The organism is Vicinamibacteria bacterium, assembly GCA_035570235.1.
Taxonomy (GTDB): domain Bacteria; phylum Acidobacteriota; class Vicinamibacteria; order Fen-336; family Fen-336; genus DATMML01.
This window is the reverse complement of record DATMML010000091.1, coordinates 56,928-172,270: the sequence shown is the minus strand read 5'-3', so window position 1 is coordinate 172,270 and position 115,343 is coordinate 56,928. Positions and strand designations below refer to the sequence as shown.

Annotated in this window: 98 protein-coding genes and 2 pseudogenes (2 of these 100 cut by a window edge); 53 read left to right on the top strand and 47 right to left on the bottom strand. The window is 69.2% G+C overall.

The window, feature by feature from the left end:
• A protein-coding gene (locus VN461_17140) for a LysR family transcriptional regulator (protein HXB56502.1) crosses the window boundary here: on the bottom strand, nt 1-847 show its 5' portion. Its footprint begins 107 nt before the window's first position; only the first 847 of its 954 coding nucleotides appear in the window; its start codon is at nt 845-847; the stop codon falls past the left edge of the window.
• 80 nt (nt 848-927) lie between these two features.
• Here VN461_17140 and VN461_17135 point away from each other — a divergent pair, with 80 nt between their 5' ends.
• The 3 genes from VN461_17135 (at nt 928) to VN461_17125 (ending at nt 5,194) form a co-directional block, all read left to right on the top strand.
• Nucleotides 928-1,521 carry a cysteine hydrolase family protein gene (locus VN461_17135; GenBank protein ID HXB56501.1) on the top strand — a complete coding sequence of 198 codons (594 nt, stop codon included), beginning with the start codon at nt 928-930 and terminating at the stop codon, nt 1,519-1,521.
• Nucleotides 1,518-3,581 (top strand): M13 family metallopeptidase, encoded by a 2,064-nt coding sequence (locus tag VN461_17130; protein HXB56500.1) that lies wholly within the window; start codon nt 1,518-1,520, stop codon nt 3,579-3,581. Before VN461_17135 ends, VN461_17130 begins: the two co-directional genes overlap by 4 nt.
• A 311-nt stretch (nt 3,582-3,892) precedes the next feature.
• The gene (locus tag VN461_17125) at nt 3,893-5,194 is read left to right on the top strand and encodes an acetylxylan esterase (protein HXB56499.1); all 1,302 of its coding nucleotides are present in this window, start codon (nt 3,893-3,895) and stop codon (nt 5,192-5,194) included.
• Nucleotides 5,195-5,543: 349 nt separating this feature from the next.
• Here VN461_17125 and VN461_17120 read toward each other — a convergent pair whose 3' ends face one another.
• Entirely contained in the window at nt 5,544-6,803 is a 1,260-nt protein-coding gene (locus VN461_17120) for a hypothetical protein (GenBank protein HXB56498.1), read from the bottom strand.
• A 327-nt stretch (nt 6,804-7,130) separates the two neighbouring features.
• The gene (gene arfB, locus VN461_17115) at nt 7,131-7,565 is read right to left on the bottom strand and encodes an alternative ribosome rescue aminoacyl-tRNA hydrolase ArfB (GenBank protein ID HXB56497.1); all 435 of its coding nucleotides are present in this window, start codon (nt 7,563-7,565) and stop codon (nt 7,131-7,133) included.
• Between the two features lie 135 nt (nt 7,566-7,700).
• On the opposite strand from arfB, the gene VN461_17110 reads away from it, so the two are divergent.
• The 3 genes from VN461_17110 (at nt 7,701) to VN461_17100 (ending at nt 13,153) form a co-directional block, all read left to right on the top strand.
• Nucleotides 7,701-8,891: a GGDEF domain-containing protein gene (locus tag VN461_17110; GenBank protein ID HXB56496.1), complete on the top strand. Its 1,191-nt coding sequence runs from the start codon at nt 7,701-7,703 to the stop codon at nt 8,889-8,891.
• Nucleotides 8,892-8,909: 18 nt separating this feature from the next.
• Nucleotides 8,910-9,893 (top strand): zinc-dependent alcohol dehydrogenase family protein, encoded by a 984-nt coding sequence (locus VN461_17105; protein ID HXB56495.1) that lies wholly within the window; start codon nt 8,910-8,912, stop codon nt 9,891-9,893.
• A 98-nt stretch (nt 9,894-9,991) separates the two neighbouring features.
• Nucleotides 9,992-13,153, top strand: a complete 3,162-nt coding sequence (locus VN461_17100) for a glycosyl hydrolase (protein ID HXB56494.1) — start codon at nt 9,992-9,994, stop codon at nt 13,151-13,153.
• A gap of 76 nt (nt 13,154-13,229) precedes the next feature.
• On the opposite strand, the gene VN461_17095 is transcribed toward VN461_17100, so the two are convergent.
• The 7 genes from VN461_17095 to VN461_17065 all read right to left on the bottom strand — a co-directional run bounded on the left by VN461_17095 (nt 13,230) and on the right by VN461_17065 (nt 19,541).
• Nucleotides 13,230-13,811, bottom strand: coding sequence for a DNA-3-methyladenine glycosylase I (locus tag VN461_17095; protein HXB56493.1), 582 nt, complete (start codon nt 13,809-13,811; stop codon nt 13,230-13,232).
• Nucleotides 13,808-15,058 carry a pyridoxal phosphate-dependent aminotransferase gene (locus tag VN461_17090; protein ID HXB56492.1) on the bottom strand — a complete coding sequence of 417 codons (1,251 nt, stop codon included), beginning with the start codon at nt 15,056-15,058 and terminating at the stop codon, nt 13,808-13,810. The genes VN461_17095 and VN461_17090 overlap by 4 nt, the downstream gene beginning before the upstream one ends.
• Before the next feature lie 210 nt (nt 15,059-15,268).
• The gene (locus tag VN461_17085; GenBank protein HXB56491.1) at nt 15,269-16,168 is read right to left on the bottom strand and encodes an MBL fold metallo-hydrolase; all 900 of its coding nucleotides are present in this window, start codon (nt 16,166-16,168) and stop codon (nt 15,269-15,271) included.
• Nucleotides 16,165-17,043 carry an efflux RND transporter periplasmic adaptor subunit gene (locus VN461_17080; GenBank protein ID HXB56490.1) on the bottom strand — a complete coding sequence of 293 codons (879 nt, stop codon included), beginning with the start codon at nt 17,041-17,043 and terminating at the stop codon, nt 16,165-16,167. The genes VN461_17085 and VN461_17080 overlap by 4 nt, the downstream gene beginning before the upstream one ends.
• Nucleotides 17,044-17,095: 52 nt before the next feature.
• Nucleotides 17,096-17,773, bottom strand: coding sequence for an ABC transporter ATP-binding protein (locus VN461_17075; GenBank protein HXB56489.1), 678 nt, complete (start codon nt 17,771-17,773; stop codon nt 17,096-17,098).
• A 17-nt stretch (nt 17,774-17,790) separates the two neighbouring features.
• A complete protein-coding gene (locus tag VN461_17070; GenBank protein HXB56488.1) occupies nt 17,791-18,915 on the bottom strand; it encodes an ABC transporter permease in 1,125 nt (374 codons plus the stop codon).
• Nucleotides 18,916-18,920: 5 nt separating this feature from the next.
• Complete coding sequence (locus VN461_17065; GenBank protein HXB56487.1) at nt 18,921-19,541, bottom strand: TetR/AcrR family transcriptional regulator; 621 nt, start codon at nt 19,539-19,541, stop codon at nt 18,921-18,923.
• Between the two features lie 179 nt (nt 19,542-19,720).
• Here VN461_17065 and VN461_17060 point away from each other — a divergent pair, with 179 nt between their 5' ends.
• The 4 genes from VN461_17060 to VN461_17045 all read left to right on the top strand — a co-directional run bounded on the left by VN461_17060 (nt 19,721) and on the right by VN461_17045 (nt 28,857).
• A complete protein-coding gene (locus tag VN461_17060; protein HXB56486.1) occupies nt 19,721-22,204 on the top strand; it encodes a hypothetical protein in 2,484 nt (827 codons plus the stop codon).
• Nucleotides 22,205-22,222: 18 nt separating this feature from the next.
• The gene (locus VN461_17055) at nt 22,223-25,873 is read left to right on the top strand and encodes a multifunctional oxoglutarate decarboxylase/oxoglutarate dehydrogenase thiamine pyrophosphate-binding subunit/dihydrolipoyllysine-residue succinyltransferase subunit (GenBank protein HXB56485.1); all 3,651 of its coding nucleotides are present in this window, start codon (nt 22,223-22,225) and stop codon (nt 25,871-25,873) included.
• A 120-nt stretch (nt 25,874-25,993) separates the two neighbouring features.
• Nucleotides 25,994-27,841, top strand: a complete 1,848-nt coding sequence (locus VN461_17050; GenBank protein HXB56484.1) for a 2-oxoacid:acceptor oxidoreductase subunit alpha — start codon at nt 25,994-25,996, stop codon at nt 27,839-27,841.
• Nucleotides 27,838-28,857 carry a 2-oxoacid:ferredoxin oxidoreductase subunit beta gene (locus VN461_17045; GenBank protein ID HXB56483.1) on the top strand — a complete coding sequence of 340 codons (1,020 nt, stop codon included), beginning with the start codon at nt 27,838-27,840 and terminating at the stop codon, nt 28,855-28,857. Before VN461_17050 ends, VN461_17045 begins: the two co-directional genes overlap by 4 nt.
• 277 nt (nt 28,858-29,134) lie before the next feature.
• On the opposite strand, the gene VN461_17040 is transcribed toward VN461_17045, so the two are convergent.
• From VN461_17040 to VN461_17020, 5 genes are all read right to left on the bottom strand, one after another.
• Nucleotides 29,135-30,877, bottom strand: coding sequence for a hypothetical protein (locus VN461_17040; GenBank protein HXB56482.1), 1,743 nt, complete (start codon nt 30,875-30,877; stop codon nt 29,135-29,137).
• Nucleotides 30,878-31,453: 576 nt separating this feature from the next.
• Nucleotides 31,454-33,124 (bottom strand): hypothetical protein, encoded by a 1,671-nt coding sequence (locus tag VN461_17035; protein ID HXB56481.1) that lies wholly within the window; start codon nt 33,122-33,124, stop codon nt 31,454-31,456.
• A 99-nt stretch (nt 33,125-33,223) separates the two neighbouring features.
• Nucleotides 33,224-33,670, bottom strand: coding sequence for a hypothetical protein (locus VN461_17030; GenBank protein ID HXB56480.1), 447 nt, complete (start codon nt 33,668-33,670; stop codon nt 33,224-33,226).
• 127 nt (nt 33,671-33,797) lie between these two features.
• A complete protein-coding gene (locus tag VN461_17025) occupies nt 33,798-35,837 on the bottom strand; it encodes a prolyl oligopeptidase family serine peptidase (protein ID HXB56479.1) in 2,040 nt (679 codons plus the stop codon).
• Nucleotides 35,833-36,255 (bottom strand): RNA-binding protein, encoded by a 423-nt coding sequence (locus VN461_17020; GenBank protein HXB56478.1) that lies wholly within the window; start codon nt 36,253-36,255, stop codon nt 35,833-35,835. The genes VN461_17025 and VN461_17020 overlap by 5 nt, the downstream gene beginning before the upstream one ends.
• Before the next feature lie 170 nt (nt 36,256-36,425).
• On the opposite strand from VN461_17020, the gene VN461_17015 reads away from it, so the two are divergent.
• The 6 genes from VN461_17015 (at nt 36,426) to VN461_16990 (ending at nt 44,532) form a co-directional block, all read left to right on the top strand.
• Entirely contained in the window at nt 36,426-37,076 is a 651-nt protein-coding gene (locus tag VN461_17015) for an MBL fold metallo-hydrolase (GenBank protein HXB56477.1), read from the top strand.
• A gap of 23 nt (nt 37,077-37,099) precedes the next feature.
• Nucleotides 37,100-38,725 (top strand): M28 family peptidase, encoded by a 1,626-nt coding sequence (locus tag VN461_17010; GenBank protein ID HXB56476.1) that lies wholly within the window; start codon nt 37,100-37,102, stop codon nt 38,723-38,725.
• 6 nt (nt 38,726-38,731) lie between these two features.
• The gene (locus VN461_17005) at nt 38,732-39,604 is read left to right on the top strand and encodes a hotdog domain-containing protein (protein HXB56475.1); all 873 of its coding nucleotides are present in this window, start codon (nt 38,732-38,734) and stop codon (nt 39,602-39,604) included.
• Nucleotides 39,605-39,606: 2 nt separating this feature from the next.
• A complete protein-coding gene (locus tag VN461_17000) occupies nt 39,607-41,682 on the top strand; it encodes a molybdopterin oxidoreductase family protein (protein HXB56474.1) in 2,076 nt (691 codons plus the stop codon).
• Entirely contained in the window at nt 41,679-42,815 is a 1,137-nt protein-coding gene (locus VN461_16995; GenBank protein ID HXB56473.1) for a Xaa-Pro peptidase family protein, read from the top strand. The genes VN461_17000 and VN461_16995 overlap by 4 nt, the downstream gene beginning before the upstream one ends.
• A gap of 73 nt (nt 42,816-42,888) precedes the next feature.
• Nucleotides 42,889-44,532 carry a hypothetical protein gene (locus tag VN461_16990; GenBank protein HXB56472.1) on the top strand — a complete coding sequence of 548 codons (1,644 nt, stop codon included), beginning with the start codon at nt 42,889-42,891 and terminating at the stop codon, nt 44,530-44,532.
• A gap of 10 nt (nt 44,533-44,542) precedes the next feature.
• On the opposite strand, the gene VN461_16985 is transcribed toward VN461_16990, so the two are convergent.
• A complete protein-coding gene (locus VN461_16985; GenBank protein HXB56471.1) occupies nt 44,543-45,418 on the bottom strand; it encodes an alpha/beta fold hydrolase in 876 nt (291 codons plus the stop codon).
• A 102-nt stretch (nt 45,419-45,520) separates the two neighbouring features.
• Between VN461_16985 and VN461_16980 the strand changes: the two genes are divergently transcribed.
• The 4 genes from VN461_16980 to VN461_16965 all read left to right on the top strand — a co-directional run bounded on the left by VN461_16980 (nt 45,521) and on the right by VN461_16965 (nt 52,345).
• A complete protein-coding gene (locus tag VN461_16980; protein ID HXB56470.1) occupies nt 45,521-48,442 on the top strand; it encodes a response regulator in 2,922 nt (973 codons plus the stop codon).
• Nucleotides 48,442-49,737 carry an MFS transporter gene (locus VN461_16975; protein HXB56469.1) on the top strand — a complete coding sequence of 432 codons (1,296 nt, stop codon included), beginning with the start codon at nt 48,442-48,444 and terminating at the stop codon, nt 49,735-49,737. Before VN461_16980 ends, VN461_16975 begins: the two co-directional genes overlap by 1 nt.
• Nucleotides 49,709-51,004 carry a lysophospholipid acyltransferase family protein gene (locus tag VN461_16970; GenBank protein HXB56468.1) on the top strand — a complete coding sequence of 432 codons (1,296 nt, stop codon included), beginning with the start codon at nt 49,709-49,711 and terminating at the stop codon, nt 51,002-51,004. The genes VN461_16975 and VN461_16970 overlap by 29 nt, the downstream gene beginning before the upstream one ends.
• A gap of 126 nt (nt 51,005-51,130) precedes the next feature.
• Nucleotides 51,131-52,345: a cyclic nucleotide-binding domain-containing protein gene (locus VN461_16965; protein HXB56467.1), complete on the top strand. Its 1,215-nt coding sequence runs from the start codon at nt 51,131-51,133 to the stop codon at nt 52,343-52,345.
• A 14-nt stretch (nt 52,346-52,359) separates the two neighbouring features.
• Here VN461_16965 and VN461_16960 read toward each other — a convergent pair whose 3' ends face one another.
• From VN461_16960 to VN461_16945, 4 genes are all read right to left on the bottom strand, one after another.
• The gene (locus tag VN461_16960) at nt 52,360-52,911 is read right to left on the bottom strand and encodes a hydrolase (protein HXB56466.1); all 552 of its coding nucleotides are present in this window, start codon (nt 52,909-52,911) and stop codon (nt 52,360-52,362) included.
• On the bottom strand, nt 52,908-53,579 hold the full coding sequence (locus VN461_16955; GenBank protein HXB56465.1) for an alpha/beta fold hydrolase: 672 nt from the start codon (nt 53,577-53,579) through the stop codon (nt 52,908-52,910). The genes VN461_16960 and VN461_16955 overlap by 4 nt, the downstream gene beginning before the upstream one ends.
• 34 nt (nt 53,580-53,613) lie before the next feature.
• A complete protein-coding gene (locus tag VN461_16950; GenBank protein ID HXB56464.1) occupies nt 53,614-54,690 on the bottom strand; it encodes an SGNH/GDSL hydrolase family protein in 1,077 nt (358 codons plus the stop codon).
• A 61-nt stretch (nt 54,691-54,751) separates the two neighbouring features.
• On the bottom strand, nt 54,752-55,180 hold the full coding sequence (locus VN461_16945) for a GNAT family N-acetyltransferase (GenBank protein HXB56463.1): 429 nt from the start codon (nt 55,178-55,180) through the stop codon (nt 54,752-54,754).
• 310 nt (nt 55,181-55,490) lie between these two features.
• On the opposite strand from VN461_16945, the gene VN461_16940 reads away from it, so the two are divergent.
• The 3 genes from VN461_16940 to VN461_16930 are packed head-to-tail and all read left to right on the top strand — an operon-like array spanning nt 55,491 to nt 58,223.
• Nucleotides 55,491-56,396, top strand: coding sequence for an NAD-dependent epimerase/dehydratase family protein (locus tag VN461_16940; GenBank protein ID HXB56462.1), 906 nt, complete (start codon nt 55,491-55,493; stop codon nt 56,394-56,396).
• A gap of 7 nt (nt 56,397-56,403) precedes the next feature.
• Complete coding sequence (locus VN461_16935; protein ID HXB56461.1) at nt 56,404-57,153, top strand: sigma-70 family RNA polymerase sigma factor; 750 nt, start codon at nt 56,404-56,406, stop codon at nt 57,151-57,153.
• Nucleotides 57,150-58,223, top strand: a complete 1,074-nt coding sequence (locus VN461_16930; GenBank protein HXB56460.1) for a serine/threonine-protein kinase — start codon at nt 57,150-57,152, stop codon at nt 58,221-58,223. Before VN461_16935 ends, VN461_16930 begins: the two co-directional genes overlap by 4 nt.
• 31 nt (nt 58,224-58,254) lie before the next feature.
• Here the strand turns inward: VN461_16930 and VN461_16925 are convergent, their stop codons facing one another.
• The 4 genes from VN461_16925 to VN461_16910 form a co-directional block, all read right to left on the bottom strand.
• Nucleotides 58,255-59,637 (bottom strand): sulfatase, encoded by a 1,383-nt coding sequence (locus tag VN461_16925; protein ID HXB56459.1) that lies wholly within the window; start codon nt 59,635-59,637, stop codon nt 58,255-58,257.
• Nucleotides 59,638-59,649: 12 nt separating this feature from the next.
• A complete protein-coding gene (locus tag VN461_16920; protein ID HXB56458.1) occupies nt 59,650-60,489 on the bottom strand; it encodes a hypothetical protein in 840 nt (279 codons plus the stop codon).
• Between the two features lie 240 nt (nt 60,490-60,729).
• Nucleotides 60,730-61,110, bottom strand: coding sequence for a VOC family protein (locus VN461_16915; GenBank protein HXB56457.1), 381 nt, complete (start codon nt 61,108-61,110; stop codon nt 60,730-60,732).
• Between the two features lie 7 nt (nt 61,111-61,117).
• Nucleotides 61,118-62,485: an NAD-dependent succinate-semialdehyde dehydrogenase gene (locus VN461_16910; protein ID HXB56456.1), complete on the bottom strand. Its 1,368-nt coding sequence runs from the start codon at nt 62,483-62,485 to the stop codon at nt 61,118-61,120.
• 266 nt (nt 62,486-62,751) lie between these two features.
• Between VN461_16910 and VN461_16905 the strand changes: the two genes are divergently transcribed.
• The 4 genes from VN461_16905 (at nt 62,752) to dusB (ending at nt 67,364) form a co-directional block, all read left to right on the top strand.
• Nucleotides 62,752-64,077, top strand: a complete 1,326-nt coding sequence (locus VN461_16905; GenBank protein ID HXB56455.1) for a serine/threonine-protein kinase — start codon at nt 62,752-62,754, stop codon at nt 64,075-64,077.
• Nucleotides 64,078-64,250: 173 nt separating this feature from the next.
• Nucleotides 64,251-65,117 carry a hypothetical protein gene (locus VN461_16900; protein HXB56454.1) on the top strand — a complete coding sequence of 289 codons (867 nt, stop codon included), beginning with the start codon at nt 64,251-64,253 and terminating at the stop codon, nt 65,115-65,117.
• Between the two features lie 13 nt (nt 65,118-65,130).
• On the top strand, nt 65,131-66,168 hold the full coding sequence (locus tag VN461_16895) for an SGNH/GDSL hydrolase family protein (protein ID HXB56453.1): 1,038 nt from the start codon (nt 65,131-65,133) through the stop codon (nt 66,166-66,168).
• Nucleotides 66,169-66,182: 14 nt separating this feature from the next.
• Complete coding sequence (gene dusB, locus VN461_16890) at nt 66,183-67,364, top strand: tRNA dihydrouridine synthase DusB (protein HXB56452.1); 1,182 nt, start codon at nt 66,183-66,185, stop codon at nt 67,362-67,364.
• Here the strand turns inward: dusB and VN461_16885 are convergent, their stop codons facing one another.
• Nucleotides 67,365-68,405, bottom strand: coding sequence for a hypothetical protein (locus VN461_16885; protein HXB56451.1), 1,041 nt, complete (start codon nt 68,403-68,405; stop codon nt 67,365-67,367).
• Nucleotides 68,406-68,424: 19 nt separating this feature from the next.
• A complete protein-coding gene (locus VN461_16880) occupies nt 68,425-68,934 on the bottom strand; it encodes a DUF6265 family protein (GenBank protein HXB56450.1) in 510 nt (169 codons plus the stop codon).
• 108 nt (nt 68,935-69,042) lie between these two features.
• Between VN461_16880 and VN461_16875 the strand changes: the two genes are divergently transcribed.
• The 4 genes from VN461_16875 (at nt 69,043) to VN461_16860 (ending at nt 71,894) form a co-directional block, all read left to right on the top strand.
• Nucleotides 69,043-69,942, top strand: a complete 900-nt coding sequence (locus VN461_16875) for a DMT family transporter (GenBank protein ID HXB56449.1) — start codon at nt 69,043-69,045, stop codon at nt 69,940-69,942.
• Between the two features lie 113 nt (nt 69,943-70,055).
• A complete protein-coding gene (locus VN461_16870; GenBank protein ID HXB56448.1) occupies nt 70,056-70,886 on the top strand; it encodes an MqnA/MqnD/SBP family protein in 831 nt (276 codons plus the stop codon).
• A 38-nt stretch (nt 70,887-70,924) separates the two neighbouring features.
• Nucleotides 70,925-71,365, top strand: a complete 441-nt coding sequence (locus tag VN461_16865; GenBank protein HXB56447.1) for a hypothetical protein — start codon at nt 70,925-70,927, stop codon at nt 71,363-71,365.
• Between the two features lie 28 nt (nt 71,366-71,393).
• Nucleotides 71,394-71,894, top strand: coding sequence for a hypothetical protein (locus VN461_16860; protein ID HXB56446.1), 501 nt, complete (start codon nt 71,394-71,396; stop codon nt 71,892-71,894).
• Nucleotides 71,895-72,113: 219 nt separating this feature from the next.
• On the opposite strand, the gene VN461_16855 is transcribed toward VN461_16860, so the two are convergent.
• The 5 genes from VN461_16855 to VN461_16835 all read right to left on the bottom strand — a co-directional run bounded on the left by VN461_16855 (nt 72,114) and on the right by VN461_16835 (nt 79,760).
• Complete coding sequence (locus VN461_16855) at nt 72,114-75,167, bottom strand: TonB-dependent receptor (GenBank protein ID HXB56445.1); 3,054 nt, start codon at nt 75,165-75,167, stop codon at nt 72,114-72,116.
• A gap of 520 nt (nt 75,168-75,687) precedes the next feature.
• Nucleotides 75,688-76,365, bottom strand: a complete 678-nt coding sequence (locus VN461_16850; GenBank protein ID HXB56444.1) for a VTT domain-containing protein — start codon at nt 76,363-76,365, stop codon at nt 75,688-75,690.
• A 90-nt stretch (nt 76,366-76,455) separates the two neighbouring features.
• Nucleotides 76,456-78,072 (bottom strand): hypothetical protein, encoded by a 1,617-nt coding sequence (locus VN461_16845; GenBank protein ID HXB56443.1) that lies wholly within the window; start codon nt 78,070-78,072, stop codon nt 76,456-76,458.
• A 12-nt stretch (nt 78,073-78,084) separates the two neighbouring features.
• Nucleotides 78,085-79,122 carry a tRNA epoxyqueuosine(34) reductase QueG gene (queG, locus tag VN461_16840; protein HXB56442.1) on the bottom strand — a complete coding sequence of 346 codons (1,038 nt, stop codon included), beginning with the start codon at nt 79,120-79,122 and terminating at the stop codon, nt 78,085-78,087.
• 188 nt (nt 79,123-79,310) lie between these two features.
• Complete coding sequence (locus VN461_16835; protein HXB56441.1) at nt 79,311-79,760, bottom strand: hypothetical protein; 450 nt, start codon at nt 79,758-79,760, stop codon at nt 79,311-79,313.
• A 158-nt stretch (nt 79,761-79,918) separates the two neighbouring features.
• Between VN461_16835 and nadA the strand changes: the two genes are divergently transcribed.
• Complete coding sequence (gene nadA, locus VN461_16830) at nt 79,919-81,007, top strand: quinolinate synthase NadA (GenBank protein ID HXB56440.1); 1,089 nt, start codon at nt 79,919-79,921, stop codon at nt 81,005-81,007.
• 30 nt (nt 81,008-81,037) lie between these two features.
• Here the strand turns inward: nadA and VN461_16825 are convergent, their stop codons facing one another.
• Complete coding sequence (locus VN461_16825; GenBank protein ID HXB56439.1) at nt 81,038-81,559, bottom strand: YkgJ family cysteine cluster protein; 522 nt, start codon at nt 81,557-81,559, stop codon at nt 81,038-81,040.
• Between the two features lie 82 nt (nt 81,560-81,641).
• Here VN461_16825 and VN461_16820 point away from each other — a divergent pair, with 82 nt between their 5' ends.
• From VN461_16820 to VN461_16800, 5 genes are all read left to right on the top strand, one after another.
• On the top strand, nt 81,642-81,869 hold the full coding sequence (locus tag VN461_16820; GenBank protein ID HXB56438.1) for a hypothetical protein: 228 nt from the start codon (nt 81,642-81,644) through the stop codon (nt 81,867-81,869).
• A gap of 57 nt (nt 81,870-81,926) precedes the next feature.
• A complete protein-coding gene (locus tag VN461_16815; protein ID HXB56437.1) occupies nt 81,927-83,270 on the top strand; it encodes an amino acid permease in 1,344 nt (447 codons plus the stop codon).
• Nucleotides 83,267-84,361 carry a pyridoxal phosphate-dependent aminotransferase gene (locus VN461_16810; GenBank protein HXB56436.1) on the top strand — a complete coding sequence of 365 codons (1,095 nt, stop codon included), beginning with the start codon at nt 83,267-83,269 and terminating at the stop codon, nt 84,359-84,361. Before VN461_16815 ends, VN461_16810 begins: the two co-directional genes overlap by 4 nt.
• Nucleotides 84,362-84,456: 95 nt before the next feature.
• Complete coding sequence (locus tag VN461_16805; protein ID HXB56435.1) at nt 84,457-84,774, top strand: Rieske (2Fe-2S) protein; 318 nt, start codon at nt 84,457-84,459, stop codon at nt 84,772-84,774.
• Nucleotides 84,771-86,939 carry a VWA domain-containing protein gene (locus tag VN461_16800; protein ID HXB56434.1) on the top strand — a complete coding sequence of 723 codons (2,169 nt, stop codon included), beginning with the start codon at nt 84,771-84,773 and terminating at the stop codon, nt 86,937-86,939. The genes VN461_16805 and VN461_16800 overlap by 4 nt, the downstream gene beginning before the upstream one ends.
• Nucleotides 86,940-86,942: 3 nt before the next feature.
• Here VN461_16800 and VN461_16795 read toward each other — a convergent pair whose 3' ends face one another.
• From VN461_16795 to VN461_16770, 6 genes are all read right to left on the bottom strand, one after another.
• Nucleotides 86,943-87,860, bottom strand: a complete 918-nt coding sequence (locus tag VN461_16795; GenBank protein HXB56433.1) for a hypothetical protein — start codon at nt 87,858-87,860, stop codon at nt 86,943-86,945.
• Nucleotides 87,861-87,894: 34 nt separating this feature from the next.
• The gene (locus VN461_16790; protein ID HXB56432.1) at nt 87,895-88,869 is read right to left on the bottom strand and encodes a hypothetical protein; all 975 of its coding nucleotides are present in this window, start codon (nt 88,867-88,869) and stop codon (nt 87,895-87,897) included.
• Nucleotides 88,870-88,896: 27 nt separating this feature from the next.
• Nucleotides 88,897-89,811 carry a hypothetical protein gene (locus tag VN461_16785; GenBank protein HXB56431.1) on the bottom strand — a complete coding sequence of 305 codons (915 nt, stop codon included), beginning with the start codon at nt 89,809-89,811 and terminating at the stop codon, nt 88,897-88,899.
• Nucleotides 89,812-89,835: 24 nt separating this feature from the next.
• On the bottom strand, nt 89,836-90,702 hold the full coding sequence (locus VN461_16780; protein HXB56430.1) for a hypothetical protein: 867 nt from the start codon (nt 90,700-90,702) through the stop codon (nt 89,836-89,838).
• Between the two features lie 380 nt (nt 90,703-91,082).
• Nucleotides 91,083-91,445, bottom strand: a complete 363-nt coding sequence (gene secG, locus VN461_16775; GenBank protein ID HXB56429.1) for a preprotein translocase subunit SecG — start codon at nt 91,443-91,445, stop codon at nt 91,083-91,085.
• 76 nt (nt 91,446-91,521) lie between these two features.
• Complete coding sequence (locus tag VN461_16770; protein ID HXB56428.1) at nt 91,522-92,430, bottom strand: alpha/beta fold hydrolase; 909 nt, start codon at nt 92,428-92,430, stop codon at nt 91,522-91,524.
• 64 nt (nt 92,431-92,494) lie between these two features.
• On the opposite strand from VN461_16770, the gene VN461_16765 reads away from it, so the two are divergent.
• Nucleotides 92,495-93,265 carry a hypothetical protein gene (locus tag VN461_16765; protein HXB56427.1) on the top strand — a complete coding sequence of 257 codons (771 nt, stop codon included), beginning with the start codon at nt 92,495-92,497 and terminating at the stop codon, nt 93,263-93,265.
• Here VN461_16765 and tpiA read toward each other — a convergent pair.
• The 4 genes and pseudogenes from tpiA to VN461_16745 all read right to left on the bottom strand — a co-directional run bounded on the left by tpiA (nt 93,250) and on the right by VN461_16745 (nt 96,633).
• Nucleotides 93,250-94,011 carry a triose-phosphate isomerase gene (gene tpiA, locus VN461_16760; protein ID HXB56426.1) on the bottom strand — a complete coding sequence of 254 codons (762 nt, stop codon included), beginning with the start codon at nt 94,009-94,011 and terminating at the stop codon, nt 93,250-93,252. The genes VN461_16765 and tpiA overlap by 16 nt on opposite strands.
• A 1-nt stretch (nt 94,012) precedes the next feature.
• Nucleotides 94,013-95,197 carry a phosphoglycerate kinase gene (locus tag VN461_16755; protein HXB56425.1) on the bottom strand — a complete coding sequence of 395 codons (1,185 nt, stop codon included), beginning with the start codon at nt 95,195-95,197 and terminating at the stop codon, nt 94,013-94,015.
• Between the two features lie 28 nt (nt 95,198-95,225).
• Nucleotides 95,226-96,236 carry a type I glyceraldehyde-3-phosphate dehydrogenase gene (gene gap, locus VN461_16750; protein HXB56424.1) on the bottom strand — a complete coding sequence of 337 codons (1,011 nt, stop codon included), beginning with the start codon at nt 96,234-96,236 and terminating at the stop codon, nt 95,226-95,228.
• 271 nt (nt 96,237-96,507) lie between these two features.
• Nucleotides 96,508-96,633, bottom strand: a pseudogene (locus VN461_16745) (AraC family transcriptional regulator).
• Nucleotides 96,634-96,797: 164 nt separating this feature from the next.
• On the opposite strand from VN461_16745, the gene VN461_16740 reads away from it, so the two are divergent.
• Entirely contained in the window at nt 96,798-97,487 is a 690-nt protein-coding gene (locus tag VN461_16740) for a DUF2461 domain-containing protein (GenBank protein ID HXB56423.1), read from the top strand.
• 237 nt (nt 97,488-97,724) lie between these two features.
• On the top strand, nt 97,725-99,605 hold the full coding sequence (locus VN461_16735; GenBank protein HXB56422.1) for an oligopeptide transporter, OPT family: 1,881 nt from the start codon (nt 97,725-97,727) through the stop codon (nt 99,603-99,605).
• A 122-nt stretch (nt 99,606-99,727) separates the two neighbouring features.
• Here the strand turns inward: VN461_16735 and VN461_16730 are convergent, their stop codons facing one another.
• Complete coding sequence (locus VN461_16730; GenBank protein HXB56421.1) at nt 99,728-100,609, bottom strand: isoaspartyl peptidase/L-asparaginase family protein; 882 nt, start codon at nt 100,607-100,609, stop codon at nt 99,728-99,730.
• A gap of 186 nt (nt 100,610-100,795) precedes the next feature.
• Between VN461_16730 and VN461_16725 the strand changes: the two genes are divergently transcribed.
• The 13 genes and pseudogenes from VN461_16725 to VN461_16665 all read left to right on the top strand — a co-directional run bounded on the left by VN461_16725 (nt 100,796) and on the right by VN461_16665 (nt 112,924).
• Nucleotides 100,796-102,073, top strand: a complete 1,278-nt coding sequence (locus VN461_16725) for a 3-deoxy-D-manno-octulosonic acid transferase (GenBank protein ID HXB56420.1) — start codon at nt 100,796-100,798, stop codon at nt 102,071-102,073.
• The gene (lpxK, locus tag VN461_16720; protein HXB56419.1) at nt 102,070-103,068 is read left to right on the top strand and encodes a tetraacyldisaccharide 4'-kinase; all 999 of its coding nucleotides are present in this window, start codon (nt 102,070-102,072) and stop codon (nt 103,066-103,068) included. Before VN461_16725 ends, lpxK begins: the two co-directional genes overlap by 4 nt.
• A gap of 14 nt (nt 103,069-103,082) precedes the next feature.
• Nucleotides 103,083-103,970 carry a lysophospholipid acyltransferase family protein gene (locus VN461_16715; GenBank protein HXB56418.1) on the top strand — a complete coding sequence of 296 codons (888 nt, stop codon included), beginning with the start codon at nt 103,083-103,085 and terminating at the stop codon, nt 103,968-103,970.
• Nucleotides 103,960-104,946 (top strand): lipopolysaccharide heptosyltransferase II, encoded by a 987-nt coding sequence (gene waaF, locus VN461_16710; GenBank protein HXB56417.1) that lies wholly within the window; start codon nt 103,960-103,962, stop codon nt 104,944-104,946. Before VN461_16715 ends, waaF begins: the two co-directional genes overlap by 11 nt.
• Complete coding sequence (locus tag VN461_16705; protein ID HXB56416.1) at nt 104,946-105,527, top strand: HAD family hydrolase; 582 nt, start codon at nt 104,946-104,948, stop codon at nt 105,525-105,527. Before waaF ends, VN461_16705 begins: the two co-directional genes overlap by 1 nt.
• Nucleotides 105,524-106,585 carry a bifunctional ADP-heptose synthase gene (locus tag VN461_16700; GenBank protein ID HXB56415.1) on the top strand — a complete coding sequence of 354 codons (1,062 nt, stop codon included), beginning with the start codon at nt 105,524-105,526 and terminating at the stop codon, nt 106,583-106,585. Before VN461_16705 ends, VN461_16700 begins: the two co-directional genes overlap by 4 nt.
• Before the next feature lie 5 nt (nt 106,586-106,590).
• Nucleotides 106,591-107,070 carry an adenylyltransferase/cytidyltransferase family protein gene (locus VN461_16695; protein HXB56414.1) on the top strand — a complete coding sequence of 160 codons (480 nt, stop codon included), beginning with the start codon at nt 106,591-106,593 and terminating at the stop codon, nt 107,068-107,070.
• Nucleotides 107,067-108,092 (top strand): glycosyltransferase family 9 protein, encoded by a 1,026-nt coding sequence (locus VN461_16690; protein HXB56413.1) that lies wholly within the window; start codon nt 107,067-107,069, stop codon nt 108,090-108,092. The genes VN461_16695 and VN461_16690 overlap by 4 nt, the downstream gene beginning before the upstream one ends.
• Complete coding sequence (locus VN461_16685) at nt 108,082-108,621, top strand: methyltransferase (protein HXB56412.1); 540 nt, start codon at nt 108,082-108,084, stop codon at nt 108,619-108,621. The genes VN461_16690 and VN461_16685 overlap by 11 nt, the downstream gene beginning before the upstream one ends.
• Before the next feature lie 61 nt (nt 108,622-108,682).
• Nucleotides 108,683-109,507, top strand: coding sequence for a creatininase family protein (locus VN461_16680; protein ID HXB56411.1), 825 nt, complete (start codon nt 108,683-108,685; stop codon nt 109,505-109,507).
• A 97-nt stretch (nt 109,508-109,604) separates the two neighbouring features.
• A pseudogene (locus tag VN461_16675) lies at nt 109,605-110,722 on the top strand (N(4)-(beta-N-acetylglucosaminyl)-L-asparaginase).
• Between the two features lies 1 nt (nt 110,723).
• Nucleotides 110,724-111,701 carry a threonine/serine dehydratase gene (locus VN461_16670; GenBank protein ID HXB56410.1) on the top strand — a complete coding sequence of 326 codons (978 nt, stop codon included), beginning with the start codon at nt 110,724-110,726 and terminating at the stop codon, nt 111,699-111,701.
• Between the two features lie 53 nt (nt 111,702-111,754).
• On the top strand, nt 111,755-112,924 hold the full coding sequence (locus VN461_16665) for an MFS transporter (protein HXB56409.1): 1,170 nt from the start codon (nt 111,755-111,757) through the stop codon (nt 112,922-112,924).
• A 4-nt stretch (nt 112,925-112,928) separates the two neighbouring features.
• Here VN461_16665 and VN461_16660 read toward each other — a convergent pair whose 3' ends face one another.
• The 4 genes in view from VN461_16660 to VN461_16645 are tightly spaced (each overlapping or abutting the next) and all read right to left on the bottom strand, a layout consistent with a single transcriptional unit that may run on beyond the window.
• Entirely contained in the window at nt 112,929-113,834 is a 906-nt protein-coding gene (locus VN461_16660; protein ID HXB56408.1) for an ROK family protein, read from the bottom strand.
• On the bottom strand, nt 113,835-114,143 hold the full coding sequence (locus tag VN461_16655) for a hypothetical protein (protein HXB56407.1): 309 nt from the start codon (nt 114,141-114,143) through the stop codon (nt 113,835-113,837).
• Nucleotides 114,140-114,793 carry a hypothetical protein gene (locus VN461_16650; GenBank protein HXB56406.1) on the bottom strand — a complete coding sequence of 218 codons (654 nt, stop codon included), beginning with the start codon at nt 114,791-114,793 and terminating at the stop codon, nt 114,140-114,142. The genes VN461_16655 and VN461_16650 overlap by 4 nt, the downstream gene beginning before the upstream one ends.
• On the bottom strand, nt 114,790-115,343 hold the 3' portion of the coding sequence (locus VN461_16645) for a hypothetical protein (protein HXB56405.1). The gene runs 49 nt beyond the window's last position; the window shows 554 of its 603 coding nt (coding positions 50-603); its start codon lies off the right edge, out of view; it ends in the stop codon at nt 114,790-114,792. Before VN461_16645 ends, VN461_16650 begins: the two co-directional genes overlap by 4 nt.

Genomic DNA, 115,343 nt, shown 5'->3' with positions numbered 1-115,343 from the left:
AGCGCAGCCCGCCAGTCGCGAGCACGGCTCGCAGCACCACGCATGGCAACGCCGGACTGACGCGCACCTCGGCGAGCACGCCGTCGCGCAGCTCCGGCTCGACGGCGTGCTGCGGCAAGAGGCCGAGCGCGGTCCCGCCGGCCAGGATCCCTCGCTTCACACCCTCGATGGTGCCCATCGCCTGGATGCGCGGAGCCGGAACCCCGGCCGCCTCGAAGTGCTGCCGCAGCGTCTGATGGTAGTTCCCCCCCGCGTCGCACATGTAGAAGTCGCAGCGGCGAAGCTCGTCCGCCGCGGCGACGCCACGCGTCAGCGGGTGGGTTGGGGCGCCGAGGATCAGCAGGCGCGCCTTCGCCAGGATTGCGCCGGCCTCGGGCCCGGTCTCAGGCTCGAGCACCAAGCCGAGGTCGCTCTCGCCCGCGCCGACGCGCTCGCGGATCTCGCCGCAACTGCCGGTGAGCACCTCCACGCGCACCGACGGCCACCGAGCGCGAAGGGCGGCCAGTCGCGACGGGAGCACATAGGCGCCGATCGACTCGACGGCTGAGACCACCAGCGTGGCGTTGACGCGGGTCGATGCGTCGGCGAGCGCCCCGACGAGCTCGCTGCTCAGTGCGAACATGCGGCGCGCGTACCCGAGGAGGACCACGCCCGACGGGGTCAGCGCCGGCATGCCTTTGGCCGCCTTGCGAAACAGCTCGACGCCCAACGTGCGCTCCAGCGCGCTTAGCGTTTCGGAAACCGTCGACTGCGAGATGCCGAGCGCCCGGGCCGCGCGCGTGTGGGTCCCGGCGTCGACCACCGCCGCGAAGACCCGCAGGTGCCGCAGTTCCAAGTCGGTCTTCACCGCACGACATTATCATCGACCTCGCCGATAGGCAGCATCGGCGTTTTGGTGCGGGGGCCGCGCGCCGGTACGGTGGCGCCATGCTCTCACTCGAGCCGCACGCGGTCACCCTGCTGGTCGTCGACCTCCAGGTCGGATTCGACGAGCCGTGCTGGGGTCGGCGCAACAACCCCTGCCTGGAGCAGCGAACCTCCGAGTTGCTGCGCGCGTGGCGCCCGACCGGGCGCCCTGTCGTACACGTGCGGCACATGTCGACCAAACCGTTGTCGCCGCTGCGCCCCGGTCAGCCCGGGAACGAGTTCAAGCCCGAGGGGGCTCCCCTTGCGGGCGAAGCGGTGATCGAAAAGCGCGTCAACAGCGCCTTCATCGGGACGTCCCTCGAGACCGATCTGCGGCGCGCCGGGTGTAGCGGGTTGGTGATCGTGGGGCTCACGACGAATCACTGCGTCTCGACCACCGCACGCATGGCCGGAAACCTGGGATTCGCGACCTGGGTCGTGTCCGACGCGACGGCCACCTTCGATCGCGTTGGCCCCGACGGTGTCGAGCATCTCGCTGAGCACATCCACGCAATCGCGCTGTCGGACCTCCACGGCGAGTTCGCCACTGTGGTCGACACAGGTGCGGTGATCGCCGCCTTGCAGGTTCCCAATTCCTCGAGGAGTGCGTCATGAGCCCGACGCGCATCGTGGTCGTCGCGGCGATGCTGGGCCTTTTCGCACGTATCGCCCCGATCTCCGTGGGTGGCCAAGTGTCCGTGCCTGGGGCGCAGGGCTCGGCGCTGAAGGGCATAGAGCTGAGCGATTTGGATCATGCCGCGGACCCGTGCACCGACTTCTACGCGTTCGCCAACGGCGCCTGGCGCGCCGCGAACCCCATCCCGGCCGGGACACAGCGCTGGAGCCGGCGAGCGGCCGCGCGCGAGGCGAACCGACAGCAGTTGAAGACCCTCCTGGAGGAGCTGGCCGCCAGGGCCGATCGACCCCGTGGAAGCGTCGAGCAGCAGCTTGGGGATCATTTCGCATCGTGCACGAACGAGGCGGCGATCGACGCTGCGGGTACGACCCCGCTGGCTCCTTTGCTGGCGGACATCGCCGGTGTCCAGGATGCCGCCGGCGTCCAACGGATGATCCGCCGGCTTCACGAGCTGGCCGTCCCGGCTCCGTTGGTGGTCACCGGCGCCTCGGACTACCACGATCCGGCCAGCGTGGTCGCGAACATCGCTGCCGGCGGTCTGGGGTTGCCGGATCGCGACTACTATCTGAAGCCCGAGCCGCGCTTCGCGGAGGCGCGCGAGAAGTATCGAGCGCACGTGGCCAGCGTCTTGACGCTCGCCGGAATGGTCGCCGGGCCGGCGCGGAAGGCCGCAGACGAGATCCTCGCGCTCGAAACACGCCTGGCCGAGGCAAGCTTGCCGGCCTCGCAGGCCGCCGATCCGGCGACGACAGCGCACAAACTGACCTTCGCGCAACTCTCGCAGCTCGCTGCGCGCTTCGACTGGGGACGCTACTTCGCAGAGGCCGGGCTCCCGCGGATCGATGTCAACGTCGCCGAGCCCGCGTTTCTCGAGCGCCTGAACCGAGAGCTCGAGACGACGCCAGTGACGGTATGGAGGGCTTATCTGACGTGGCACCTGCTCGAGTCGGCGGCGCCGTGGCTTTCGAAGCCTTTCGCCGACGAGTCCTTCGCCTTCAGGGACAAGTACCTCGGCGGGGCGACCGCGGTGAAGCCCCGGGCGATGCGCTGTCTCGAATCGACGGAGGCATTGCTCGGAGAGCCCCTCGGCCGCATGTACGCCGAGCGGTACTTTCCTCCCGCCGCCAAGGCCAAGGTCCAGGAGATGGTCCGTACCCTGCTCGCAGTCTTGAAGGACGACCTCCGCGAGCTGAAGTGGATGTCCGACACGACCAAGCGGCAGGCCCTCGCGAAGGTGGAAGCCTACGACGTGAAGGTGGGCTACCCCGACGCGTGGACCGACCACTCGGCGCTCGTCATTCGCCGTGACGCGTTCTGGGCCAACGTGGCCGCGTGTCGGCGCTTCGGCGTCGAGGCCGACCGCAAGCGCGTTGGGCAACGCACGAGCCGCGCGATCTGGCAGCTGCCGCCGTCGTCACCTGATGCGTACATCGACGTCCAGCTCAACCTGATGGCCTTGCCGGCTGGCTTCCTGCAAGCGCCGGCGTTCGACCTTGCCGCATCGGACGCCGTGAACTACGGTGCGATTGGGATCGGGGTTGCACATGACCTCACGCACGCGATCGACGCCCTGGGTGCCGAATTCGACTCGACGGGGCAGCCGCGGAACTGGTGGATGGAGGCCGATCGCGACGCGTTCGAGAAGCTCGGCCAGTGCGTCGTCGATCAGTACGACGGCTATGCGATCGAGCCCGGCGTGCACCACCAGGGAAGGCAAGTCCTCGGTGAGGCGCTCGGCGATCTCGCCGGCGTGCGCTTGGCGTACGTGGCCCTCCAGCGATCGATGGAGAGTGACCCGGTGCCCGTGATCGACGGCCTCAGCCCCGCACAGCAGTTCTTCATCGCCTGGGGTCAGTTCCGCGGCGCGGTCGAGAGCACGGAGCTGCAGCGTCAAATGGTGAAGGCGGATCCGCACCCGACCTCCAAGTACCGAGTGATCGGGCCGCTGTCGAATGCGCCGGAGTTCCAGCAGGCCTTCGCATGCAGGGCCGGATCGGCCATGGTGAGGCCGCCCGAGCAGCGCTGCCTGGTCTGGTAGTCCCCGCAGAGGTGCCGTGGTGACCGTGACTACGTACTCTTGCGGATGAAAACCGTCGGCTGACGCTGGACGGTCTTGCGGGTCGGACCCTTGACATGGCCTTCCGCGGAGCACTGCGTGAGGCGCAGGACTCCTCGCGATCCACGACCACGGCGGCGATCATGATCGGAAGCACGCCCTTTTCAGCGCAGACCCTGGTGGCTAGAACCGAGACGGTGAGCCCTCGGACAACGTCGCCCGCGACGATCACAGGGCGCCGCTTCAGGCGCCGAGAAGCGCGACGAAATACAATCGGCAAGGAGGCAACCTTTATGACCCCACGAGCCCCTTACGTACTTCTTTGCGCCGCCGCCTTGATGGGTTCCCACGCGGCTGCGCAGAAGCCCGATGTGATCTATGACGAAGCGAAGGTGCCCAAGTACTCCCTGCCGGATCCGCTGGTCATGAACAATGGCGAGCGGGTTCGCGACGCGAGCACCTGGACCAGCCGGCGGCGGCCCGAGATTCTCGAAATCTACCGCACCGAAGTGTACGGGCGCAGCCCGGAACGACCGGCCTCGATGGCCTTCGATGTGGACTCGGTCGAGAGGCACGCTCTGGGCGGCCGGGCCGTACGCAAGCAGGTCACCATCTCCGTCGCAGCCGGGACCGGTACCCTAAAGATGAAGGCCCTCATCTATTTGCCGACGGGTGCGACAAAACCGGTCCCGCTGTTTCTGGCCCTGTCTTTTGTGGGCAATGAGGCGGTGTCCGCCGATCCGGGGGTTGCCCTCGGCGATCGGTGGGTACGCGACGCCGTCAGCAACGAAATGGTCAAGCAGCGCGCGCCCGAGGCGTCGCGCGGATCCAGCGCCCAGCAGTGGCAGCTAGATCAGATATTGGGGCACGGCTACGGGCTGGCCACGGTTTTCTACGGCGACATCGAACCGGATTTCGTCGGGGGCATGAAGTACGGTGTGCGGTCCCTCTTCCTCAAACCGGGCCAGACCGAGCCCGCGGCGGACGACTGGGGCGCCATCGCCGCGTGGTCGTGGGGCCTGAGCCGCACGATGGATTATGTCGAGACCGACCGCGATATCGACGCCGCGCGCGTGGCCGTCATGGGCCACTCGCGGCTGGGCAAGGCTGCGCTGTGGGCGGGCGCTCAGGACACGCGCTTTTCAATGGTGATTTCAAATGAGTCGGGCGAAGGCGGCGCCGCCATCAGCCGCCGCCTCTACGGCGAGCGGACCAAGGACCTGAACACCCGGTTTCCGCACTGGTTCGACGGCAATTTCAAAAGGTACAGCGACCACGAAGACCGGATGCCGTTCGATTCGCACATGCTGCTGGCGTTGATTGCTCCTCGCGCTCTTTACGTGTCGAGCGCCGAGGAAGACCGTTGGTCCGATCCGCGCGGCGAGTTCCTGGGCGCCGTGAATGCGGGGCCTGTCTATGAGCTTCTGGGCGAAAAGGCGCTCACCGCGGAGGCCATGCCGGGCTTGCACCAGCCGGTCGGGCACACGGTGAGGTATCACATTCGCGCGGGCAAGCATGATGTGACCGCATACGACTGGGAGCAGTATCTGAAATTCGCCGACGTGCAGTGGAGCCACAAAGCTCAGTCACCGTAAGGGTGCTGCCTTCGCGGTGCCAGCGAGCGTGGGATGGTCGTGAGGCTTCCCGGCCATGCCGCGTGCCTAAGTGACGAAGAACGCCCGCGACGCCTCGCTAGTGGCGGACGACCGGGGCCGCCTCCGGCGACGGGCTTTACGGGGTGACAAAGTCCTCGCTCGGAGGTAGGGGCAAGCTCTTGTCGTCGCCCGTTCGCAAACCGCTGGCAGGACGAGCCTGGGAATCAGCTCCTGGAAGTGTGGCCCGTGCCCTTTACGCCCATCGCGAGCGTCAGCCCGAGGCCACCAGGTACGCGGGGAAGGCCCCGGCTACGCCGGGGCCTTCCCGGGAACGACGACGGTTGGCTTGCTATGGCGAGCAAGGCACGAACGGCACGGTGATCAGGGTCGTGTTGGGGAAGTCGTACCAGCCGTTCTGAGCGCTGGAAGGCTTCTCGCCCGTGAACCAGGGCAGCATGACCAGATCTTGCAGATGGTAGGTGTACCCGTGAAGTTCGATGGGCACAGTCGGGAAGTCATCGAACGTCGCCCCATTGCCCTCCGGGTCGCCGACCTCGAGGAAGGGGTTGAAAGCACAGGTCGATCGCGGGTCACTGTCGGGTGGGTACTTCCATGCCGGCACGACATTGTTGACATACGGGTCGTTGAGCAGCTCGGCGAGCTCGTGATTGAAGGTGCTGACGTCGGCGAGGAGGTCGCCGAAAGCGGCCGGCTCGAGCCAGCTCGTGTAAATCAACGTCTGCAGGACATCGGTGCCGTCGTCCTTCCCGACCGAGAAGGCGTCGTGATAGCCGAGGGCCACGTCTGCGGAGACGTTGTAAGTGACGAAGATCGGTACCTCGTCGGGTTCGATATCGATGGATTGCAGGATGGTGTGGATCGTCGAGTCCAAGGCGCCGAACTTCAGGGAGCCGATGAGCATGCTGTTCGGATCGCTGGGGGGGGCGGTCAAGAAAAGATCGCCAATGTCCGGCTCCACCAAGACGTCGAAAGTGCGGGCGACCCGCGGCTGGTCCAGCCTGACATGCCAGCTGTGGTCGGCGTCCATCTTGTTCCAGAACGTGGCGCGCTGTATTTGATCGCCAAACTGCCCGACTCCGTTCGGGAAGGATGCCTCCTTATACATGGGCGAGTTCATGATGTTGTTGACGGCCTTGCCCGGTTCGAAGATCACCGGGTTTTGCTCGAAGAAGACGAAGTTCATCCGGAGGGGCACGATCACCGTGCGAAGGGTTGTGCTACGACCGGACGCGGGCGGGTGGCCGACCATGGTGTACGGATAGTCGACACCCTGGAAGGTGAAGGACGAAGTGAAATGCGGGAACGAGCGCATGCGCTCGTCGCTGCTATCGGTCTCCGCCCGGTCGATGCCGCCCTTGGCCTTGTAGCCGTGGGCGTGAAGCTCCTTAGCGAAGGCAGCAGGATCAGCGATTACATGGGCGGGCTTGCGGGCAACGGTTGCGGGCGCCGAAGGTTGGGGGGCGGCGAAGACAAGCCCCGGCACCACCAGCAAGCCGACCAGAATTGCCCAACGCAATCTCAGGATCGGGCTTCTTGCCGGACGTCCAACAAACTGTTCCATATCTCGCACGACCTCTTTTCTGTCCATGGACAAATTCATTTGGGCTGACGACCCAGCGTCACCGTTATGGGAAAGGGCGAAGCTCCGTCGGACTGAACTCCGACAGCACTCTCATCGAGCGAAGCGGGGAACAATTCGTCGGCCTCCCAGACACCCATCGCATGTCCCTCGACGTCTTGAGTACAGAGGCGGAATGCTACGCTTCCGGCCGAACGAGCGTCAAGGGGCGCGCGGGTAGAGAAAAGGAATCGTCGCGTGCACGGCTATCTACGGGCGCCTCACGGACTCCGTGGGTTGCGCCTCCCTATCGAGGTTTCGAGGGCGCGGAAAGACGGCCGGGCCCGGCCCCCCGGCTCAATCGATCTCTCCTCCCACCGTCCGCCGCTCCCGTTTGCGGGCTCCCGACCGCTTTTTCTCCGCTAGGCGCCGCTCGCGGGAGGCGTGCGTCTTGCGGGTCGGCCGCCGGGGTTTGGGAGCGCGGAGGCTGCCTTCTATCAGGACCGCCACCTTGTTCCGGGCATCTTCCAGGTTCCGGCCCTGGTCGCGGGTTTTCTGGCTGGTGACGAGGAGCCGCCCGTCGGCATCGCGCCGCCGGGCCGCCGCCTCCGTCAGCCGGCCCCGGGCCCCCTCGTTGAGGCCCTGCACCTGCTCCAGGTCAACCCGCAGCTCGACCTTGGAGGCCACCTTGTTCACGTTCTGGCCCCCGGGGCCGGAGGAGCGCACCATGCGGAGGGTGATGGCGCGGGCGGGGACGACGACGGTGGGGGTCACGTGGATGGGCGCGGGCATGGAGCAGTCTCGAGCCCCGCAACCTAGCCTTCCCTGGGACCCTCGTCAAGCCTTGGCTCCCGCCCTCTCCCGGGCCGGTGCTAGACTCCCTGTTCTTCTCGGGCCCTCCCCGTGTCGAGGGCCCACGGAGGCCGATTGGAGGCGAACCTCACCCCGAGCCTGCTGGCCCTTCTCATTCAGGCCGTGGGCATAACCCTCATCGCCGTCCTTTCTTTCTTCCTGGGCCGGTCGATTGACCGGGTCTACCTGAGCTACTGGTGGAAGGCGTGGACCTGCCTGGCCGCCGCCCTCACCGCGCTCTTTCTGAGCTTCTGGCTGGAGTCCGCTCGGCTCCTGCTTGAGCCTCTCTACTTCTTGGGTGAGTACGCCTTTGGTTACCTGCTCATCGCGGGCTGCCGGAACTACGCGAGGGGAGCTCAGCTCAGGCCCCCGCACCTGCTGGCCCTGATCCCGGGGCTCCTTCTCGCCGTCCTCCTTCCCTCGATCCATCCGGACTTTTCGGGCCGCTTCATCGCCCACTCGGCCATCCTGGCCGGGTTGTTCGGGGTCGCCTTCTGGCAGTTGCAGCAGGGGCGCCCCCACCGCGAAGGCACGGGACTGAGCATCACCTCCGTGGCTCTGCTGGTCCTGAGCCTGAACTTCCTGTCCTACGTGCCCGTGCTCTGGTACTCCCTGGCCAACCAAGTGCGGCTCTTCTCGATCTACAGCTCGTACACCTCCCTCTTCGACTTGATCTTGGAGACTCTGTTGGGCTTCGGGACCGTCATCCTCGTCATGGAGGACGTGCATCGGGAGGCACAGGAAGCCAACCGCGAGCTGCGGTTGGCCCGGGACCGAATGGAGAGCCAGGCCCGCTTGGACCCCCTCACCGAGTCCCTGAACCGTCACGCTTTCTACTCCCTGGTGGAGGACAACCGCCTGTCACCCGAGGCCGCCCCCGGGGGGTGCGTTGCGGTGGTGGACATCGACTCTCTAAAGCCTATCAACGACGCGCTGGGCCACGCCGCGGGCGACGCCGTCATCCGGGCGGTGAGCGGTGCCATCCGCCGGATGGTTCGCGCCGATGACTTGGTCTTCCGCTGGGGCGGGGACGAGTTCTTGATCGTTCTCTTCGGGGTCTCCGAGGAGGAGACCCGTCGGCGCCTGGAGGGACTCGATCCCGCTCTCGCCGGGCTGGCCGTGCCCGGCCTGGCGGAGCCCATCAGCGTCACCGTTTCTTGGGGGATCGCCTCCTTCTCGAGCCCCGCCTCCCTGGAGCGGGCCATCGAGCGGGCCGACGACGCCATGTACTGGCGCAAGAAGGCGCGACGCGAGATCAAGGTGTGACGGAGGTTGAGCCGCGGCATGCGGGCCATGATCTTGGAGGAGCCGGGCCGGCCGCTGAGGGAAGCGGACGTTCCCTCTCCGGCCCCGGGGCCGGGCCAGGTCCTCTTGCGCGTACGGGCCTGCGGCGTCTGCCGCACGGACCTCCACGTCGTGGACGGGGAGCTCCCGGAGCGGAAGCGACCCCTCATCCCCGGGCACCAGATCGTGGGCGTGGTGGAGCGGACGGGGGAAGGGGTCACGGGCCTCGCCCCGGGCGACCGCGTGGGCGTGCCCTGGCTGGGCTGGACCTGCGGTCGGTGCCGCCACTGCCGGGCCGGCCGGGAGAATTTGTGCGACGCCGCTCGCTTCACGGGGTATGACATCGACGGCGGCTACGCGGAGCAGGTAGCCGCGGATGCCCGCTATTGCTTCGCGATCGGGACCGACGAACCCGACTTCAAGGTCGCACCCCTCCTCTGCGCTGGCCTCATCGGCTACCGCTCCCTCCTTCTCGCCGGGGGGGGCGAGAGGCTGGGCCTCTACGGTTTCGGGGCCGCCGCTCACATCGTCATCCAGGTGGCCCGCCATCAGGGCCGCCAGGTCTATGCCTTCACCCGGGCGGGGGACCGGCCGGGCCAGGACTTCGCGCGGGGCCTGGGTGCGATCTGGGCCGGCGACGCCGGCGCTAACCTGCCCCAGCCCCTCGACGCGGCCATAATCTTCGCCCCCGCGGGGGAGCTGGTGCCCGCGGCCCTGCGCGCGGTGGACAAGGGGGGAACCGTGGTCTGCGCCGGCATCCACATGAGCGACATCCCCTCCTTCCCGTACCGCATTCTGTGGGAGGAGCGCATCCTGCGCTCGGTGGCGAACCTGACCCGCCGCGACGGCGAGGAGTTTCTCGACCTCGCCCGCCGCATCCCGGTGCGGATCGAGGCCGAAGCCTTCCCCCTGGCCGCCGCCAACGAGGCCCTGCAGGCGCTACGGGCCGGCCGTATCCGCGGCGCTGCCGTTCTCATTGTTTGAAGGTCCCCCGCTAAGACGCTATCCTGCCCCCCGTCTTTTTATAGAGAGGTGAAACGGGGATGGCGACTCTGAGCAGGTGTAGGAGCGCGGCCGCGATCGTGTTCTCCCTGGCTGGTCTGGCCCTGGCGGCGGGCGGGTGGGCCGACGAGCCGGAGCCTCCGAAGGGCCCCCCCAAAGAGTTCGCGGGCCTCAAGTTTCGGCTGGTTGGTCCCCCCGCCGGGGGCCGGGTCGCGCGCGTGGCCGGCGTCCCCGGTGATCCTTTCACCTACTACGCGGCCACCGCTGGGGGCGGGGTGTGGAAGTCCGGGGACGGCGGGATTCGCTGGAAGCCGGTCTTCGATGAGCAGCCGGTCTCCTCCATCGGCTCCATCGCGGTCGCTCCTTCGGACCCCAACATCATCTATGTCGGCTCGGGAGAGGCCAACATCCGCGGCAACGTGGCCATGGGCAATGGGATCTACAAATCCGTCGACGCGGGCAAGACCTGGAACCACGTATGGAAACAGGAGGGTCAGATCGGCGCCCTCGTCGTTCATCCCACCAACCCGGATCTTGCCCTGGCCGCCGTGCTCGGCCGTCCCTTCGGGCCCAACCCGGAGCGGGGCGTGTACCGGACGAGGGACGGCGGGAAGAGCTGGCAGAGGGTGCTTTCCAGGGATGCGGACACGGGCGCTTCCGACGTGGCTTTCGACCCCTCGAACCCGAACATCGTGTTCGCGGGCCTCTGGCAGGCGCGGCGTCGCCCCTGGGAGTTGACGAGCGGGGGCCCCGGCAGCGGCCTCTACGTGTCGCGGGATCTGGGTGAGACGTGGAGGCAGCTCAAGGAGAAGGGGCTGCCGGAAGGGCCCTGGGGCAAGGTGGGCGTGGCGGTAGCCCCCTCCGATGGCCGCCGTGTCTACGCGCTCATCGAGGCCGAGAAAGGCGGGCTCTTCCGGTCCGACGACGGGGGCGAGAGCTGGAAGCTGGCGAGCGAACACCACTCGCTCCGGCAGCGGGCTTGGTACTACACCACCCTCTCCGTGGATCCCGGCAACCCCGACGTCGTCTGGTTCCCCCAGGTGCCGATGTTGAGGACGATCGACGGCGGCAAGACCATCAAGAAAGTGAAAGAGCTCCATCACGGAGATCACCACGACGTGTGGATCGATCCCCGCAACCCCCGCCGCGTCATCGCCGCCAACGACGGCGGAGTCGACATCAGCTCCAACGGGGGGGAGACCTGGTACGCGCCCCCCCTGCCCATCGCGCAGTTCTACCACGTGGCCGTGGACAACCAGGTGCCTTACCGCGTGTCTGGAGCCATGCAGGACCTGGGCACCGCTTCCGGCCCCAGCAACAGCCTCTCCTCGGGGGGCATCACGCTCGGCGACTGGTACGCCGTGGGCGGGGGGGAGGCCGGCCACACCGCCCACGATGCCTCCGATCCCAACGTGGTCTACGCGGGCGAATACCTCGGCTTCATCTCGCGCTACGACCATCGCACGCAGCAGGTGCGCGCCGTGAGCGCCTACCCCAACAACCTGTCCGGGCACGGGGCGGAGGACGGCCGCTACCGCTTCCAGTGGACGGCCCCCATCCACGTCTCGCCCCACGATCCCAAGGTGGTCTACCACGGCGGCAACGTGCTCTTCCGCACCAGCGACGGAGGCCAGAGCTGGACGGCGGTCAGCCCTGACCTCACCCGCAACGACAAGAGCAAACAGAGATGGTCGGGGGGCCCCATCACGGGGGACAACACGGGGGTCGAGTACTACTGCACCATCTTCGCGATCGCGGAGTCCCCGAGGCAGAAAGGGCTGATCTGGGTGGGCACCGACGACGGCCTGGTCCAGGTCACGCGCGACGGCGGGGCTACCTGGACGAACGTGACCGCGGGTATCCCCCGTCTGCCGGAGTGGGCCACCATCGACCTCATCGAGCCCTCACCCTTCGACGCCGCCACCGCCTACGTGATCGCAGACGCCCACCGCCTGGACGACACGAGGCCCTATCTCTACCAGACAACGGACTTTGGCAAGACGTGGCGAAGCCTGGCCGCCGCGCTCCCCCCTGACGTGTACCTCCATGCCGTCCGGGAGGACCCCAAGCGCAGGGGCCTCCTCTACCTCGGTACCGAGCGCGGGGTCTCGTTCTCGCCCGACGACGGCGCCACCTGGACCCCTTTGAGGCTGAACCTGCCCACGGTGGCCGTGCACGACCTCGTGGTGAAGGGCGACGACCTCGTGGTGGGCACCCACGGCCGCTCGATCTGGATCTTCGATGACCTCACCCCCATCCGGGAGTGGTCGGCGCCGATCGCCGCCAAGGCCGCGCACCTCTTCGCCGTCCCCCCCGCCATCCGCTGGCGTGCCCACAGCCCGGTCTCCTCCCACCTCAAGGGCCCGGGTGAGAACCCGCCCGCGGGCGTGGCCATCTCCTACTACCTGAAGGCGAAGCCGGCGGGGGAGTTGTCCCTCCAGGTCCTGGATGCCGACGGCGCCGTGGTCCGGACGCTCTCCAGCAAGAAGGAGCCGCCCGAGGAAGAGGAAGACGACCCCGACGCCGCCCGCCCCCGCAAGCCGGTGGTGCTCGCGACCGACCCCGGGGTGCAGCGCGTGACTTGGGACCTGCGCTACGCGGGGTCGGTCAAGATCCGGGGGGCCAAGGTCGACGCCGGGAATCCGGCCATCGGCCCCTGGGCCCTGCCCGGTGGCTACACCGCGAAGCTGATCGTGGACGGCCAGAGCCTCACCACCCCCTTTGAGGTGCGCCCCGACCCCCGGGTGGCCGTACCCGCGGCCGAGCTCAAGGAGCAGCTCCAGTTCGCCCTCGCCCTCCGCGGGGACATCACGCGGCTCACCGGAATCGTGCACCAGATCCGGTCGGTCCGGGAGCAGATCCTGGCCAAGAACGAGCTGCTGAAGGCGGACAAAGGGGGGGCCGCTCTGGTGCAGGCCGGGGGAGACCTCCTCCGCAAGTGCGACGCCCTCGAGGAGAAGCTCCACAATCCGAAGGCCCAGGTCACCTATGACATCCTGGCCCAGCGGGGAGGGGCCAAGCTCTACTCCAAGCTGAGCCCGCTCCTGGAGTGGGTGGACGACGCGGACGGCGCTCCGACCCAGGGGATGCGCGATATGTATGCGGAGCTGGCCCGGGAGATGAAGCAGTACGAGGACGAGTGGAAGGGGATCGCGTCCGCCGATCTCACCGCACTCGACCAGAAGGCGCGGGACCTGGGCACCTCCTACGTGGTCCTGCCGGAGGCCGCCGGAAAGCCCTGAGGTCATGGCGTCGCTTTGGCCGCGCCCGCGGGGGGCGCGAGGCCGTTCGGCCGGGCGGCCGCGTCTGGACTCGGGCTTAAGGCCTTCGGCGGGGGAGCGGGCGGTATCGGAAGCAGCCCGTGAGGTGGTCGTTGACCAGTCCCACCGCCTGCATGAAGGCGTAGCAGATGGTGGGGCCCACGAAAGCGAAGCCGCGCTTCTTGAGGTCTCGGCTCAGGGCGCGTGACTCGTCCGTCTCCGCGGGCACCTGGCCCATCCGGACCCAGCGGTTCCTGATGGGCTCCCCCCCCACGAACCGCCACAGGTACCGGTCGAAGCCTCCCTCCTCAGCCGCGATCGCCAGGAAGGCCTTTGCGTTCTGCACCGTCGCCTCTACCTTCCGGCGGTTACGGACGATGCCGGGATCGCGGAGCAGGGCCGCGATCCGACGCCGGTCGAAGCGCGCCACAAGGCGGGGGTCGAAGCCGGCGAAAACCCTCCGGTAGTGCGGGCGCTTTCGGAGGATGGTGATCCAGCTCAGGCCGGCCTGGGCGCCCTCCAGGATCAGCATCTCGAAGAGCCGTTTGTCGTCGTGCTCGGGAACGCCCCACTCCCGATCGTGGTAGGCGAGGTAGAGGGGATCGGTCCCCGCCCAGGGGCACCGGAGACGGGCTTTCACCGGCCGCTAGGAGAGGTCACGGCGGCGGGGGCTGGCGACGGGGCCAGACCGCGGGCCTTGGCGTAGGCCCGGAGGCCGGAGGCCAGGATCCGCACGCACGCCTCGAGGTCGTTCTTCTTGAGAACGTAGGCGATCCGAACTTCGTCCCGACCCAGGCCGGGGGTGGCATAGAAGCCGGGGGCGGGGGCGACCATCACCGTGGCTCCGTCCTCCTGGAAATCCGTGAGCATCCAGGCCGCGAAGTCCTCGCTGTCGCGGATGGGGAGACGGGCCACGAAATAGAAAGCCCCTTCCGGCTTGCGCAGGAAGACCCCGGGAATCGCGGAGAGGGCGCGGAAGAGGAGATCCCGGCGGCCTTGGTATTCCCCCACCACTTCCTGCGCATACTCGGGGCCTAGCTCTTGGGCCCCCAATGCAACGAGCTGGGCCAGGCCAGGGGCGGAGAGCCGCCCCTGCGCCATCCGCACGCAGGCCTGGTGGACGTCGCGGTTGCGGGTGGCTAGGGCCCCCAGGCGGATGCCGCAGGCGCTGTACCGCTTGGAGAGGCTGTCCACTACGATCACCTGCTCCGCGAAACCGGGCAGCATGAGGGCACTGAAGGGCCGGCGGCCGTCGTAAACGAACTCGCGGTACACCTCGTCCACGACCAGGAAGAGGCCGTGATCACGGCAGAACTCGGCCAGCACCTCCATCTCCTCGGTGGTGTACACCGTGCCCGTGGGGTTGTTGGGGTTGCAGAGGATGACGAGGCGGGTGGCCGGGGTCAGGGCCTGCTCCCAGGCCTCTCGCGCGGGCAGGTGGAAACCGTCCTCGCTGCTGCTGGTGAGGGGCCGGAGGCGAACCCCGGCCATGGTCGCGAAGGCGGCATAGTTGGTATAGAACGGCTCCACGAGCAGTGCCTCGTCGTTCTGGTTCGCGCAAGCCACGAGGGCGAAGAGGATGGCTTCGCTGCCCCCGGTGGTGGCGACCAGCTCCCCTTCGCTGAGCGCAACGCCCAGACGGCGGTAGTACGCCTGGAGCGAGGCCAGATACTCCGGCGTGCCCGCGGACGGCGTGTAGGCCAACACCCGGGGGACGCGTTCCAGGCGCTCGCGCATGGGCGCGGGCGTTTCCAGATCGGGCTGACCGATGTTCAAGTGGTAGACGCGGACGCCGCGGCGCTTGGCTTCCTCGGCCAGCGGCATCAGCTTGCGGATGGGGGAGGCCGGCATCTGCCGACCACGGTCCGAGATGCGCAGAGTCGTCATGCGGTGCCTCCCCGCGGTCGCATCGAACTCCGGCGACCGCCGGATTCCAAGCCTAGGCCACGCGCTTCCCGAAAAAGGATGATACCACGCGCCCTCCCGTACCCCCGGTCCGGGGCTGGCCTCGCCTTCTCGCGGAGAGGGGAGCGTCCCCAGGCCGGGGGCGGGGGTATCCGTCGTTCGGGCGGCCGCCGACCCACCGGGGAGGGCGGATCAGAAGCCCCGTGTCTCGCCCACCTTGAGCACGAAGGCGCGCTCGCCCAACTCGCGGCGCGCGGCCTCGGCCAGGAAGCGACGGGGCGGCTCATCCAGAGGCTCGTCAGCCAGGTCGAAGGTGCCGAAGTGCATGCCCAGGACGCGCTCCGCCCCGGCGTCGAGCGCCGCTTGCAGGCCCTCCTCGGGCGTGGTGTGGACCGGGCTCATGATCTCGCGGGGGGAGTAGGCGCCGATGGGGACGGCGGCCAAGTGGAGCGGGCCCAGCCGACGGCCGATCTCCGCGAAACCCGGAAAGTAGGCGGTGTCCCCGGCGAAATAAAAGCGGCGGGTGGGACCCGCCACGACCCAGCCTGCCCAGAGTCGGCGGTTGCGGTCGGTCAGGGTGCGGCCCGAGAAGTGCTGAGCGGGCACGCAGGTCACGCGCAGGGCGCCAATCATGACTGAGTCCCACCAGCCCAGCTCCACCGCCTCTCCCCCCACCCGAGCGACGAGCTCGGCCACCCCCCGGGGGACGATGAAGCGGAGACCGCGCGCGGCGAGGACCTTGATAGAGGGCAGGTCGGCGTGGTCGTAATGGTCGTGGGAGAGCAGAGCGAACGCCAGCGGGGGCAGCTCTCCCAGGGGCACGCCCGGCGGCACCAGCCGCCGCGGCCCCGCGAAGGAGAGGGGGCTCGCGCGCTCCGAGAAGACGGGGTCGGTGAGAAAGCCCGCGCCGTCCATGCGGACGAGGAGGGTGGCGTGGCCGATCCACGTCACGCCCGGGTTCTTGAGGAGGGCCTCACGGTCGTAGGGGACGGTGGGGGCCCCGCCCGGCCGGGGGGCGAGGGTGGCCCGGAAGCGGCGCCAGAGGAAAGGCAAGCCGATGGCCACCGGAGCCGCTGGCCCTGGCGCCTTCATGGAATGGGGGCCGGATCGATCTTGAGCTCCACCGTGGTCCCGAGCTTCAGGGGGGTGGGCTCCGAGAACGCCACCTTAACGGCCAGGATCCGGGTGTCGGTGGGGCGGCTCGGGTCTTGGGGCTTGAGCCGACGGAGGGTGACCGAGTCCGGGACTTCCTCGACGCGCCCCCGCCAGGCCCTACCCGGAAAGCCCTCGGCGCTGATGATGACCGGAGCCCCGACGGCAATGGCCCCCGCGTCGGCCTCGTGGGCCTCGCCCTCGACGCGCAGCCGGCTCAAGTCCGCGATCGTGAAGGCGGCGTCGCCGGCCTCCACGGTTTGGCCCTCGTCCACCCTGCGCAGGGTCACGGTGCCGGAGATGGGGGCCAGGATCCGGGACTTGCGGAGCTGGGCCTCGTAACGGGCCACGGTGGCGCCGGCCGTGTCCCGCCGGGCCTGGGCGATCTCCAGGTCTCGCGTGGCCTGATCCAGGTCGTGCACGGCCACGATCTTCTCCTGGAAGAGCTGGCGGCGCCGTTCGCGGGCAAGGTCGGCCAGACGGGCCTCCGCCTCCGTCTCCGCAACGTGGGCCCGCGCCTCGGCCAGCGAGGCCCTCAGTTCCTCGGACTCGATCTCCGCCAGGAGGTCACCGCGGTGGACGGTCTGGCCCTCTTGAACGACGACCCGCACCAGGCGGCCGGGCCGCTCGGCCCCCACCTTGACCTCGGCCCCGGGGTAGGCGACCACCCGACCCTCGGCCGCCACCACGCGGGCGGCGGCGGGGGCGCCCACGGCGGCCGGCGCGGCGGGGGCGGCGCCCCGCGCCTGCCATCCCGCGGTCACGATCAGCACCGCGCCCACGATTCCACTCAAGGCCAGCGTTCTCATTCTCATGACTCCGATCTCCCCGCCCCCGCACGTCGAGCCCCGCTCGCCACCGCGGCCTTCACGCCGCTAACCGACCGTCCCGAATCCCCACCACCCGGTCCGCCACCGCGCGTACCTTGGGGTCGTGGGTGACGACCAAAAGCCCCCTCGACTCCGTCTTGGCGAGGTCCCGGAACAGCTCCAGGACCTGCACGCCCACCGCGCTGTCCAGGTTGGCGGTGGGCTCGTCGGCGAGGATGACCCGGGGCGACCCGGCCAGGGCCCGCGCGATCGCCACCCGCTGCTTCTGCCCGCCCGAAAGGTCGCGGGGAAGGAAGTGCAGCCGGTCGCCCAGGCCCACCCGCTCCAGCACGCGCCGCGCCTCGGCCTGCGCCGCCCCGCCCCGGACGCCCTTGACGTTGAGCGAGTACTCCACGTTCTCGAGGGCGGTGAGGGCCGGGAAGAGGTTGTACTGCTGGAAGACGAAGCCAATGGAGCGACGCCGCACCTCGCGCAGAAGGTCGGGCCGTTGCGGGTCCACGGCCCGGCCCGCCACCGTCACCCGGCCCGAGGTCGCGGTGAGGATGCAGCCCATGATCGAGAGCAGAGTGGTCTTGCCGGAGCCGGACGGTCCTTCCAGGGCCACCACCTCGCCCGCGCTCACCTCCAGGGAGACGCCCCGCAGCACCTCCACTTTCTGGGCCCCCTCTTCGAAGACCTTGACCACGTCCTGCGCGGCCAGCACCGTGTCGTTCATGGGACCTCCCGACGCCTTCAAGCGCGAAAAACGAGGGCGGGATCGATGGTCGCGACCCGCCGGAAGGAGAGCATGGCCGCTCCCAGGCACATGAGCACGGTGCCCGCGAAAACCGCAAGCGCAAAGCGGGGCGACACCATGACGTTGAGGTAGAGTCTGGCCAGCAGGGGGCGCATGGCTAGCGACATCGTCCCTCCTAGGACGAAGCCCACCACGGCTGCGATCACGGCCTGCTCCCCCAAGATTCGGTAGATGTCCCAGTTCGAGCCGCCGATCGCTTTCACGGTCCCGAACTCCTTCACGTGCTCCACGGCCGAGGTGTAGAGGGTCTGGGCCACGATCACGATACCGACCAGCACCCCCAAGAAGACGGTGATGCCCATGTTCATGCCCAACCCGGTAGAGACCACCCAGTAAGCCCGAGAGCGCGCCGCCCAGGCGGCCTTCGTGTAGACGTCGTTGAAGGGCAACCGGCTTCGGATTTCCGCCGCCACCGCCCCCGCGTCGGCCCCCGGCTCCAGCCCGACTAGGACGTAGTGGGTCTTGCCCTGCACGGTCTGGAGCAGCTCCTGGGCATTCTTGAAGTCCATGAAGACGATGGGTGCGGTCGTGAAGGACGCGGCCCCGGAGGTCGTGCCGATGATCTTGAAGCGCTTGCCCAGGATCTCCCGGTAGTCGCCCACCGCGAACGGTCCGAAACGGCGGCTGGCCGAACGGTCCATCAATATATAAGCTCCCCGCTTCAGGTCCCGCACGTCGCCCTCGTTGACTTCCCAAGGGAGGTTCCACCCCTCGAAGTCGTTCATGGCGTATACGAGGGCACCTTCCTCCGCGCCGTTAGGGAGCTGGATGTTCATGAACTGGATGAGCAGGTTCTCCGCCCTCGCCACCCCGGGAACACCGCGCGCGCGCAGCACGGCTGTCTCCGGGAAAGTGTGGGCGAAGTCCACGTTGGGGGTGTTGTGAGAGGTGATCCAGACTTCGGCGTTCGCGTGCTCGATGGTCACCGTGGCCTTGTCGAGCAGGCCCATGAACAAGCCCACCTGCACCAGCACCAGGGTCACCGCGAAGGCCACGCCCGCCACCGTGATCACGAAGCGGAGCCGATCGTGGAAGAGGTTCTTGCGGGCGAGGGAGACCATGGCCTTCAGTCCCGGGCCGGACGGGCGACCAAGCCCCGGATCCCGTTCTCGATCACGCGCTCGACTAGATCGGGAACGGCCGCGCCCTCTGGCCAGTGCTGTGGCTGGAGGGTGATCAGCAGGGCCACCGCTCCATGGAGGCTCGCCCACAGCACTTGGGCCAGGGCCTGGGGGTCACCCGGCCGGAACTGCCCGGCGGTGATCGCCTTCTCCACCGCCGAGCGGAACAGGCTAAAGGACTGCACACCCGAAGCGCTGGCCTGCGGGACACGCTCGAACTTGGCGGGAGTCATGAACATGAACCGGTAGTGGTTGGGATTCTGCAGGCCAAACGTCGCGTAGGCGCGGCCGAGCTGACGGATCCACTCCACGGGGTCCGCGGGGGGGGGCTGCCCCTCGAAGAGGGCGAGGAGCTTGCTGAAATCCTCCTCGCAGAGGGCGTTCACGAGGTCGTCCTTGTCCTCGAAGTGGTTGTAGATCGTGGTGGGGGAGTACTCTATGGCCTCTGCGACGCGACGCATCGTGACCCGGTCGTAGCCTTCGCTTGCGAAGAGTTCGTGAGCGGCGTCGAGGATTTTCCGCCGCACCTCCTCCCGCTCCCGCTCCCGCCTCTCAACGATGCCCATCCTCACTCCTGCTAGGTTATCAACGGTCCTGAACTGAACAACGTTAAGTATCAGAGGAATGTTCCATTAAAGCAAGACAACGTTCACAAATAGCTTGTTTTCAACGGATTAGTGTTACAGAATCGGCGGCGATTTTGCCATGTCGGCTGTGCGTCAACCGCAGGGGGCAAATTGTGGGGATGAGAGTAGTCCTTGAAATCTGGGGAGTTGGGGTCCTAGCGGCCCTCACCGCTGCGGGACCCCTGGGCTCACCGACCGCCGCGGATCAGTCCCAGCGGCCTGGCCACGAAGGCGGCGGCACAGTTCTCCTGCCCAACGGCTGGAAGATCGCTCCCGCCGGGCAGCACATCCCCCTCGGCGACCTTCCGATGGAGATGGTGGAGTCGAGCGATGGCCGATACCTCGTCGTCACCAACGACGGGTATGCGAAGCCGATCCTGAGTGTCGTGGACCTGAAACAACTCCAGGTGACCCAGCGCGTGCCCATCCCGAACGCTTGGCTCGGCCTGGCTTGGCACCCGGACGGCCAGCGGCTCTACGCGTCCGGGGGCGGGGACGGCACGATCCTGGAGCTCCTCTTTTCGAAAGGGAAACTCCGGCTGGGCCGGACCGTTACCCTTCAAAAGCGCGACAAAGAGAGCTTCGTGGGCGGTCTGGCCGCGAGCTCGGACGGCTCGCGGATCTTCGCGCTCCAGGTCTTGGGGGATTCGCTGAGCGCAGTGGACCTGGCGCGGGGCGTGGTGACCCGAACGGTGAGCCTTCCCGCCGAACCGTACACCTCGCTCCTCTCCCGCGACGGCCGGACACTCTTTGTCTCCCTCTGGGGCGGAGCAAGGATCCTGCTTCTCGATTCCACGACCCTCGCCACTCGCGGGGAGATCCCGGTGGGCGAGCATCCGAGCGCGATGGCCCTCTCTCGGGACGGCACGCGCCTTTTCGTGGCCTGTGCCAACACGAACGCGGTCTGGGTGGTGGACCTCGTGGCCAACAAGGCCCTGGAACAGATATCCGTCGCCCTCTACCCCCAAGCCCCCCCGGGGAGCACGCCCAACGGCCTGGGGTTGTCGCCGGATGGAAAGACCCTGCTCGTGGCCAACGCGGACAACAACGCGCTCGCGGTGGTGGACGTCTCGCGGCCGGGAGACAGCGAGGTACGGGGCTTCATCCCCACCGGCTGGTATCCCACCGCCGCCCGCTTCAGCGGAGACGGGAGCCGGGTCTTCATCCTGAGCGGCAAGGGCCTTACCTCGATGGCCAACCCGCACGGCCCCCACGACCCTTTCTATATCGGGCAGATTTTGCAGGGCACGCTTTCCATCCTGCCTATGCCCGACCCCGCCGCCCTAGCCGCCTTCACCAAGAAGGTCTACTCCCTCACCCCCTACACGGACACCACGCGCCTCGCCCCGGCCCAGGCGCCGGAGCACTCTCCGATCCCCCGCCGGGTGGGGGAGGCCTCGCCCATCAAGCACGTCTTCTACCTCATCCGGGAGAACCGGAGCTACGACCAGATCCTCGGCGATCTGGGGTTGGGTAACGGGGACCCCAACATCTGCCTTTTCGGGGAGGAGGTCACGCCCAACGCCCACGCCCTGGCCCGCGAGTTCGTGCTCCTCGACAACTTCTACGTGGACGCCGAGGTGAGCGCGGATGGCCACGCCTTTTCGATGGGGGCCTATGCCACCGATTTCATCGAGAAGACCTGGCCCATGAACTACGCCCACCGGGGCGGTTCCTACCTGACGGAGGGAGGGAGGGGGGTGCGCAACGCGTACGGCAACGTCGCAGCCCCCCCCCTGGGTTACCTCTGGGACGCGGCCCGGCGGGCGGGGGTGAGCGTCCGCAGCTACGGCGAGTTCGCGCACCGCGGAGACGAAATGGAGACCGACTCCGGGAAGGGCCCGGTCGAAGCCAACGTGCCCGGCTTGGCCGGCCTCGTCAGCCCGGACTATCCCCCCTGGGATCTGAAGATCCCGGACAACCGACGGGTGGACGTGTGGCTCCAGGAACTCCACCGCTTCGAGAGGGAGGGTGGCCTGCCCCAACTGTCCATCATCCGTCTTGGCAACGACCACACCGGGGGCACCAAGCCGGGATTCCCGACCCCCCGGGCCATGATTGCGGAGAACGACTTGGCCCTGGGCCGGTTGGTGGAAGCCATCTCGGAGAGCCGCTTCTGGAAGGAGTCCGCTATCTTCGTGATCGAGGACGACGCCCAGAACGGGCCGGATCACGTCGATGCCCACCGCTCGGTGGCCCTTTTGGCCAGCCCCTACGCCCGGCGGGGCGCCCTGGACAGCACGCTTTACACCACCTCGGGGATGCTGCGCACGATCGAGCTAATCTTGGGCCTGCAGCCCCTGAGCCAGTACGATGCCTCCGCTACTCCCTGGTATGCCGCCTTCACGGAGTCTCCTGACCTCAAGCCCTTCGCCCACCTGCCCCCCCGCATCTCCTTAGAGGAGCGGAACGAGGCCTCCGCCTACGGCGCGGCCGCGTCTTCGGCCATGGACTTCGAGGACGCGGACCGGATCCCCATGCGCGAGATGAACGAAATCCTGTGGAAGTCGGTGCGGGGCGCGGGTTCCCCCATGCCTCCCCCTGTGCGAGCGGCATTCGTGCGCCCGTCGCGTGAGTTGCTCCATCCCGCGACGCCGGACTAGACTCACGCGGGGAGGACGATGAGCACCGCGCCCGCCGATCCGCTCCTGGATTCGTTGATCAGCGATTTCGGCGGCAACTACGTCTTCGCCCTCGACGTGCTGGAGCAATACCGGCACGACCGCCACTCCGTAGACCCGAGCTGGCGGGAGTACTTCGATAAGGCTCTGGGCGTGAAGCCGGAAGGGGAGCCCGCGCCCGTGACCGTGATCGTCCCCCCGGCCGCCCCCGAGCGCTCCTCCCTCGTCCGCCGCCCGGGAGCGGCCCTGGCGGGGGGGCCGCGATCGAAGGCGGTAGCCATTCCCGCCATCCTGCCCGGCGACATCGCCCAGCCCATCCGGGGGGGCGCAGTCCGCATCGTGGAGAACATGGAGGCCAGCCTCCAGGTCCCCACCGCCACCTCCATCCGGACCCTCCCCGTCCGGACCCTGGAGGAGAATCGGCGCATCCTCAACAAGCACCGCGAGGCCGCGGGGGCGGGCAAGGTCAGCTTCACCCACCTGGTGGCTTGGGCCATTCTGCGGGGCCTCGATGCCTTCCCCCGCCTGAACGACGCCTACGCGGAGCTCGAGGGTCAGCCCCACCGCATCCAGCGCGACGCCGTGCGCCTGGGCATCGCGGTGGACGTGCTGCGCAAGGACAGCACGCGCACGCTCCTCGTTCCCAACCTCAAGGACGCGGGGCGAATGGACTTTGCCGCCTTCCTCAAGGCCTTTGATGACCTTGTGGCCCGAGCCCGCCAGGGGACGATATCCCCCGACGACTTCATCGGCACCACCCTCTCCCTCACCAACCCCGGCACGGTGGGGACGACCTCGTCTGCGCCCCGCCTCATGCCCGGCCAGGGCCTGATCATCGCCACCGGCGCTCTCGACTACCCTGCCGAGTACCGCTCCATGGCTCCCCGCACGCTCTCTCTGCTCGGGATCAGCAAAGTCATGACCGTGACCTCGACCTACGATCACCGGATCATACAGGGGGCGGAGTCTGGGCTCTTCCTCTCGCGCATGGAGGAGCTCCTCAAGGGCGGCGACGGCTTCTACGAGCGCATCTTCGAGGACTTGGGCGTGCCCCACCGGCCGATGCATTGGGAGATCGACACCGCTCCCGGGCTCGGCGGGCCGGCGGGCAGCCGGGAGGAGGTGGAGAAGCAGGCCAAGGTCCTGCAGCTCATCCACAACTACCGTGTGCGCGGGCACCTCGTCGCCGATCTCGACCCCCTCGACTCAAAGCGTGCCCCCCACAAGGACCTCGATCCCGCCACCTACGGCCTCACCCTCTGGGACCTGGACCGCGAGTTCATCACCAACGGGCTGAGCGGCAAGGACAAAGCCAGCCTGCGCGAAATCCTGGAGGTCTTGCGGGACACCTACTGCGGGACGATCGGCGTGGAGTACATGTACATCGCCGACCCCGAGCGCAAGGAGTGGCTCCAGCAGCGGATGGAGTCCACCCGCAACTACCCCGCCTTGGACGCGGGGAGCAAACGGCGCGTGCTCGAGAAGCTGGTGGAGGCGGAGAGCTTCGAGCGCTTCCTGCACGCGAAGTTCATTGGGCACAAGCGCTTCTCGCTGGAGGGGGGGGAGGCCCTGATTCCCCTTCTGGACCGCATCTTGAACGACGCCGCCCAGCAGGGCGTGCGCGAGGTCGTGATCGGCATGTCCCACCGCGGGCGCCTGAACGTCCTCGCCAACACGGTCGGCAAGCCCTTGGCCCAAATCTTCGCGGAGTTCGAGGGCAACGTGGACCCGGACTCCACCCAGGGCTCGGGGGACGTCAAGTACCACTTGGGCGCCACCGGGCAACATCACGCGGACACCGGGGAGACCCTGACCCTGACCGTGGCCCCCAACCCCAGCCATCTGGAGTGGGTGAACCCCGTCGTGGAGGGGATGGTGCGCGCCAAGCAGGATGCGCTGGGGGACGGCCAGCGATCGCAGGTCATTCCCATCTTGCTGCACGGCGACGCCGCCTTCGCCGGACAAGGGATCGTGGCCGAGACCCTCAACCTGGCCGGCCTGCATGGCTACCGCACGGGGGGCACCATCCACGTGGTGGTGAACAACCAGATCGGCTTCACCACCCTCCCCGAGGACGCTCGCTCCTCCACGTACTGCACGGACGTGGCCAAGATGGTCCATGCCCCTGCCTTCCACGTCAACGGCGACGACCCGGAGGCGGTGGTGTACGTGGCGGGTCTGGCCCTGGAGTACCGACAGCGCTTCAAGAAGGACGTGGTCGTCGATGTCGTGGGATACCGTCGCTGGGGTCACAACGAAGGCGACGAGCCCAGCTACACCCAACCCTTGATGTACGCCCGGATCAAGAGCCACCCCTCGGTGGCGCAGCTCTATGCCGAGCAGATGGTCCGTTCGGGGCTGGTCACGCGTGAGGAACTGGACGCCCTCTGGGAAGACAAAAAAGCCCAGATGCAACGGGAGGGGGAGAGCGGGCCCTTGGCCCGGATCGCCAAGAGGCCCGGCGTGGAACCGTCCCCGGTGGACGCGGGCGCCATGTGGGCGCGGCTGCGGGCCGCCCTCAAGGTCCTAGGCTCGTTACCCGAAGGCTTCGAGGTCCACCCCAAGCTCATCCCCCACATCCGGAAGCGGGCGGAGCTGGCGGAGGGTCGGGGACAGGTGGACTGGGCGACGGCGGAGGCCCTCGCCTTCGGCACCCTGCTCCTAGAAGGGATCTCGGTGCGGCTGTCCGGCCAGGACTCGGGCCGAGGCACGTTCAGTCAGCGCCACGCCATCCTCTACGACGTGCGCGACGGCAAGGAGTACGTCGCCCTGAACGCGCTCGCCCCCGCGGGCGCGCGTTTCGAGGTGTACGACAGCCTCCTCTCCGAGGCCGCGGTCATGGGCTTCGAGTTCGGCTATTCGGTGGCCGAGCATCACGCCCTCGTCATGTGGGAGGCCCAGTTCGGCGACTTCATGAACGGGGCCCAGGTCATCATCGACCAGTTCCTAGCCGGTTCCGAGACCAAGTGGGGGCAGCCCACCGGCCTCACGTTGCTTCTGCCCCACGGCTACGAGGGCCAGGGGCCCGAGCACTCGAGCGCCCGCATAGAGCGCTTCCTGACCCTCTGCGCCGAGGACAACATGAGGGTCTGCTATCCGTCCACGCCCGCCTCCTACTTCCACCTCCTGCGCCGGCAGGGGCGCGACGCCGTGGAGAAGCCGCTCGTGGTCATGACCCCCAAGAGCCTGCTGCGCCACCCCCGCTGCCTCTCCGAGCTCACCGATCTGGCGGGAGGCGCTTTCGCGCCCATCCTCGAGGACGAAGCCGCCGACCCCGCCCGCATCCGGCGCGTGATCTTGACCAGCGGCAAGCTCTATTACGATTTGCTCAAGGCGCGCGAGGAGCGAAAGGCAGACCAGGTGGCCCTCCTGCGGCAGGAGCAGTTCTACCCCTTCCCGGCCCGGGAGCTCTTGCGGGCCCTCAGTCGCTACTCGCTCTCCGCGGACCTGGTTTGGGCGCAAGAGGAGCCGCGCAACATGGGGGCCTGGCGGTTCGTGCGCGAGTCGTTCCTGGACGGCGAGATCGCCGATCCGGGCCGGCGTGTGCCCCGCTACGTGGGCCGGGTGGCCAGCGCCAGCCCCGCGCCGGGCTCGCACAGGGTCCACTTGCAGGAGCAGGAAGCGATCGTGAGGGAGGCCCTCTGGGACTGATGGGGGCGCGGCGTCGTGCGCCGGGAGCCCCCGCCCTGCACTGCGCTATAATATCCATTTGTCGGCTCTTCCCCGGGGGTCGCGAGGCGGCCTCCCAAACGACGAGGTAAGGGTTAGCCAATGGCGACAACCGAAGCCCCTCCCCGAAGGCGCGAGGTCCGGGAGCGGGCCGTCATTCGCTTCGTGGGCGACTCCGGCGACGGCATGCAGATCACGGGGAGCCAGTTCACAAACACCGCTGCCCTCTTCGGCAACGACTTGGCGACGTTCCCCGACTTCCCGGCGGAAATCCGCGCCCCCGCGGGTACCCTGCCCGGGGTCTCCGGCTTCCAGGTCAACTTTGCCGCCACCGACGTCTTCACCCCCGGGGATGCGGTGGACGTGCTGGTGGCTATGAACCCGGCCGCCCTCAAGACCAACCTGGCCGACCTGCGCACGGGGGGGATCCTCATCCTCAACGTCGACAACTTCAAGGAGACCGACCTCAAGAAGGCGCAGATGACGTCCAACCCGCTCGAGGACCATTCCCTCGAGGGCTACCGCCTCTTCCCGGTGGAGCTCACCAAGCTCACCCGCCTGGCCCTCCGCGACCTGGGCTTGGACGCCAAGAGCATGGACCGTTGCAAGAACTTCTTCGCGCTCGGCATGTGCTACTGGCTCTACAACCGGTCTATGGAGGCCACCTACAAGTGGCTAGACGAGAAGTTCGCGAAGAAGCCGGTCCTGGCCGAGGCCAACAAGCTGGCCATGAAGGCGGGCTACGCCTACTGCGACGCCACCGAGGCCTTCCAGGTCAGTTACGAGATTCCCCCCGCCCGACTGGCCCCGGGCGTTTACCGCAACATCAGCGGCAACACGGCCCTCGCCCTCGGTTTCGTGGCCGCTTCGCAGAAGGCGGGCATCCCCCTCTTCCAGGGCTCCTATCCCATCACCCCCGCCTCTGACATCCTCCACGAACTCTCGATGTTCAAGGAGTTCGGGGTGATCACCTTCCAGGCTGAGGACGAAATCGCAGCCATCACCTCTGTCATCGGCGCCGCCTACGGGGGGGCCCTCGGCCTCACGACCACCTCGGGGCCGGGCATGGCCTTGAAGACGGAGGCCATGGGCCTGGCCATCGCGGTCGAGCTTCCGCTGGTGATCTGCGACATCCAGCGCGGGGGTCCCTCCACCGGGCTCCCCACCAAGACCGAGCAGGCCGACCTCCTCCAGGCCCTTTTCGGTCGCAACTCCGAAGCCCCCATCCCCGTGCTGGCCGCGGCCACCCCCGGCGACTGCTTCTGGGTCGCGCTCGAGGCCAGCCGCATCGCCATCAAGTACATGGTGCCTGTCATCGTGCTTTCCGACGGCTATCTCGCCAACGGGGCCGAGCCCTGGAAGATCCCCGACCTCCGGGAACTGCCGGATATTCCCGTCAAGTTCCGCACCGACCCCGATGGCTTCATGCCCTACTTGCGGAACCCCGAGACGCTGGCCCGGCCCTGGGCGGTGCCGGGCACCCCCGGCCTCGAGCACCGCATTGGGGGCCTCGAGAAGCAGGACGGAACCGGCAACGTCAACTACGAGCCCCTGAACCACGAGCGAATGGTGCGCTTGCGGGCGGCCAAGGTGGAGGCCATCGCCCAGGAGGTGCCGGATGTTGTTCCCGCCGGCGACCCCGACGGCGACCTCCTGCTCGTGGGCTGGGGATCCACCTACGGACCCATCACCGCCGCCCTCCGCGCCCAGCGGGAGAAGAAGCGGAGGCTCGGACACGTGCACCTGCGCCATTTGAATCCGTTGCCCCGAAACCTCGGTTCCGTGCTGAAGCGCTACAAGAGGGTCGTGGTTCCGGAGATGAACATGGGGCAGCTCGTGTGGTTGCTCCGAGCCAAGTACCTAGTGGACGCCGAGGGTTTCAACAAGATCCAAGGGAAGCCCTTCAAGCAGGCGGAGATCGAAGCCAAGATCGAGGAGGTTCTGCAGTGACCGCGACCCTGCCCGCCTACAGCAAAAAGGATTTCCAGACGGATCAGGAGGTTCGGTGGTGCCCCGGCTGCGGGGACTACGCGATTCTCTCCGCCGTGCAGTCGATCTTCCCCGAGCTCGGGATCCCCCGCGAGAAGTTCGTGGTGGTGTCCGGGATCGGTTGTTCCAGCCGCTTTCCCTACTACATGAACACCTATGGATTCCACACCATCCATGGCCGGGCCCCCGCGGTGGCCACCGGTCTCAAGATCTCGCGGCCCGAACTCGAGGTGTGGATCGCCACCGGGGATGGGGACGCCCTCAGCATCGGCGGCAACCACTTTATCCACATGCTGCGAAGGAACGTGGGCTTGAAGGTCCTCCTCTTCAACAACCGGATCTATGGGCTCACCAAGGGTCAGTACTCCCCGACCTCGGAGATGGGGAAGAAGGCGAAGTCCACGCCCTACGGCTCCCTCGACCGCCCCTTCAACCCCCTCTCCCTGGCCCTGGGGGCGGAGGCCACGTTCGTCGCGCGCTCGGTGGACATCTTCCAGGGGCACCTCAAGGCCACGCTCAAGAGGGCGGCCGCCCACAAAGGAACGGCTTTCGTGGAGATTCTGCAGAACTGCAACATCTTCAACGACGGGGCCTGGGAAAACCTCACCGAGAAGGACCTCCGGGACGACCACACGATCCAGCTCGAGCACGGTCAACCCCTGATCTTCGGCAAGAACCATGACCAGGGAATCCGGATGAACGGCCTCAACCTCGAGGTCGTGGCCCTCGGGAATGGTGTCACCGAGAAGGACCTCCTCGTTCACGACGAGCACCACCCCAAGCCTGCCTTCGGCTTCCTCCTCTCACGGATGGACGGGACTCCCGGTTTCCCCACCCCCCTGGGCGTCCTGCGGGCGGTGGACGCTCCCGCCTACGAGACCTCCATGAACGATCAAGTGCGGCAGGTGATCGCGAAGAAGGGCAAGGGCGACCTCGCCTCGTTGCTCCGCGCGGGCGACACTTGGGAAGTCAAGTAGCGCCGCCGTCCCGGCGAGCACATCCCTAGGCGCTTTCGCACCAGAGAGAGGACGGGACCTTCGATCTTGCCCCGGCGCCTCCAGCAGGAGTCGTCTCTCGGAGGGGCGCAGCGTGCCCTAGAGGCGCGGGAAACGGGCCCGGTCAACCCCCGGGGCGTCCCCGGGGACACCTCCGACCTCTCCCCGGGCCGAGCTGAGAACCGCCGCCTCCCGACGCGGCGGCGGCGGCAGCGGCCGCTCTTAGGTGGACGATTCCCCTGCCTATCCTCCGACGGAATCAGTTGTCGTCGCCGTCGTCGCTGTCTTCCGTGCCGAAGCGTTTCGAGATCTTAACGTCCGGATTACCGCGGGAGTTGTCACCGTAAGCCCCGAGGAATCCCCTCGACCCCCCGGTCGTGTCTGCGGCCAGGCCGTCGTAGTCGCCCATGTAGACGGAGTTGATGAGCAGGTCGCCCGCGATGCTGGGGGCGAAGCTTCTCTTCGTGACCCGGTGACTCGTCCATGTCTGCCCTCCGTCGTTGGAACGGGCGCATTCGCGATCGATGAAAAAGTTCGTGGGGTCGCGATGCCGGTCATAAAAGCACACGCCGACCGTACCGTTGGGGTCCACGGCGACCCCCGGCAGGAAATGGTCGGCGGGAGAGGTATCGCTGTTGACCTTCACCGGGCTCGACCAGGATTTGCCCCCGTCGTCGGAGCGGCTGACGAGAGCGTCGCCAAAGTTATAGGTGACGCCGCTGAAAAACGGTGGAAAGCCGTCGGGTGTGACCCCGAACCGCCCATCGTTCCAGGAGATGTAGAGCGGGCTCGTGCCCCCGTGCGACAGGTCTATGGCGAGGCTCGGGAACTCGTTGTTGCGGAAACCCCCCTGGAGCAGGCCGAAGAAGTTGCTCCCGACAATGGTCACGGTGGCGACCGTGCTCTTGGGCGCGAAGGTCGCCCCCCCGTCGGTCGACTTGGCAATGTCGATCTCGTTGGTGGGACTGAAAGCGGGGAGCTGCTCCCACGCGACATAGACGTTGCCCGCGCGGTCCACGGCGACGTTGGAGCCCTGGTCCCGGTTCGGGAAACAGCCATTGTCGACGACGGTGGGAGCGCTCCAGGTAGCTCCTCCGTCGGTCGAGCGGACGAGCTCGATTCCGAGTCGTAGGGTCCCGGGGCAGAGCGCGGGCCCGCCGAAGAAACCCGTGCTGTCGACGTCGGTATAGGTGACGTAAAGCCTCGCCGGGTTCGAGGGATCGGTGGCCATCCAGGGCTTGTCGATGAAGTGCGTGGCACCATCCTTCAGTACCGGTACCACGGGATCGGCGAAGGTCCGTCCTCCGTCGGTCGACTTAGAGACGGAGACGCCGGTCGAGAACAAAAATTGGAAGATCGACGACTGATAGAAAGTGTTCTCGTCGGTGCACACCGCGACCGGGTCGCCGCCGAGGGAATTGGAGAGGTCCTGCCCGGGGTTCAAGAACCCGAGGTCCGTAAACGAGCGTCCACCATCCGTGGAGAGCGAGTAGCCGTTGAAGGATTGGCCGATCCCGGGAATGGGGAAGGTCTCGAGGAAGCTTCCCGAGTCATTGTAGGCCACCAAGACATGGCTTCCGCACCACGCGGTCGAGGTCTCGCTCTGGGTAAAGCCCCCCATCCGGCTGAAGGACAGGTCCGTGCCGGGGTCTGACACCGCACCCTGCCCGAGGGCCCCCGAAGGATGAAGGGATCGCCCAAGCAGAGGAGCGTTGAGGCTCCCGGCGCTCCGGGCGAGCACCGGTTCAATCTGGTCCCAGGTCGTCGCCATCCGGAGGAGGTGCTGGGCGCCGCTCGAGAGCTTCCCTTTCGTGGACTCGTCCAAGCGCGCCGATAGGTCCCTAAGTTGCTTCATGCGGGCGGAGACGACGTTCAGCCGCTGCTGAAGGGTCTGGGCGGACCCAGTTCCCGCGCCCAGCCCCAAGCTGGCCAGGCACAACGATAGGACTGCGCCCGGCCCAAAGGCCGCGGTTCTTAGCCAGCTTCGCGTTGGGTGTTTCATTTTTCCTCCTCAACAACTGGCTCGTCCCAAAGGGAGGTCGAGCCTTCCGCGCAGCGAAAATGGGAGCGCCAGCTTGTTCTCTTCTGTGAAGATAGACAGCGATTAGTTACCGGGGTCGTTCCACACGTGCTCACCCAGCGCTCGAATGGCGAGAGGGTCTCGAGCGGCGAATGAGTATCAAGTGACGTCCGTGAATGTCAAGAACAAACCTGCGAGAGCATGCAGTTGTTGTGTCAAATGTGCCGTCCGGGAAATTTTCTCTTGACAGCCGCTGCCCTGCGCGCGATCTTTGAATGGAGATCGGTGCCCCGGCCCGAAGGAGGGGGCAGGCGAGCGAGACCGCCTCGGGTGCCGCTCTTGATGGCTTGTGACCGGCGTCTCGTGGCCGTTTGCAAAGTACGGTTCTTCGGCCGTTTGAGGAGGTGCCTATGGAATTTGACGGCAGTCCGCCGGGCACCGCAGGGCCTTAGGAGCCCACGATCAAAGCGAAAACGAACGGCGCACCCTGTGGTGCGCAGGGCAGCATGCCCCGTTCATGACCCGGGAGCTTGAGGCTCCCGGGTCTTTTTGCCTGGCCTACTTCAGCAGGGGCACGATGGGGAGACGCAGGGGACCCTCGTCGGTGTCAATAACGATGTCGGTCGAATCCACCGACTTGATGACCCCGTCGGCCAAGGCGTCTCCCGCGCGGTAGGCGTTCAGGGCTCCGGTAGGCGAGTAGGCGTAAGCCGTCCAGGCTTCCCCCGCGGAGGCCACCCCGGCCAGCTCGAACTCCAATACGGCCAGGTCCTTCGGCCGCAGCACGAGACGTCGCTCGGGAGGCGTCCCCGCCACCGGGAAGACCGCTTCCTCGGAGCCCGCCCGCCGGGTCAGGATCCGTCGGCCCTCCTCCGTCCGCTCCGTCAGCCCCACCGCGTCCAACACCGCTGCCCTCAGGCTAGCCACGGGCAGGTCCTTCGCCCAGAGGCTCACGCGGCCGAGGAAGCCCTGCGGCCCGAGGGCGGCCAGGCCGGCATCCATGTCCGTCATCACGGCCAGGATGTCTCGAACTTCCGCGCGCTTCAGGGCAAAGCTCGCGGCCGGCGAGCCGCCTGTGGTCGGAAGCGAGGGTAGCGTTCCGCGGACCGCGGAGACGCGCCGCAGGAGGCCCGGCTCGGAGATGGACAGGTCCAGACCAGACTTCGTGAGCGCGGTGAGTGCCTCATCGAGGGTCAAGCGCGTGAAGTCCAGGCTCACCCGCCCCGTCACGTCCCCGTCCACGATGAAGGCCTGGGAGGTGACGAGGTGAAGGACGCGGAAGACGTCGGCCAGGTCCACGTCGCGCAGACGGAGGCTCAGGGTTCCTTTGCCCGAGATTTTGCCCGTCGGCCCCTTCAGGACGATGCTGCGGGCCTGGTCCCGGTCCACCCGGCAAGGGGTTTCGTCTTGGTCGAAGGGGTCCTCCGCAGGAAAGGGAAGTTCCGCCTCCACCCCCGCCACCGGGCTCTTGCCCCGTACCTCGAAGCGATGGCACGCAGCCTGCCGCGCCACCAGAAAGTCGGAGATCCGGAAGAAGCCGCGCTCGAACCTCGTCTCGAGGCCCCGCACGGAACCCTCCCCCACGGTCAAGCCCCGCACCACGAACTCGTCGCTCAGGGCGGCGTGGGTAAGGACCACCGGGCGGTCCCGCACCACGACCGCGAGCTCGGAGAGAAACAGCCGCGGGTTGCGGCGGGTGCGGCGGAGGGCGGCGACGGTCTCGGATTTGGCCAGGGCCAGGGCCTGGTCCCGGAGAAAGGCGTCGGCCGCGGGCCGGGCGACCCCGTTGAGCCGCGAGCGGAGTCCGTCCGGCGGGGGGGGGAGGGGCGCCTTCAGTGGCCGATAGGGGAGTCGCAGGACGGCCGCCAGCCGCACGATGCCCTCGGAGGTGGCGGAAATCGTGAGGCTCTCCACGTCCGGAAGGCGAGGGGACAAGGCGACCTGACGGAAGAACCGGTCCACGTCCCCAAAACGCCCTTGCGCGGACAGCTCCACGACGACATCGCCCCGGATCCCGGTCTCCTGGGGCGGACGCGACTGCACCTCCACCCGGGCCAGCTTGGCTCCCTCGGCCAGGTCCTTCACGAGCGCCGCGTCGGTCGCGAGATTCGGGCCGTCGGGGAGTATCCGGCGCAGGGTCTCGAGGCGACGATCCAGGAGGAGCCGCTCCTCAGGGAAAGGACGGGTCGAGCTGGCAGCAAGAAGGAGGGCGACCAGGCCTTGGACCATGCGGGCGGGTATCTTACACCGCTCCCTCCCCGCGGGGAGAGAGAGGGCGAGGGCCCGGAGAGATCCGGGCCCTCCTGACATCGTGCGAAGAGAGCCGGATCAGCTGTGGCCGCCGGCACCCTTCTTGTCTTTGTACAAGTCCTTGCGGTCCCGATGCAGGTCGGTCCGGTCGTGGCGGATGTCCTTTGTGTCCCGGCGGACCTCGCTACGGTCGTGGTGGACGTCCTTGCGGTCGGAAGCGATTTCCTTGGCGTCGGATTTCACCTGCGCGCTGTCCTTTCCGTAGGCCTTCGCATCGTGACGCAGGTCGCGCCGATCCTGGTTCAGATCGCGCTGATCGTGGCGAACATCGGTGCGATCGTGGTTCCGGTCCCGCAGGTCGTGGCGAAGATCCTTACCGTCGGCCCCCAAGTCCTTGGCGTCGCGATGGATGTCCTTCTTGTCTTGGGGGTCGGCCGCGGATTGCGCGCGAGCGGCGGGAGCGGCCAGGCCGAAGGCCACACCGAGAAGAGGAATGAGTCTGCGAGTCAAGCGGCTGATGCTCATATACGGCCTCCTTTCAGGGGATGGGACCGTGGGCCGCGGTCCGGGGTTTAACATTCTTGACACTGGAGTGCGCCCGATCACTCCTGCCCGCGGTGTCCCCGGCTCCTGAAGAGAGGTCGTCGCTGGCTCAGGACGACATCCCCAGCTCGGCGAGGAGGAGACTCCAGACATCGGCCCACTCTGCCACGAGCTTGGAGACGGGCTTGCCTTGACCGTGGCCCGCCCGCGTTTCCAGGCGGAGCAGGATCGGGCGGCCGGAGGCGGTTGCCGCCTGGAGGCGGGCGGCCATCTTGCGCGCGTGCATGGGATCGACGCGGCTGTCCGCCTCGCCGGCGGTGAGGAGGACGGCCGGATAGCGCGTGCCCTCCCGCACGTGATGGTAGGGCGAGTAGGCATAGAGCCAGCGGAAGGCGTCGGGATCCTCCGGGGAGCCGTACTCCGCGATCCACAGCCGCGCGATGCGATAGCGGTGGTAGCGAAGCATGTCCAGGAGGGGGACCTGGCAGACCACGGCCGCGAAGAGCTCGGGCCGCTGGGTCAGGGCCGCCCCCACGAGCAGGCCGCCGTTGCTCCCGCCCATGATCGCGAGGCGTCCGCGCTCGGCGTGGCCCTCGCGGTGGAGGAACTCAGCTGCGGCCAGGAAGTCGTCGAAGGCGTTCTGTTTGTGTTCCCGCATCCCGGCCCGGTGCCAGTCCTCGCCGTACTCCCCCCCGCCCCGGAGATGAGCCACGGCGTAGAGCCCCCCGCGCTCCAGGAAGAGCAGGAGGCTGCGCCCAAAGGCGGGGGTGAGGCTGACGTTGAATCCACCGTAGCCGGTGAGCAGGGCCGGTCCCCCCGGCGGGCGGTCCCGGCCGTGGACCAGGAACATCGAGATCGGGGTGCCATCCTTTGAGGCGTAGCGGACGAGGCGGACCGTGTAGGCTTGCGGGTTCACGTCCCCTTCCACCGCCCGCCAGGGCGCGGGCGGCCCCTCCGGCAGGGCCAGGCGGTAGACCACGGGCGGGGTGGTGAAGGAGGAGAAGCCGAAGAAGGCCTCCTTCCCGTCCCATTCTCCGGTCATCGCCTCCACGGTGCCGATTCCCGGCAACTCCAGCTCGCGCTGGAGGCGACCCCGGAGGTCGTAGAGGGACAGGCGCGAGGAGGCGTCGCGGAGCCGGAGGACGAGGATCCACTGGCCTACCAGGAGGGCCCCCTCCAGGACATCCGGGCCTTCCGGGATGACGTCCTGCCAGGATTCGGGTCCGGGACGCTTGAGGTCGGCGGCGACGAGACGGTAGCGTGGGGCCCCGTGGTTCGTATGAAGGTAGAGCCGATCGTTGCGGAGGGTGACGCCGAAGAGTGAGTCGATCCCCTCCACGACGGGGACGAAGCCACCCCCGCCCACCCGGTCCTTAAGGTAGACGTCGGTGCGCGTCCAGCCAAGCGAGACACTGACGGCCAGGAACCGGCCGTCGGGAGAGAGGTGGATCGACGTCCAGTCTTCGGGCGCCCGCCCCTCCCCGAAAAGCAGGGGGTCGCGCCGCCAGTCCTCCCCGAGGGAGTGTTCGAAGACGCGACGATGGTAGTCCTCTTCGCCCGGGGGCACCCGGCCCCGCTCCGGATAACGGGTGTAGAAGAAACCCGAGCCGTCGGGGCGCCATTCCAACGAGCAGGCCCGCGTCCAGGGGATGACATCCGGCAGGTCCCGGCCTGTTTCCACCTCCCGTACGCGGAGGGTGCTCTTTTCGCTCCCGCCTTCGGACACACCGTAGGCCAGCAAGCGGCCGTCCGGGCTCGGGTAGTACCAGTCCAGAGCCGAGGTCGCGTCGGGGCTAAGCGCGGCGGGATCGACGAGGACCCGGTCGGTCCCCGCGGGGCCGTCCCGCCTATAGAGCACCGGCTGCTCCTGCGCGCCCTCCCGCCGCTGATAGAAGTAGCGCCCCCCCCGAAGGGTGGGGGGGGAGACAGTGCCAATGGAAAAAAGGGCGTCTAGCCGCGCTCGGACCGCGTCTCGCCCCGGGAGCGCATCGAGGACAAGTCGCGCGAAGTGGCCCTGGGCGGCAGTCCAGGCCGCCACCTCCGGGGAGTCGGCCTCCTCCAGCCAGCGGTACGCATCCGACACGGCCACGCCGTGGCAGACTTCGATCAGCGCTTGCGGGCGGGTAACGGGCGGACGGGGGGGATTAATCGAACCCGCGCTTGCGGCGCCGGATGTTGCGGCGGCTGCCCTTACTCCGGAACGGGCGGCCGCGATCGTCGGTCGGGAAGTCACTGAAGCTCGGGGGGGCGCCAAAGGCGGGGGGCCCTCCTGGCCGGTACGAGTTCCCCGCCCCGAAAGCGGGACGGTAACCCCCTCCCGCACCCGCCGGCCGTGGGGGCCGGTTCTCGGCCTCGTTCACGCGCAGGGGTCGACCCTTCAGGTCCTTCCCGTTCATCAGCGCGATTGACTTCTGCGCGGCGTCGTCGTCCTCGAACTCCACGAAGGCGAAGCCTCGGGGACGTCCGGTCTCGCGGTCGGTGGGCACCTTCGCATCCACGACCTTGCCCGCGGCACTGAAAGCCTCAATGAGCTCCTCACGCGTGACGTCGAAGCTCAGGTTGCCCACGAACACCTTATTCGAAATGGCCGGACCTCCTCATCGGGTGTGTCAAAGGCCGCCCGTTGTCGCCGTCTGGGGCGACCCAGGAACACCCCGGGGCGCGGCGGCCGGGGCTCCAGGACTCTAACAGAAAGTGCGACCCTTTCCAACGCGGGCTTTCGCCTTAAGATGTAGCCGTGCGCCTACCCCTGATTGTGCGCAGCTTCCCTGTCGGTCTCCTCCAGTGCAACTGTACGGTCCTTGGCGACCCCGAGAGTCGCCAGGCCGTGGTCGTGGATCCCGGGGACGAAGGGCAGAAAGTGCTGGACGTGCTACGGGATGAAGGACTGACGTGTCGGGCCATCTTGAACACTCACACCCACATCGACCATGTAGGTGCGAACCAAGCCCTCAAAGAGGCGACCGGGGCGCGACTCCTGCTGCACGAGGCGGACCTCCCCCTCTACGATAATCTGGGGGCCCAGGCCCTCATGCTGGGCGGGCTCATGCCCGCTCCCCCCCGGGCCGGCGTCGACGAGACCATCCACCAAGGGGACCGGGTGAGGGCGGGGGGGGTCGTGGCCGAGGTTCTCCACACCCCTGGCCACACTCCCGGGAGCCTGTGCTTCCATCTCGATGGGGAGGCCCTCCTCCTGTCCGGTGACACCCTCTTCGCGGGGAGCATAGGGCGTACCGATCTCTGGGGGGGCGACTACGACCAGGAGATCGCCTCCATCCGCGAGCGCCTCCTCGCCCTCGATGACCGGACGCGGGTGATTCCCGGCCATGGACCGGAGACGACAATCGGGCGCGAGCGCCGCCGCAACCCCTTCCTGGCCGACCTTTGAGGCCCCTTCATGGGAGGTATGGCGTGCCCTTGCGACCCGCCGTCACCCTCGCCCTGGCCATCCTCCCCCTCGCGGTTGGGGCCGAGGAGGGCGTTGATCTGGAGATGCTGACCAAGATCCGTGCCGAGGGCTTCCACCACTCGGCGGTGATGGAGACCGTGGCCCAACTCACGGACGTCATCGGGCCCCGCCTTACCAACTCCCCTCTGGCCCGCCGAGCCAACGAGTGGACGAGGCAACAGCTCGAAGCCTGGGGGCTCGTTCGGGCCCACCTCGAGAGCTGGGGGCCCTTCGGCCGGGGCTGGAGCCTCGAGCACTGCTCGGTCCACATGGTGGCGCCCAACACCGCTCCCCTGATCGCTCTGCCCAAGGCCTGGACACCCGGCACCGAGGGCGTCGTCCGGGGCAAAGCGCTCAGAGTCAAGCTCGAGTCGGAGGCCGACTTCGAGCAGTACCGGGGCCGGTTGGCGGGGCGGATCCTGTGGCTGGACAATGCCCGTGAGCTCAAGGGCGAGGAGAAGGTTGACGGGCGCTACTCCGAAAAGGACCTGGAGGAGTTGTCCCAGTACCAGGTTCCTAAGGACCGGGCGGCCGAGCGCGCGGCCATCCTCAAGCGGCGCCGCTTCCAGCGGTCCCTCAACCGCTTCCTGGCCGAGGAGAGGGCGCTGGCCACGGTGGAGCCGAGTGCGCGGGACGGCGGCACCCTGCGCGTGATGGGCGGGGGGGCCCGGCGGAAGGAAGATCCCCCGGGCGTGCCCGCCCTCGTCATGGCCGCGGCCCACTACAACCGCGTGGCCCGGCTGCTGGACCGGAAGATCGAGGTGGAGCTGGAGCTTGACGTGCGGACCACGTTCCACGACGACGACCCCCTCGGCTACAACACGATCGCGGAGATCCCGGGGACGGACAAGAGAGGGGAGGTGGTCATGCTGGGCGCCCACCTGGACTCCTGGCACGGGGGAACCGGGGCCACCGACAACGCGGTGGGAGTGGGCGTGGCCATGGAAGCGGTCCGCATCCTTAGGGTGCTGGAGGTCAATCCCAAGCGGACCATCCGGGTCGCGCTCTGGACGGGGGAGGAGCAGGGGCTGCTCGGGTCGCGGGAGTACGTGAGCCAGCACTTCGCCTCCCGGCCCGAGCCCAACGACCCCGAGCAGCGGGAGCTACCCTCTGCCCTTCGGTCGGACACGGGGCCCCTGACCATCAAACCCGAGCACGCTCGTCTCTCCGCCTACTTCAACCTGGACAACGGCACGGGGAAGATCCGCGGCCTCTACCTCCAGGAGAACGCGGCCGTCTTCCCCATTTTCGCGGCCTGGCTCAAGCCCCTGAACGACCTCGGCGCCACCACCCTCACCCTGCGCAATACGGAGTCCACCGACCACGTGCCCTTCGACGCCGTGGGATTGCCCGCCTTCCAGTTTATCCAAGACGATATCGAGTATCGGGCGGGCTCCGGCCCGCAGTTCTTCGGGACCCACCACACCAACATGGACGTCTTTGATCGCGCGCGTGGGGAGGATCTCATGCAGGCATCGGTCGTGATGGCCTCCATCGTCTACCACGCGGCCATGCGGCCGGAGATGATCCCGCGCAAGCCGCTCCCCCGCCCCTCCGCTCCCCCCGGGGGCGCCGCGGGTTCCCCCTGAGATGGCATGAACCTCTTCGTCTACGGGACGCTCATGGCCGCGGACGGGCTCCGCGCGGTCCTCGGGAATCGCGTGGAGACCCTTATTTTCAAGGTGGCGCGACTGACAGGATGGCGGCGGGTGTGGAATGTCCACCGCGACGAATGGGGAGGCGGGGTCTTGAACGTGGAGCATGCACCGGGAGCCACCGTGGTGGGCGTCCTCATCGAGGGTCTCAGCGGGGACGACCTCGCCCTCCTGGATCGCCAGGAATCGACCCACCTGCCCCGCGACTCGGTGTACGTGCAGCCGGAGGGAGGCGAGCCCGTGGCCGCCCAAATCTACTGGCGTCGTCGCGGCAACCACACCGGGCCGCCCTCGTCCCGCTACGAGGCGGTGGTGCAAGAGCGGGCGCGCCTGGCGGGCGCTGCCGTTCAGGAGAACCTGAGCACGGGATCCGTCGACCCCGCCGGCCAGCCCCGTCGGATTCCCATTAGCGCTCCGCCTCCCGAGGTATCCTTGGCCATGGCCGAGGAGCGCGTCCCCGCCATCAAGGTGCTCCTCCTGCCCAAGGACACCAACGCCCTGGGGACGATATTCGGGGGGGTCATCCTCTCCCACATTGACCTCGCTTCCGCGGTCGAGGCGCGCAAGGTGGCGGCCCGCCGGTACGTGACCAAGGCAATGCGGGAGGTGGAGTTCCACGAGCCCGTGTTTCTGGGGGACATCGTGAACTTCTTCACCAAGACCGTGAGCATCGGGCGCACTTCCCTCACGGTCAAGGTCTCGGTGGAAGCGGAGCGGTGGGGAGCCGGTCGCGGAGAGCGGGTAAAAGTCACGGAGGCCGAAGTCGTGCTCGTGGCCGTGGACGAGCACGGACGGCCGACCTCCATCCGGTAACGATGGGCACGACACCCTCTTCCCGCCGCACCCACAAGGTGGTCTGCCCCCACGATTGTCCCGATACCTGCGTGATGACGGTGACGCTGGAAGGCGATCGGGCGGTGGCCTTGGGCGGCGATACCGAGCATCGCTTCACGCGTGGCTTCCTGTGTGCCAAGGTCAACCCTTACCTGGACCGCGTCTACAGCCCCGACCGAATCCTCCATCCCTTGAAGCGGGTGGGGAAGAAGGGAGAGGGGAAGTTTCAACGCATCTCTTGGGACGAGGCCCTGGACACGATTACCGCCCGTTTCCACGGGATCATGGCCGCTCACGGGCCGCAGGCCATACTGCCCTATTCCTACGCGGGCAACATGGGGCTGCTGTCCTACGGGAGCATGGACCGGCGCTTTTTCCACGCCCTGGGGGCGAGCCTGCTCGCGCGCACGATCTGCTCGAGTGCGGGAGGGGCCGGGCTCAAGGCCACCCTCGGCAAGAGCATGGGTTTCGACCCCGAGGCCATCGTGGAGGCCCGCTTGGTCGTGGCCTGGGGGGCCAACATTGTCAGCTCCAACGTCCACCTCTGGCCACTAGTCGAGGAGGCCCGGCGGAGGGGGGCCCGGCTCATCACCATCGACCCCTACCGCTCAAAGACGGCGGAGAAGTCCGACCGGCACCTGGCCCTGCTCCCGGGGACGGACGCGGCTCTCGCCCTCGGCGTCATGCACATACTCTTCCGGGATGGCCTCGAGGACGTCGACTACTTGACCGCTCACACCGTGGGCGGGGAGCGGCTGCGGGAACGGGCCCGGGAGTGGACCCCGAGCCGGGTGGCGGAGACCACGGGCCTTCCCGTGGCCGAGGTCGAGTCCTTCGCGCGCGAGTTCGGCACCACGCGGCCGGCGGCCATCCGCGTGAACTACGGCTTGCAACGCCACGCGGGCGGAGGGATGGCGGTGCGCACCATCGCCTGCCTACCCGCGATCACGGGGGACTGGCGCCATGCGGGCGGGGGCGTGCTCCTCTCCACCTCCGGCACCTTTCCGGTGAGGGCGGAGGCCCTGGAGCGCCCGGATCTGATCCCGCCCGGCACGCGCACCCTCAACATGAGCCGGCTCGGGCACATTCTCGGGGACGCGTCCCTCGCGCCCCCCGTGAAGGCCTTGTTCGTCTACAACTCCAATCCGGCGGCGGTGGCGCCCGAGCAGGAGTCGGTGTGGGCGGGGCTCGCCCGGGAGGACCTCTTCACCGTCGTCCACGAGTTGTTCCGCACCGATACCGTGGACTTCGCAGACATCGTCCTTCCCGCCACCACTACCCTCGAGCACTACGACCTGCACAAGGCCTACGGCCACCTCTACCTGAGCCTCAGCCGGCCCGCCATCGCCCCCCTCGGCGAGTGCAAGCCCAACACCGAGGTCTTCCGCCTGCTCGCGGCCCGGATGGGGCTCGAGCACCCCTGCCTGCGCGAGACCGACGAGGAGATGGCCCGCCAGGCCCTCGACTGGACAGACTCGAAACTCGCCGGCATCACGTTCGAGCAGCTGGAGCGGGAGGGCTCCCTGCGCCTGCGGGTGGGGGACCCCTACACCCCCTTTGCGCAGGGAGGCTTTCCCACCCCCTCTGGAAAGTGCGAGCTCGTCTCCGCGTCCCTCGAGAAGGCGGGACTCGATCCCCTGGCCGGCTACACCCCCCCGCGGGAAAGCGCGGCCTCCGCGCCGGAGCGGGCCCGGAAGTATCCCTTGGCCTTCATCTCGCCTCCCGCCCACCACTTCCTGAACGCGACCTTCTCCGCCCAGCCCGCCTTTGTGCGGCGCGAGAGCCAGCCCTTTCTAACCCTTCACCCCCAGGACGCGGAGGTCCGCGGCATATGCGACGGGCAGGAGGTCCGGACCTTCAACGATCGTGGCTCCTTTCTGGCCACCGCCCGCGTCTCCCCGGCCGCGCGCCCCGGGGTGGTGGTGGGCCTCTCGATCTGGTGGCCGAAGATGTGCCCGGGGGGCCGCAACGCCAATGCCGTCACGGGTCAGGAGCTAACGGACTTGGGGGAGGGGGCCACCTTCTACGACGCGCTGGTGGAGGTGGCGCCCGCTTGAGGATCGCTGCCCGAAGGAGAATCCCCCGCCTCCTCTACGCCGCGTCCGAGACCGACGCCGACATCCTCTATCCCACCGGCTTCTTCGCCCCCGATCCTTTCCTGTTCATCGAGGTGGGGAGACGGCGGATCCTGGTCATGAGCGACCTGGAGATGGACCGGGCCCGGCGTCAAGCCACTGTGGACCGCGTGCTCTCCTGGTCGGCCATTGCCAAGCCCCTGGAGACGGGCACCAGGAAAGCGGGCCCCGCCGACGTCATCGTGGCCGCCCTGCGCCAGCTCGGGATCCGCCGCGTGCAGGTGCCGCGGGGCTTCTCCCTGGGACTGGCCATCGAGCTAGACGCACGCGGCATCCGCCTGGAGATGGGGCCCGACCCCTTCTGGCCGGAGCGCGAGGTCAAGAGCCCGCGCGAGGTGCGGGCCATCGAGGCCGCGCTGCGCGCGGCGGAGGCGGGGCTTCTGGCCGGGATCGCCGCCCTAAAGGCCTGTCGCATCCGGAGCGGCTACCTGCGGCGGGACGGCCGCTCTTTCACCGCCGAAGACCTGCGCGCGGCCGTCAACACCCGGATCATGGCCGAAGGCTGCGTCCCCTCCCACACCATCTGTGCTCCCGGGGACCAGGCGGTGGACCCGCACGAGGAAGGCCGGGGGCCGATTCGCGCCCACACCCCGATCGTCATGGACATCTTCCCCCGCTCCGAGAGCACGGGTTACTATGGCGACCTCACGCGCACAGTCGTGCGTGGCCGGGCCAGCCATCGCTTGCACGAGCTCTACGCGGTGGTCCACGAGGGCGTCCGCCTCGGCCACGGGTTGGTCAGGGACGGCGCCGAGGGCCTCGAGATCCACCGCCGGATCCAGGCCCTCTTCGACCGCCAGGGCTACCCCACGGGCGTGAAGGCGGGGCGCATGCAAGGCTTCTTTCACGGCACCGGCCACGGCCTGGGCCTGGAGATCCACGAAGCCCCCTCCATCGGGAAGCGGCGCTGCACCCTGCGCGCCGGCCACGTCGTGACCGTGGAGCCCGGCCTCTATTACATCGGCCTGGGCGGGGTGCGCCTAGAGGATGTGGCCCTGGTCACCCGCCAGGGCTCCCGCAACCTGACCCGCGTCCCCAAGCAGCTCGAGATCTGATGCCAGACCCGTCGCGAAAGGAGGAGCCGTGCTCACGACCCGGACCGGCGTGCTTGTTCTTTGTGCCTCTCTCATGACGTCCCGGGCGACCCTGGCCGCGAGTGCGACTCCCGTGCCTCTCGATGCGACCCAACTCGAGACCATGGCCGCCCGCTTCGCTCCCGTGGACATCGGAGCCGACCTGCGGGCCCTGCCTCCGAACGAGCGGCAGGCCCTGGCCCGGCTCATCGAGGCGGCCCGGATCGTCGACGGGCTCTTCCTGCGGCAGTCCTGGGCGGGAAATGAGTCCCTCCTCATGGAACTGCTCGGCGACGTTTCCCCCCGGGGCCGCGCACGCCTGCACTACTTTCTGATCAACAAGGGCCCCTGGTCGCGGCTCGACCTTGATGCCCCCTTCATCCCGGGGCTACCCGCCAAGCCGGGGGGCGCCAACTTCTATCCCGCGGGGGCGACCCGGGACGAGGTCGAGGCCTGGCACCGGACGCTCACGGAGGCAGCGCGGGCCCAGGCCACCGGCTTCTTCACCACCGTTCGGCGGGGGCCCGACGGGACGTTCATGACCGTGCCTTACAGCCTGGAGTACCAGGGCGAGCTGGCCCTCATGTCGGCCCTGCTCAAGGAGGCCGCCCAGCTCACCGTCCAGCCCACCCTCAAAACCTTCCTCTCCAAGCGGGCGGAGGCTCTTCTTAGTAACGACTACCGCGCCAGCGACGTGGCTTGGCTGGAACTGGACGCCAGCATCGAACCCACCATCGGGCCCTACGAGGTCTACGAGGACGAATGGTTCAACGCCAAGGCCGCATTCGAGGCCTTCATCACCGTGCGCGACGAGGCGGAGACCGCCAAGCTCAAGCGCTTCGCGGGTGAATTGCAATGGCTGGAGGACCACCTCCCGATCGACCCTGCCCTGCGCAACCCGAAATTGGGGGCCCTGGCCCCCATCCGGGTGGTGGACGTGATCTTCTCCGCGGGAGATGGCAACCGGGGCGTGCAGACCGCAGCCTACAACCTGCCTAACGACGAGCGGACGGTGGCCGAGAAGGGAAGCAAACGGGTGATGCTCAGGAACACCCAGGAGGCCAAGTTCCGGAAGGTGCTGGTTCCCGTCTCCCAGGTGGCCCTCGCCCCCGCCGACCACGCGAGCCTCTCCTTCGAGGCCTTCTTCACCCACATCCTGATGCACGAACTCATGCACGGCCTCGGCCCCCACAACATCACGGTGGGCGGCCGGGCCACCACCGTGCGCCAGGAGCTGAAGGACGCCTACAGCAGCCTGGAGGAGGCCAAGGCGGACATCTCCGGCCTCTGGGCCCTCCAGCAGCTCATCGATAAGGGCGTGATCGACAAGTCCATCGAGAAGGGGCTCTACACGACTTTCCTGGCCTCCGCCTTCCGCTCCATCCGCTTCGGTCTGAGCGAGGCCCACGGCAAGGGCATCGCCCTCCAGCTCAACTACCTCCTGGACCACGGTTCCTTCAAGGTGGCCGCGGACGGAACCTTCGGCGTCGATCCGGCGCGGATCAAGGAGGGTGTGACCGCTCTCACCCGCGAGATCATGACCCTCCAGGCCCGGGGGGACTCCGCGCTCGCCCGGGACATGCTGGCCCGCTTGGCGGTCGTACGCCCGCCGGTGCAGCAGGTGCTCGACCGTTTGCGGGCGGTGCCCGTGGACGTGGAGCCACGCTTCGTGACCGCGGAGGAGCTGACCCGGCGCTGAGACCGCGCGCCTAGAGTCCGTTTGCCTCCAGGAAACCCGTGACCTCGGTCCAATAGCCGGGGGCGAAAAACGCGCCCGCATGGGGAGCCCCCGGCGCCATCCAGAGCCGCTTGGGGCCGGGGTGGGCATCGAACACACGGCGCACGACCGCTTCCGGCATCCGCGGGTCTGCTCCATCCACGATCGCTAACAGGGGTGCCCGCACGAGGCGAGCCGCCGCCACCGCATCCACATCATCCGCCCGGAAGCCGGCGCGCCACTCCGCCACCCTGATGGAGAGGGGAATCAGCGGGATCCAGGGCGGCAGCCCGTACAGGAGCCATGCGTGGTGGGCGACGGAGGCACGGTAGGTGTCGAAAGGGGCCTCCGCAACCACGGCCCGCACGTCCGCCTCTTGAGCGGCCGCACGCAGGACCGCCACCGCGCCCATGGACACCCCGAAAAGCACGGTACCGGAACCGGCCCGGCCCCGCTCACGCAGCGCCCGCAAGCCCGCCCGCACGTCCTCCCGTTCCCGGCCCCCGAGCGTGGTCGTGTGCCCCTCGCTGCCCCCGTGCCCGCGGAGATCGAGGAGGAGAACGGTATGGCCGCGTCGCTGGAGTTTGGCGGCGAGGCCCTCGTAGCTCTCCAGGCTGTCCCCCAGGCCGTGGGCGACGAGCACCGCGGCCCGGTCCCCGCGGCCTTCGATCAGCCAACCCCTAAGACGCAGGCCCTCCGACCGAAGCGCGATCTCCTCGTAAGCGGAGGGCGGGCGGGATGTGGGCTGGCGGATGGTGCCGACCAAGACCTGGGAGCAGGCGGCGGGGAGGCCCAGGCCGAGGGCGCCTCCGTACAGGGCTAGCCGAGCCCAGAGGCGTCCCCGCCGCGTGGTGAAGAAGGGCCTCATGGGGTCATCATCGCCCCGTTCGACGCGCCCCGGAAGCGCAGCGGGCGCCCTTGACCCCCCCCGAGTCGCAGCGTACTGTTCGGAGCGGAGAGGGCTCGATCCGTGGCGCTTGCCGGGCTGCTGCTTCTTCTGGTCGCGGTCGGCTCCCTCGGAGCCGCGGGGTGGAGTCTCTCGCGCCGACGGAGCGCGGAGGCCCGAGTCCGGGAACTGGCCAACCTCCTCGAGGAGAGGGAGCACCAAGCCGAGGCGCTCCGGGAGAGCGAGGGGCGCTATCGCCAGATCGTAGAGTCGGCGGACGACATCATCTACGTAACCGACGAGAAGGGCCGCTTTGTCTACGCCAACCCCGCCACCCAGCGCGCGGCGGGCCTTCCCGAGGGCCAGCTCCTGGGCCTGCATTTCCGGGAGCTGGTGCGGCCGGATTACCGGGAGGTGGCGGAGCGCTTCTACGGGGACCAGTTCGCGCAACGAATTCCCAACACCTATTGCGAGTTCCCGGCCCTGTTCCGGGACGGGGACGAGGTCTGGATCGGCCAACACGTCCAACTCGTGATGGAGGGGGAGCGGATCCTCGGCTTCCAGGCCCTGGCCCGCGAGATCACGGAGCGCAAGCGCGCCGAGCAGGCGGTGGAGCGCGAACGCGAGCAGCTGCGCCAAATCGTGACCCACGCCCCCGTGGCCATGGCCCTGCTGGACCGTGATCGTCGCTACATCGCCCACAGCGCGGAATGGGTCAGGTACCTAGGCGTGGGGGAGGACTCCGTGGTGGGACACGAGTTCCACAAGGCTTCCCCCCGCCTACCCGAGAAGTACGGGGCCGTCTTGGCCCGCGCTCTCGCGGGGGAGATCGTCTCCGACCCCGAGGACGCCATCGAGCGCGAGGACGGGACGCGGGTGTACATGCGCTGGACCGCCCACCCTTGGCGGGGGCCCCAGGGCTCGGTGGACGGGGTGGTGATGGTGGCTCAGAACGTGGACCTGCTCGTCCGGGCCCGCCAAGCCGCCCTCGAGGCTTCGCGCCTCAAGTCCGAGTTCGTGGCCAACATGAGCCACGAGATCCGGACCCCCATGAACGGCGTCATCGGCATGACGCGCCTTCTCCTGGACACCGATCTCGATCCCGAGCAACGCGAGTACGCCGAGATCATCGACAGCTCGGGGCGCGCCCTCCTCGAGATCATCAACGACATCCTGGACTTCTCGAAGATCGAAGCCGGTCGCCTGGACCTCGAGGTCGTGAACTTCGACCTCCGGCAGGCGGTGCGGGAGGTGTTGAGCACCTTCAAGGAGTCGGCGCACGCTAAAGGCCTCGAACTGCTCTGCCTCATTCACCACGGGGTGCCGGGGGCCTTGCGCGGCGACCCCGGCCGGCTGCGCCAAGTCCTGGCCAACCTCGTGGGCAACGCCATCAAGTTCACCGAGCAAGGAGAGGTGGTGCTGCGCGCGAGTCTGGCCGAAGCCGCCACCGAGACCGCCCTCGTCCGCTTCGAGATCACCGACACCGGGATCGGCATCGCGGCCGAGGCCCAGGGACGGCTCTTCAAGGCCTTCGCGCAGGCCGACGGCTCCACCACCCGGAAATACGGGGGGACCGGACTGGGCCTGGCCATCTCCAAACGCCTGGTCGGTCTCATGGGGGGCGAGGTCGGCGTGCAGAGCACGCCCGGCAAGGGGAGCCGCTTCTTCTTCACCGCCCGCCTGGAGAGACAAGCCGTCGAGGAGCCGGCCGCGCCCGTTCCCCCCCAGAGGCTGGCCGGCACCCGCGTCCTCATCGTGGACGACAACGCCACCAACCGCCAGATCCTTCGCCAGCAGCTCGCCTACTGGGGGATGCGCGTCGCCAGCATGGAAGATGGCCCCAAGGCCTTGGCCGCGCTGCGGGCCGCCGCCTCCGTGGGCTCGCGTTACGACCTCGCCGTCCTCGACATGAAGATGCCGGGCATGGACGGGCTGGCCCTGGCGCGCCTCATCAAGGAGGACCCGGCCCTGAAGGATCTCAAGCTGATCCTGCTTACTTCCTTCGGAACCAAGGGCCAAGGCGCGGAGGCCAAACAGGCGGGCGTCTCCGGCTACCTCACCAAGCCCGTGGACGAGGCCGACCTCCATGACTGCCTGGGTCAGGTTCTCTTCGGGGCCGCGACAAAGGAGCGCCCCTCCCTGGTCACCCGCCACAGCCTGCGGGAATCACGGCCCCCCTCCGCGGCCCGCGTGCTGGTGGCGGAGGACAACGAGGTGAACCAGAAGGTCGCCGTGCGCATCCTGGAGAAGCTGGGCTACCGGGTGGACGTGGCGGACAGCGGTCGGGAGGCGGTGGAGGCTTGCCTGAAGACGCCCTACGCCGCCCTCCTCATGGACTGCCAAATGCCGGAGATGGACGGCTTCCAGGCCACCGCCCGCATCCGAGAGCGGCAGGGCGCGGGGCCCCGCACGCCTATCATCGCCATGACCGCGAGCGCCATGAAGGGAGACCGGGAGAGATGCCTGGCCGCGGGGATGGACGACTACGTGAGCAAGCCGGTGGACCCGGAGGCGCTGGCCGCCATCCTCCAGCGCTGGGTAGCGCGCGAGGGCGTGCCCGCGGGGGCTCAGGAGGAGCCAGTCGCGGATGCCCCGCGTTCGGTGGCCCCGGTGGACGAGGCCGTGCTCGCCACCCTCTGGGCCATCGACGGCGACGGATCGCTCCTGCGCGAGGTGATCGACACTTTCCTCCGCATCGCGCCCCTGCGGTTGGCGGGCTTGCGCAAGGCCGGCCAGAAGGGCGACGCCCCCTCCCTGGAGCGGCTGGCCCACAGCTTCCTCGGGAGCTGCGGCAACCTGGGGGCTCGGCAGATGGCGGCCCTCTGCGGTCGCCTCGAGGACCTGGGCCGGTCGGGGGCCGCCGCCGGGGCCCCCCCCTTGGTCACGGCCTTGGAGTCGGAGTACGCGGTGGTGCGGCAGGCCCTGGAGGACGAGAAGACTCGGATGGGGCGGCGCGGGCCCCTGGCTCGTCCCACCCCCGCCGAGCCTCCGCGGCCCGGCTCCTGATGGTCGATCGCTCCATCACTCCCCGGCAGGCCTACCTCGCCCTCGCCCTCCTGTTCGGGGTCAACTTCCTCAACTACATCGACCGCTACGTGATCGCGGCCGTGGCCCCCCTGATCCAAACGGAGTTCTCCCTCCGCGACACCCAGCTCGGCCTGATCGGCTCCATGTTCATGGTGGCCTACATCGTGGCCTCGCCGTTCACGGGCGTCATCGGCGATCGCTGGCCCCGCCGCTTCCTGGTGGGACTGGGGGTGCTCGTCTGGAGCCTGGCCACGGTGCTCTCCGGGCTGGCCACCAGCTACCACCATTTGCTGCTGGCCCGCTCGGTGATCGGAGTCGGGGAGGCCGGCTTCGGCGTGGTGTCGCCAACCCTCATCAGCGACCTTTTCCCCCGGGAGAGGCGCGGCCGCATGCTGTCTTTCTTCTACGTGGCCATCCCGGTGGGGAGCGCCCTGGGCTTCCTCTTGGGCGGATACGCCGGGCAGCACTATGGCTGGCGGGCCGCCTTCTTCATCGCGGGGACTCCGGGCCTGATCCTCGGTCTGCTCGCCTTCAGGATGCGCGAGCCCCCGCGGGGGGCGGGAGACGGTGCCCGCGAGGAGCAGGACCATCGCTTCGAGTGGGGCGCGGCCCTGGGCCTTCTCCGAAACCGCTCGTTCGTCTACACCACCCTGGGCATGGCCGCCATGACCTTCGCCCTCGGGGGAATGGCCTACTGGATGCCCACCTTCTTCGCCCGCGCTCGCCACTTGCCCCTCTCCGAGGCCACCGCCCTTTTCGGGGGGATCACGGTTGCGGCCGGCCTTCTGGGCACGTTCCTGGGGGGCTGGTTGGGGGACTTCCTGCTGCCGCGCACCGACAAAGCCTACTTGTTGGTCTCGGGGGTCGGAATGCTCTTGGCCGTGCCCGCCACCTATGTTGGGCTCACCGCCGGTGACCGCGGGGTCTACCTATCCGCCATCTTCCTGGCCGAGGTGCTGGTCTTCCTCAACACCGGCCCCGCCAACGCGGTGCTCGTGAGCGTAGTCTTGCCCGAGATTCGGGCCAGCGCGATCGCCCTTTCCATTTTCGCCTTTCATCTGCTGGGGGACGTGCCTTCCCCCATCCTCATCGGGAAGGTCTCGGACCGGACAGGGAGCCTGGAGACGGCCCTCCTTCTGACTTCGGTGGCCATGGCGGTCTCCGGCGTCCTGTACCTCGCGGGCGCGCGCACGCTCGGCCGGGACACGGAGCAGGTGCTGCTGACGGTGCGCGCGCGGGAGAGACATGCAACGGGCGCTGAAAACCCTGCTTGAGGCCCTCTTCCGGGTCCTCTTCACCTACGAATGCCGGGGGGTGGAGAACGTGCCCGTCCGAGGCCCCGCGGTGGTGGCCGCCAATCATCCCTCCTATCTTGACCCCGTGCTCCTGTCCCTGGAGGTGCCGCGGCCCATCCGCTTCATGGCCTGGGAGGCCCTCTTCAAGGTGCCGCTCCTGGGGGCGCTGATCCGCGCTTTCGGGGCCTTTCCGGTCGACGTGCGCCAGGGGCAAGGCCGGGCCGCCTACGAGAAAGCGAAAGCCCTCGTGGAGTCGGGGGAAGTGGTGGGTCTGTTTCCCGAGGGTAAGCGCTCGCGCACGGGCTGGATGGAGCCGTCGCTCCGGGAGGGCGCGGCCCGCCTGGCCCGGGAGACGGGAGCACCCTTGATACCCGCCAGCATCGCGGGCGCCTATCGGGCTTGGCCCCATTTCCGGTCCCTGCCCAAGCCCGCCCGCATCCGCGTGCGCTTCCACCCGCCCATCGATCCCCGCGCCTACCAGGGCCTGCCCGAGGAGGGTGCCATTTCCGCCCTGCTCGCCGAACTGCGCCGACGGGTCGAGCGCTCGCTGTTGCCCGGGGTGAAGGCCGACCTCCGGATGAACGTCCTCTACCGGTCGCCCGCTCCCTGGCCCCGGCCGCACGAGTCGTTGCCCGCGCTGGCCCTGGCTCTGCTCGTCTTCTGGAAGTCCCGGTCGTTTCTCGCCGTGGCCCCCGCCTACGCCTACATCCTTTACCTCCTCCTCGACCAATGGCTGATCCCGCAGGGACGACTCGTCAAGTGGATACGCAACGCCTCGCCCGTCGTTTTCCTGCTCCTCTACGGCGGGGCCTCCCTGCCGACCCTCGGTCTGCCCCGCGTGCCGGCGGGGGAGGCCCTTCTGGCCGTGATGGCGGGGGCGCTATTCCCCTACCTTTACGAGCGCGGGCGCACGGCCCTGGCTTTCCTCCAGGGCCTGGTATTGACCCTCGTTTTCGAGCTGGGCGCCCTCTATTACTGGCGCACCGGACTCGGGCCCCATGTGGCCTTGCCCATCTTCGCCGCCGCCTACGCCTGGGAAAGGCGCACCGTCTTTTGGCGGTACGCGACCCCCATCCTGGTCATTTACGCAGTGACCGTCGGCCGCGGGCTGGGGGGCGGCATCGAGCTGCTGCCCCACGCGCTCGCCGCGCTCGTCGCTTGGATGGTCGTGCGCTTCCTGCCCACCCGCTCCGCCCGCACCGCGCGCACGCAACCCCCCTCTACGCTGGAGTTGGGGCTGCGCTAGAGCTCGCTCTTAACCCAAGGCACGGCCGGAGCGGCCTTCAAGAAGCCTCTACCGACACGAGAAGCCCGATCGTTGACACCCCGCCCCCCCCGCCTTAGTCTCCTCAGCGAGGAGACTGGAGTGAGGATGGCGCTGAGTTTCGGCCAGACGAGGGGGGACGACGTCGTCGCTCTGATCGCCAAGAAGAACTACTCGAAGGCGATCGAAGTCCTTCGCGCCCAACTCCAGGGCCAGCACGCCGACCCACGCCTCCGCCTCCAGCTCGCCGACGTGCTGGTCTTGGCCGGCAAGGGTCGCGACGCCGTGGTCCACCTGACCGCCCTCGCCGATGAGTTCGCGCGCGAGGGGTTCGCGGCCAAAGCCATCTCCGTCCTCAAGAAGATCCAGAAGATCGACCCCGGACAGCGGGACGTGGATGTGAAGATCGCCGCCCTCATCCAGGAAAAGCAGCGCAATGCCACCGTGCTCCCCCCCGCGGGCTTCGAGATCGGCATGGAGGAGATCGGTTTCGAGCCGCCCCCTCGGGAGAGTGCGGTCGCGGTGCCCGAAGAACCGCTCTCGGCTCCGAGCGTGGGCGAGCCCCGGATGGCCCCCGAGGCCGAGGAGCCCCCCGCCCCTAGCCCCGAGCCAGAAGACGTGCCCGAGATAGCACTCGAGCCGGAGGCCCTCGAGGCCGAGCCCATCCTGGCCGAGCCCGCCTCCCTCGATCTCGTCCCTCTGGAGGCCCCCGCTCCATCCGCCCCGAGTTCGGTGGTCGACAACGACCTGCTATTCGCAGACGGGGTTGAGGAGGTGGAGCCGCTGACCGAACCCGAGCCCGCCTCTCCGGATCCCATGTCGGACAGCCACTTTGCCGAGGAGGTGCTGTCCCTCATCGACAGCGTGTTCCCCTCGGGGGAAGGGGCCGCGGCCGGCCCCGCGGGAGAGGCCCCGGCCACGGGCAGCCAGATTGTGGTGAGTCCGCTCTTCAAGGACTTCTCCGTGGACGAGATGGTGGCCGTCATCCAGGGACTGAAGCTGCTCACCTTCAAGCGGGGGGACGTGATCCTTCGGGAGGGAGAGCCCGGTGAGAGCCTCTACATGCTCACCTCGGGCATGGTCCGCGCTTTCCGGAAGGACGCCGCCGGCCTTCAGGTCAAGCTGGGCGACCTGAACGAGGGGGTCTTTTTCGGAGAGGTCTCGATCTTGACCGGCAAACCCCGCTCCGCCACCATCGCCGCCCTCACCCGCTGCGAGCTACTGGAGCTGGACCGGCCCACCCTGGACTCGATCACCGCCACGCACCCCCACGTCTGGGACGTCTTGCAGGAGTTCGCCGACCGGCGGACGCCCCGCGGCTGAGTGGGCGCGCCGCCTCATGCCTTGAGGTAGGGGAGCATCTTCTTGAAGGCCTCGCCGTCGCTGCGGCCCAGCAGCTCGTAGATCGCCATCTCCGCGCTGGAGAGAAGGGCCCCCGCGCGCTCCATCCGCGAAAGGCCCACGCGGGAGTTCTCGTCCGTGCGCGAGCCCACGGCGTCGCTCGCCAGGTGGACTTCATAGCCCTTATCGAGCGCGCCCAGCACCGTCTGGGCCACGCAGATGTGGCTCTCCACTCCCCCCAGAAGGAGCTGGTCGCGGCCAGAGAGCGCGGAGAGGCGGGAGAGGAACGGCTCGCTCTGGAAGCACCCAAAGGAAACCTTATCGAGCGGCTCCAGGCCCCCCGCCCCTTCCCGTACCTCGGGCACGATTTCGCCCAGCCCCTTCCGGTACTGGGTGGTGAGGACCACAGGCAGATCGAGGATCCGCGCCAGCCGGAGGAGGAGAACGCTGTTTCTCACGATCCGCTCCCGGCCCACGATGGCGGGCAGGAGCCGCTCTTGTAGGTCCACGAGCACGAGCACGGCGCGGTCGGGGCGCAGAACGTTCATGACCGGCTCTCTTTCTCCGGGCGAGAGGACGCGGTCCAGGGTCGGCCACCGGCCCAGGAACCGACCGCCTCCTGGAGGGCCTCCAGGTGCCCGGTGAAGAAGTGGTCGCTCTTCGGAACCACGATGAGGGAGCGGGGCGGGGGCAAGCGCTCCACGAGCCGCCTCAGCTGATCCGCGGGGCCGAACTCGTCGGCCTCCCCCTGGACGAAGAGCCGGGGCTTGGGGCAGACCTCGAGGAACGAAGTGTCCCCGACCCGGGAGAGCGGGAAGCCCAGAGCGAAGAGAGCGCGCGCGCGGGCGTCCCTTACCCCCACCCGCAGGGCCATCTCGGAACCGAAGGAGAAGCCGCCGAGGACGAGGGGCAGGCCGGGGAAGCGGCGCTCGCTCTCGTCGAGCGCAGCGCGCACGTCGTCCTGCTCACCCCGGCCGTGGTCGTGGGTACCCTCGCTCCGCCCCACCCCCCGGAAGTTGAAGCGCAGGGCGGCCAAGCCCTCCTGCTGGAGCGCCTTGGCGATGCGGAAGACCACCTTGTAATGCATGATCCCGCCGAACTCGGGATGGGCATGGCACACCACCGCGGCCGCGAGGGGGGCCTCGTCCGGCCACATGAGGATGGCCTCTAGCCGACCCGCGGGGCCGGCAAAGTCGAAGGTCTGGTTCTGGGCCACGGGTGGATTCTAACCGGCGGGGAAGCCGGCCGCGTCAGGGAGAAGGCGGGCCCGGCGTCTTTTCCTCCAGGATCCGGCTCACCGCGGGCAAGAAGGCCTCCGCCAGCCGGGAGATGCCCTCCGGGGTCAGGTGGCAGATGTCGGTGAAGAGCAGGGGCTCGCGGAGCAGGCGGTGCACGAGCACGTGCGCCATGTGATGTTCGTAGACGAAGAGCTCGAACAAGTCGTTGTAGCGGGCGATGAGGGCCGCGTATTCGCGGTAGTCGTGCAGGGGCAGGTGGGTCGTCCAGAAGTCCAGGTTGACGTCCAGGTAGCGCCGGAAGCTCGGGGGGGCCGCCTGGTAGTCGGGCGCGGCAAAGGAGGCCACTAGGTAGCGCACCCCGTGCTCTCGGCAGAGCTCTCCCATGGTGCGGAAGTTAACGAGGGTTTCCTGGAAGAAGGGATCGAAATCGCGGGGGGGGAGGGGGAGCAACCGTTCCAAAAGGAGACTGCGCTGCTGGGTGAGCCGCCAAGGGTGGCTCGCCGCGTAGCGGGGGAGGTGGTGCCAGGCGAGATCGTTGATGGCGCCGTAGTCGACGATGAGGTCGGGCTCGAAGCCAAACAGCTTCTCGCGCCGCTCGAGCCAATAGTCGGAGGTGGTTCCGCTGATCCCGAAGTTGAGCACCTCGAGGGAGAGGTGGGGGTGGTGTTGCCTTAGCCCGCGCTCGAGGATGGCCGGGTAGGTCTCGTCGTTCGTCCGGCCTCCCACCGTGGTGGAGCCACCCAGGCAGATCACGCGCAAGGTGCCCGGGGATTTCTTGGCCGTGAACTCGCGCGTGCGGAAGCCCAGGCTGTTGATCTGGACGCTGTAGCTCTCGCCGCCGACGGTGAGGTCGAGGCGGGCGTTGGGTTTGTACTCCTCCCAGACCCGCCCGTGCTTCCAGAGTGGCCGGGCGGCGGCTTGTCGCTCCCAGGAGTGGCTGTAGAGGCTGCGCGAGAGATACTCCGCGGCGTCCCGCTCCGCCATCCGTCTCTCCCCGCGGAGGATCACCTCGCCTCCCAGCCCCGCGATCAGGAGCAGGATGAGGGCGACGTAGAGGACCTTGAGGCCCCACCAACCCCAGCGCGGCATGGGCCGAGATAGTGGCACAGCCCCGCGCGCGAGGGAAGACACCCGTCTCGGCTTTGCGCGCTCAGGCTACGCTGCGGGCGGGCGGGCCCAGCCCGGCGGCGGCGCGGGCGGCGAGCTGGGCCGCCCGCGGCGGGGGCGTGCCCCGGTTCGCCTCTTTCACGACCCGGACCGCGCCCAGCGAGCGGGCCTTGCCCACCGTGGCCTGGAGAAGGGCCCGCTCCACGCCTTTTTGCGCGCCCCCGGCCAGCGCGAACTCGTCCAGGCAAGCGAGCAGGCCGCCCAGGCCGAGCTGATAGCGGAGGGACAGGGTGGCCACGCCCACGATCTTGCCGTCCACCTCGGCCACGCGAACGAGGAAATGAGGGTTGCCGAGCGTCTTGCGGAAGGTCTGGGCGAAGGAAATGGGCTCGGGGTAGTAGCCGACGTCCTCAAGCAGAGCGAGGACGGCCACGCCGTCGGTCAGCGACGCTGGTCTCACATTCACGCCCATGATCCCTCCTGTCCTTGTGCCTCCGCGGCCACGACCGTGTGTCCCTCGGGCCACTGGAGGCGGCCTGAAGCGTCGGAATCCACTGCCGGCCGGGGCGCTTCGAAGAGTGCGCGTGTCCCCTGACGAGGCATGGAAGCGGATCTGCAAGACGGGGGCCAGGCCCGCTCGACTCGTGGGTCGTTCGAAGACCGCCCACCCGGGGACAGGGAGCGGGCGCCCCGGGAGCGCCCATCCCGGTCCACCCGAGAGGCGTTCCTTCCGGCGGGGAGCGGAGCTAAGATCGGGTGGTCGGCGATTGGCAGGAGGTCAAGTGAGGGTGTTCCTGACGGGGGCCACGGGTTACATCGGCGGCGCGGCGGCGCTGGCCTTCCGCCGCGCGGGGCACGAGGTCTGGGGTCTCTGCCGCTCCCCGGAGAAGATGGCCGCGCTCGCCCGCCGGGAGATCCATCCCGTGCTCGGCGACCTCGGTCGGCCCCAGAGCTACGCGGGGGTTGCCGCCGACTGCTCCGTGCTGGTCCATGCCGCGGCCGACATCCAGGCCGGCATGGTGGGACCGGACCGAGCCGCGCTGGACGCGTTCCTGGCCGCGGCCCGGACGGGGCCACAGCCCAAGACCCTCGTGTACACGAGCGGCGTCTGGGTCCACGGAAACACCGGCGCCCCCCCGGCCGACGAGACGACGCCCCTCAAGCCGGCGCGGGCGGTGGCCTGGCGTCCCGCCCACGAGCAGCTCGTGCTGCAGGCGGCGGGCGCGCGGGGCCTGGTGCTGCGGCCAGGATGCGTGTATGGCCGGCAAGGGGGCCTGACCGGCAACTGGTTCGCGGGGGCCCAACAGGACAAGGTAGTGCGGGTGATCGGGGACGGCCGAAACCGCTGGGCGATGGTGCACGTCGACGATCTGGCCGACGGCTACGTGCGCGCCGCGGAGAGCGATCTCGCGGGGGAGGTATTCAACGTCACCGACCGCTCGCGCAGCACGGTGGGGGAGATGGCGGCCGCGGTGGCCGCCGCCGCCGGGATCACGGCCCCCCTGGAGTATGTGCCGCTGGAGGCGGCGGCGCGGAAGATGGGGGACTTCGCGGAGGCGCTGACCCTGGACCAACACGTGGACTCCCGCAAAGCCGTGCGCCGGCTGGGCTGGCAGCCGCGGCACGGCGGCTTCCTGGACGGCGTCGCCACGTACTTCGAGGCTTGGAAGGCGCATCAGCCGACCTGAGATTCCTTTGGACCGGGACACCGACATCGGCGGACCCCAGGGTCGGTTCCCCTTGACCCGGAACTCCGTCCTCCGGGCGGTGGGCGATCCCGCGCCAGACGTGCGGGAACGTGGCTTTGCCGCCCTCGTCGAGGCCTATTGGAAGCCGGTCTACAAGTACATGCGGGTGAAGTGGCGTGCTTCCAACGAGGACGCCAAGGACCTGACCCAAGAGTTCTTCGCCCGCGCATTCGAGAAGGGCTTCTTCGAGGGGTACGATCCGGCCCGGGCCCGCTTCCGAACCTACCTGCGCGTCTGCCTGGACGGCTTCCTCTCCAACCAGAGGAAGGCAGCCCGACGCATCAAGCGCGGGGGCGACACCCAGGTGCTCTCCTTGGACTTCGAAGGAGCGGAGGGCCAGGTCCTCGCCCAGCAGGTTCCCGACGGCCTGGACCTGGAGGCTTACTTCTACCGGGAGTGGGTGCGGTGGCTGTTCGAGCATGCGGTGGATGCGCTGCGAGAACGCGGCCGAGCCGCGTCCAAAGCCGAGTCCCTCTTGGTCTTCGAGCGCTACGACCTGACCGAGGCGGCCTCTCGCCCGACCTACGCCGATCTCGGCCACGAGCTCGACCTTCCCGTCACCCAAGTCACGAACCACCTGGCCTGGGCCCGCCGCGCCCTCCGCGAGATCGTCCTCGAGAAGTTGCGAGCGGTCAGCGCTAGCGATGAGGAATTCCGGGCGGAGGCGCGCCAGCTCCTGGGGATCGATCCCCGTTGACCTCCCTCTCCGACGGCACCCTCGACCACCTCCGGCAGGTGGCGGACTGGCCCGACCTCTCGGAAACGCGTTACGAGATCGTGGAGCCCATCGCGCGGGGCGGCATGGGCACCGTCTATCTGGCCAACGATCGGCACCTCCGACGCCCGGTGGCCCTAAAGGTGCTCCACGCTCCGACCGCCGGCCCGGAGGCGGGCGAGCGGATGCTGCGCGAAGCGCGCATCATCGCCCGGCTCGAGCATCCCGGCATCGTCCCCGTGCACGACGTGGGCACCCTGCCCGACGGCCGGATCTTCTACGCCATGAAGCGGGTCGCGGGCGAGCGGCTGGACCGGCACCTCCGCGCCGGCCTGCCCTTGAGCGAGCGGCTGCGGCTCTTCGAAAGGATCTGCGAAGCGGTGGCCTTTGCCCATGCCCACGGCGTCGTCCATCGGGACCTGAAGCCAGAGAACGTCATGGTCGGTGCCTTCGGCGAGGTGCTCGTCCTCGATTGGGGGCTGGCCAAGCTCAGATCCGATTCCGGCCCGGGGCTCGCGGGCCCGACCGCCGCCCCCGCGGGAGCGGGCGTTCCCGGCCAGACCGCGCACGGCACCGTCTTGGGCACGCCGGGTTACATGGCCCCCGAGCAGGCGCGCGGGGACGTCGAGGGTATCGACGAGCGGACGGACGTGTACGCCCTGGGGGCCATCCTTTACTTCCTCCTCGTGGGACGCACGCCCGGACGGGCCCCCGCCCCCCCCTCCCAAGGCCCCACCGCGACCTGGCCACAGGGCCGGGAGTCGTGGACCCCGCCCATCGAGCGCCCGCGGCACGCCGATCCCGCCCTACCGCGGCCGCTTGAGGCCATCTGCTTGAAGGCCCTGGGCGCGGCCCCCGCGGATCGCTACCCGAGCGTGTCCGGACTCGCGGCCGACATCGGCCGCTTCCTGGCCCGCGCTCCAGTCGAGGCCTATCGGGAAGGCTGGCTGGAGCGGGCGGTGCGCGTTTTCAAGACCCATCGGACGGTGGCCCTCCTGGTCCTGGCCTATCTCGTGATGCGGACCCTGCTGCTCGTGTTTGCGCGGGTCTGACCCCGAGACCCGCTCCGGCCGGTGGCTCGCCTCAAGGGGACGCCCCCGGCCGTACCGGGGAGTGCGCCCCCACGCCGGCCCGCAGCGTCTTCCGGAGCTCCTCGAGCTCGGCTGCGTGGCGGGGATCCCCCGCCAGGTTGCTGAACTCCTCGGGGTCGGTCTGATGGTCGTAGAGCTCGGTCTCTCCGTCCGGCCACTCTGTGTACCGGTAGCGTTCGGTGCGCACGCTCTTGGCCAGCTGGCCCTTCTTGGTGGCTCCCACTTTCCGGAGCGTGTAGGCGGCGCCCTTCCAGGGGCGCTCGGGATCCTGAAGGAGGGGCAGGAGGCTCGTCCCCTCCAGACCCTCCACGGGGGGAAGCCGGCACAAGTCGAGTAGTGTGGGGTAGAGGTCAAGGAGCTCCACCAGCCGCTCCGAGGGCGTGCCCGGCCGCTTCAAGCCGGGGGCGGCCAGCAGCAAGGGCACCCGCGCCGATTCCTCGAAGAGAGTCATCTTCCCGAAGATCCCGTGCTCGCCCACATGCACGCCGTTGTCGCCCAGCACCACCACCACCGTGCGGTCCCAGAGGCGCAGCCGATCGAGCGCGTCCAGGAGCAGGCCCAGCTGGGCGTCCGCAAAAGTCACCGCGGCCTGGTAAGCGGCCCGGGCCTCTCGGCGCTTCTCGGGCGGGATCTCGAAAGGAGCTCCGCGCCGGGGCTCCAGGACCGCGTCGTCCCCGTGGTTCGGGGCCTCGGGGGGCAGCCTCACCGACGGGGGAGGGTACATGCGGATGTAGGCCTCAGGCACCACCCAGGGGTCGTGTGGCTTCAGGAAGCCGACCCCGATGAAGAAGGGCACGTCCTTCTTCTCCTCCAACAGGCGCACGGCGCGGTGTGCCGCTCGCCCATCGGGCTCGTCCGCGTCTCGGCGGGGGGAGGGCCCCCATCCGATCGCGCTCGGGATCTGCTCGTCGGCGGCGTCGTCGTAGGTGTCCTCCGTGAAGTCCCATTGGAACTCGCTCTCGAAGCGGCTGTGGTACACCTTGCCCACCCGGGCCGTGAAGTAGCCGTTGGCGTGGAAGTGCTCCTGCAAAGGGATGGCGCCTTGGAGCCAGGCCCTCGGCGGGCGGAGGTTGCCCCAGACCTGCGTCTTTTCCGGCCCCCAGCCGGTGAGGAACGACGTACGGCTGGGACTGCAGAGCGGGTATTGGCAGTAGGCGCGGTCGAATCGCCGTCCGCGCCGGGCCAAGCGCTCCAGCTGGGGCGTGCGAGCGTCCCCCCCGTAAAGGCCGATGTGGTAGGAGAGATCGTCGAAAATGACGAAGAGCACGCTCGGCCGCGCGGCGGGGAGGCGGGCGGGGCCGCGGCCGCCGCACGCCGTGGCCGTCGCGAGGGCCATCACCAGCAGCAGCCTGAGCCTCGCGTGGCCTTCGGGCATGGAGCGGCGAGTCTAGGGCGGGGCCTCCACGGGTGTCAACGCGTCCGCGCCCCGATCCCAGAAGACGCTCCTCCCAGAAGGCGGCCAACCGCCCCTTTGGGCGGGCGCGGCCTGAAGCTGGTCCAGAAAGGCGCGCGCGCCCGGTCCCGTGAGCGGGCTACGCGGCCCAAGCAGGAAGGCGCGGTTCAGGGAGTAGTTCATGAGACCGCCGCGGGAGTGCGGCTCGTCGGGGGCGATGGCGTGCACCACTTCGTGGGCGACAACCCGGGCCAGGGCCAGCGCGACCTCCCCCTCCTGTCGGGCGGTGAGGGCACGCTCGGGCGCCTGGTGGCCGAGGGTCCAGCGCACGCTGGACAGGAACACCCAGACGGCACGGGTGGGGCGCTGGTTCCGTATCACGAGGCCCATGACGTGCGCGCCCTCGCTTCCCCGCCGCGGGTCGGAAGGGAGGAGGATGATGGGGAGCTCGGGGACCGGCCCCTCCTCGCAGGTGCTGCCCGGCCCCCCTTGCCTCCAGGCCACCTCCACTCCGATGTCCCGAAACGTCGCTGCCACCTCGCGCTGGAGAGAGGAGGAGGCCGAGGGCAGTAGCCGGTTGGGGTCGAACCAGACGAGGACGAGGGCGGGCGAGGGCGCTGCCGCCGCGGTCCTGAGGTCGGGGGCGGCGCCCGACGGGGGGACCACCGCCGACGAGGGTGGGATCAGATCCGCGCCGGTGGTTTGGGCCGGGCTCCCCCCGAGGGCCAGGAGCGCGAACAGCCATCGGGGATGAAGTCGGGGCCTGGCGGGACGAGTCCCACCAGCCGCGACGCCAACCGGCCTCGGCGCAGGATGGGTGGGGGCCACGTCCATGAACCAGCCTCCGTTTTCAGTGTCGCTATCATCTGACGCCGCAGAGAACCAAAAGGTTCGTAAGCAAAAAACTGAATGACATCCAGACCGCTCTATCAAGTGAGCTCTGATGTGAGGAGGAAATGCGCTTCTTGTGCGGCGGGCGAGGGGAGGGACAAGGGTCCGCCGGCTTCAGAAGATTGGAGGGTAGACGCGCCCGGCGGAGAGGGGAGCGCGTGCTCTCGAGTTCGGCGGGAATCTCTAGGGCGCCCGCTCGAACGAAAGGACGCTCAAGCCCACCCGGTGGCCGTCGGGATCGCGAAGGTAGAGGGTGTGTGCGGTGCGCCCCTCCACCGTGACACCGGCCGCGGCCAGGCGCCTCTCCCAGGCCAGAAGGTCGGAGACCGCGAAGGCCAGAAGGTGACCGGAACCCGCTTCCGGGCCGCTCCCCCCCAGGCGTCTCTCCAGCATGACCACCGTCTCTCCCGCGCGGAGCCAGATGGAGCGGAGGGCACCGCCCTCTTGGAAGCGGCGCAGCTCGGGCAGACCCAGCAGGCCCGCGTAAAAAACCAGGGACCGTTCGGGATCGGCCACGCGCAGGGCCAGGTGGTGCATCGCACCCACGCGTTCGGGGACGCTCATGCTCGGCCTATTTGACGTAGACGGTCTTGACGTTCACGAACTCGCGGATGCCGAACAGGCCCAACTCGCGGCCGTATCCTGACTCCTTGACGCCGCCGAAGGGCAGGCGAGGATCCGACTTCACGGGAGCGTTCACGAAGCAGCATCCCGCCTCGAGCTCCTGCGCGGCCAAGCGCTCGCCCCGCGCCGCGTCGCGCGTAAAGACGGCCGCCCCTAGGCCGAAGGATGTGTCGTTGGCGACGCGCACCGCCGCCGCCTCGTCCTTCACTGTGATGAGGGCGGCCACGGGCCCGAAGAGCTCCTGGTCGTGAGCGGGCATGCCCTTGCGGACGTCGCCGAGCACGGTCGGGGGGTAGAAGGCGCCCCTGCCCTCGGGGATCCGGCCGCCGAGGAGGATGCGCGCCCCCTGGGCCACGCTGCCCGCGACCTGCCGGTGCAGTTCGTCGCGGAGATCGCGCCGAGCCTGGGGCCCCACGTCCACGCCGTCCGCGAGCGGGTCCCCCACCTTCCGGGACCGCATCCTCTCCACGAACAGCTCCTCGAAGCGCGGCTGCACCGACTCCACGACGACGAACCGCTTGGCCGCGATGCAGCTCTGGCCGCTGTTGATCAGGCGCGAGGCGGCGCAGGTCTCGGCCGCCGTCTCCAAGTCGGCATCCTCCAGGACGAGGTAGGGGTCGCTCCCCCCCAGCTCCAGCACCGTCTTCTTGAGGTGGGCCCCCGCGTGTGCCGCTACCTCCCGGCCCGCGGGTGCGCTGCCGGTGAGGGTGACCGCCGCCACCTCGGGGGCCTCGATGAGGCCGGCCACCCGCTTTGAGCCCACGAGCAGGGCGCGGAACAGCCCAGCCGGGAAGTCAGCGGCGCGCATGATCTCACCGATGGCGAGCGCGCACCCCGAGACGTTCGAGGAGTGCTTCAGGAGGGCCGCGTTTCCCGCCATGAGGCCGGGGGCCAGGAAGCGAAAGACCTGCCAGAGGGGAAAGTTCCAGGGCATGACCGCGAGCACGACTCCGAGGGGCGCGAAGGTGATGAAGCTCCGGGAGGCGTCGGTGGCCACCACCTCCGGCCTCAGGAAGCCCTCCGCTTCTTCCCCGTAGTACTCGCAGACCCAAGCGCACTTCTCGGCCTCCGACCGCCCCTGGGCCAAGGGTTTTCCCATCTCGAGGGCCATCAGCCGGGCGAGGTCCTCGCTGCGTTCGCGTAGGAGAGCGGCGGCGCGTCGCATCTTCGAGGCCCGTTCCTGGAAACCGGTCCGTCGCCACTCCCGGAAGGCAGAGTCCGCCGCGCGCAGCGACGCGGCCACCACTTCGGGCGCGTCCTCGTCGTAGTCGCGAATCCGTTCGTCGTTTGTGGGGTTGATCGATTGCAGCGCCATGTTTCCGGCCTCTGAGCGCGGTCGGCCCGCGTTCGCAACCATCTTATCGTGACCGGTTCATCGTGACCCGCTCCGCGAAAGGTGCTATGCTCCGCGGATTATCAGGGTCAAGAGGGGGGACGGAGTCCGGGGAACGGCGGCCGAAACGCGGACAGCCTGTGGCCTCTCGGACCCCTTGCGCAATTCCCAACAGACGCCCCTTCAAATAGTTAGAAGAATTCCCGGGTGGCACGCGGGTTGCTCCGATTAGGAGCGAGACGGTTGCCATGATCTGTCCTTCCTGCCAGTCCGAGAACACACCCACCGCGGACGCCTGCTTCACGTGCGGGAGGGCCCTCGGAGCCCTCACTCAGGGTGCCGTGATCGGAAACCGGTACGAGATCCTGAGCCCTCTGGGTAAAGGCGGCATGGGAATGGTATACAAGGCCCACGACCGCATGCTCGACGAGACCGTGGCCATCAAAGTCCTGCGCAATGAGTTCGTGGGGACGTCGGAGATGGCGAGGCGCTTTCGGCACGAGATCAAGCTGGCCCGCCGCGTCTCTCACCGCAACGTCTGCCGGATCCACGAGTATGGTGAGGACGGAGGGTTGCGCTACATCTCGATGGAGTACCTGGAAGGCACCGATCTCAAGCACCTCCTGCGGGACACGGGGGGCCTGCCCGCGGACCAGGCTTTCGAGGTGGCCATCCAGCTGGCGGAGGGACTACAGGCCATCCACGACGTGGGCATCATCCACCGGGACCTCAAGACCCCTAACATCATGCGGGACGCCAAGGGGGTCATCCGTCTGATGGATTTCGGCATCGCCAAGGAGGGAAGCGACCTGGGCACGGGCGGCAGCCTCACCGCGACCGGCCAGATCATGGGCACGCCCGAGTACATGAGCCCGGAGCAAGGCCGCGGGGAGAGGATCGACTTCCGGAGCGATATCTACGCGCTCGGGGTCGTGGACTACGAGATGTTCACCGGCCAGGTGCCGTTCCGCGGCGACACGCCGGTGGCCACGATCTTCAAGCACATCCAGGACCCGGTGCCCCTCGAAGGCGGGCCGGCCAGCCGCATCCCCGGCTCCGCGGTCCCCCTCCTCCGGAAGGCCCTGGCCAAGGACCGCTCGGCCCGCTTCGCTTCCGCGGGGGAAATGGCGGAAGCCTTGCGGCACGCGCGGGCGGCGGCGGCCGGGTCCCTGCACGTCTCCCCCGCGGGGGCGACGACCCCGGCCTTCACCGCGGTGACGCGCCCGCTCCGCGAGAGCGACCCCGCGGTGCCTCTCCGCGATCGGCGCCAGACCGGCCGCCTGGACATCTTTGTGAACCTGATCGTGCGGCGCGTCGGCACCCTGGGAACCGTCCTCCAGGAAGAGCGCACCATCGCGGAGAACATCGGCCGCGGGGGGGCGCGGGTCCTGACCGGCATGGGGTCGGTCTCGACCGGGGACGTCCTCCATCTCGAGGAGGTGGGAGGCGATTTCAAGACCCGAGCCGAGGTCCGGAACGCCTACGTGGGGAAAGACAACATCCGTCGCCTCAACCTGCGCTTCCTGGATGGTCCCGCCCCCGATCGCCTGGTCCGCACGGACGGGGCGAACTAGGGCCCCCGGCCCCCCCCCTCCAAAACGGCCCTTGAAAGAGGGCCCCACTCCTGGTACATTCGTGCGTCGTTTAGGCTGTGGTTTTCGCCCCTGGCCCCCTGCAGTCCAGGCGCGGCCACCCTCTGCTGCCGGCCGCTACGTGAGGTCGCGCGGCCCTCGTCCTGGGAGGGAAAATGCACTCTGACTCTTTGCGGTACCCTATTGGGATTGTTGTCGCCCTCGTCCTCGCCGGGGCCTGTTCCTCGGGGACGAGCCCCTCGACCATTCCCCAGCCTTCGCCCAGCGCCACTCTTTCCCCCGCCCCCGCGCCCACGCCGACCGCGGCGAGCTGTCCCCTGGGTTACGGCACCGGGCATTTCACGTGCCAGGGCGACCCCGCACCTGGCCTTGTAGGCAGTGTCGACGGCGCCATCGATAAGCTGGTCCAGGACAAGCCCGGTCTCTTCGATCTGCAAAACCCCTCTGGCGACCACGGCTTCCTCGTCCGCGACGCCGACGCCTTTTATGCCGGGGTCATGGGGAATCTTGCCGCTAACGGATTGTGCTCCCAGCTGGACTTTCCCAAGGAGACGCTCTCCGTCAAGTCCGACAACACCTACAGCGAGGACTACCACCTCCTGACCTCGCAGTCCCGCATCCGCTGGGGCATCAAGGCCTACGTCGTCAGCTGCACCCCTGCCAACTTCCCGTTGACGCCCGACCAGGCGGTGGCGAGGGTCACCGTGTCCTTCTACGGGGTCCAGTGCGCCAACCAAGACGGACCCAACGCCGCCCTGAACCTGGTGCCGATGGGCTGCCGGGGCGCCGCCACCGCGACCCCCAAGGACGCGATCGGCCACGACGTGCCGTACACCAACCACTCGTTGGACATCCAATGGTTCTGGCGAGACGGCGAAGGGACGGTGGCCACGGGGGTGCAGGACACGGCCCAGCCCTTCAACTTCCTCGTGTATGGCGTCCACGTCGGTACCTTCAGCGTCTGCGCGACGGTTTCGGGCAAGACGGGCTGCCTGAACGGGCAAGTCATCCCCGCGCAGTGAGCTGAACCGCCGCGTGCAAATCGCCCCGCGGCCGGGTGAGGTTCTGCTCCTCCTCCTGGGCCTGGGAGTGTCTCTGGCCATCGTCGAAGGCGCGGTGCGCTTCGCGGGGGCCGGAGCACCCCGGCCCACCGGCTACGCGCCCGTCAACACGCGGCGGCCGGAGACGGCGTGGACGAACTCCCTCGGCTACCGCGACAACGAGCACCCTCTCGGCAAGCCTCCCGGCCGGCGGCGCGTCCTGGTCCTCGGCGACTCCTTCACTTGGGGGGCGCACATCGAGTTCGATGACGCATATCCCCGGCGCCTGGAACGCGGGCTGGCTCGGCACCGGGGCGAGTCCTGGGAAGTCATCAGCCTGGCCCGCTCCGGCATGAACAGCGTGGAGGAGGGGGAGCAACTGGCGAGCGAGGGACTGGCCTACGACCCCGACGTCGTGGTCCTGGGCTACTGCCTGAACGACAGCGAGGACGAGAACGCGGCGGAGGCCCGGCGGGCCCGCGACTGGGAGGAGATGAGGAAAGAGCGCCGTTGGGGCGCGGACGGGCTCTTGGACCGCTCCGCGCTCTTCCGGCTGGTCAAGCGGCGGGTCTGGGCCACGGTGGAGAACCGGCGGCGAATCGCCGCCTACCGCTCGATGTACGTGCCCGACTACGCCGGCTGGATCGCCGGTCGGAAGGCCCTCCGGACCATGGCCGAGCTCTGCCGCGCGCGCACCGTGCCCTTCCTGGTCATGATCTTTCCCCTCTTCGGCAACGCCCTGGATGAGGGTTACCCCTTCACGGCGATCCACGCCGCCGTCGCGCGCGCGGCCGGGGACGCGGGGGCCAGGGTGGTGGATCTGCTCCCTGCCTACCGGGGCCTGAAGTGGGAGCTCCTGGTCGTGGACGGTCCCAACGACGAGCATCCCAACGAGATCGCACACCGCATCGCCGCCGACGTGCTGCTCTCGGCCCTCGACGACGCGCTGCCCCCGCCCGCGCGCAGGGCTTCGCCCGCGGCCGGGAGCGCCTTCCCGGTCCGCCTGCGCCCTTCCGCTGCGGGCGTCCGGTAGGATACTGGTCCCGAATGGACACCCTCTACCGAAGCCCGCTCAATCGGGAGGTGGCTCCCGCGGCAGGGGGGGAGTTCGCACGCCTGCGCATCGGCCCCCTCTCCGTCTGGCCGCCGGTGGTCCTGGCTCCCATGGCCGGCGTCACCAACCCGCCCTTCCGGACGCTGTGCCGCCGCTACGGGGCGGGGCTCTACGTGAGCGAGATGATCACCGCCCGCGCCCTCGTGGAGGGGAACCGCAAGACCCTTCTCCTGGCCAGCTTCGGGGAAGAGGAGACCATCCGTAGCCTTCAGCTCTACGGCGTCGACCCCTGGCACCTGGGGGAAGCGGTGCGGCTGCTGGTGGGAGAGGGCCGTGTGGATCACGTAGACCTGAACTTCGGCTGCCCGGTGCGCAAGGTCACGAGCAAAGGGGGCGGCGCCGCCATTCCCCTGAAGCCCCGTCTCCTCCAGGGCATCGTGCGCGCGGCGGTGCGGGCCGCGGGCCCGGTTCCGGTGACGATCAAGTTCCGCACCGGCATCGACGACCGCTACCAAACCTACCTGGAAGCCGGCCGCATTGCCCAGGAGGAAGGCTGCGCGGGGGTGGGGCTGCACGCGCGCACCGCGGCCCAGCTCTATGACGGGGAGGCCGACTGGGAGGCCATCGCACGCCTCAAGCAGGCGGTCCGGGGCATCCCCGTTCTCGGCAACGGGGACGTCTGGGAGGCCGAGGACGCTCTGCGCATGATGCGGACCACGGGCTGCGACGGCGTGATCGTGGGCCGAGGCTGCCTGGGCCGTCCCTGGCTCTTCCGGGACCTGGCCGACGTCTTCGAAGGCCGCTCTCCCCAGAACCCGCCCCTCCTGGGGGGGGTGGTCGACGTGATGCTGGAGCACGCCCGCCTGCTCGGGGCCTGGCTGGGGGAGACGGGGGCCATGCGCTCCTTCCGGAAGCACAGCTCCTGGTACACGAAAGGGTTCCGGGGCGGAGCCGCGTTGCGCGAGCAGCTCATGCGGGTGACCCGTCTGGACGAGCTCGCGGCGATCCTCGGGGGCGTGGACCACACGCAACCCTTCCCTCCCGAGGCTATTCGCGTGCCCCGGGGGAAGACGGGGGGAAGGCAGACGGTGGCTCTCCCCGCGGGCTACCTCGACGACCTGGAGGACGCGACCCCTCCCGGCCCGGAGGCGGAGGCCGCCGACTCCGGCGGCTGATCAGGGAAAGCGCGCCCCCGGCCGCCCCGGGCGCGTGTAGAACTCCCGCATCACCTTGAGGGAGGGCTTTCCCTGGGGGGTGAAGTCGCGCTCCCGGTCCCCAGACGGCCGCGCCCGCGAAGCGAGGGGGTGCCACTTCCAGATGAAGGTGCCTCCGAACCAGCTCCGACTCCACACCGCCTCGAACAGGGCCCGATAGGCGTCCCGCTGCAGGCCGAAGTCGGTCTTGCCCCGGGTGTCCCAGCTCCAGGGCGCGGCCAGGGTGCCGGCCACGCTCTTGTAGCCCACCTCCGTGAAGACCACGGGGCGACCGGTCCGACGGGCGAGCACCTCTAGGCGGTTCACGATGGGCAACCAAGCCGTACGGATCTGGGCCAGGCTGGGGTGGGGGGCGTCGGAAAGGGGGTAGTAGGCCTGCACCCCAATGAAGTCTAGGTCGCCCCAGAACTCCACCTGCTCCTCCTCGTTCCAGTTGGCGCAGTAAGTGAGCGGACCGTGGTAGACCTCGCGCACGCGCTGGATGAGCCGGCGCCAGTCCGCGGTCCGGCGAGCGGCGCAGCGCAGCTCGGCCCCCACCACCAGCCCGTTCATGTGCTCCCGCTCCGCAAGGCGCGCGTAGTGGAGGATGAAGTCCTCGTAGGAGCGGAACCAGCGCTGCCAGTCCTCCTCGCTGCCCATGCGAAGATCTCCCACCCAGCTTCCGCCCGGCACCCAGAGGTGCGGCTTCAGGAGGGTCTTGATGCCGAGGCTGCGCGCGAAGCCGGCGGTCTCGGCCAGGCCCTGGTCGCTCTCTCCCCAGTAGACGTCATCGCCCGCGTTGCGCACGACCTTGGGGGCGGTCAAGGACGGGCACCAGCCGAACGGGGTCTGCGAGATCCAATCCACGCCCAGGGCGCGCAGGGGGTCCAGGGTCTCGGGGGCGACCCGCCCTCCCCCCTCCCAGCAAACCCCGCGCATCTTGGCCACAGGGGGAGGCGGGGCCTGGCCCACGCTCCCCGGGGGAAGGGCGAGGAGCACGCTCCCCAGGGCTAGGGCCAGCACGGGGTCGCCATCCTCGCGGTCAAGGCGTGTGCGCGTCCCCGGGCCGGAACCGGAACTCCTCCTTGGTCCCGCCCTTCTCCAAGGTGACGGCGAGCCCGTCCTCGGTCCGGCGGTAGGTGATGCGCACCGTGCCCGCGTACTCGCGGCCCTCGAAGGCCGCTTCCCGGTCCCCGCGGCGCACGAGCTTGAGCACAACCGGCCGCTCCTTGTCCTCACGTGCCACGAGCAGGGGATCGAAGTGGCGCAAGCGAAGCTCAAGGCCTCCTTCGCCGGTCGTGATCGTCAGCAGCTCGAAGATCCGGGTTCGCCCATCGGAGACGAAGCGCCACATTCCCATCATGGAGTCCCCGGAGGGAGCGGTCCAGACCTCCTCCGAGAGACTACCCGGGGAGCTGTCGACCCACCGCCCGGCGATCCACGCGAGATCGGCGAGGCTAGTCGGGGGCGCCGCCTCCTGGTCCGCCCTTACCGTGGGGGCCAGGAGGGCGAGGCCTGCGGCCACCAGCCGGAACGGCCGGGCGATCGTCATGTCGGCTCCTTGCTAGAACGGGCCCAATTTACTCCAAGGCGGAGATTGCGGCTAGGGGAAGCGGCAGGATCCCGGCCCTCGTGCCGAGGCCGCACGTATACTGCGTCGGTGCTGCGGAGGGAGGCCAAGAACGAGGAGGGGCGCGGTCTGGCCCTCATCCTTCTGAGCACCGTGGCCTATGGAACCATGCCCGTCCTCACGAAGGTGGCCTATGGGAGCGGGGTGCGGCCGCTCCCGCTCCTGGCCTGGCGCTTCCTGCTCGCCAGCCTTCTCTTCGCCCTCCTGCCCTCGGCGGGCCCAGCCAAGCCCATCTCCGGGCGGCAGCGGCTCACGCTCTGGGCGATCGGGGCCGTCTACGTCGTCAACGCCCTCGCCTACTTCAAGGCCCTGGAGACGGTGCCCGCCTCCACGGTGGCCCTCCTCCTCTACACGTACCCCGTGATCGTCACTCTGTTTTCCGGCCTCCTCGGCTGGGAAGGCCTCACCCCGCGTGGTCTGGGCGCGGCCGGCCTGGCCGGGGCGGGGTGCGCCCTCACCGCGGGAGGGGCGCTCGTCGGCGGCCCCGGCGTCTTCTTCGCCCTCCTCACCGCGGTCCTCTACGCGGCCTACATCATGCTGGGGAGCCGGTTTGCGGCGCAGGTCCCGGCCCAGACCGCGGCCCTTCACCTCACCCAAGTCTGCGCCTTGGTCTGCGTCCCCTGGGCGATCGGCCAGGGCAGCGTCCTCCTATTCCCCGATGTCCGCGCCTGGGGCGCGGTGCTGGGGATCACCGTCCTCTCCACGGTGGTGGCGCTGCGCGCGTTCCTCGCGGGTCTGGCCCGGGTGGGGCCGGCCCGGGCCGCGGTGCTCAGCTCCTTCGAGGTGGTGGTGACCCTGGCCTTGGCCGTGATCGTGCTCGGCGAGCGCTTGGGCGTGCGGCAGTGGGCGGGGGCCGCGCTCATTCTGGGCGCGGTGGGCCTGCAGAACCTGGGCTCCCGGCGCCGGTTGGGAAAAGCCCAGGGGTATTGACCCCGGGATACGGTCCGCGCCCTTCCACGCCCGTCCCCCTCCGGAGTCGGCCCCGCGCTTGGCCCTTCTCCTGTCTGGTGGGTTGGCGCGGCCTGAAATATGATGGAGCTCAGGTGAAGATCTCCCTCGCCCACAGCCCCGACAGCGACGACGCCTTCATGTTCTACGGCCTGGCCCGGGGCAGAGTCCCGACCGGCGACCTGGAGATCTCCCACGTTCTGGCGGACATCGAGACCTTGAACCGCCAGGCCCAGGAGGGTCGGCACGAGATCACGGCCATCTCCTTTCACGCCTATCCCTACGTGGCCGACAAGTACGCGCTCATGCCCTGCGGCGGCAGCATCGGGGACGGATACGGGCCCCTCTTGGTTGCGCGCGAGCCCTTGGCTCCCGCCCAGGTAGCGACGCTCACGGTGGGCGTGCCTGGCACCCTCACCACCGCCTACCTGGCCCTCAAGCTTTTCGCGCCTGGGGTCGCGACCCGCGTGATCGCCTTCGATCGGATCCTGGAGGAGGTGCGGGAGGGCCGGGTCGACGTGGGGCTCATCATCCACGAGGGGCAGCTCACGTTCGGCGCCCACGCCCTGCACAAGGTCCTGGACCTGGGTGCGTGGTGGAAGAAGGAGACGGGCTTGCCCTTGCCCCTGGGCGGGAATGCGGTGCGTCGGGACCTCGGGCCCGCGCTCATGGCCAGGCTGACCGCGCTCGTGCGGGACACGGTGCGCTACTCGCTGGCCCACCGCCGGGAGGCCCTGGACTACGCCCTGGGCTTCGCGCGCGGGATGGACCCCGCGGTGGCTGACCGTTTCGTGGGGATGTGGGTGAACGAGATGACGGTGGAGTGCGGGCCCCGCGGCCGCCAGGCCGTGCAGGCCCTCCTGGACCGCGGCCACGCCGCGGGCCTCATTCCGCGGCGCGTGACCGCCGATTTCATCGACGCTTGATGATGCCAGGCCTTCGTCGTCAGGGTTCCTTCCCGGAGATGTCCCTGCCCGATCTCACGGGCACGCGGCGGCCCCTCGCCGAGACCTGGGCCACGGGAGCGGCGCTCCTCTTGATCGGCCACGGAGACTGCAAGACCACGCGCCAGGTCCTCCCCTACTTGGACCGCCTCCATCGGCGCCGGGGCCCCGGCTCCTCCGTGCGGCTGCTGCTCCAGGACGACGCCGACGCCGCCCGCCGGCTCGTCTCCGAGCTGAAGCTCGAGGTTCCGGTCGGCCTGGAGGAGGACCCCTACCCGCTGGCGAAGGCTCTGGGCCTGGTGGCGGTGCCGACCCTCTTCCTCCTCCGCCACGGGGGCGCAATTGCGAGCGTCTCCGAGGGCTTCAACCGCGCGGAGCTCGAGTCCTTGGCCGTGTCCTTGGGCGTCCAGGGGCCGCTCTTCACCCCCGGGGACGAGGCCCCCGCCTTCCGCCCCGGCTGACTGCCCCGGGAACCCTCGTCGAGGTGACATGTCCATCGCCCTCCTGACCCTGGCCCTCGTGGGTACGGTGGCGTTTGCCTGGTCCACCCTAGGGGGTTACCGCGTGCCGGGCGTCCCCCGGGAGGTGCGTCCCCACTTTCTCATCAGCCTCGTGGCCACCTTCCTGCTCGTGATGGCCCATACCTTCATCATGTTCTTTCTGATCGCGACCGGCGTAGAGATGAAGGGCCTCGAGAACGAGAAGGGATGGGGCGATTCCTTCCGCCGCCGCACCGTGGCCCTGAAGGCGCGCGCTTTCCCGGTGATGACCCTGGTCTTGCTCCTCCTCGTCGCCAACTTCATCCTGGGCGCGGCCGCCCACACCCGCCTCCTGCCGGCCGTGGTCCACGAGGGCCTGGCCTGGCTCACCCTGCTCGTATGCGTGTTCGCGCTCAGGCGTGAGTACGAGGTGCTGGGGCAGAACAACCGGCTCATCGCGGAGGCGGGGAAGCGCCGGGCCGCCCCCGGGGGGCAGGCCCCGCCGCTTTGAGGAGGCCGGGGGATGCCTCCCCGGCCCTCGGGCTTAACCTCCCCCCGCCCCCCCGCTAGCCCCTCCCCGAGGCTCCGGACGCCATGAAGGCGAGACCATCCTTTGGAGATGCGGGCCTCTCTGCCCTCTGAGCCTGGGGCAGTGGGAGGGGCGTGCGGGAGCGGGGCGGAGAGGATTAGGCGGCGGGGGGTGCCTCGAGCTTGGCACCCCCCGGCCGGCCTAGAACGTGTACTTCAGCGAGAGCTGCAGCTGCCGCGGATCGCCCACGCCCAGGCGCAGGAAGCCGTCGAAGTTGAAGAGCGCGGGGGTGCTCAGAGTATTGACGTTGTTCGCGTTGTTGAAGGTGTTGAACATCTCCACGGTGGGGATCAGGGCCGAGCTCTTGCCGAACCGGATGGGCCGCTGCAGACGCCAGTCGAAGGAGAAGTACGCGTTGTCCTTGCGGTCCCAGTTTCGCCCGCGGTCGACGCCGTCAAGGACCCGCGGGCTCGTGGTGATGGGCTGTGCCGACCGGGCCTGGATGCGGGCGTTGCCCTGCAGCCCCCCCGGGAGCTCCCCGTAGGCGAAGAGGTTGAACTTGTGGCGGATGTCGCGGTCGGAGGGCCCGTAGTCCAGGTTCAGGTTGTAAAAGTTGAAGGTGCGCTCCGTGAATGGATCGCGCTCGTTGGAGTCGTCGTCCAGATCCTTGGACAGGACGTAGTTGGCCTCGACCTGGTACTTCTGAGAGAAGCGCTTGCGCACGCCGAACGTGCCCCCCCGATACAGCCCCCGGCCGCGGCTGGTGCTGACGAAGACGTCCCCAAACTGGGGGGCAAACGGATTGTTTCCGGCGTAGGTCACGGTGTCGTAGCTCGCGGGCTGGACGGGAGCCACTCCCGTCCCGTGCGTGTTGTAGTTCAGGAAACGCGTCAAGTAGACACCGTGGGACCACGTGAAGTCCACGTACAAGGACCAATCCCGGGCCACCTCCTGCTCGAACCCGACGTTCGCGGTGTAGATCCGCGGGTTGTGGTAGTCCTTGGCGAAGACGCGGATGCCGCTAAAGAACGGGAAAGTGCCTGGTGCCACCGGCGAGGGCGGCAGGATGCCGGGCCACGTCGGCGTGGGCGCACCGAAGCCGAGCAGGTTGGCGGTGCTCGCGAAACCGCTCTGTTGCTGCAGGCCGTTGGTGGTGACGGAGCCGACCTCGCTGAGCATGTTCTGCCGAGCGTAGTAGATGCCCGCGTTGGCGCGGAGGACGGATTTGCGGTTGCTGGCAATGTCCCAGGCGATGCCCAGGCGTGGTTGGAACTCCTTCGTCTGGTTCGGGATGGTCCCGTCGGATGGGAAGCGGGGGTCGCTCAGGAGCTGGGCGAAGGCAGTGCTCTTCGGGTCCACGGTCGAGGGCATGTACTGGGCGTCCCAGCGCAGCCCGTAGTTGACCACCAGGTTCGGCCGCACCTGCCACTGGTCCTGGGCAAAGAGCGAAAACTCGTTGTTGTTGATGTTCGACGCCCCCGAGGCGTCGGTGACGAGGCCATTGTTGTCGGTGGCATCCAGGAACAGGAGCAAGGGGCCGCCGGTGCTGGTGCTACCGGCCGGGCAGGGCGTCGGGCTCGTAACGTAGCTCCCGTTGGAGCAGGCCGCGGTCCCGGGACCATACCCACCCGGGGCGGCGGGCGATGCGTAGCGCAGGAAGCCCGTCACGCTGTCAAAGATGTAGCGCCCCTCGAAAAAGCCGCGGAACACTTGGTTGTTGTTGGTGTGGAGCCACTCCCCCCCCACCTTGAACGTGTGCTTTCCGGCCACGATCGAGAAGTTGTCCTTGACCTGGAAGCGCGTGATCAGCTCGTCGACGGTGGGCCCGAGGAAGAAGGGATTGCCAAAGCGAAAAGTGGTAGCGAATCCCATGGCGGTGTCGGGGGGCACGTTCGAAGGGGTGGCCGACCGGGGCCGGCTTTCCCGAGAGTAGGTCAGGTGGAACTCGTTGAGCTTGCTCGCGGAGACCGTGCTGAACAGGTTCAGGTTGGCCACGTTGATCTTGGAGGGACCCTCGGTCCCGTTCGCGGAGTCGCCGTAGGTGGCCACGTCGAAGGTCTGGTTAGTGTTGTTCGAGTAGTCGAAGTTGTAGGAGATGGACAGGCTGTTCTTGGCGTCGATGGTCCAATCGAGCTTGGCCAGCGCCGCGTTGTTGTTGATCGTGTGATCGACGGGCAGGCCCTCCTGCTGACCGCGTGTGGTGCGGAAGAAGTTCAGGAGGGCTAGACGCTGGCAGTCCGGGCTGCCGTTGATGAGGGCCTCGTTGGCGGCGAGAGTCGGGGTCTGCACCGAGCAGGGACTCCCGATCGGGTCGGAGAGGTTCGGGCGCTGAAGGTTCTCGCGGATCCCCTCGAAGGCCAGGAAGAAGAAGGCCTTGTCCTTGACGAGCGGGCCGCCCAGAGTGCCCCCGAACTGCTCGCGACGGAAGTTCGTGAGGGGCTTGCCGTCCGACGTGTTCGAGGTCAGACCCTGCAGGCGCTGGTACTCGAAGAGGCTCCCGTGGAAATCGTTGGTGCCGGACTTGGTGATCACGTTGACGACACCGCCCGCCGTGCGGCCGAACTCCGCGTTGGCTCCTTGGGCCACCACCTGGAACTCCTTCACTGCCTCGAGCGTGATGTCTATGGCCGCCCGCTGGCCACCCATCTGCTCCCCGAAGAACCCGTTGTTGTAGTCCCCCCCGTCCAGGCTGATGTTGTTGAAGATGCCGCGCTGGCCCGAGAATGTGATCTCATCCCCGTCCGGCCCCTGGACGATGCTCACCCCGGGGGTGAGCGTCAGCAGGTCCTCGAACTTGCGGCCCAGGATGGGGGTAGTGGCGATGGTGTTCTCGTTGAGCGTGGTAGAGACCTCCGTCCGGGACGTGTCCACGGTCGGGGTCCCGGTCACGGTGACGGTCTCCGAGGCCGCGGACACCTTCAAGGTCGCGCCCAGGTTCGCGGACTGGCCAACGGTCAGGGTGACGTTCTCCTGGACCAGGGTTGCGAAGCCCGCCCGGGTGATGGTCACCGTGTAACGGCCCGGCGCCAGCTGGAGGAAGACGAACCGACCATCCGCTCCCGTGGTCAGGGTCCGCTTCACGTTGGTGTCGAGGTTTCTGGCTTCGACTTCGGCTCCCGGCACCACGGCTCCGGAGGGATCGACCACCGTGCCCTGGATCACGCCGGTCGTGATCTGTGTCTGCGCCCAGGCGGTTCCGGCCACGGCGATGCACGCCATCAACACGAAGACGAAGGCATACCGTCGGATCAGCATGTTCCTCCCCCTGGAAAAGGCCTCTGCGCGGTTAGCACAGTGATTTGAGCGGGACTATATCCGCCGCGGCCTGGCCTTTCAAGGGGAAAATGAGCTCGGCCCGACTCGTCCAAAATGCCGAAGCGGTTCTCTTACCCGCCGGAGTCGTAATTCGGGCGTGATTCCCCGCACCCGGGTAGGACTAAAAGCAAGCTATCTTGGAACCGTGAGTGAGGGGGCAGAATTTCCCCCCGGGAGCCCCCCATGCGACGCGTCAGGGAATTGTGGACGGTGGTGGCGTTGGCGGGGCTGGCCGGTTGCCTGGAGCCCACCAAGAGGTGCGGAGGGCGAGAAGGGCACATTGGGCGCGACCTCTTCCAAGACGGGCAAGCCGGCCCGAACCGATGAGCCGGCGCGATCGTTTCCATCCTTGCTGAGGCTCGACCCGGTGAGGGTCCCCGAGGGCACCAGGCTCGCGCTGGTCCTTGGCCAAGCTGGCCCAAGAAGTGACCATCCATCTGACCCGCGGAGTGACTCTGGACTAGAGATGGCTCTTGTCGGCGGGGCTGGCCGGCCCCGCGGAGGGTTTGGGCTGCAGCCGCTCCCGCAGCCAGGCGATGATCCCGGGCAGCAACGAAAGGAAGATCACGACCGCCACCACGACATGGATGTGCTTCTCCAGGTCGGGTACGGCCCGGGCCAGGTAGTAGCCGGTTAGGGTCATGCTCGCCACCCAGGCCACACCCCCCACCACGTTGTAGGCCGCGAACCGGCGGTAGGTCATCTCCCCCGCTCCCGCCACCACGGGCGCGAAGGTACGGACGATGGGCATGAAGCGGGCGATGATGATGGTCTTGCCCCCGTGGCGCTCATAGAAGCGTTGGGTTTTCAGCAGGTGCTCGCGGCGGAACAGCAACGAGTCGGGCCGGCGGTAGAGGGCTTTACCCAGGCGGTAGCCGATCAAGTAGCCGGTAGCGTCCCCGATGACGGCCGCGGCCATGAGGGCCAGGTTGAGGTAGATGATGTCGAGGTCGCCGCGCGCCGCGAACAGCCCCGCCGTCACGAGCAGGGAGTCGCCGGGAAGGAAGAACCCGACCATGAGGCCGGTCTCGCAGAAGACGACGAGGATGAGGCCCCCCATCCCGCCCAGGCGGATGAGCTCGGGAACGTTATAGAGCCGGCGGAAGACCTCTCCGACGAATTCCCAGATCCGGTCCAATCCTCCATCCTTCCTTAGTGAGCGGTCGCCAAACGGGGCATCTTAGCACCCTCCCCTGGGTGGTCCGGGCGCGCGGCTGGGCTGAGCCGGTCAGGGCTGGGAGTCCGTGAAGTCCACGGTCGGCTCGCCGTCCCAGTAGTAGTCGAGGGCCCGGAGCCGCCGCGCGATCTCTGCGCTCTCGGAGAAGCCCGACCGCACGTAGTAGTAGTGCGTGTCGTAGGCATTCCGGCCGAAGCAGGCCGCCAGCACGTAATGGTTGTGCTCCGCGTAGTTCTTGAGGGTCATCACCATCTGGTACCAGCGTGGCCCCAGGGAGCGGTTCTCCACCCGCTCCCCGCTCGTGGGGACGGCGGGGGAGAAATATGCGTGGAAGAGGATGACCTCCGGCCCATAGCGGTCGATATACTCCGGGCTGAGACCGCCGCGGGCGACGACGGGGTCGTTCAAGCCCCAAGCGTCAAGGGTCCGCCAGGTCGAATAAAGCGGCAGCAGGCCCGCCTCGGTTGTGGCCAGGCCGTAGTTCCGTCTTCGGTATTCGCGGAGGAGGAGGGCCGCGTCGTAGAGCCCCATGCGGCGAGGTGCGACGTAGCGATAGAGGGCGTGCTGATAGAGGGCGAGGCCGGTCATGACGGCCAAAGCAACGGGCCACACCAGAGCCCCGCGGTGAGCCACGGTCCTCATCCCTCCGACCCTCTCCAGGAGGCCCTGCCCTACCGGCACCCAGGAGACGAGCAGGAGGGGCAGGATGGGATACCGGAACCTCATCACGTAGTTGGTCTCGTCGGAGATCAGGATCCAGAGAGCCGTGAAGGTCAGGACGGGGAGGAGGGCGAAGAGAGCCCACCGCCGGAGCCCCTTCAGGCACAGGCCCACGACGAGAACGAGCAGGAAGGGAGGGCCGAGGGCCGCGAGGTTCTTGAACGACTGGCGCAGGGAGTACCAATGCAGGACTCCGGCGCCCTTCTTATAAAAGGGGTTGGGAAGGGGGTGGCCGAAGTAGCTCCAGCGCCAGAGGAAATAGGCGAGGCCCAGGGTCAGGAAGATGCCCAGGAAGGGGATGAGGATTCTGGACGTACCGGGAGCGCGACGCCCGTAGAGAACGGCCAGAAGCATGAACCCGGCCAGGAACACTCCCTCCGGCCGCGCCAAACCCATGGCGAGGGAGGCCAGGGCGAAGAAGAGCGACGAGCCCGAGAGCTCCTCGACTTCCACGGCCAGGAGGCGGTGGGCGTGATACCAGGCGGTGAGCGCGGCCAACGCGAAAAGCGGAGTTCCGTAGCAGGCGGCCAGGTGGCGCAGGCCCGGGCCCACGGCCAGGAAGACCGCGGGGAGGAGGGCCAGCGCCCGCCCTCCGCCGAAGAGCGAGCGAATTGAGAGAAAGACGCCGATCACGGTGAGGGCGTGGGCGGTGAGGCCCAGCGCCTGGGCCGCCCCCTCGAGGGGGAGGCCGACCCGGTGCAGAGCGGCCACCGCGACCATGAACAGGAAGTCGGTCGCCCCGTCCACCGGTTTCTCGCCCACGTTCCAGACCACGCCGTATCCCTGGGCCAGGTGCTGGGAGTAGCGGAGGAGCATGGCCGCGTCCTCCTCGGGCCGTCCCGCGAGGTCGATCTGAAAGTGGACGTAGGTCCCCAGGAAAAGGAGGAGGGCGAGGACGCAGAACGCGTCCCTTCCGTCGAGGCGCCGAGCGACTCCCGGGTCCTCCAAGCGGCGATTAGGCTAGCACGCCCCCAGCCGGCGCAGAGCCCAGAGCGCGTGCTCGCGGACGAGAGGGTCCTCGTCCTTCGCCAGCGTCTCCAAGATGGGTTTTCGGGAGGAGTCACCCGAGTTGCCCAGGGCGACGGCCACGTTGCGCAGAAGGCCGCGGCGCCGGGCCCTCTTCACCGGGCTCCGGCGAAAGCGCTCGCGGAAGGCCGGATCGTCGAGCGAGGCGAGGTCACCCAGATCCGGAGCCGCCAGGCCGGCCCTCGGCGCGAAGGCGGGACCGCCACGCTGGCGCCGCTTCCGATTCCAAGGGCAGACGTCCTGGCAGATGTCGCAACCGAAGACGTGGCGGCCCAGGTCGGCGCGCCGTTCCTCGGGCAAGGCACCCTTCACCTCAATCGTGAGGTAGCTGATACAGCGCCGGGCGTCGAGGACATAGGGCGCGGGCAAGGCGCCGGTGGGGCAGGCCTCGAGGCACGCGGTGCAGCTCCCGCAGAGGTCGGGCCGGGGAGCGTCCGCAGGCAGATCGAGGTCTGTCACCACCTCCCCCAGAAAGAACCACGAACCGTGCTCGGGGTGCAGCAGGCAGGTATTCTTCCCCCAGGCCGCCAGCCCCGCGGCCGCCGCGTAGGCGCGCTCCACCACTGGTCCCGTGTCCACATAAGTGCGGGCGGTGAAGGAGCCGGCCTCCTGACGGAGGGCCTCCACCAGCCCCTCCAGCATCGTCTTCATCACGTCGTGGTAGTCGTCTCCCCAGGCGTAGCGAGCGATCCATCCCCGGTCGCTCGGAACCTCCGTGGAGTACGGATAGGGGGTGTCGTACTGCAGGCCCACCGCGATCAGCGAACGAGCCCAAGGAAAGGCCGCCCGCAGGTCCTGGCGACGTGCGACCTGGGACGTGAGGTAGCTCATCTCCCCGGCGTGGCCGCGGGCGATCCATTCCGCGAAGAAGGCCAGCTCAGGGGGCGCGTCGGCACGGGCGATCCCGACGAGGTCGAAGCCCTTCTCCCGGGCCAGGCTCTTGGCGTGCAGCGCCAAGGCGAAAGGGTCCATCTCATGCCCTGCCGCGCCCGCGCCGCACCAGGCCGCGGACCAGCGTGAGCTTCCTCTTTCAGACCGGGATAGGGCCCGGCGCCTCCGAATAGCGTCGGCGGTGATGTCCCGCCCCTGCCCCGACGACTGGTTCACGCCCCCCGCGGTGGATAACGTGGGCGCCGAGCAACATGCAGAGAGTATAGCGGCTAGGTGTGGATCGGGATCTGGAGGCTCCCCACGCGGATGAAGAAACGGCCTTCCTCTTCGGCGACGTTGTCGAGCAGGCTTTGGTGGGCGGCCCGGGAGAAGACGGCTCGGCAGCGCCCGCCCCGGGCCAGGCACTCGAAGCGCCCGCTCTCCTCGTTCATGGAGAGGGAGCCGGCGGTCACGACCTCTTCTGTGCCGTCGTCGAGGAGCGCGTGCACCTCCCCCTTCGTCCCATCCAGGACCAGGCTCATGACCTCGAAGGGCGGCCCCTCCACGGTCACCGGCATACGCTGGGAGCCGTCCGCGATGAAGGCCCCCCCATCGTCGAAGACGAGTCGGGTCTTCAGATGACGGAGGGACGGGGTGTGAATGATGGGGAAGCCGCCGACGCGCCAGGCGCCGTCCGGCAGCACGCGCACGCCCTCGGGAATCTCCCAGAAGGAGGCCACGGCCCCGAGTATAGCCGAGCGCTCGTCGCTCCGGACGCCGGCCTTGAGAAGGCCACGGCCGGACCCGGCGTGAAGTCCGCGCCATCGGCTCCGGGGCGGTCGGGGAGCGTCCCGCTCCCGGTGCCGCCCCGGATATAATCGAGAGCGGTGTTGCTGGAATGATGCAAGTCGCCCTGCCCGAGCCCATCCTGGCCGCCCAAACGGACGAGGTCCAGAAGCGGATCGTCCGTGCCAAGCGGGAGCTGGGAGAGCGCCTGGTCGTCCTCGGTCACCACTATCAGCGCGATGAAGTGATTGTCCACGCTGATGTTACCGGCGACTCTTTCAAGCTCGCCCAAGCCGCGGCCGCCCGCCCGCATGCCGAGTTCATCGTGTTCTGCGGGGTTCACTTCATGGCCGAATCGGCGGATGTTCTCTCCGCCCCCAGCCAGACCGTGCTCCTTCCCGATCTGGGCGCGGGCTGCACTATGGCGGACATGGCGGCCATCGACCAAGTGGAAGCGGCCTGGGACGACGTGACCGCGGTGGTGGGGGGAGAGGTCCTGCCCGTCACCTACATGAACTCTTCCGCCGAGCTCAAGGCGTTCGTGGGCCGCCACGGTGGCGCGGTCTGCACATCCTCCAACGCCCGCGCGGTGCTGGAATGGGCCTTCCGACGGGCACCCCGGGTACTCTTCTTCCCCGATCAGCACCTGGGCCGCAACACCGGGTATCGGATGGGCATCCCCCTGGAGAACATGCCGATCTGGGACCCCTACGAGGATGCGGGCGGCCTCACGGAGGCGGAGGTCCACGCGGCCCGGGTGCTGCTCTGGAAGGGCCACTGTTCGGTGCACAATCGGTTCACCGCGGACATGGTCGACGGTCGTCGGCGCGAGATCCCCGGGGTCAAGGTCATCGTCCACCCCGAGTGCCGCTTCGAGGTGGCGCAGCGGGCGGATGCCATCGGCTCCACGGAGGGCATCCTGCGGACCGTTCGGGAGAGCCCCGTGGGCTCCCGGTGGGCCGTGGGGACGGAGCTCAACATGGTGAACCGCCTCGCCCGAGAGGTGGCCCCGGCGAGGCAGGTCGTCAGCCTGGACGACTGCTTCTGTCTCTGCAGCACCATGTTTCGCATCGACCCTCCCCACCTGCTGTGGGTGCTGGAGGGCCTTTTGGAGGGCGAGGTACGGAACCCTGTCCGGGTTGGGGAGGCCACGGCCCGCGAGGCGCGCACGGCCCTCGATCGGATGCTGGCCATCACCTGATCGCGCTGCGGAGCGCAAGCCCCGCCATCGTTACTTCTCCAGGCGCAGGCCCTCGACTAGTTTTGCCCGCTGGTCCGGGCTGAGCGATTGCCCCTCTAGGCTGCGCAGAAGGCCGTCGACGTTGGCGGCCACCGGCCGGTACCCACACCCCGGCAGCATCACGGGGTACGGCTGCCAGAGGAGGGCGCGCGGATAATCGCGGCACATCCCGGGGCGCGAGTCGTAGCTGTCGCAGGACCGTGTGGTGGGGTCGAAGTGCGTGCAGCGGAAGATGAAAGTCCGGTGTTCCCGGTCGCGGCCCACGAGCACGAAGCCGTTCACGCGCTCCTGCCAGGCGAGGAAGAGGTGTCGGAGGGCGCGCGAGTACCAGGTCGGCCGTCCCACCTGGATGGCGGGGGCCTCACAGCACCGCGCGCACCGGCGACACTCCCCGCCCAGCCGGAAGGGGGCGCCCGCCCGCCACCGGCGCCAGACCCGGTTCAACCCTATGTTTAGAGTGAAATTCCAAAGGGCCACGCGCTTGAGGGCGCGCCGCCCAGGCCCGTCCCTCACAGGGGGGCCACCGTTCGCGTCCGGCCGCGTTTGGACGAATCCCGTCGCATGGACCTACCCGGGGTGTTGCCTCGCAGGCTCTATGATAGCGGCAGAAGGTCGGCCACGACGGACCGATCCCTTCACGGGTCATATCGCGTTCCGGAGCCTGCGCCCCGTCTACGGCGTGGGCAAGTTCCCCGCCGCGGACATCCAGACCGCACGCGATCGCGTGTTGGCGGAGGCGGACGCCACCTGGTTGGTGGCGACCGCTAGCCACGGTCACGCCTTGGCCACCGCGGTCAGGGTGGGACCCTCGGCGGGCCCTTGACCTGCGCGCGAGCCTCAATTGCGGGCGCGAGTAGGGGCGGATAGAGTCGAGCGTCCCATGGCGCCTCCCCTCCCCCCGGCTCCGGTCAGCGGCGTCCCCGACCTCGTCCGCCGGCTGGGCCTGTTCGACGCCACCATGCTCGTCATGGGCGGAATCGTGGGATCCGGCATCTTCATCAATCCCTACGTGGTGGCCCGCCAGGTGGGCACGCCCGCCCTCATCCTCGGGGCTTGGGTCCTGGGAGGCCTGATCGCGCTGGTGGGCGCTTTGGTGTACGCGGAGCTGGCCTCCCTGCGCCCCCAGGTGGGAGGACAATACGCCTACCTCCGCGAGGCCTTTCACCCCGCGGCCGCCTTCGTCTACGGCTGGTGTCTGCTCCTCGTGATCCAGAGCGGAGGCATGGCTGCGGTCGCGGTCACCTTCGCGCGCTATTTCCACGAACTGAGCCACGCGCCCCTCGCGGACGGTGCGGTTGCGGTTCTCGTCCTGGCCCTGCTGACCGCCGTCAACTGCCTCGGGGTGAGGGCGGGGAGCGGCCTGCAGAGCGCGCTCATGGTCCTGAAGATCGGGGCTATCGTCGCCATGGTGGCGGCGGGCATCTACTTCGTCGAAGGATCGCGCGCGCGCTTCACTCCCGTGCTCGATCGGCCCTATTCCTTCGACCTCCTGACCGCGATGGGGGCCGCCCTCGTGCCCACACTCTTCGCTTATGGCGGCTGGCAGACCTCGAGTTTCGTGTCCGGGGAGCTGCGCCGGCCAGAGCGGGATCTTCCCCGGGGCCTGCTCCTCGGGGTGGTCGGAGTGGTGGGGCTCTACCTGGCCGTCAATCTGATCTGCCTCCGCGTCCTGGGCCCCGAAGGCCTAGCCGCCACCCGTGCTCCCGCTTCCGCGGTGATGCGCCAGGCCCTGGGCGAGCGGGGGGCGGTCTTCATTGGAGTGGGGATAACGATCTCCACCCTCGGTTTCTTGAGCCAGGGGATCTTGACCGCTCCCCGCGTCTACTACGCCATGGCGCGGGACGGGCTCTTCTTTCGGAGCGTCGGCTGGTTGCATCCCCGGACCCGCGTGCCGGTCGTGGCGATTGCGCTTCAGGGCGTGTTGGCCATGGTCATTGCCCTCTCCGGCCGCTATGAGCAAATCCTCAATTACGTGGTCTCGGTGGACTTCATCGCCTTTGGCCTCACCGGGGCCGCCCTCTTCGTCTTCCGGCACCGGGGCGAGGTGGGTGCCTTCCGCACGCCCGGTCATCCCTGGACCACCGGGTTCTTCGTGGCCGCATCCTGGCTGGTGGTACTCAACACCGTCTACCGCTACCCCACAAACGCGCTGATCGGGCTGGGCCTCCTGCTGGCCGGGATCCCGGCCTACCTCTTCTGGCGGAATCGGGGAGCCACTCCATGAGCCGGGTCCTCTCCTCCGACTACATGGAGTGGGCCAAGACACGTTCGGGGGCCAGCTTCAACCTGGCCTCCAGCGGAGTGGAGGCCTATCCGCTGGCGGAGCTGCCCGTCCGCCCGGAGGACCTGGAGTTGACCGGCTCCAGCTTCTACGGCTATCCGCCCCTCCAGGAGCGTTTGGCGCAGAGGGCGGGGACGACACCCGACCACGTCGTGGCCGCCACCGGCACGTCCATGGCCAACCTCCTGGTGTTGGCTAGCGCGGCTGAGCCCGGCGACGAGGTCCTGATCGAGCATCCCACCTACGCGCTGCTGGTGGATGCCGCGCGCTACCTTGGACTCGTGGTCCGCCGCTTCCCGCGGCGGAGCGAGGAGGGTTTCCGCCTGGAGCCCGACGCAGTGGCGGCCGCCATCTCGCCGAAGACCCGTATCGTCGTCCTCACCAACCTCCACAACCCCTCGAACGCCTTCGCCAGCGAGGAGACGCTCCGAGCGGTGGGGGAAATCGCCCAAGGCGTGGGGGCCCGGGTGCTCGTGGACGAGGTCTACCGAGAGGCCTTGGCCGTCCTCGGCCGGCCCACGCGCTCGGCCTTCCACCTCGGCCCCGCTTTCGTCGCCACCTCCAGCCTGACCAAGGCCTATGGCCTCGGGGGGCTGCGGTGTGGCTGGGCCCTGGCCGATCCCGACCTTGTTCGGCGTATGTGGCGTCTCAACGATCTCTTCGGGGTGGTGCCGGCCCATCCCGCGGAGCGGCTGAGCGTGGTGGCCCTCGAGCACCTGGACCGGGTGGCGGCCCGGGCCCGGGCACTGCTCGAGACCAACCGCAACGTTGTCAACCGGTTCCTGGCTTCCCGGGCGGACCTATCGGCCCTTCCCGTGGACGCGGGCATGATCGCCTTCCCCCGCCTCCTGAGGGGCGACGTGGACGGACTCTGCGCGCGACTCCGCGACCGTTACGACACCACCGTAGCCCCCGGGCTCTTCTTCGGCCTGCCCGACCATTTCCGGTTGGCCCTCGGCTGCGGTCCCCCCATCCTGGCCGCGGGCCTCGAGCGCCTGGGCCGGGCCCTGGAAGAGGCCCCTGAGTCTCCCTGAGGACGCCTTCAGGCCGGGCCGCCGGGTGGGGTTGGCAACGGGGGAGCAAACCCTGTTGTAGACTTCAAAAGGGAGTCTTTTCTTGGGGAGAGTCGATGTCCGAATTCATTAGAGCCATCGCCGCCTCAGACCTCGCCCCCGGCACGGGGACGGAGATCAGTCTGGGGGGAAGGGCGGTGGCCCTCTTCAACGTGGGCGGTAGCTTTCACGCCATCGGCAACACGTGCCTGCATCGGGGAGGGCCGCTCGGCCAGGGCTTCGTCGAGGGGCCACGAGTGACCTGCCCCTGGCACGGCTGGAGCTTCGACGTGACAACCGGGGAGAATGTGATGAATCCCGAACTCAAGGTGGTCCAATACGAGGTCAAGGTAGAAGACGGGCAAGTCCTGGTGAACCTGGAGCCTTCCCGATGAGCCGGGGCTGGCTCGCCCTCATCCTCCTCGTTCCCGCCCTGGTCCTCGCCCAGGCTCCGCCCTCACCCCCGCCCCGCCCCTCGCCCCCGCCCAGTCCCTCGCCCTCCCCCGCTGCCGAGCCGGCCCCCTCCTTCCCGAGCCAGGTGGAGCTGGTGACGGTGGACGCGGTGGTGACGGACAAGAAAGGCAACCCCGTCCCCGACCTCACCAAGGACGAGATGCAGATCACCGAGGACGGCGTCCCCCAGACGATCACCAGCTTCGAGACGATCTTACTTTCCCCCGAGCCTCCCCCCGCGAACCCCGCCCCCCGTCCTTTTGTCTCCACCAACACCGACCCCCACGTCCGCACCGCCCGGACCTTCGTGGTTGTGTTCGACGACATCCACCTCACGCCCTTCATGGCCCTCCGGGCCAAGGGAGCGGTCGGGGAATTCCTGAAGAACGGGGTGCGGGAGGGAGACCGGGTCAGCGTGGTGGCCACGGGAGGGGGCGCCTGGTGGAGCACGAAGATGATGGCGGGACGCGACGAGCTCCTGACCCTGGTGAAGCGCCTGGACGGCCGCTACATCCCCGACACGTCGAACGACCGCATGACCGACTACGAAGCCATGCGTATCCACATGTATCGCGACGCCCAGGTCCAGCAACGGGTCCAGCGCCGCTACGACACGTACGGGGTGAACCCGGCGGCGGGCTCCAACCCGACCGGCAGCAGCACCGGCAGCAGCAGCAGCCTCGCCGGCGGAGAAGACCCCTACATCACCGGCAAAGCTTCGGAGGTGTATTTCGCGGCCACCACCAAGAACCGCATCACCCTGGAGACGATGGAGCGGGTCTTGAACGCCCTCGGCACCACCAAGGGCCGCAAGTCGATCATCCTCGTCTCCGAGGGCTTCATCTACGACCCCAACCTGGACGAATTCAAGAGGGTCCTCCAAGCCTCCCGCCGCTCCAACGTTGCCGTCTACTTCCTGGATGCCCGCGGGCTGGAAGGGATGCCCCTGGCCATGACCGCGCAATTCGGGCCCGCGTTGCCCGAGCAAGACATAGGGTCCGCCTTCATGGAGACCATCGAGGCCTCGGAAGGGGCGGAGTCCGTGGCTGCGGACAGCGGCGGCTTCACCGTCCGCAACACCAACGACCTCGCCAAAGGCATCCAGCGCATCGCGGACGAACTCCGGGCCTATTACCTGCTGGGCTACAACCCCACCAACACCGCGCGGGATGGAAAGTTCCGCAAGATCTCGCTCAAGCTGATCGGCCGGAAGGGCCTCCAGGTGCGGGCGCGCAAGGGCTACTACGCGGCCACGGACGCGAAGCCGCCCGCCCGTAAGCCGGGGACCCCGGACCCCATCATCCAAAGGGCCCTGGACTCGCCCTACGAGGAGGAGGCGATCCCGCTGCGCATGTCGGCCTATGTGATGGAGGAGAAGCTTCTCGGCAAGGCGGCCGTGCAGGTGACCACCGACGTGGACGTGCGGGGCTTTGCCTTCGAGGAGAAAGAGGGTCGCCTGGTAGACAACCTGGAGCTCCTGCTGGTCGTGGCTCACCGCGAGTCCGGCGAGTACTTCCGGTACGACCAGAACGTGGAAATGAAGCTGTATCCCCAGACGCGGGAGAGGCTCGCCAAGAGCTGGTATCCCCTGGTTCGTGATTTCGAGCTGGCCGCCGGGGGTTACCAGGCCAAAGTCGTAATCCGGGACAAGAACTCGGGGCGGGTGGGTACGCTGATCCACGAGTTCGAGGTGCCGGACCCGTCAAAATTCCGCATCTCCACCCCCATCCTCAGCGACATCCGCCACGTCCCGCCCGACGGCGGCATGGGCGGCCCGCTGGGCCGGCTTTCCCGGCGGAGCTTTGCCAAGGGAGCGACGCTGTTCTGCGATGTGGAGGTCCACGGTGCGGCCAAGGATCCCAAGTCCGGCATGCCCCGGGTGACCATGGGCTACGTCGTGCACGGACCCGACGGCAGCAACTTTCGGGCCGTGAGCCCCTCCCCGATCAGCCCCACGTCGCTGGGAAGGCTCATGCGGCGCGTGGGCTTCTCGCTCGAGGACGCCGCCCCCGGGGAGTACGAGATGGTGATCACTCTTCTGGACGAGCTCTCGGGCAAGACGCTCGAGGACAAGGAGCCGTTTACGGTGGAGCCCGGCGAAGGCTAGCCCCTAGAGGGGAACCCCCACCTCTTCCGCGGCTTCCTTCACCGACTGCACCGCCCGCTTCAGCGGCTCCAGCCGCCGGTGCAGCTCTGCAAAAAGGGGAAGGAGGACCTCGCGCCCTTGGGCGGCGTCGTCCCGGGTGCGACGCACGCCGTGGCTCACCTCCTTCAGGGTGTCGGTGATCTGGGAGAGTGCGGCCTCGATCTGCTGCTGGAGCTCGGCCGCCCGGTCCCGGGTCGCGTCCAGCAGCTGCGACGTCCGGGCCTGCACGATCCGCTCGTTCACGGCGGTGAGCCGGTCCTGGAAGTCGGCCTCCAGGCTGGCAAAGACCTCGCCCGCCGTTCCCAGTCGCTGCAGGGCCTCCACTTGCCGCGCCTCCATGGCCTGGACCAGGACTTCCACGCGCTCGGTCAGCCCGGTCTGCGCGGCCTCCAGCCGCAAACGGAAAGACTCCTCGGCCTGGGCCACTTCCTCCAGCGCCGTGCCGAGGGCAGCCTCTCCCGTGCTGACGCCCTCCTGCAGGGAAGCCAGAGCCCGCTCCGCCTCTTCTTGGGCGGCCCGGAGGAGGGTCGGAGCCTGCTTCAGGATCGTGAGATCGATGGCCGTGGCCTGGGCCACGAGGGGACCGACCATGGGCACGGCCGCCAGAGAGGAATTGAGAGCGGGGGTCAGAGCGTCCAGGCCCTGCTCCATCAGCGCCCCGCGGGCCACGGACCCGTCGCGCAGCTCGCCCAGGGCGACTTCCACGCGGGCCAAGACCTGCTCCGCATCCGCCCGCCGCTCCCGCAGCTCCCGCGCCGCCTCCTCCGCCTCCAACCTCAGCGACTCCCCGTCCGCGATGAGGGCTTCCACGCGGGGGGAGAGGGTGGGGAGGGTTTCCGAGAGCGCCCTCAGGGTTTCTTTCAGGGTTTCGGCGTCGATCATGACGGCGGTTGCCTCCGGGGGTGATCCTCGGTCCTCAAGCGAACGGGTTCATGGCGTCCAGCATCTCGCTTATCTTCTCCACCGCATCACGGACCGGTGGCAGCTGGGGGAGCAGGGGAGAGTAGCCGGCGCTCACGTCCACTCCCTCGGCGAGGGCGCTTCCCACCTCCTCCAGCTCCTCCCGGAGCTCTCCACCCCGGTCGTCTACCGCCTGGTCAAGGGCGGAGGCGGCTGCCTCCCGGGCCGATACCCAGTGCGGGGCCACCCCATCGAGTAGGTCCGCGCTTCTCTCGATCGTGTTGTGGCCGAAGACTTGCCCGGTCTCCGACGACTCTTCAAGACGCGTGAGCGCGCCCCGGCCCATCACCCCTAGGGGGTTCTCCTCCAGGGGGGACAGCCGGTCCGTGGTTTCCAGGGTGAGGCCGCGAAATCCACCCTCCGCAATGCTCAGGAGGTCCCCCGCGGCGAGGTCGCCCAGGGTCTGTGCCTCGAGTTGGGCCTCGGTGACGGCGGCGGACAGGCTCTCCGCGGCGTGAGTGAGCGCGGCCTCCAGGACTGCGAAGGCCTGGTCGGTGGACAGAACGAGTGAACCCACCTCTTCCTCCAGCGTACCCAGGGTGGCTTCCAGCTCACCCAGGTCCTCGGACCAGGCCATCCGCTCGCGTTCCAGGGCCTCCCGGGCGGACTCGACCTCCAGTCCGAACCGGTCGCCGGTCTCCGAGAGGCGCGGCTCCGCCTCGGCGAGGGGGCCGCTGAGTCCGGATGTGAGGGCCTCCGTCCAGGCCCGCACCGCATTGACACCGTCGAGTTGCACAGAATCGAGGCGCTCGACTCCCGCGGCCAGCGTCTCCGCGAAGGCGGCCAGCGCGGCCTCGGCCTCCCGCCCGCCACCGTGGAGGGCCTCGCTCTCGGAGACGATCCGCGCGCCTGCGCTCTCGAGTTGCGCCCGCACCCCGCCCAGGAGGCCCAGGAACTGCTCCAGACTCTCGAGCGGAGTGGAATCGGCCATGAGCAAGTTACCTTGGACCCTGCAGCCTCAGAAATGGACGAAGCTGTAGTGCCGTAGCGTCTCCTCCACGTCCCTTACCAGACCGAGGGTGGCGTTCAGGCTCTCCTGGGCCTCGCGTCCGACCTCGTTCAGCGCGTCCCCGTCCTTCTGGACCGCTGTCCCCCCATCCTCGGCGAGCGCATTCAGCTTGTGCAGCAGCGTTTCCAGGGATGTTCCCAAATCGGCCAACTCGTTTAGGGCTTGTTCGTGTCCGGCCGCGACCTCGTCCACGGCGCTCTCCGCTCCCTCCGCCACCGTCCGCTCGGCAGCTTCGAGGGACTCGCGGACCGAGGCCTCCGCCCCCTGGAGCTGGGCCAGCAGCTCCTCTACCGCCGCGTTGACGGTGGGCACGGCCTCCCCCACCAGGAACGCCCCGAGCGCCTCCGTCCGCTCACGGATGCCGTCCTCGAGCTCGCGCAGCTCCCCCGCCAGGTCATCATGGAGGTCGGCCTCGGCCGCGGCCAGCGCCTGCTTCAGCTCCCCCTCCAGCGCCTCCGCTCGCTCGCGGAGGCCCTGCGCGGCTTGCTCGGCCTCGGCCAGCCCCTTCTGGAGTGCGGGATCCACCTCGCGCAGCCGTCCCGCGAAGGCCTCCAGCTCCTCCTCGATGTGCTCCTTCTCCTCCTCCGCCTCCGTAGCCAACCGCTCGTAGCTCCCCCGGAGCTGGAGGAGGGCCTCCTGGGCCTGCGTCCCCTCCCCGAAGAGCTCCTGGGCCTCAGCCGCTATCTCGGCCGCGGCCTCTGCCGCCAGCCCGCCCAGCCGGGACCACTCGGCTTCAGAGTCGGCCACCGCCCGTGCGAGCCGCTCGCGCGCCTCGGCCAGGCGAGCCTCGGCCGCGTCCACCCCCAGAAGGAGGGCGGTGGCCCGCTCCAGGGCCAGACTGCCGGCGACGTCCAGCTCAGCCATGGGGCCGCTCCCCGATCCTCGTCTCTACCGCAGGTTTCGTATAACCGTCCTCTGGCTATCGTTGGTGGCCTTCATCAGGTCCGAGAGGGTCTCGAAGGCCTTCTGCAGCCGCCGCTCCTGCTCCTGCGCGAACTCCTCGGCTGCCCTCATCCCCCCTTTCAGCCCCTCCGCTGACTCGGCCAGGCGCACAAGGGCTTCGCGAGCGAAGCGCTCCCTCAGGCCCAAGGCCGCGCGCTCGGAAAGGGAATTGAGGGCTCCCGCCAGGTCGCGGGCCTGCTCCTGGAGGCCGAGCCCCAAGGCCTCGAAGGTCTTCAGAAGGGCGTCGAGCCGCTCCCGGAGGGACTCCTCGAAGACGCGGAGCTCCGCGAGAAGGAGGCTCCGCCGGTCGCGGAGGGTGGTGCGGGCCGCCGCCGCCTGCTCCCGGAGAGCGCCCAGGGCCGCCCGCGCCGCCTCCTGTCGGGCCTCGGTTGCGGCCTCGAGCTGCCGGACGCGGTCCGCGTACGCGGCCACGTCCGCCTCCGCGGCCTGGGCCCGGGGCTCCAGCTCGCCGAGCACCCGCTCCTTCTCGCCCCGTAGCCCCGCCAGCTCGGTGTGAAGCCGGCCCAGGAACTCCTCGGCCTGGGCCCGCAGGGCGACGTCGCGGGCTTGGCCCGACCGGAGGGCAGCCAGAGCGGCGGCGGTCTCCGGGCGGACCAGCTGGCCGTCCCGCAGGTGGCGCTCCAGGTCGACCAGCCGCCGGCGGGCCTCCTCGTGCTCGGCCTCGACACGTTCCCCGAGGCTCGTGGCCTGCTCGAGCAACCGTTCCGCCCCCTCCGCCACCTGGGCTGCCTGCAGGGCCACGGCCTCGGCCTCCTGGGCGGCCCGGCTCAACAGCTCGTTCATGTCGGCCATGATGGGAGCTCCCTGGGGCCCGGCTTCCGACAAGGGACGGGGAAGCTGCTTCCCCCGCCACGAACCTACGGGGCCGAGCGGTTGGAGGGTGTGCGCCGGCTCACGGCCATTCTACAAGTCGGAGTCCGCGTCCTCAACGTGCCGTTCACGCTTCCCGCGGCTTCAGCCAAACGTCGGCGGGGGTGTCGACGCTCGACGTGCTTTACCTTCGGCCCTCCTGGCCACAGCGCCCGCAATTGTGGGGCGAGTCAGGATACCCCACTACCACCAACCGACGCCGAGTCAGGTCCAATGGCCTAGGGCAGCCTCTGCTTGGTCGCAACCGGCTGCCGGGGTCGCTGTTCGGTCAAGCGCTCCTAGGGGGCGGCCGGCGGAGCCCGTCAGCGCGCGGGCGGGGACGCGGGGGCGGCGGGGGCGGGGGTGAGGGGCTTGGGACTGGCCGCCGCCACCGGGCTTGGGGAAGCGAGAGGGGCCGCAGAGGGGACGGTGTCCAGGACGGACCGCGCCCGGGGTTTCACCATCGACAGGGCCAAGCTGGTCACCATGAAGACGCCCGCCAGCACGGTGGTGGCCCGGGAGAGCACGTTGGCGGAACCGCGGGGGCCGAACGCGGTCTGGGTCCCGCCCCCGCCGAAGGCGCTGGCCAGGTCTTGACCCTTCCCCTGCTGGAGCAGCACCACGGCGATCAAAAAGAGGCAGGCAATGACGTGGAGCGTCATCACGAGGTAGAAGGCGATTGTCATGTTCCCGTCTCCGGGCGGGCTCGGGGGGCCCTGCCGCAAACGCTAACTATACCAGACTTCCTCCCGCGCACCTTGGTCAGGGCCAGCCCCGCCCGGCCACGAACCGGACCGCCTCCGCGATCTCCGCCGGGACCTCCTCCTGCAGGAAGTGGCCGGCCTCGGTACGGGTCACCCGCGCGCGGGGCAGGAGCCTCTCGATCCAGCTCCGGACCCGGCCCAAGACGGGGTCCCGGTCGCCCCAGACGATGGCGACGGGGCCGGGGAAACCCTCCAGGAACGCCTGGCCCTCGGCGAGCGCCGCAATCGAGGCATGGGCGGCGGAGTCGGGGACCATGCGGGCCAGGGCCAGGGGGGCCACATTGTTCCGGAGGCCGGCCAAGGGGAAGCGGTAGGCGCGGGCGACGCTCCCGCGGATGGTGCGGGGGTCGCCCTGTACACGGTGCAGCGCATTCTGCGGGAAGCCAAAGCCGCGGAAAAGGAGTTGGCTCAACCCGGGCAGGCGGGCCAGGCGATGAAAAGCGGTGGGCCGGAAGCCCGGCCGCGGTGGGCCCACCACGGTGTTCAGGATGACCAGCCCTCCGGCCAGGCGTGGGCGGTCGGCGAGGGCACGGAGCGCGATGGGACCGCCCCAGTCCTGGAGGACGAAGACCGGGTCGTGGAGATCGAGGCCATCGAGGAGGGCGCCCAGCCAGGCCGCGTGCCGCTCCAGCTGGTGCTCGGCTCCCCGCCGCGGCTTGTCCGAGAAGCCGAGACCGATGAGGTCGGGCATGATGAGACGCAGGGGATCCCCCGCGAGGGCGGCCGCCACTTTGCGGTAAAGGAAGCCCCAAGTGGGGTTTCCGTGCAGGAGGAGGACGGGCCGACCCTGGCCGACCTCCATCACGTGCATGCGGTATCCCCCCACCTCCACCCGGCAGCGCCTCAACCCGCCCGGCAGCATGGCCTCGATCCAAGGGGGAAGGGCGGGGGGCGGCAAGGGGTCCATGCCGGCCATGATGCCAGTGGGAAGGCAGGTTTGACAGGTCCGCCCACGGATGGAAAGATCGACCGTGCCGCGCTTCGAAGAGTTGTCCATCACGGAACCGGAGGAGGTCCGGACCTTCCTCCGCAAGCTTCCTTTGTCCGTGGACGAGGAGCGCTTCACCCGCTTCGTGCTCGGCTTCCCCCACCGTTACTTGGCGGCCACGTCGCCGGTGGAGATCGTCAAGCACTATGCGCTCATGGGCAGCCTGGGCGGACGCGCGGTGATTTCGTCTCTTTCCCGAGAAGGCCCGCTCTGGAAGATGTGCTTGGTGGCCCGGGACCGGAGCTTTCTCTTCGCGCGCATTGCGGGCTCCCTCGGCTGCTTCGGCATGAACATCGTGGCCGCCGAGGCCTTCACCAACGCTAACGCTCTCGTGCTCGACACCTTTAGCTTCGCCGACCGCGCGGCTCGGTTCGCGGACGAGGGGGAGCGCCGCCGCTTCCAGGCTTTCCTGGAGGACGTGGTGGAGGGCAAGGAAGACCTAGAGAAAGCCCTCCGGGAGCGCACGGAGATCGCAGAGGCCCCTGGCCCCGCGCTCGCCTTTGAGTGGGACGATGATGCTCACCCCGCCGCGAGCCGGCTCTCCGTGGAGGGGCGCGACCGTTTGGGCCTGCTCCACCTCATCAGCCAGCACCTCTCGGAAGCGGGGTGCAGCATCGAGATGGCCGTCATCCAGACCCCGGGGGAGCGGGTGCGCGACGAGTTCTACCTGACCGAGCGCGGGGGCAAGGTGAGCGCGGACACCAAGCGGGGAATCGGCGCCGCCTTGGGCCGCTTGGGTCAGGCCGAGGGGTAGCGGACGATCTTGAGGAAGGACTGGGCAACCAGCGAGGCCCCGCCTACTAGGGCGCCATCGATGTCGGGCTCGGCCATCAGCGCGCCGATGTTCTCCGGTTTGACGCTCCCCCCGTAGAGGATCCGGGCCGCCTCCGCCGCGGGCTCTCCGTGCGAGGTGGCCACCCGCTTGCGGATGAAGGAATGCAGCTCTTGGGCTTGGGCGGGCGTGGCCGTACGCCCGGTGCCGATGGCCCAGACCGGCTCGTAGGCGATGACCAGTCCCGCCACCTGGTCGGGGGAGAGGGCACGCAGCGCCCGCTCCACTTGGCGCTCCACGACCTCCATCGTCCGCCCCGACTCCCGCTCGGCCAGGGTCTCCCCAACGCACAGAATGGTGGTGAGGGCCTGGGCGAGGGCGGCCACCGCCTTACGAGCCACGTTCTCGTCCGTCTCGCCGAAGAGCTGGCGGCGTTCGGAATGGCCGAGGATCACGTGGGTGCAGCCGGCGTCCCGCAGCATGAGAGGCGAGACCTCGCCCGTGAAGGCGCCCTCGGACTCCCAGTGCACGTTCTGAGCGCCCAGGGCGACCGCGCTGACCCCCAGGGCTTGCTTGACGGCGTGGAGGGCGGTGAAGGGGGGGGCGACGAGGACCTCCACCTCCCCGGGTACGGAGCCCGCCCCCGCCGCCACCTCCCGGGCCAGCGCAACCGCCTCCGGGATCGTCTTGTACATCTTCCAGTTGCCCGCTATCAGGGGGCGCCGCATGTCAGGCCTCCTCGAGGCAGGCCACCCCGGGCAGGGGGTCGCCGGCCAGGAATTCCAGGGAGGCGCCCCCCCCGGTGGAGACATGGGTGATCCGGTCCGCGAGGCCCATCTGCGTGACCGCGGCCACACTGTCCCCGCCCCCCACGATCGTCGTGCCCGTGCCCTCGGCCAGAGCGCGCGCCATGGCCCGCGTCCCCTCCGCGAACGGCTCGAGCTCGAAGACCCCCAGGGGACCGTTCCAGAGAACGATCTTGGCCCTGCCCACTATCTCGGCGAATGCGCTCGCGGTTCGGGGTCCGATGTCGAGGCCCATCCAGCCCGCGGGGATTTCCGTCACCGGAGAGGTGTGGTGCTCGGCGTCGGCCGCGAAGGCCGCGGCCACGACATGGTCGCTGGGGAGGTGGAGCTTGCCCTGGCCGCGGATGAGCAGGCCCTTGGCCAGCTCCAGGCGTTCTTCCTCCACCAGGCTCTTGCCGATGGCCAGGCCTTGGGCCCGGAAGAAGGTGTAAGCCATCCCACCCCCGATGAGGAGCGCGTCCACGCGGGGGAGCAGGTTCTCGATCACCTGGATCTTGTCCGAGACCTTGGCTCCCCCGAGGATGGCCACAAACGGTCGCTCCCGCCCCTCCAAAGCCATCCCCAGGTAACGCAGCTCTTTGTCCATGAGCAGCCCGGCGACCGAGGTCTCTACATGGTGGGAAACGCCTTCGGTGGAAGCGTGGGCCCGATGGGCGCTGCCGAAGGCATCGTTCACGAAGACGACAGCGCCGCTGTCGGCGATGAGACGTGCCGCGAAGGCGGGGTCGTTGGCCTCTTCCTCCCGGTGGAAGCGGACGTTCTCGAGCAGGAGAACGTCCCCTTCGGCCAGTTCCCCCGCCATCTTCCGAACCTGGGGACCCACGCAGTCCGCGGCCATCATCACCGGCCGGCCCAGCAGATCCGCGAGCCGGACTCCCACCGGGCCTAGACTGAGCTCGGGGGCGGGCCCCTTCGGGGGCCGGCCCAAGTGAGAGGCCAGGACCAGCCGCGCCCCCGCCTGGATCAAGTGCTGGAGGGTGGGCAGCGAGGCCCGGATCCGGGTGTCGTCGCGGATGGCTCCCTTGGTGAGAGGGACGTTGAAATCCGCGCGTACGAAGACGCGCTTTCCGCGAAGGTTCCGAAGGTCCTTGACGGTCTGCTTCGGCATCCGGAGTCCCCCGCGGGGAAGGGTCCCCTCAGGCGTGGTCGCGGGCCGCCATGAAGTGCAGCAGGTCCTTCACGCGATTCGAGAAGCCCCACTCGTTGTCGTACCAGGAGAAGACCTTGGCCAGATTGCCGTCCACGACCTTGGTGAGGGGGGCGTCCACGATGGAGGAGGCGGGGTTGCCCCGGAAGTCCACGGAAACCAACTCGTCGTCGGTGACCTCCAGGATCCCCTTCATGGGCCCGGCGGACGCCTTCTTGAAGGCGGCGTTGATTTCCTCGGCCGCGGCGGGCTTGGCCAGCTGGACGGTCAGATCCACGAGCGACACGTTGGGAGTGGGCACCCGGATGGACACCCCGTCGAGCTTCCCCTTCAGCTCGGGGATGACCAGGTGGAGAGCCTTGGCGGCCCCGGTCGAGGTGGGGATCATGGACTGGGCCGCGGCGCGGGCTCGCCGCAAATCTTGGTGGGGGAGGTCCAGAATCCTCTGGTCGTTCGTGTACGAATGTATGGTCGTCATCTGCCCCTTCACGATGCCGAAGGTGTCATGCAACACCTTGGCCACCGGGGCCAGGCAGTTGGTCGTGCAGGAGGCGTTGGAGACCACCACGTGCTTCCGGGGGTCGTACTTGTCCTGGTTGACACCCAGCACGATGGTGAGGTCCTCGTCCTTGGCGGGCGCGGAGATGATCACCTTCTTGGCCCCCGCCGTGATGTGAGCCTTGGCCTTCTCTGCGCTCGTGAAGAGGCCGGTGGACTCGATCACGTACTCGACCTTCAGGTCCTTCCAGGGGAGCTGGGCGGGGTCCTTCAGGGCCAGGACCTTGATCGACCGGCCGGCCACGTGGATGGCGTCGCCTTCCGCCCTGACCTCCTCCGGTAGGTTGCCCAGGATCGAGTCGTACTTCAGGAGATGGCCCAACGTCTTGGCGTCCGTGATGTCATTCACGGCCACGAATTCGAGTTCCCGATCATGGAGCGCGGCCCGGAGGATATTCCGCCCGATTCGCCCGAATCCGTTGATGCCAATGCGGATAGCCATCGTTCTGACCTCCGAGTCGGAAACCGGGAGTCTATCCGAGCCACCGCGAGGGCGTCAAGGAAACGGACGTTCTCTCCGCCGCGTGTTCGCGGCTGGGAGTCCCGACTGCCCGGGAGTCCGCGGCGCATGGAACTCGCTTACCACCGACGGAGCCGGCGCTCGGCAACGAGCCGGCCCGGGGCGGACGGCGGCCCTTGGTGGGCGGCCACCACTCCCCAATAGGCCCGAGGGCGGGTTGGTGGGGGATGCGCCCCACGCCGCTTCGCGTCGTTCACGAAAACGCGCCGCGCAGCCGCCGTCGATAAGCGGCCGGCGACGCCCCGGTGTAGCGCTTGAACGCACAGCCGAATCCGACCTCCGAATCGTAGCCAATCCGCTCGGCGACCTGGGGGATCGACGCTTCCGTGGAGCGGCTCTATGACATGGTCACGAAGACGCCGGCCGGCACGGCCTTCATCGCCGAATGGTTTCAGGTTTCGAGGGGACAAGATCGCTTCCATTCGCATCGTCTTCGATGCACGCCCCTTCGCCGCGATGTTCGGGAAGTAGTATGGTTTCGCCATGGCCGCGACCCCCTACTTCACGCCCGACCTGTTTCGCTTCCTGAGCGAGCTCAAGGCCCACAACGAGCGTGACTGGTTTCAGAAGAACAAGGACCGCTACGAACGGTCGGTGCGGGATCCGTTTCTCCGCTTCATCGCCGATCTCGGGCCCCGGCTGAAGAAGATCAGCCCGGAGTTCGTCGCCGATCCGAGCCCCGTCGGTGGCTCGATGATGCGCATCTACCGCGACACCCGCTTCTCCAAAGACAAGACGCCATACAAGGTTGCGATCGCGGCGCACTTCCCGCACGCTAAGGGAAAGGAGGGTGCGACCCCCGCCTTCTACCTGCGGCTTCAGCCCGGAGACTGCTCGGTGGGCGCGGGAATATGGCACCCGGAGGCAGACGCCCTGAAGCGCATCAGGCAGGCGATTGTCGACGACACGAAGACTTGGCAGCGCATCACGCAGGGACACGACTTCCGATCCAGCTGCGGCATGGCCGGGGAGTCGCTCCGACGGGCGCCGCTGGGCTTCGATCCGAAGCATCCCCTCATCGAAGACATCAGGCGCAAGGACTTCGGCGCCCGCGCGCTGCTGGACGATCGGCGTGTGACGAGCCCCCGCTTCCCGGAGGACGTGCTCGACGCCTTTAAGACTACCGCGCCTTTTGTCGAGTTCCTGACCGAGGCGATCGGCCTCAAGTTCTGAGCGAGGGTGCGCCTCGGGGTTGTTTCCTAGCCGACCGCCCCACGGTTGGCACCTCCGGTTGGACCGGTGGCGGCTGGCCCTCGCCTCCGCAGGACGTATCACGGGTTGAAAGGGCCATCCGCGTGCCGCGAGAGCACCGCAAGGGGGGGCGGTTCCCACGCGAACCCCACCGATGGGCGCAGGAATTCGGGAAGGGCGGTTCGCGTATAGTGGGTGGGAACCTCGGGAGCGGACGCGATGGCCGCGACAGAGCCGCCGACGGTCGCAGAGTTCACGCTGAAAGCGGTTCTGGCCGGAACCCTGCTCGGGATCCTCTTCGGTGCCGCCAACGCCTACCTGGGTCTGCGGGTGGGGATGACGGTGTCCGCGTCCATTCCTGCCGCGGTCATGACCGTGGCCCTCTTCCGCCTCCTCGGCCTACGGGGGACGATCCTGGAGGCCAACCTTTCGCAGACCATCGGCTCGGCCTCCACCGCCCTCGCTACGGGAACGATCTTCACGATCCCTGCCCTGTTCTTGTGGGGGCTCGAGCCCTCCTACCTCCAGGTCACGACCCTCTGCCTGCTCGGGGGGGTGCTCGGCGTCTCGGCCATGATCCCCCTGCGGCGGCTGCTCATCGTGGAGGCCCACGAGGAACTGCCGTACCCGGAGGGGACGGCCTGTGCGGAGGTCTTGCGGGCCACCGCGGCGGATGCGACCGGCAGCCACTGGATCTTCTGGGGGATGGCGGTGGGGGCCGCGGTCAAGCTCCTCGTGTCCCTAGCCTTCCTCCTGCCGAGCCAGATGAGCGTGACCCTGCCCGTGCTGCCCCGGGCGGAGGTGGCGCTCGAGCTGGCTCCCGCCCTCCTCGGGGTGGGCTTTATCCTCGGCTATCGGCAGTCGGCGGTGTGCGTGGCGGGAGCCCTCGTCTCCGCGCTCGTCCTCATCCCCCTTATCGCCGGGATCGGGGGAGGCCTGCCCGCCCCCCTCTTCCCGGAGACGCAAAGGCTCGTGGCGGAAATGGGGGCGGCCGACCTCTGGTCGCGCTACGTCCGCTACCTGGGAGCGGGGGCGGTGGCCACGGCCGGAATCCTGACCGTGCTCCGCGGGTTGCCCACCATGATGGGGGCCTTCCTCGCCGTGGTGCGGGGGCTGCGACGGGGAGCAGCATCGGGGCGGGGCCCCACGCCCGCGAGCGAGCGCGACCTGCCGGGCGGCTTCATCCTGGGCGGGATAGTCCTCGTGGTCGCAGTGGCGGCGCTGGTGCCGGGGGTGTTCGCGGGGGGGATGGGGCCGATCCCCCGGGCCGTCTGCGCCGCCGGGGTTGGGGTCTTCGGCGTCCTCTTTGTGGCGGTGGCGGCGCGCATTGTGGGCATTGTGGGCGTTTCGTCGCAGCCCACTTCCGGCATCACCCTCGTGACCCTCCTCGGGGTGGCCTCCGTCTTCGCGGCCGCGGGCTGGACGGAGGGGGGGGCGCGCGCCGCCGTACTCACGGTGGGCACGATCGTCGCCGTGGCGGCCTCGAAAGCGGGCGACATCTCGCAGGACCTCAAGACCGGATATCTGGTCGGCGCGACCCCCGCCCGCCAGCAGGTCGGTCAGCTCATCGGGGCCGCCTTCGCCTGCTGGGCGGTGGCGGGCACGGTCATGCTCCTGGGCACGGCCTACACCTTCGGCTCTAAGGACATCCCCGCGCCCCAGGCCACGCTCATGAAGACCATCATCGAGGGCGTGCTGGCGGGGGCGCTCCCGTGGGGGCTGGTCCTGACCGGAGGGGGGCTGGCTATCGGGGCGATGCTGTGCGGGGTTTCGGGCCTGGCCTTCGCCATCGGGGTCTACCTGCCCCTTGCCACCATGGCGCCGCTGTACGTGGGCGGCTGTGTGCGCGCGCTCTGCGATCGGGGAAGAGCCGGCGGCCCCGGGGGGGATCCGGGCATACTGGCCGCGTCCGGGCTGGTGGCGGGGGAGGGGCTGGCGGGGGTGGTGGTGGCGGGACTGGTGGCGGGGCAGGTCGCCCCCCGGGCCATCCCCCCCCGTTTGCCTGGGGCCCTGGGCGAAGGGGCCGCCCTGGTGATCACGCTCCTCCTTTGTGCTTTTCTCTACCGGGCGGGAAGCTCGCGCCGAGCGTCGGGGCCCTGAGGCGGCCAGCGCTTTCGGTCGGCGCCCACTTCAGGGCTCAAGACGGCGGCGACGCGGGTCTTCATCCGGAAGGCGAGGGAAGGGGGGCGAAGCCGAGCCGGAGGAGCGACGTACGGGCGGGATCACCCGCTCTTCCGGCGGGCCGTCGCCATGAAAGGCGTGTTCGCTCGTTCGACAATCGAGCCCTGGGCGTCCAAGGCGATGAGGCCGGCCGCGCTCTGCACGGCCTCGAGCTCACCCATGACCCGTTGGGCCGCCAGATCCAGGGGCTCTCCGTCGGCTACCAGGTCGCAGAGCCGCTTGGCAGAGAGGAGGACCATGATGCGCTCTCCCACCCCCGTCATGGAGACTCCGACCCTGGGCGTGCAATAAGTCCCCGCCCCGATGATGGGGCTGTCCCCCACCCGCCCCGGATAGCACTGGCCCGTGCCTCCCGTGGACGTGGCCGCGGCCAATCGGCCGCGGGCGTCGAGGGCCACCGAGCCCACCGTGCCCAGGCGCGGGTTCCCGCCTCTCCACTCCGCGGCCATGGCCGCGTAGTCGAGGCGGCGGTAGGGTTCGGTAAGGCGCTCCTGCCAATAGGCGATCTTGCCGGGGGTGGCCACAACCGCGGGCTCGTGGGCGAGGCGTAGGGCCAACTGCAGGGCCTCCGCCCCCGTGAGCATGACGTGGGCGTCCTGGTCCAGCAGGTATCGAGCCAGGCGCACCGGGTTCTTGAGTCCGGGTACTTGGGCGACCGCTCCCGCGCGCCCCTCCCCCGCCATGATGCTGGCGTCCATGCGGGCCACCCCGTCGGCCTGGAGGTAGCTTCCCGTACCCGCGTTGAGGAGAGGCTCGTCCTCGAGGCGCCGTACCGCCGCTTCCGCCGCATCGAGGGCGCTGCCCCCGGCGGCCAGGATGGCCCACCCCGCGTCCGCGCCTCGTTCACAGGCCGCCCGCCGCGGCTCCTCCTCCCCGGGTGGCGGGGTGCCGCAGCCGCCGTGAACGATCAAAGCTGGTCTCATGAAGCTCCTCGGGCCGCCCGGGACAGGGCGTCGACGCTCGCTAAGGTAGCGGATCCGGCGCCGGTTTCAACCCCGGGCCGCGGACTCATCGAGAAGGGGGCCGCGGTCTTCCCGGCTCCCGCGCGGGGGCGGCCGCAGGCTATACTTTGCTGTTTGCAGCCCGGAAGCGGGCTGCGGAGACGCCCCTTGTACCTCGCTTACAGCCTTGGTCTCGCGCTCGCTTTTTTTCTCGCCCTGCCCTGGTTCCTCTGGAAGGGCCGGGCCACCGGGAAGTACCTTCGCACCTTCCGCGAGCGGATGGGGCGCCTTCCCGTCTACCTGAACGTGGACGGCGACCGCTCGATTTGGATCCACGCCGTGTCGGTGGGTGAAGTGCTGGCCGCCCGGCCCCTGATCGCGGCCTTGAAAGAGCGCTTCCCCGCCCACCGGGTCTTCGTGTCCACTACCACCATGACCGGAAACGCGGTCGCGCGAAAGAGCGTGCGGGGCACGGATGGCCTCTTCTACGCGCCTTTCGACTGGCCGGGGCCGGTGCGCAAGGCCCTCGACACCTTAAACCCCGCCCTGCTCGTCCTGGTGGAGACGGAGCTCTGGCCGAACCTCATCCATGAGGCCCGCCGCCGGGGCACGCGGGTGGCGGTGGTGAACGGCCGCGTCTCCCTGCGCTCTTTTTCCCGCTACCGCCGCGTGCGCCGCTTCCTCAAGAAGGTCCTGGCCGATGTGGACCTCTTTCTCATGCAGGGCCAAGCCCACGCCGAGCGCATCCGGGAGATGGGGGCCCCAAGCGAGCGCGTGCGGGTCACGGGCAACCTCAAGTTCGACGCCGTGGAGGCAGCGCGGCCGCCGGAACGTCTGGCCCGCCTCATCCTGGGCGACGGCCACCACCGCCGACCCTTGTGGGTGGCGGGGAGCACGGTGGCGGGGGAGGAGGAGATCATCCTTCAGGCTTTCCACCGTGTGCGGGAGGGCCTGCCGGGGACGGGACTCATCGTGGCTCCACGCCACCCCGAGCGGTTCTCCGAGGTACCCGCCCTGATCGAGGCGGCCGGCTTCCGTTGTCTCCGGCGGACGGGTCTCGACCCCGGCGTCTGGCGGGACGGAGAGGTGGTGCTCCTCGATACCCTGGGGGAGTTGGCCCAGCTTTACCCCCTGGCCACGGTCGTATTCGTGGGGGGCAGCCTGGTGCCCTCCGGCGGGCACAACATCCTGGAGCCGGCCATGGCGGGCAAGGCGGTGGTGGTGGGTCCGCACATGGCGAACTTCCAGGAGATCGCCGACCAGTTCCGTGCGGAGGGTGCATTGGTCCAGGTCTCCTCCGCGGAGGAGCTGGCCCGCGAGGTTCTGAGCCTGCTCACCGACGACGAACGGCGGCGCCGCCTGGGGGAGCGGGCGCGGAACCTCATCGATCGGAACCGGGGCGCCCTGCGCGGCACGGTGGATGCCCTTTCCGGCCTGGTCGCGTGAGGCGGTTGCTGGGTTCACTCTTCGGGACCGCCGGCCGGCTGCGCGTGGCGGCCTACCAACGGGGGGTGCTCAGGCGGGCCCGGCTCCGGGGGCCGGTGATCAGCGTGGGCAACCTCAGCGTGGGGGGGAGTGGCAAGACTCCGGTCGTGGCCCGCCTGGCTGAGATCCTGCGCGAGGAAGGCCTTCCCGTGGCCATCCTGAGCCGGGGTTATCGGGGGTCGTTTCGGGGCGACGCCCTCCTGGTCAGCGACGGAACTGTCGTGCAGGTGGCGGCGGGGGTGGCGGGGGACGAGCCGGTCATGCTGGCCCGGGCCCTGCCCGGCGTGATCGTGGCCGTGGGGCCCCATCGCGACGTCGTGGGCCGGTGGATCGAGGAACGCTTCGGTCCCTGCGTGCATCTGCTGGACGACGGGTTCCAGCACTTGCGGCTCCACCGCGACTTGGACCTGCTTTGCCTCGACGTCGCGGACCTCGCGGACCGGCCGCTGCCTGCGGGTCGGCTGCGCGAGGCTCCCGCCGCCGCCCGGCGGGCGGACGTCGTGCTCTTGACCCGCCCCCCGGGAGGGCCGGCAGAGGCCGCGGCCGCCTGGGAGGGGTTTCTGGGCCGGGAGCGCACGTTTCGGATGGGGCGCCGAGGGCTGGGATTCTTCGATCCCCAGGGCGACCGCCGGCCGGCCCCCCTCCGGCCGTTCCTCCTCGCCGGCATCGCGCGGCCCGAGCGCTTCGAATCCGACGTCAAGGCGCTCTCGCCCGAGGTCGCGGGCCACGCTTTCTTCCCGGACCACCATCCCTATTCGGAGGGAGACCTCGCGGAGGCGGCCCGGCGGGCGCGGGCGGCGGGAGCGGACGCCCTCGTGACCACGGCCAAGGACGCGGTGCGGCTGCCGGAGGGCGCCCCCGGCCCGCCCTTGCTCGTCTTTCGCATCGCGGCCGAGATCGCGGACGAGCCCCGTCTGCGGGCGCGGCTCTTGGCGGCGGCCCGGAGGGTGGCCTGAGTCAGCCTGCGCACGTGGACCAGGTGGCCGCCCTCGTGAGCGCGATCGTCTCCCCCCTCCCGCGACGGGCCGCCCTGGCTCTCGGCCGGGCCCTGGGGCGGGTCCTGGGAGACCTGGACCGCCGGCACGTGGCCATCGCGGTCGACAATCTGCGGCAGGCCTTCCCGGACTGGGACCGGAGCCGCCTCCTGCGCACGGCCCGGGGGGTGTACGCGCACTTTGGCCAGGTGCTCTTGGACATCTTGTGGCTGCAGGGCCGCTCCCGCGAGGAGGTGCTCTCCTTGATCGACGTGGAAGGGGGCGAGCACGTTCGGGCCGCCATGGCCGCGGGGCGGGGGGCCATCCTGGCCACCGCGCACATTGGCAATTGGGAGCTGCACGGCATCGGCCACGGCTGGACCTTCGGGCCCATCGGGGTGGTGGCGCGACCGCTCGACAACCCCGACCTCGACCGCCGCCTCTGCGCCCTTCGCACCGCGGGCGGGAACACCGTGATCTACAAGCAGAGGGCGCTCGCCCCCGTCCTGCGCGCGATGCGAGAGGGCCAGGGGGTGGCCATCCTCATCGACCAGAACGTGCAGGAGAATGACGGCATCTTCGTGGACTTCTTTGGCCGTCCCGCCGCCACCACCACCGTGGTCGCGGCCCTGGCCGTCAAGACTGGCTGCGCCCTCATCCCCTGCCATACCGAGATCGGGCCCCGAGGGCGGTACCGGATGATCTATGACCCACCCCTCGCCTGGTCGCCCTCCGGCGACCGCCGGGCGGACATCGCGCATCTCACCCAAGAGCTGACCCGGAACATCGAGGTTTGGGTCCGGGGGGTCCCCGAGCAGTGGCTGTGGATCCACCGGCGATGGAAGACGTCCCCGTCCGGGGTGGGCGGCCGAGATGTCTCCTGAGGCCCTGCTCGTCCGCGCGCCCAACTGGGTCGGCGACGTGGTGCTTTCCCTGGCCGCCCTCCGGGACCTGCGCCGCAGCTTTCCTAAGGCCCGGCTCGAGGTTCTAGCCCGGCCGTGGGTGGCTGACATCTACCGTGCCCTGCCCGAAGTGGACGGCCTGCGCGTGAGCGGCGGCCTGCGCGCCGACGTGAAGGCCATCCGGGGACGCTACGACGCGGCCGTGGTCCTGCCCAACTCATTCGCGACCGCGCTTTTGGTCTGGGCCGCCGACATCCCCGAGCGCTGGGGCTACGCCACCGACGGCCGCGGTCCCCTCCTGACCCGGCGGCCGCGCGTCCCCCCGGATGTCCGGGGCCGCAGCCAGGTGTACTACTATCGGGCCATGCTCGCCGGCCTCGGCCTCGATACCTCGCCTCCCCCCGATGTGTCGATGCGCTGCCCGCCGGCCTTTCGGGCGCGGGGGGAGGAGATCCTCGGCGCCCCCGGCCCCTGGCTGGGCCTGAACCCGGGGGCCTTCTTCGGGACGGCCAAGCGTTGGTACCCGGAGCGCTACGCGGCGGTGGCCGACTTCGTGGGCCGGCGGACGGGGGCCAAGGTCGCGATCCTGGGCGGGATCGCCGACCGCCCGCTGGGCGAGGAGATCGCGGCCGGGCTTCGCGTGCCCGCCCGCGTCCTCTGCGGGGAGACCACCTTGACCGAGCTTCTGGGCGTGCTCTCCCATCTTCGCGCCCTCGTGACCAACGACTCCGGACCCATGCACCTGGCCGCCGCCCTCGGGGTTCCCGTGGTCGCGGTCTTCGGCTCCACGGATTGGAGAGAGACGGCCCCCGTGAGCGACCGAGCCCGACTCCTACGAGTGGAGGTGGAGTGCGCGCCCTGCCTGCTCCGCGAGTGTCCCATCGACCATCGCTGCATGCGGCGGATCCCCGCGGACCGCGTGGCGGAGGCGGTCCTGGAAGTGCTCTCGGAGTCGTGATGGCAATACCCGCGATCTTCATTGACCGCGACGGCACCCTCTCGTGGGAAGTGGGGTACGTCAACCACGCCTCCCGTTTCCACCTCTATCCCTGGTCGGTAGACGCGGTGCGCCTGGTGAACCGTGGCGGCTTCCGGGCCGTGGTCGTCACCAACCAGGCGGGGGTCGCCCGCGGCTACTTCCCGGAGGCGCTGATTGGCGAGGTCCACGCCGCCCTCCGCTCCACTTTGGAGGCGGGGGGCGCCCGGTTGGACGGGATCTACGTCTGCATGCACCATCCCTCGGTGGGGGAGCCGCCCTACCGGGCGGACTGCGATTGCCGCAAGCCGCGGCCGGGTCTCCTGCGCCGCGCGGAGGCTGAGCTCGACATCGACCTCGGCCGCTCGTGGGTGGTGGGGGACCGGATCTCGGACCTCCAGCTGGCCTGGAACGTCGGCGCGCGGGGGGCGCTGGTGAAGAGCGGCTACGGCCGGGGCGAGCTCGCCTACCATGCCCCGGCCGCGCCCCGCCCGCCGGATCTGGTCGCGGAGCACCTGCTGGAGGCGGTGGAGAGGATCATGGCCGGGGGGGCGGGCGGATGAGGAGCGCCGGGCAGGCCCCCTCGCCCGCGCGGCTCGCCGACCTCGTCCACGCCTTCCGGGACCGGCGCCTTCTCGTGCTCGCCGATCTCGTGGCCGACGAGTTCGTCTACGGTCGCGTCCAACGCGTGAGTCGGGAGGCCCCCGTCCTGATCCTGGAGCACGACGGGGCTGAGGTCCGTCTGGGGGGTGGCGCCAACGCCGTCCACAACATCCGCACGCTGGGGGGCACGCCCCTCCCCCTGGGCATCTTGGGCGCAGACACGCATGGCCGCCAGCTGCGCGCGCTCCTCCGCGAGAAGGGAGTGGCGACCGCCCGCGTCCTCACGGGGGCCGGCTACCGCACGCCCGTGAAGACCCGCATCCTGGCCGGCGGCGCGCACTCCACCAAGCAGCAGCTGGTGCGCATCGACCGGGCCACCCGCCTGGACCCCCGAGATCCCGCCCGGCGGGCGGTGCGGCGGGCCCTGGATGGCTTCCGGGGGCGGGTGGACGGCGTGCTCGTGAGCGACTATGGCTTCGGCCTCCTCACCCCCGACCTCGTGCAGGCCGCAATCACTTTCGCGCGCCGCCGTGCCGTGCCCGTGACGGTGGACTCGCGCCACGGCCTCCTGGCCTTCCGGGGCATGACCGCGGTCACGCCCAACGAGCCGGAGGTCGAGGCCGCCCTCGGAATCACGATCGGACATGACCGCGGGCACCTGGAAGCGGCCGGCCGCACGCTGATCCGACGCCTGGGCGCCAAGGCCGTGCTCATCACGCGCGGTAGCGACGGCATGGCCCTCTTTGAGCCCGCCCGCCCGACGGTGCACATCCCCATCCATGGCAGCGACCAGGTGGCGGACGTGACGGGAGCCGGGGACACCGTCATCGCCACCTTCACTCTAGCCCTGGCCGCGGGGGCCAGCCCCGCTGAGGCCAGCGTGCTCGCCAACGTCGCGGGCGGTATCGTGGTCATGAAGCGGGCCACCTCCACCGTTTCCGCCGCCGAGCTTAGGGCGGCGGTGGCTCCCCGGGGCGCGGCGGCCGGCGGGGCGAAGGCGGCCCGGACGCGCTCGTGAGGAGCATGCGCATCGCCTCCGCCAAGATCGGCAGCCTTGACGAGGTCCGATCGCGGGTGGAGTCGGCCCGCCGGGCGGGCCAGACCATCGCCCTCGCCAATGGCTGCTTCGATCTCTTGCACGTGGGCCACGTGCGGTACCTGGCCGGGGCCCGCGAGGAGGGCGACCTGCTCGTGGTGGGGGTGAACGGAGACCGGGCCGTGCGCCGGCTCAAGGGACAGGGGCGGCCCATCCTGCCCGCGGCCGACCGGGCCCTTCTAGTGGCCGGCCTGAAGGGCGTCGACCAGGTCGTGATTTTTGAAGAGGACGACGCGGCGCGGCTGATCCTCGCCCTGCGCCCGGACGTGCACTGCAAGGGAACCGACTACACGCCGGAGACGGTCCCCGAGGGAGCGCTGGTGCGCTCCTACGGCGGCCGGGTGGCCATCGTGGGGGACGCCAAGACCCACGACACGCGTGCGCTGCTGGCGAGGATCCGAGGGTGAGAGCGCTCCTCGTGCGCCTTTCCGCGATCGGGGACGTGGTCCATACCCTCCCCGCCCTGGCCGCCCTCCACCGCCACGGCTACGAGGCGGGCTGGGTCGTGGAGCCCCCGGCCCGCCCCCTCCTCGAGGGGCATCCCTTCCTCTCCCAGGTCGCGGCCGCCCCCGCCGCGCGCGCCTTCCGGGGAGGACTGGCCTGGGCGACGATGCGGGAGCTGCGGGGGCGGCGGTACGACATCGCCCTCGACTTCCAGGGGCTGTGGAAGTCGGCGGCCTGGGCGCGCCTCTCGGGGGCCACGCGCGTCATGGGCTACGCCCGGGGGGCGCGCCGCGAGCCGCTCTCGGCCCTGCTCGCCCACGAGCGGGCCCTCCTTCCCGAGGACCTGCCCCACGTCATCGACAAGAACCTTGCTCTCCTCCGGCTTCTGGGCATCGAGGCGGTGGGGGCCCGCGACTTCCCGCTCCCCCCTTCGGGGGCGGAGGCCGCGCGCGTGGAGACGGCCCTCACCGCTTCGCGGCTCCACGACTTCGTGATCTTGAATCCCGGGGGCGGGTGGGCGAGCAAGCTCTGGCCGCCGGAGAGCTTCTCTGAGCTGGCCCGGGGCCTGCGCGAGCGCGGCCTCATCCCGCTCGTGACTTTCGGCCCCGGCGAGGAGGCGCTGGCCACCCGCGTGGTCTCGGCCTCGGGGGGCGCGGCCGCCACGTCCTTTCCCACCACCCTCCTCGAGTACGTGGAGCTGGCCCGCCGTGCCCGCCTGGTGGTGGCCGCCGACACCGGTCCCCTGCACATCGCCTGTGCGGTGGGGACGCCGGTGGTCGGCCTCTTCGGGCCCACGGACCCCGCCCGCAACGGCCCCTTCTCCCCCCAGGATCTGGTGGTGCGCCGTGCCCCCTCCTGCGCCCCCTGCCACCGGCGGCGGTGCGCCGTCCATGACGGGGTCATGCGGCAGATCCCGCCCTCTGCGGTGCTCGAGGCCGCCCTTCGCCGCCTGGGCCGAAGCGGGCCCGAGAGCCTTGCCGTCTAGGCTCCGCGTCCCCCTCGGCTACGCCGTCGGCCTCCTCGTCCTCCTTCTGTCCCGCCCCTCGCCGGTCTCGGTGCTCCTCGGGCTGCCCCTGGGGGTGATCGGAGAGGGGATCCGGGTCTGGGCCTCGGGCCACATCGACAAGACCCGGAGCCTGGCCACGGGCGGCCCCTACGCCTTCACCCGCAACCCTCTCTACCTGGGGAGCCTGCTTCTGGCCCTGGGGGTGGCGGTGGCCTCGGCCAGCCTCTGGGTCGTTCTGGCCGTGGCCGCGTACTTCACCGCCTTCTATCCCTCGGTCATGCGGGAGGAGGCGGGGTTCCTGCGCGAGAAGTTCGCGGTCGAGTACAGAGGCTGGGCGGCGGAAGTGCCCTCCTTCCTACCCCGGCTGACCCCCGGGGGCCCGCGCGCCTCGCGCTTTACCTGGGAGCGCGTGGGCAGGAACCGGGAGTGGCGCACGGCGTTCGGGCTCCTCCTAGCGGCGGCCCTGCTTTACCTCCGGCATCTCCTGGCCGCTTGCGGCGTCTTGTAAGAACGGGCCACGAACGATAGGATCGTCGCCGGTCAACGCGCGACTCGCGGAGCTCGCCGCCATGTGCCAAACCATCCTCGCCCTCACCCTCCTCCTGGCCGCCCTCCCCGCCCCTGCGGCAGAGCCGACCGCCCCCCCCACGCGCGAGCTCGAGCGCATCAACTGGATGGAGTTCCGCGAGTGGGTGCCGGGCCGGATCCAGACCGTGCTCCTCCCCCTGGGCACCCTGGAGGCGCACGGCGTCACCGCCAACGGGGCGGACATTCTGGCTCCCGTGGCCATCGCCCGCGAGATCGCCCCCCGCCTGAACGCCCTCGTCGCGCCCGTCGTTCCCTACGGCTTCACGGGCTCCATGGACGCCTACCCCGGTGCGTTCACGGTCCCCGAGGAGGCCTACCGGGCGTACGTGCGCGCCGTGCTCCTGGGGCTGGCCCGCAACCGGTTCCGGAACCTCATCCTCCTGAATGGCCACGGCGGCGGGCAGACCGCCATCCTCTCCGCCCTCGCCCAGGAGGTGGGGCGCGAGGAGCGGGTGAGGGTCTTGGTCGTGAATTGGTGGTCGTACTGCTCGGACGTGACCATGGAGGTCTTTGGAGAGGACGGCGGGCACGCCGGCAACAACGAGACCGCCTTCCTGCAGGCCATCGATCCCTCCCTGGTCCACGCCGAGCGTTACCGACCGGATATGGCCACCGCGTACCCGGCCCCCAACACCTGGAGCGCGTACCCGTATCCGTCCAGCATCGGCCTTTATAAGGAGGGGCAGGGTTATCCACAGTTCGACCCCGCCAAGGCCAAGCGCTACTTTGCCCGGGTCAACGAAAAGGTGGCGCGGCTTGTGGAGGAGACGATCCGGAAGTGGGACCTGGCGGGGGCATTCAATTGAGGGGAGTGGCGCGGGGCCGTGCCCCGAGCCGTCCCTCCTCCGCCGCGGGGGAGGCGTTTCTACCCGCGCCGCGACCGCGGAGGGAGACCGCCCGACCATGCCGGGGCTGAGCCGCCGTGAGTTTGTGAAGGCGGGGGTGGCCCTGGGCGCGAGCCCGCTCCTGACCCGAGCCCCCACCGTCCTTGTTCCCAAGCCGACGCGCCCGGTGGTGGTCTCCTCCGCCAACGGGAACAAGTTCAAGAACGGCGGGCCACGCACCTGCGTGCAGGAGGCCTTCGAGCGGATCACGCGCGGCGAGGACGTGCTGGACGCTCTGATCGCGGGGGTCAACATCGTAGAGCTGGACCCCGAGGACGACAGCGTGGGCTACGGCGGGCTCCCCAACGCAGAGGGCGTGGTCCAGCTCGATTGTTGCTGCATGCATGGGGGAGGAAGCGCGCGGGGGGAGTGGCCGCGCTCGAGGGTGTGCGTACCCCGTCCCGGGTGGCCCGGCTCGTGATGGACGAGACGGACCATCATCTGCTGGTCGGTGCGGGGGCCCAGGCTTTCGCCCGCGGCCAAGGCTTCACCATCGAGCCCGACCTCAACACCGAGCACTCCCGCGCGCTCTGGCGGGAATGGAAGCGGAGGACAGACCCCGAGCACTACCTCGATCCCGCCCGCCGGTCCGAGGAGTCCCACCGCGTGAGCCTGCAGATGATGGCCGAGGGCCTCCTCGACCCCCTCCGCTACTGGGGCACCATCAACTGCAACGGGGTCAGCGCGGGGGGGGAGGTGGCGGGGGTCACCACCACCAGCGGCCTGGCCTTCAAGATCCCGGGCCGGGTGGGGGACTCCCCCATCCTGGGGGCGGGGCTGTATGTGGACGGAGAGGTGGGGGCGGCGGGCTCCACCGGGCGCGGCGAGGTCAACCTCTATAACCTCTCCTCCTACCTGATCGTGGACCAGCTCCGCCGCGGGGCCCATCCCAAGGACGCGGGGATGACCGCGCTCCAGCACATCAAGGAGAACACGGTGGAGAGAAGGCTCCTCAACGGGGACGGCCATCCGAGATTCAACGTCAGCTTCTACGTCCTGAACCGGTTGGGAGAATACGCGGGGGTGAGCCTCTATAGCAGCTGGGGGGGCAAGCCGCTGTCCTTCGCGGTCTGCACGGAGAGGGGTCCGGAGACCCTTCCCTGCGAGGGCCTCCTGGGCGAGGCCCCCCGGGAGTAGCGTGGAACCGCCCACCCTGGAGGCGATCCGCGCCACCCGCGCGCGGCTGGGCGACCACGTCGTCGTGACCCCCGTGCGCCTCTGGCAAGACGGCGCCCTCGAGCGCGCGGTCGGCTCCGGGACCCGGGTGTACCTCAAGGAGGAGCTCTTTCAGCGCGCGGGGAGCTTCAAGCCGCGGGGCGCCCTGGCCGTCATGCTGGACCTGACCCCCTCCGTCCTCTCCCGCGGCGTCACCGCGGTCAGCGCGGGCAACCACGCCATGGCCGTGGCCTACGCCGCCCGTGCCCTCGGCACCACGGCCAAGGTCGTGATGATGAAAACCGCCAACCCCTTCCGGGTAGACGCCTGCCGGGAGCTGGGGGCGGTGGTGGAACTCCAAGAGGACGTGCACCGAGCCTTCGCGCGCGCCAAAGAGATCGAGGCGCAGGAAGGGCGGACCTTCGTACATCCCTTCGAGGGGCCCTTGACCGCGCTGGGGACGGGCACCCTGGGCCTGGAGCTCGTGGAGCAGGTGCCGGACCTGGACGCGGTCTTGGTTCCTATCGGCGGGGGCGGGCTGTGTGCGGGGGTGGCGGCCGCGGTCAAGCTGGCCCGTCCGCGCTGCCAGGTCTTCGGGGTGGAGCCGGAGGGGGCCGATACCATGCGCCGGAGCTTTGCCGCCGGCTCCCCGCAGGCCATCGACCAGGTGCGCACCATCGCGGACAGCCTGGGGGCGCCCTACGCCGCCCCCTATAGCTTCGGCCTCTGCCGGCGCTACGTGGACGACCTGGTCTTGGTCGACGACGACGCGCTGCGGCGGGCCATGCGTCTGCTCTTTGCCTCCGCCAAGCTCGCGGTGGAGCCGGCGGGAGCGGCGGCCACGGCCGCCCTCTGTGGCCCCCTCCGCGACCGCCTGAACGGCAAGCGAGTGGGGGTCATCGTCTGTGGCGCCAATATCGACCCCGCCACCTTCAGCGCCCACCTCGCCGCCGCTGGTTGACCGCCCCTCCCGCGCCCTTCCCTGCGAAGGGGGCGGTGTATAGTGGGCGCTTCATGTCCAACCCCTCGGATCGCCTCTTCACCGGCAGCTTCTTCATCATGTGTGGGTTCACCTTCACCGTCTTCCTCTCCGCGTTCCAGCTGCTGCCCACCGCCCCCTTCCGGATCCTCGAGCTCGGAGGCAGCAAGCTGGCGGCCGGCCTCTTCCTGGGCCTGCTGACCTACGCCTCCGCCCTCTCCGCCCCCTTCACGGGGGCCCTCGCGGACCGCATCGGCAAGCGCCGCATGCTTGTGCTCTGCAGCCTGGCCATCACCGGCTTCTCCGTGGCCTACGGTCTCAGCACAACTTACGTCGTCCCCCTGGGCCTCGTGTTTTTCCACGGCCTCTTCTGGTCGGGGCTGCTCTCCGCCTCCTCCGCCTACATGACGGACGTGATACCGGAAACCCGGCGCGCGGAAGGCATCGGTTATTGGGGCATGTCGAGCATGCTCGCGGTGTCGGTGGCCCCCAGCCTGGGGCTCTGGGTCTTCCACCGGGGCTGGGGCTGGCTCTGCGCGATCACGGGAGCCCTGAACCTGGCCATGGCCATCATCGCCACGACCCTGCCCGAGACGAGCGTCTCCGCCTGGCACAGCCACGAGAAGTTCTTGAGCAAGAACCTCGTGGAGTGGCGGGTGCTTTCCGTCTCCCTGGCCCTCTTCCTCTACTCGTTCGGCTACGGGGGGGTGACCAGCTTCGTGGCCCTCTACGCGGAGGCGAGCGGGATCTCTCCCCGCGGAATCTTCTTCACCACCTTCGCGATTGTGGTCATCGCCACCCGGCTGGCCTTTGGCCGCCTGGCTGACCGCGTGGGCCACCGGAAGGTGTTCCTGCCCTGCCTGGTCTTGATCGTCGTCGGCTTCATCCTCCTGGCCTGGACCCGGACCTTTTGGGGGATGGTCCTCTCCGCGGCCGTCTTCGCCACCGGTTTCGGGAACGCCTATCCGGCCTACGCCGCCCACGTGACCCGCTACGTGGCCGCGGCCCGCCGGGGCGCGGCCTTCGGGGGGATCGTGGCTGCCTTCGACACCGGGATCGGGACGGGCTCGATCTGCACGGGCTGGATCATCCAACACTTCGGTTTCCGGCCCGCATTCGCGACCGCGGCCACGCTCTCCGCGCTGGCCATGCCCTATTTCCTGTTTGCGGAAGGGCGCTGGCTGCGGCCGCCCACCGAAGCCTGAGCCCCTAGCCCTCCCCCGGGGTCCAGAGCCAGGCCGCGCCGCGCACCCCGCTGCTGTCGCCGTGGAGGGGGGCGAGGAGGGGGGTGTCCAGGCGGTCGGAGAAGCCGTGCCTCTGCCACCGCCGGGGCACGTTCTCGTAGAGCCGGCCCAGCTTGGACATCCCGCCTCCCAGAACGACCGCGTCGGGATCGAGGATGTTGATGAGGACGGCCAGGGCGCGGGCCATCCGGTCCTCGTAGCGCTCCAGGGTCGCGCGGGAACCAGGATCGCCGGCCTCCGCGCGGGCCGCGATCTTTGCCGCGTCCAGGGCCTCGCCCGTTGCCTCTTGGTGGTCGCGGGCCATCCCCGGTCCCGAGAGGAAGGTCTCCACACAGGCGGTCTTCCCGCAGTAGCAGGAGGGGCCGGGCCACTCCCCTTCTTGCGGCCAGGGCAGCGGGTTGTGGCCCCACTCCCCGGCGATGGCGTTGGGACCGGTGAGGATCCGGCCCTCCACCGCGATGCCGCCGCCGGTGCCCGTGCCCACGATCACCCCGAAGACGACGCGGGCGCCCCTCGCCGCCCCGTCGACCGCCTCCGAGAGGGTGAAGCAGTTGGCGTCGTTGGCGAAGCGCAGAGACCGTCCGAGCCTTTGGGTGAGGTCCTCGACCAGGGGCTTTCCGTTGAGCCAGACCGAGTTCGCGTTCTTGACGAGGCCGGTGGCGGGGGAGATGGCCCCCGGCATGCCCACCCCCACCGTGGCCCGCCCGCCGAGATCGCGTTCGAGGGCGCCCACCAGGCCGACGATGGCGTCGAGGGTGGCCGGGTAGTCGTGGCGGGGGGTGGGGATCCGGCGCCGGCCGAGCACCTGCCCCTCAGCGCCGAGGGCCAGGGCCTCGATCTTGGTGCCCCCCAGGTCCACGCCGATCCGCATTCAGGCCTTGGGGAAGGACAGCACCGTCGCCCCCCGGGGCTCGGGGCCCACGAACTCGTTCATGAGGCGGGCAAAGCGGGGGGCCAGGATGAGCTCGTAGGTCGATTCCTTGTCGGGAAACAGCGCCAGGGCCTGGCCCCGGGCCGCCGCCACGAGGGCCTCCGCCTCCGGGCGGGTGAGCCGCCCCTGCGCGAGCACGGCGCAGGTGAGGTCCACAACCGTGCGCAGGCGACGCAGGCGCTGCCCCTCCTCCGCCACCGCCCGCGCGCGCGTTTCGCCCTCGAGGTCGATGCCGGCCTCCCCGATCAATGGATCTCGGCGATCTTCTCCAGCTTCTCGCGCTGTCCGAGCCGGTAGAAGCGGCGGGCTTCGCGGGGAAGGTCGGCCAGGCGGGAAGGCCGCAGGAAGCGCGCCTCCAAGTACCCGCAGTAGCGGTAGGCGAGCGCGCTGGCCGCCCGGTAGCGCTGCGCCCGCTCCGGGCTGAGGCCCCCGGCCAGCCGGTAGTTCCGGAAGAGGCTCTCCCGCAGGCGCGAGGAGACCGCTCCCTCGTTCTGCAGGGAGAAGAAGAAGACGGCCGTCAAGTACTTGTCTACCTCCCCCTGCAGCTCCAGCTCGAGCTCCGTGACCGAGCGCGCGCGGCGCGCGCAAAAGAGAAGATAGAGGAAGTGGCTGACCTCTTCGGTCAGGACGCAAAGAGGGTCCAGGTTGGTGGCGTCCAGGTGAATGCGCGGGTCCCGACGCGCGAGGCCCTCTCCCACCGAGTCCTCGAAGATGACGCCCACCGCCACCTCGTCCCCTTCCTGGGTGAGCAGGGTGCGGCTGCCCCCCCCCGGCAGGTGGGCCGCGTCCGCGGAGGGGATCAGGAACTCGGTGACCGGGGCCTCGGGCTCGAGGGCGTAGAGCGATTCCAGCCGCCGCTGGACGTCCACGAGCAGGCCGGCGGGTATGGCCACGCTCAATGGAGCCGGCCCTCGCCGGGCAGGAGGGGCGTGATCCCGCGCTCGGCGAGAAGGGCCGCCGCTCGGCGGCTCCCGGTCTGGAGCCAGCGCTCGTAGAGCCGCAGCAGGGAGGCGGGCGTGCTGAGCTGGCTCGCCTCCGAGACTTCGGAGAGGACATCGGCGAACAATCGGAAGCGGCCGGCGAGCTCGGAGAAGACCGCGGGGCCGAAGCCGCGGGCCTGCTCGTGCTCCCGGCTCAGAGAAGCGTAGGCGCGGCCCCCCAGGGCGCAGTAGTAGCTGGCGTCGGCCACCCGGCCGTGGAGGCTGTCCGCGAAGAAGCCGGAGACGAAGAGCGCGGTGTCGCCCATGGCCCGGAGGAGCCGGGCCCGCTCGTGGCGCGAGGCCGCCAAGGCGCGCAGGTACAGGAGGGCGAGGGGAGTCTCGTCGTAGCCGGGCTCGCGGCCGGGCAGGATCTCCCCGCGCAGGCAAGCGGCCAGAAGATTGACCAGGTACGACTCCGTGAAGGCTGAGGTGGCGACCCTCTGGTGATCCATCGCCTTCAGAAGCTGCT

Coding starts and splice junctions, on each gene's coding strand:
- VN461_17135 (HXB56501.1), top strand. CDS start 928: ATGCTCTCACTCGAGCCGCACGCGGTCACCCTGCTGGTCGTCGACCTC.
- VN461_17130 (HXB56500.1), top strand. CDS start 1,518: ATGAGCCCGACGCGCATCGTGGTCGTCGCGGCGATGCTGGGCCTTTTC.
- VN461_17125 (HXB56499.1), top strand. CDS start 3,893: ATGACCCCACGAGCCCCTTACGTACTTCTTTGCGCCGCCGCCTTGATG.
- VN461_17120 (HXB56498.1), bottom strand. CDS start 6,803: ATGGACAGAAAAGAGGTCGTGCGAGATATGGAACAGTTTGTTGGACGT.
- arfB (HXB56497.1), bottom strand. CDS start 7,565: ATGCCCGCGCCCATCCACGTGACCCCCACCGTCGTCGTCCCCGCCCGC.
- VN461_17105 (HXB56495.1), top strand. CDS start 8,910: ATGCGGGCCATGATCTTGGAGGAGCCGGGCCGGCCGCTGAGGGAAGCG.
- VN461_17090 (HXB56492.1), bottom strand. CDS start 15,058: ATGACGACTCTGCGCATCTCGGACCGTGGTCGGCAGATGCCGGCCTCC.
- VN461_17085 (HXB56491.1), bottom strand. CDS start 16,168: ATGAAGGCGCCAGGGCCAGCGGCTCCGGTGGCCATCGGCTTGCCTTTC.
- VN461_17080 (HXB56490.1), bottom strand. CDS start 17,043: ATGAGAATGAGAACGCTGGCCTTGAGTGGAATCGTGGGCGCGGTGCTG.
- VN461_17075 (HXB56489.1), bottom strand. CDS start 17,773: ATGAACGACACGGTGCTGGCCGCGCAGGACGTGGTCAAGGTCTTCGAA.
- VN461_17070 (HXB56488.1), bottom strand. CDS start 18,915: ATGGTCTCCCTCGCCCGCAAGAACCTCTTCCACGATCGGCTCCGCTTC.
- VN461_17065 (HXB56487.1), bottom strand. CDS start 19,541: ATGGGCATCGTTGAGAGGCGGGAGCGGGAGCGGGAGGAGGTGCGGCGG.
- VN461_17060 (HXB56486.1), top strand. CDS start 19,721: ATGAGAGTAGTCCTTGAAATCTGGGGAGTTGGGGTCCTAGCGGCCCTC.
- VN461_17055 (HXB56485.1), top strand. CDS start 22,223: ATGAGCACCGCGCCCGCCGATCCGCTCCTGGATTCGTTGATCAGCGAT.
- VN461_17050 (HXB56484.1), top strand. CDS start 25,994: ATGGCGACAACCGAAGCCCCTCCCCGAAGGCGCGAGGTCCGGGAGCGG.
- VN461_17040 (HXB56482.1), bottom strand. CDS start 30,877: ATGAAACACCCAACGCGAAGCTGGCTAAGAACCGCGGCCTTTGGGCCG.
- VN461_17035 (HXB56481.1), bottom strand. CDS start 33,124: ATGGTCCAAGGCCTGGTCGCCCTCCTTCTTGCTGCCAGCTCGACCCGT.
- VN461_17030 (HXB56480.1), bottom strand. CDS start 33,670: ATGAGCATCAGCCGCTTGACTCGCAGACTCATTCCTCTTCTCGGTGTG.
- VN461_17005 (HXB56475.1), top strand. CDS start 38,732: ATGAACCTCTTCGTCTACGGGACGCTCATGGCCGCGGACGGGCTCCGC.
- VN461_17000 (HXB56474.1), top strand. CDS start 39,607: ATGGGCACGACACCCTCTTCCCGCCGCACCCACAAGGTGGTCTGCCCC.
- VN461_16990 (HXB56472.1), top strand. CDS start 42,889: ATGACGTCCCGGGCGACCCTGGCCGCGAGTGCGACTCCCGTGCCTCTC.
- VN461_16985 (HXB56471.1), bottom strand. CDS start 45,418: ATGAGGCCCTTCTTCACCACGCGGCGGGGACGCCTCTGGGCTCGGCTA.
- VN461_16975 (HXB56469.1), top strand. CDS start 48,442: ATGGTCGATCGCTCCATCACTCCCCGGCAGGCCTACCTCGCCCTCGCC.
- VN461_16970 (HXB56468.1), top strand. CDS start 49,709: ATGCAACGGGCGCTGAAAACCCTGCTTGAGGCCCTCTTCCGGGTCCTC.
- VN461_16965 (HXB56467.1), top strand. CDS start 51,131: ATGGCGCTGAGTTTCGGCCAGACGAGGGGGGACGACGTCGTCGCTCTG.
- VN461_16960 (HXB56466.1), bottom strand. CDS start 52,911: ATGAACGTTCTGCGCCCCGACCGCGCCGTGCTCGTGCTCGTGGACCTA.
- VN461_16950 (HXB56464.1), bottom strand. CDS start 54,690: ATGCCGCGCTGGGGTTGGTGGGGCCTCAAGGTCCTCTACGTCGCCCTC.
- VN461_16945 (HXB56463.1), bottom strand. CDS start 55,180: ATGGGCGTGAATGTGAGACCAGCGTCGCTGACCGACGGCGTGGCCGTC.
- VN461_16925 (HXB56459.1), bottom strand. CDS start 59,637: ATGCCCGAAGGCCACGCGAGGCTCAGGCTGCTGCTGGTGATGGCCCTC.
- VN461_16920 (HXB56458.1), bottom strand. CDS start 60,489: ATGGACGTGGCCCCCACCCATCCTGCGCCGAGGCCGGTTGGCGTCGCG.
- VN461_16915 (HXB56457.1), bottom strand. CDS start 61,110: ATGAGCGTCCCCGAACGCGTGGGTGCGATGCACCACCTGGCCCTGCGC.
- VN461_16910 (HXB56456.1), bottom strand. CDS start 62,485: ATGGCGCTGCAATCGATCAACCCCACAAACGACGAACGGATTCGCGAC.
- VN461_16905 (HXB56455.1), top strand. CDS start 62,752: ATGATCTGTCCTTCCTGCCAGTCCGAGAACACACCCACCGCGGACGCC.
- VN461_16900 (HXB56454.1), top strand. CDS start 64,251: ATGCACTCTGACTCTTTGCGGTACCCTATTGGGATTGTTGTCGCCCTC.
- dusB (HXB56452.1), top strand. CDS start 66,183: ATGGACACCCTCTACCGAAGCCCGCTCAATCGGGAGGTGGCTCCCGCG.
- VN461_16880 (HXB56450.1), bottom strand. CDS start 68,934: ATGACGATCGCCCGGCCGTTCCGGCTGGTGGCCGCAGGCCTCGCCCTC.
- VN461_16865 (HXB56447.1), top strand. CDS start 70,925: ATGTCCCTGCCCGATCTCACGGGCACGCGGCGGCCCCTCGCCGAGACC.
- VN461_16860 (HXB56446.1), top strand. CDS start 71,394: ATGTCCATCGCCCTCCTGACCCTGGCCCTCGTGGGTACGGTGGCGTTT.
- VN461_16855 (HXB56445.1), bottom strand. CDS start 75,167: ATGCTGATCCGACGGTATGCCTTCGTCTTCGTGTTGATGGCGTGCATC.
- queG (HXB56442.1), bottom strand. CDS start 79,122: ATGGACCCTTTCGCCTTGGCGCTGCACGCCAAGAGCCTGGCCCGGGAG.
- nadA (HXB56440.1), top strand. CDS start 79,919: ATGATGCAAGTCGCCCTGCCCGAGCCCATCCTGGCCGCCCAAACGGAC.
- VN461_16820 (HXB56438.1), top strand. CDS start 81,642: ATGATAGCGGCAGAAGGTCGGCCACGACGGACCGATCCCTTCACGGGT.
- VN461_16815 (HXB56437.1), top strand. CDS start 81,927: ATGGCGCCTCCCCTCCCCCCGGCTCCGGTCAGCGGCGTCCCCGACCTC.
- VN461_16810 (HXB56436.1), top strand. CDS start 83,267: ATGAGCCGGGTCCTCTCCTCCGACTACATGGAGTGGGCCAAGACACGT.
- VN461_16805 (HXB56435.1), top strand. CDS start 84,457: ATGTCCGAATTCATTAGAGCCATCGCCGCCTCAGACCTCGCCCCCGGC.
- VN461_16800 (HXB56434.1), top strand. CDS start 84,771: ATGAGCCGGGGCTGGCTCGCCCTCATCCTCCTCGTTCCCGCCCTGGTC.
- VN461_16795 (HXB56433.1), bottom strand. CDS start 87,860: ATGATCGACGCCGAAACCCTGAAAGAAACCCTGAGGGCGCTCTCGGAA.
- VN461_16790 (HXB56432.1), bottom strand. CDS start 88,869: ATGGCCGATTCCACTCCGCTCGAGAGTCTGGAGCAGTTCCTGGGCCTC.
- VN461_16785 (HXB56431.1), bottom strand. CDS start 89,811: ATGGCTGAGCTGGACGTCGCCGGCAGTCTGGCCCTGGAGCGGGCCACC.
- VN461_16780 (HXB56430.1), bottom strand. CDS start 90,702: ATGGCCGACATGAACGAGCTGTTGAGCCGGGCCGCCCAGGAGGCCGAG.
- secG (HXB56429.1), bottom strand. CDS start 91,445: ATGACAATCGCCTTCTACCTCGTGATGACGCTCCACGTCATTGCCTGC.
- VN461_16770 (HXB56428.1), bottom strand. CDS start 92,430: ATGGACCCCTTGCCGCCCCCCGCCCTTCCCCCTTGGATCGAGGCCATG.
- tpiA (HXB56426.1), bottom strand. CDS start 94,011: ATGCGGCGCCCCCTGATAGCGGGCAACTGGAAGATGTACAAGACGATC.
- VN461_16755 (HXB56425.1), bottom strand. CDS start 95,197: ATGCCGAAGCAGACCGTCAAGGACCTTCGGAACCTTCGCGGAAAGCGC.
- gap (HXB56424.1), bottom strand. CDS start 96,236: ATGGCTATCCGCATTGGCATCAACGGATTCGGGCGAATCGGGCGGAAT.
- VN461_16740 (HXB56423.1), top strand. CDS start 96,798: ATGGCCGCGACCCCCTACTTCACGCCCGACCTGTTTCGCTTCCTGAGC.
- VN461_16735 (HXB56422.1), top strand. CDS start 97,725: ATGGCCGCGACAGAGCCGCCGACGGTCGCAGAGTTCACGCTGAAAGCG.
- VN461_16730 (HXB56421.1), bottom strand. CDS start 100,609: ATGAGACCAGCTTTGATCGTTCACGGCGGCTGCGGCACCCCGCCACCC.
- waaF (HXB56417.1), top strand. CDS start 103,960: ATGTCTCCTGAGGCCCTGCTCGTCCGCGCGCCCAACTGGGTCGGCGAC.
- VN461_16705 (HXB56416.1), top strand. CDS start 104,946: ATGGCAATACCCGCGATCTTCATTGACCGCGACGGCACCCTCTCGTGG.
- VN461_16700 (HXB56415.1), top strand. CDS start 105,524: ATGAGGAGCGCCGGGCAGGCCCCCTCGCCCGCGCGGCTCGCCGACCTC.
- VN461_16695 (HXB56414.1), top strand. CDS start 106,591: ATGCGCATCGCCTCCGCCAAGATCGGCAGCCTTGACGAGGTCCGATCG.
- VN461_16680 (HXB56411.1), top strand. CDS start 108,683: ATGTGCCAAACCATCCTCGCCCTCACCCTCCTCCTGGCCGCCCTCCCC.
- VN461_16665 (HXB56409.1), top strand. CDS start 111,755: ATGTCCAACCCCTCGGATCGCCTCTTCACCGGCAGCTTCTTCATCATG.
- VN461_16660 (HXB56408.1), bottom strand. CDS start 113,834: ATGCGGATCGGCGTGGACCTGGGGGGCACCAAGATCGAGGCCCTGGCC.